Source organism: Vibrio olivae (assembly GCF_042428525.1).
Classification (GTDB): domain Bacteria; phylum Pseudomonadota; class Gammaproteobacteria; order Enterobacterales; family Vibrionaceae; genus Vibrio; species Vibrio olivae.
In genome coordinates this window covers 170,747-275,537 of sequence record NZ_JBHMEP010000004.1, presented here as the reverse complement: position 1 = coordinate 275,537, position 104,791 = coordinate 170,747, and the positions used below count along the sequence as shown (strand labels likewise).

Annotated in this window: 86 protein-coding genes and 1 pseudogene (1 of these 87 only partly in view); 29 read left to right on the top strand and 58 right to left on the bottom strand. The window is 44.7% G+C overall.

Translation table 11 applies throughout. The features are described 5' to 3' along the window. Nucleotides 1–92: 92 nt before the first annotated feature. Nucleotides 93–1,004, bottom strand: coding sequence for a recombinase family protein (locus ACFFUV_RS15165; RefSeq protein ID WP_390194416.1), 912 nt, complete (start codon nt 1,002–1,004; stop codon nt 93–95). 48 nt (nt 1,005–1,052) lie between these two features. On the opposite strand from ACFFUV_RS15165, the pseudogene ACFFUV_RS15160 reads away from it, so the two are divergent. After that, a pseudogene (locus ACFFUV_RS15160) lies at nt 1,053–2,639 on the top strand (FAD-dependent oxidoreductase); the annotation flags it as partial. Nucleotides 2,640–2,708: 69 nt separating this feature from the next. On the opposite strand, the gene ACFFUV_RS15155 reads toward ACFFUV_RS15160, so the two are convergent. Next, nucleotides 2,709–3,167, bottom strand: coding sequence for a nuclear transport factor 2 family protein (locus ACFFUV_RS15155; RefSeq protein ID WP_390194415.1), 459 nt, complete (start codon nt 3,165–3,167; stop codon nt 2,709–2,711). A 445-nt stretch (nt 3,168–3,612) separates the two neighbouring features. Here ACFFUV_RS15155 and ACFFUV_RS15150 point away from each other — a divergent pair, with 445 nt between their 5' ends. Next, nucleotides 3,613–4,743: a 5-methyltetrahydropteroyltriglutamate--homocysteine S-methyltransferase gene (locus tag ACFFUV_RS15150; protein WP_390194413.1), complete on the top strand. Its 1,131-nt coding sequence runs from the start codon at nt 3,613–3,615 to the stop codon at nt 4,741–4,743. A gap of 137 nt (nt 4,744–4,880) precedes the next feature. Here the strand turns inward: ACFFUV_RS15150 and ACFFUV_RS15145 are convergent, their stop codons facing one another. From ACFFUV_RS15145 to ACFFUV_RS15135, 3 genes are read right to left on the bottom strand one after another with little or no spacing between them, the layout of a single operon-like run. Further along, entirely contained in the window at nt 4,881–6,356 is a 1,476-nt protein-coding gene (locus ACFFUV_RS15145; protein WP_390194411.1) for an efflux transporter outer membrane subunit, read from the bottom strand. Continuing rightward, nucleotides 6,346–9,492, bottom strand: a complete 3,147-nt coding sequence (locus tag ACFFUV_RS15140; RefSeq protein ID WP_390194409.1) for an efflux RND transporter permease subunit — start codon at nt 9,490–9,492, stop codon at nt 6,346–6,348. The genes ACFFUV_RS15145 and ACFFUV_RS15140 overlap by 11 nt, the downstream gene beginning before the upstream one ends. A gap of 11 nt (nt 9,493–9,503) precedes the next feature. After that, complete coding sequence (locus ACFFUV_RS15135; protein ID WP_390194406.1) at nt 9,504–10,649, bottom strand: efflux RND transporter periplasmic adaptor subunit; 1,146 nt, start codon at nt 10,647–10,649, stop codon at nt 9,504–9,506. Nucleotides 10,650–11,142: 493 nt separating this feature from the next. Between ACFFUV_RS15135 and ACFFUV_RS15130 the strand changes: the two genes are divergently transcribed. Further along, nucleotides 11,143–11,331 carry a hypothetical protein gene (locus tag ACFFUV_RS15130; protein WP_390194404.1) on the top strand — a complete coding sequence of 63 codons (189 nt, stop codon included), beginning with the start codon at nt 11,143–11,145 and terminating at the stop codon, nt 11,329–11,331. Nucleotides 11,332–11,435: 104 nt separating this feature from the next. On the opposite strand, the gene ACFFUV_RS15125 is transcribed toward ACFFUV_RS15130, so the two are convergent. The 11 genes from ACFFUV_RS15125 to ACFFUV_RS15075 all read right to left on the bottom strand — a co-directional run bounded on the left by ACFFUV_RS15125 (nt 11,436) and on the right by ACFFUV_RS15075 (nt 28,036). Next, nucleotides 11,436–12,401 carry a glycosyl transferase family protein gene (locus ACFFUV_RS15125; protein ID WP_390194402.1) on the bottom strand — a complete coding sequence of 322 codons (966 nt, stop codon included), beginning with the start codon at nt 12,399–12,401 and terminating at the stop codon, nt 11,436–11,438. Between the two features lie 326 nt (nt 12,402–12,727). Further along, nucleotides 12,728–13,765: a LacI family DNA-binding transcriptional regulator gene (locus tag ACFFUV_RS15120; protein ID WP_390194400.1), complete on the bottom strand. Its 1,038-nt coding sequence runs from the start codon at nt 13,763–13,765 to the stop codon at nt 12,728–12,730. Between the two features lie 142 nt (nt 13,766–13,907). Beyond that, nucleotides 13,908–17,015 carry a GH116 family glycosyl hydrolase gene (locus ACFFUV_RS15115; RefSeq protein ID WP_390194398.1) on the bottom strand — a complete coding sequence of 1,036 codons (3,108 nt, stop codon included), beginning with the start codon at nt 17,013–17,015 and terminating at the stop codon, nt 13,908–13,910. Between the two features lie 115 nt (nt 17,016–17,130). Next, entirely contained in the window at nt 17,131–19,545 is a 2,415-nt protein-coding gene (locus ACFFUV_RS15110; RefSeq protein ID WP_390194396.1) for a glycoside hydrolase family 94 protein, read from the bottom strand. A 61-nt stretch (nt 19,546–19,606) separates the two neighbouring features. Continuing rightward, nucleotides 19,607–20,698: an ABC transporter ATP-binding protein gene (locus ACFFUV_RS15105; RefSeq protein ID WP_390194394.1), complete on the bottom strand. Its 1,092-nt coding sequence runs from the start codon at nt 20,696–20,698 to the stop codon at nt 19,607–19,609. Then, complete coding sequence (locus ACFFUV_RS15100; RefSeq protein ID WP_390194393.1) at nt 20,698–22,047, bottom strand: GH1 family beta-glucosidase; 1,350 nt, start codon at nt 22,045–22,047, stop codon at nt 20,698–20,700. Before ACFFUV_RS15100 ends, ACFFUV_RS15105 begins: the two co-directional genes overlap by 1 nt. A gap of 16 nt (nt 22,048–22,063) precedes the next feature. Then, nucleotides 22,064–22,936, bottom strand: coding sequence for a carbohydrate ABC transporter permease (locus ACFFUV_RS15095; RefSeq protein WP_390194424.1), 873 nt, complete (start codon nt 22,934–22,936; stop codon nt 22,064–22,066). Between the two features lie 35 nt (nt 22,937–22,971). Then, nucleotides 22,972–23,958, bottom strand: a complete 987-nt coding sequence (locus ACFFUV_RS15090; protein ID WP_390194392.1) for a carbohydrate ABC transporter permease — start codon at nt 23,956–23,958, stop codon at nt 22,972–22,974. Nucleotides 23,959–24,013: 55 nt separating this feature from the next. Further along, entirely contained in the window at nt 24,014–25,258 is a 1,245-nt protein-coding gene (locus ACFFUV_RS15085) for an ABC transporter substrate-binding protein (RefSeq protein ID WP_390194390.1), read from the bottom strand. After that, on the bottom strand, nt 25,255–26,283 hold the full coding sequence (locus ACFFUV_RS15080; protein WP_390194389.1) for a LacI family DNA-binding transcriptional regulator: 1,029 nt from the start codon (nt 26,281–26,283) through the stop codon (nt 25,255–25,257). Before ACFFUV_RS15080 ends, ACFFUV_RS15085 begins: the two co-directional genes overlap by 4 nt. Before the next feature lie 436 nt (nt 26,284–26,719). After that, nucleotides 26,720–28,036 carry a carbohydrate porin gene (locus tag ACFFUV_RS15075; RefSeq protein ID WP_390194388.1) on the bottom strand — a complete coding sequence of 439 codons (1,317 nt, stop codon included), beginning with the start codon at nt 28,034–28,036 and terminating at the stop codon, nt 26,720–26,722. Between the two features lie 504 nt (nt 28,037–28,540). Here ACFFUV_RS15075 and ACFFUV_RS15070 point away from each other — a divergent pair. Next, complete coding sequence (locus ACFFUV_RS15070; RefSeq protein ID WP_390194386.1) at nt 28,541–30,082, top strand: GNAT family N-acetyltransferase; 1,542 nt, start codon at nt 28,541–28,543, stop codon at nt 30,080–30,082. A gap of 75 nt (nt 30,083–30,157) precedes the next feature. Here the strand turns inward: ACFFUV_RS15070 and ACFFUV_RS15065 are convergent, their stop codons facing one another. Together ACFFUV_RS15065 and ACFFUV_RS15060 are read right to left on the bottom strand one after the other, a co-directional pair. Then, nucleotides 30,158–30,853: an aspartate/glutamate racemase family protein gene (locus ACFFUV_RS15065; RefSeq protein ID WP_390194385.1), complete on the bottom strand. Its 696-nt coding sequence runs from the start codon at nt 30,851–30,853 to the stop codon at nt 30,158–30,160. 162 nt (nt 30,854–31,015) lie between these two features. Then, nucleotides 31,016–31,351, bottom strand: coding sequence for a phasin family protein (locus ACFFUV_RS15060; RefSeq protein WP_390194383.1), 336 nt, complete (start codon nt 31,349–31,351; stop codon nt 31,016–31,018). A 658-nt stretch (nt 31,352–32,009) separates the two neighbouring features. Here ACFFUV_RS15060 and ACFFUV_RS15055 point away from each other — a divergent pair. Beyond that, nucleotides 32,010–32,720: a TetR/AcrR family transcriptional regulator gene (locus tag ACFFUV_RS15055; protein WP_390194382.1), complete on the top strand. Its 711-nt coding sequence runs from the start codon at nt 32,010–32,012 to the stop codon at nt 32,718–32,720. A 44-nt stretch (nt 32,721–32,764) separates the two neighbouring features. Here the strand turns inward: ACFFUV_RS15055 and ACFFUV_RS15050 are convergent, their stop codons facing one another. After that, nucleotides 32,765–34,006 (bottom strand): DEAD/DEAH box helicase, encoded by a 1,242-nt coding sequence (locus ACFFUV_RS15050; protein WP_390194381.1) that lies wholly within the window; start codon nt 34,004–34,006, stop codon nt 32,765–32,767. Between the two features lie 43 nt (nt 34,007–34,049). After that, a complete protein-coding gene (locus ACFFUV_RS15045) occupies nt 34,050–34,634 on the bottom strand; it encodes an acyl carrier protein phosphodiesterase (RefSeq protein ID WP_390194380.1) in 585 nt (194 codons plus the stop codon). A 545-nt stretch (nt 34,635–35,179) separates the two neighbouring features. Here ACFFUV_RS15045 and ACFFUV_RS15040 point away from each other — a divergent pair. Both ACFFUV_RS15040 and ACFFUV_RS15035 read left to right on the top strand, forming a co-directional pair. Further along, on the top strand, nt 35,180–36,385 hold the full coding sequence (locus tag ACFFUV_RS15040; RefSeq protein WP_390194378.1) for an aromatic amino acid transport family protein: 1,206 nt from the start codon (nt 35,180–35,182) through the stop codon (nt 36,383–36,385). A gap of 158 nt (nt 36,386–36,543) precedes the next feature. Next, complete coding sequence (locus tag ACFFUV_RS15035; protein ID WP_390194375.1) at nt 36,544–37,971, top strand: methyl-accepting chemotaxis protein; 1,428 nt, start codon at nt 36,544–36,546, stop codon at nt 37,969–37,971. A gap of 49 nt (nt 37,972–38,020) precedes the next feature. On the opposite strand, the gene ACFFUV_RS15030 is transcribed toward ACFFUV_RS15035, so the two are convergent. After that, nucleotides 38,021–39,019, bottom strand: coding sequence for a phospholipase A (locus tag ACFFUV_RS15030; RefSeq protein ID WP_390194374.1), 999 nt, complete (start codon nt 39,017–39,019; stop codon nt 38,021–38,023). A gap of 199 nt (nt 39,020–39,218) precedes the next feature. Between ACFFUV_RS15030 and ACFFUV_RS15025 the strand changes: the two genes are divergently transcribed. Both ACFFUV_RS15025 and ACFFUV_RS15020 read left to right on the top strand, forming a co-directional pair. Continuing rightward, nucleotides 39,219–41,576 carry a fatty acid cis/trans isomerase gene (locus ACFFUV_RS15025; RefSeq protein ID WP_390194372.1) on the top strand — a complete coding sequence of 786 codons (2,358 nt, stop codon included), beginning with the start codon at nt 39,219–39,221 and terminating at the stop codon, nt 41,574–41,576. A 138-nt stretch (nt 41,577–41,714) separates the two neighbouring features. Beyond that, entirely contained in the window at nt 41,715–41,966 is a 252-nt protein-coding gene (locus ACFFUV_RS15020; protein ID WP_390194370.1) for a DUF2999 family protein, read from the top strand. A gap of 77 nt (nt 41,967–42,043) precedes the next feature. Here ACFFUV_RS15020 and mtgA read toward each other — a convergent pair whose 3' ends face one another. From mtgA to ACFFUV_RS14980, 8 genes are all read right to left on the bottom strand, one after another. Continuing rightward, nucleotides 42,044–42,808, bottom strand: coding sequence for a monofunctional biosynthetic peptidoglycan transglycosylase (gene mtgA / locus ACFFUV_RS15015; protein WP_390194368.1), 765 nt, complete (start codon nt 42,806–42,808; stop codon nt 42,044–42,046). A gap of 124 nt (nt 42,809–42,932) precedes the next feature. Further along, the gene (locus ACFFUV_RS15010; RefSeq protein ID WP_390194366.1) at nt 42,933–44,249 is read right to left on the bottom strand and encodes an MFS transporter; all 1,317 of its coding nucleotides are present in this window, start codon (nt 44,247–44,249) and stop codon (nt 42,933–42,935) included. A gap of 200 nt (nt 44,250–44,449) precedes the next feature. Next, on the bottom strand, nt 44,450–46,330 hold the full coding sequence (locus ACFFUV_RS15005) for a methyl-accepting chemotaxis protein (protein WP_390194364.1): 1,881 nt from the start codon (nt 46,328–46,330) through the stop codon (nt 44,450–44,452). Nucleotides 46,331–46,982: 652 nt separating this feature from the next. Next, nucleotides 46,983–47,771: a glucosamine-6-phosphate deaminase gene (gene nagB, locus ACFFUV_RS15000; RefSeq protein ID WP_390194362.1), complete on the bottom strand. Its 789-nt coding sequence runs from the start codon at nt 47,769–47,771 to the stop codon at nt 46,983–46,985. A gap of 80 nt (nt 47,772–47,851) precedes the next feature. Beyond that, complete coding sequence (locus tag ACFFUV_RS14995; protein WP_390194360.1) at nt 47,852–49,378, bottom strand: PTS transporter subunit EIIC; 1,527 nt, start codon at nt 49,376–49,378, stop codon at nt 47,852–47,854. Between the two features lie 119 nt (nt 49,379–49,497). Continuing rightward, the gene (locus tag ACFFUV_RS14990) at nt 49,498–50,733 is read right to left on the bottom strand and encodes an ABC transporter substrate-binding protein (protein ID WP_390194358.1); all 1,236 of its coding nucleotides are present in this window, start codon (nt 50,731–50,733) and stop codon (nt 49,498–49,500) included. A 2-nt stretch (nt 50,734–50,735) separates the two neighbouring features. Then, the gene (locus ACFFUV_RS14985) at nt 50,736–52,166 is read right to left on the bottom strand and encodes an ATP-binding protein (RefSeq protein WP_390194356.1); all 1,431 of its coding nucleotides are present in this window, start codon (nt 52,164–52,166) and stop codon (nt 50,736–50,738) included. Continuing rightward, on the bottom strand, nt 52,156–52,869 hold the full coding sequence (locus ACFFUV_RS14980) for a response regulator transcription factor (protein WP_390194354.1): 714 nt from the start codon (nt 52,867–52,869) through the stop codon (nt 52,156–52,158). The genes ACFFUV_RS14985 and ACFFUV_RS14980 overlap by 11 nt, the downstream gene beginning before the upstream one ends. A gap of 324 nt (nt 52,870–53,193) precedes the next feature. On the opposite strand from ACFFUV_RS14980, the gene ACFFUV_RS14975 reads away from it, so the two are divergent. Then, nucleotides 53,194–54,735, top strand: coding sequence for a ParB-like protein (locus ACFFUV_RS14975; RefSeq protein ID WP_390194352.1), 1,542 nt, complete (start codon nt 53,194–53,196; stop codon nt 54,733–54,735). Between the two features lie 67 nt (nt 54,736–54,802). Here ACFFUV_RS14975 and ACFFUV_RS14970 read toward each other — a convergent pair whose 3' ends face one another. Both ACFFUV_RS14970 and ACFFUV_RS14965 read right to left on the bottom strand, forming a co-directional pair. After that, nucleotides 54,803–55,180 (bottom strand): YeeE/YedE thiosulfate transporter family protein, encoded by a 378-nt coding sequence (locus ACFFUV_RS14970; protein WP_390194350.1) that lies wholly within the window; start codon nt 55,178–55,180, stop codon nt 54,803–54,805. A 7-nt stretch (nt 55,181–55,187) separates the two neighbouring features. Next, complete coding sequence (locus ACFFUV_RS14965) at nt 55,188–56,063, bottom strand: YeeE/YedE thiosulfate transporter family protein (RefSeq protein WP_390194348.1); 876 nt, start codon at nt 56,061–56,063, stop codon at nt 55,188–55,190. A 186-nt stretch (nt 56,064–56,249) separates the two neighbouring features. Between ACFFUV_RS14965 and ACFFUV_RS14960 the strand changes: the two genes are divergently transcribed. Next, nucleotides 56,250–56,864, top strand: a complete 615-nt coding sequence (locus tag ACFFUV_RS14960) for a 3'-5' exonuclease (RefSeq protein WP_390194346.1) — start codon at nt 56,250–56,252, stop codon at nt 56,862–56,864. A gap of 145 nt (nt 56,865–57,009) precedes the next feature. Beyond that, complete coding sequence (locus ACFFUV_RS14955; protein ID WP_390194345.1) at nt 57,010–57,609, top strand: NAD(P)H-dependent oxidoreductase; 600 nt, start codon at nt 57,010–57,012, stop codon at nt 57,607–57,609. Nucleotides 57,610–57,685: 76 nt separating this feature from the next. On the opposite strand, the gene ACFFUV_RS14950 is transcribed toward ACFFUV_RS14955, so the two are convergent. Continuing rightward, complete coding sequence (locus tag ACFFUV_RS14950; RefSeq protein WP_390194344.1) at nt 57,686–59,137, bottom strand: RimK family ATP-grasp domain-containing protein; 1,452 nt, start codon at nt 59,135–59,137, stop codon at nt 57,686–57,688. A gap of 81 nt (nt 59,138–59,218) precedes the next feature. Between ACFFUV_RS14950 and ACFFUV_RS14945 the strand changes: the two genes are divergently transcribed. Further along, complete coding sequence (locus ACFFUV_RS14945) at nt 59,219–60,316, top strand: peptidase C39 family protein (protein WP_390194341.1); 1,098 nt, start codon at nt 59,219–59,221, stop codon at nt 60,314–60,316. A 48-nt stretch (nt 60,317–60,364) separates the two neighbouring features. Here the strand turns inward: ACFFUV_RS14945 and ACFFUV_RS14940 are convergent, their stop codons facing one another. Further along, on the bottom strand, nt 60,365–60,934 hold the full coding sequence (locus ACFFUV_RS14940; RefSeq protein WP_390194337.1) for a DapH/DapD/GlmU-related protein: 570 nt from the start codon (nt 60,932–60,934) through the stop codon (nt 60,365–60,367). Nucleotides 60,935–61,307: 373 nt separating this feature from the next. On the opposite strand from ACFFUV_RS14940, the gene ACFFUV_RS14935 reads away from it, so the two are divergent. Continuing rightward, entirely contained in the window at nt 61,308–61,496 is a 189-nt protein-coding gene (locus ACFFUV_RS14935) for a hypothetical protein (protein ID WP_390194335.1), read from the top strand. 173 nt (nt 61,497–61,669) lie between these two features. Beyond that, nucleotides 61,670–62,773, top strand: coding sequence for a peptide-methionine (R)-S-oxide reductase MsrB (gene msrB, locus ACFFUV_RS14930; protein ID WP_390194333.1), 1,104 nt, complete (start codon nt 61,670–61,672; stop codon nt 62,771–62,773). A 32-nt stretch (nt 62,774–62,805) separates the two neighbouring features. Here the strand turns inward: msrB and ACFFUV_RS14925 are convergent, their stop codons facing one another. Then, entirely contained in the window at nt 62,806–63,804 is a 999-nt protein-coding gene (locus ACFFUV_RS14925; RefSeq protein ID WP_390194330.1) for a helix-turn-helix domain-containing protein, read from the bottom strand. 172 nt (nt 63,805–63,976) lie between these two features. Between ACFFUV_RS14925 and ACFFUV_RS14920 the strand changes: the two genes are divergently transcribed. The 3 genes from ACFFUV_RS14920 to eat are packed head-to-tail and all read left to right on the top strand — an operon-like array spanning nt 63,977 to nt 67,627. Further along, nucleotides 63,977–65,380 carry an ethanolamine ammonia-lyase subunit EutB gene (locus ACFFUV_RS14920; protein ID WP_390194328.1) on the top strand — a complete coding sequence of 468 codons (1,404 nt, stop codon included), beginning with the start codon at nt 63,977–63,979 and terminating at the stop codon, nt 65,378–65,380. Continuing rightward, nucleotides 65,377–66,222: an ethanolamine ammonia-lyase subunit EutC gene (gene eutC, locus ACFFUV_RS14915; RefSeq protein WP_390194326.1), complete on the top strand. Its 846-nt coding sequence runs from the start codon at nt 65,377–65,379 to the stop codon at nt 66,220–66,222. The genes ACFFUV_RS14920 and eutC overlap by 4 nt, the downstream gene beginning before the upstream one ends. 13 nt (nt 66,223–66,235) lie before the next feature. Beyond that, the gene (gene eat, locus ACFFUV_RS14910) at nt 66,236–67,627 is read left to right on the top strand and encodes an ethanolamine permease (protein WP_390194324.1); all 1,392 of its coding nucleotides are present in this window, start codon (nt 66,236–66,238) and stop codon (nt 67,625–67,627) included. Nucleotides 67,628–67,674: 47 nt separating this feature from the next. Here the strand turns inward: eat and ACFFUV_RS14905 are convergent, their stop codons facing one another. After that, nucleotides 67,675–67,938: a hypothetical protein gene (locus ACFFUV_RS14905; RefSeq protein WP_390194322.1), complete on the bottom strand. Its 264-nt coding sequence runs from the start codon at nt 67,936–67,938 to the stop codon at nt 67,675–67,677. A 139-nt stretch (nt 67,939–68,077) separates the two neighbouring features. On the opposite strand from ACFFUV_RS14905, the gene ACFFUV_RS14900 reads away from it, so the two are divergent. After that, a complete protein-coding gene (locus ACFFUV_RS14900; protein ID WP_390194320.1) occupies nt 68,078–68,386 on the top strand; it encodes a cysteine-rich CWC family protein in 309 nt (102 codons plus the stop codon). Nucleotides 68,387–68,432: 46 nt separating this feature from the next. Here ACFFUV_RS14900 and ACFFUV_RS14895 read toward each other — a convergent pair whose 3' ends face one another. Then, a complete protein-coding gene (locus tag ACFFUV_RS14895) occupies nt 68,433–68,780 on the bottom strand; it encodes a HopJ type III effector protein (protein ID WP_390194318.1) in 348 nt (115 codons plus the stop codon). Nucleotides 68,781–68,905: 125 nt separating this feature from the next. Between ACFFUV_RS14895 and ACFFUV_RS14890 the strand changes: the two genes are divergently transcribed. Next, nucleotides 68,906–69,820, top strand: coding sequence for a diguanylate cyclase domain-containing protein (locus tag ACFFUV_RS14890; RefSeq protein WP_390194316.1), 915 nt, complete (start codon nt 68,906–68,908; stop codon nt 69,818–69,820). 95 nt (nt 69,821–69,915) lie between these two features. Here ACFFUV_RS14890 and ACFFUV_RS14885 read toward each other — a convergent pair whose 3' ends face one another. Continuing rightward, complete coding sequence (locus tag ACFFUV_RS14885; protein WP_390194313.1) at nt 69,916–71,448, bottom strand: methyl-accepting chemotaxis protein; 1,533 nt, start codon at nt 71,446–71,448, stop codon at nt 69,916–69,918. Between the two features lie 375 nt (nt 71,449–71,823). Then, nucleotides 71,824–73,017 (bottom strand): acetate/propionate family kinase, encoded by a 1,194-nt coding sequence (locus ACFFUV_RS14880; protein ID WP_390194311.1) that lies wholly within the window; start codon nt 73,015–73,017, stop codon nt 71,824–71,826. A 288-nt stretch (nt 73,018–73,305) separates the two neighbouring features. Here ACFFUV_RS14880 and ACFFUV_RS14875 point away from each other — a divergent pair, with 288 nt between their 5' ends. Together ACFFUV_RS14875 and cueR are read left to right on the top strand one after the other, a co-directional pair. Next, nucleotides 73,306–74,922 carry a putative bifunctional diguanylate cyclase/phosphodiesterase gene (locus ACFFUV_RS14875; RefSeq protein ID WP_390194307.1) on the top strand — a complete coding sequence of 539 codons (1,617 nt, stop codon included), beginning with the start codon at nt 73,306–73,308 and terminating at the stop codon, nt 74,920–74,922. A gap of 79 nt (nt 74,923–75,001) precedes the next feature. Continuing rightward, a complete protein-coding gene (gene cueR / locus ACFFUV_RS14870) occupies nt 75,002–75,394 on the top strand; it encodes a Cu(I)-responsive transcriptional regulator (protein ID WP_390194304.1) in 393 nt (130 codons plus the stop codon). A gap of 81 nt (nt 75,395–75,475) precedes the next feature. Here the strand turns inward: cueR and vctC are convergent, their stop codons facing one another. The 5 genes from vctC to ACFFUV_RS14845 form a co-directional block, all read right to left on the bottom strand. Beyond that, the gene (vctC, locus tag ACFFUV_RS14865; protein WP_390194303.1) at nt 75,476–76,231 is read right to left on the bottom strand and encodes an iron chelate ABC transporter ATP-binding protein VctC; all 756 of its coding nucleotides are present in this window, start codon (nt 76,229–76,231) and stop codon (nt 75,476–75,478) included. Nucleotide 76,232: 1 nt separating this feature from the next. Further along, nucleotides 76,233–77,183: an iron chelate uptake ABC transporter permease subunit VctG gene (gene vctG / locus ACFFUV_RS14860; RefSeq protein ID WP_390194302.1), complete on the bottom strand. Its 951-nt coding sequence runs from the start codon at nt 77,181–77,183 to the stop codon at nt 76,233–76,235. Further along, nucleotides 77,176–78,111: an iron chelate uptake ABC transporter permease subunit VctD gene (gene vctD, locus ACFFUV_RS14855; protein WP_390194300.1), complete on the bottom strand. Its 936-nt coding sequence runs from the start codon at nt 78,109–78,111 to the stop codon at nt 77,176–77,178. The genes vctG and vctD overlap by 8 nt, the downstream gene beginning before the upstream one ends. A 22-nt stretch (nt 78,112–78,133) precedes the next feature. Further along, nucleotides 78,134–79,033 carry a siderophore ABC transporter substrate-binding protein gene (locus tag ACFFUV_RS14850; RefSeq protein ID WP_390194299.1) on the bottom strand — a complete coding sequence of 300 codons (900 nt, stop codon included), beginning with the start codon at nt 79,031–79,033 and terminating at the stop codon, nt 78,134–78,136. A gap of 292 nt (nt 79,034–79,325) precedes the next feature. Continuing rightward, the gene (locus ACFFUV_RS14845; protein ID WP_390194298.1) at nt 79,326–79,760 is read right to left on the bottom strand and encodes an RNA-binding S4 domain-containing protein; all 435 of its coding nucleotides are present in this window, start codon (nt 79,758–79,760) and stop codon (nt 79,326–79,328) included. Nucleotides 79,761–79,992: 232 nt separating this feature from the next. On the opposite strand from ACFFUV_RS14845, the gene ACFFUV_RS14840 reads away from it, so the two are divergent. Further along, nucleotides 79,993–80,598 (top strand): response regulator, encoded by a 606-nt coding sequence (locus tag ACFFUV_RS14840; protein ID WP_390194296.1) that lies wholly within the window; start codon nt 79,993–79,995, stop codon nt 80,596–80,598. On the opposite strand, the gene ACFFUV_RS14835 is transcribed toward ACFFUV_RS14840, so the two are convergent. The 5 genes from ACFFUV_RS14835 to ACFFUV_RS14815 all read right to left on the bottom strand — a co-directional run bounded on the left by ACFFUV_RS14835 (nt 80,595) and on the right by ACFFUV_RS14815 (nt 88,156). Further along, the gene (locus tag ACFFUV_RS14835) at nt 80,595–81,491 is read right to left on the bottom strand and encodes a LysR family transcriptional regulator (RefSeq protein WP_390194294.1); all 897 of its coding nucleotides are present in this window, start codon (nt 81,489–81,491) and stop codon (nt 80,595–80,597) included. The two genes, ACFFUV_RS14840 and ACFFUV_RS14835, sit on opposite strands and share 4 nt — an antisense overlap. A gap of 198 nt (nt 81,492–81,689) precedes the next feature. Next, a complete protein-coding gene (locus ACFFUV_RS14830; RefSeq protein WP_390194292.1) occupies nt 81,690–82,307 on the bottom strand; it encodes a response regulator in 618 nt (205 codons plus the stop codon). Continuing rightward, on the bottom strand, nt 82,301–83,470 hold the full coding sequence (locus ACFFUV_RS14825; RefSeq protein ID WP_390194290.1) for an EAL domain-containing response regulator: 1,170 nt from the start codon (nt 83,468–83,470) through the stop codon (nt 82,301–82,303). Before ACFFUV_RS14825 ends, ACFFUV_RS14830 begins: the two co-directional genes overlap by 7 nt. Then, a complete protein-coding gene (locus ACFFUV_RS14820; RefSeq protein WP_390194289.1) occupies nt 83,439–87,215 on the bottom strand; it encodes an ATP-binding protein in 3,777 nt (1,258 codons plus the stop codon). Before ACFFUV_RS14820 ends, ACFFUV_RS14825 begins: the two co-directional genes overlap by 32 nt. A 326-nt stretch (nt 87,216–87,541) precedes the next feature. Beyond that, nucleotides 87,542–88,156 carry a glutathione S-transferase family protein gene (locus ACFFUV_RS14815; RefSeq protein ID WP_390194288.1) on the bottom strand — a complete coding sequence of 205 codons (615 nt, stop codon included), beginning with the start codon at nt 88,154–88,156 and terminating at the stop codon, nt 87,542–87,544. A gap of 107 nt (nt 88,157–88,263) precedes the next feature. Here ACFFUV_RS14815 and ACFFUV_RS14810 point away from each other — a divergent pair, with 107 nt between their 5' ends. The 3 genes from ACFFUV_RS14810 (at nt 88,264) to ACFFUV_RS14800 (ending at nt 91,219) form a co-directional block, all read left to right on the top strand. Beyond that, nucleotides 88,264–88,857 carry a TetR/AcrR family transcriptional regulator gene (locus tag ACFFUV_RS14810; protein WP_390194287.1) on the top strand — a complete coding sequence of 198 codons (594 nt, stop codon included), beginning with the start codon at nt 88,264–88,266 and terminating at the stop codon, nt 88,855–88,857. Next, complete coding sequence (locus ACFFUV_RS14805) at nt 88,844–89,269, top strand: PPC domain-containing DNA-binding protein (protein ID WP_390194285.1); 426 nt, start codon at nt 88,844–88,846, stop codon at nt 89,267–89,269. The genes ACFFUV_RS14810 and ACFFUV_RS14805 overlap by 14 nt, the downstream gene beginning before the upstream one ends. 174 nt (nt 89,270–89,443) lie before the next feature. After that, a complete protein-coding gene (locus ACFFUV_RS14800; protein ID WP_390194283.1) occupies nt 89,444–91,219 on the top strand; it encodes an EAL domain-containing protein in 1,776 nt (591 codons plus the stop codon). A gap of 23 nt (nt 91,220–91,242) precedes the next feature. On the opposite strand, the gene yejF is transcribed toward ACFFUV_RS14800, so the two are convergent. The 6 genes from yejF to ACFFUV_RS14770 form a co-directional block, all read right to left on the bottom strand. Then, the gene (gene yejF / locus ACFFUV_RS14795) at nt 91,243–92,838 is read right to left on the bottom strand and encodes a microcin C ABC transporter ATP-binding protein YejF (RefSeq protein WP_390194281.1); all 1,596 of its coding nucleotides are present in this window, start codon (nt 92,836–92,838) and stop codon (nt 91,243–91,245) included. Nucleotides 92,839–92,840: 2 nt separating this feature from the next. Next, nucleotides 92,841–93,884: an ABC transporter permease gene (locus tag ACFFUV_RS14790; RefSeq protein ID WP_390194279.1), complete on the bottom strand. Its 1,044-nt coding sequence runs from the start codon at nt 93,882–93,884 to the stop codon at nt 92,841–92,843. After that, entirely contained in the window at nt 93,884–94,972 is a 1,089-nt protein-coding gene (locus ACFFUV_RS14785) for a microcin C ABC transporter permease YejB (RefSeq protein WP_390194277.1), read from the bottom strand. Before ACFFUV_RS14785 ends, ACFFUV_RS14790 begins: the two co-directional genes overlap by 1 nt. A gap of 9 nt (nt 94,973–94,981) precedes the next feature. Further along, nucleotides 94,982–96,799, bottom strand: a complete 1,818-nt coding sequence (locus ACFFUV_RS14780) for an extracellular solute-binding protein (protein WP_390194275.1) — start codon at nt 96,797–96,799, stop codon at nt 94,982–94,984. Nucleotides 96,800–97,069: 270 nt separating this feature from the next. Further along, on the bottom strand, nt 97,070–97,594 hold the full coding sequence (locus tag ACFFUV_RS14775) for an NUDIX hydrolase (protein ID WP_390194273.1): 525 nt from the start codon (nt 97,592–97,594) through the stop codon (nt 97,070–97,072). Between the two features lie 69 nt (nt 97,595–97,663). Further along, nucleotides 97,664–98,188, bottom strand: a complete 525-nt coding sequence (locus ACFFUV_RS14770; protein ID WP_390194271.1) for a GNAT family N-acetyltransferase — start codon at nt 98,186–98,188, stop codon at nt 97,664–97,666. Between the two features lie 161 nt (nt 98,189–98,349). On the opposite strand from ACFFUV_RS14770, the gene ACFFUV_RS14765 reads away from it, so the two are divergent. Beyond that, on the top strand, nt 98,350–99,348 hold the full coding sequence (locus ACFFUV_RS14765) for a 2-hydroxyacid dehydrogenase (RefSeq protein ID WP_390194269.1): 999 nt from the start codon (nt 98,350–98,352) through the stop codon (nt 99,346–99,348). A gap of 159 nt (nt 99,349–99,507) precedes the next feature. Continuing rightward, the gene (locus ACFFUV_RS14760; RefSeq protein ID WP_390194267.1) at nt 99,508–101,121 is read left to right on the top strand and encodes a response regulator; all 1,614 of its coding nucleotides are present in this window, start codon (nt 99,508–99,510) and stop codon (nt 101,119–101,121) included. 22 nt (nt 101,122–101,143) lie between these two features. Here ACFFUV_RS14760 and ACFFUV_RS14755 read toward each other — a convergent pair whose 3' ends face one another. The 4 genes from ACFFUV_RS14755 to ACFFUV_RS14740 all read right to left on the bottom strand — a co-directional run bounded on the left by ACFFUV_RS14755 (nt 101,144) and on the right by ACFFUV_RS14740 (nt 103,421). Beyond that, on the bottom strand, nt 101,144–101,704 hold the full coding sequence (locus tag ACFFUV_RS14755; RefSeq protein WP_390194266.1) for a sugar O-acetyltransferase: 561 nt from the start codon (nt 101,702–101,704) through the stop codon (nt 101,144–101,146). A gap of 38 nt (nt 101,705–101,742) precedes the next feature. Further along, complete coding sequence (locus tag ACFFUV_RS14750; protein WP_390194265.1) at nt 101,743–102,114, bottom strand: hypothetical protein; 372 nt, start codon at nt 102,112–102,114, stop codon at nt 101,743–101,745. After that, on the bottom strand, nt 102,115–102,447 hold the full coding sequence (locus ACFFUV_RS14745) for a hypothetical protein (protein ID WP_390194263.1): 333 nt from the start codon (nt 102,445–102,447) through the stop codon (nt 102,115–102,117). A gap of 113 nt (nt 102,448–102,560) precedes the next feature. Then, nucleotides 102,561–103,421: a hypothetical protein gene (locus ACFFUV_RS14740; RefSeq protein ID WP_390194261.1), complete on the bottom strand. Its 861-nt coding sequence runs from the start codon at nt 103,419–103,421 to the stop codon at nt 102,561–102,563. Nucleotides 103,422–103,826: 405 nt separating this feature from the next. Between ACFFUV_RS14740 and ACFFUV_RS14735 the strand changes: the two genes are divergently transcribed. After that, a protein-coding gene (locus ACFFUV_RS14735; RefSeq protein ID WP_390194260.1) for an alpha/beta hydrolase-fold protein crosses the window boundary here: on the top strand, nt 103,827–104,791 show its 5' portion. 622 nt of this gene lie beyond the right edge of the window; 965 of the gene's 1,587 nt are visible here — the first part of the coding sequence; it begins with the start codon at nt 103,827–103,829; the stop codon falls past the right edge of the window.

Here is a 104,791-nt window from a genome sequence, read left to right as displayed (position 1 = left end):
AGTACGTCTGGTACGCTTAGTCATAGTTTCACCTGTCATGCTATGAGGTGTATCTTAACACCTCTAATCAGGTGGCCAAATTCACTATGCCACTACAAATATACAGCTTCGTCTACAATTGGCGGGTAGTAAATTGGTTGATCATTCAATGAGCCGATCACATTCTTATTTCGCAAAATTGCATTAACCGTGGATTCAGCAAGAGGAGAATTCAACGCCCCTTGAACTAACTCCCCCTCATCATTGTATGTATATCTGGCTAAAATTAAATTTGGTTTTTCATCCACTGAAACAAAACCTTTTAGGTTGCCTTTCGCCTCTAACTCTCTCAACTCATTCATAATTCGTAAAGCGCCCCATCCACGCTCCAATTTCAGCTCAAAGATCTTCTGAATAATCTCTGCATTTTGAGGAATAACTTCATGACCCTTTCGGTCAGGTGAACGAGCCAGCCAGATAGGAGTTTTAGCTATGTGCTTCATTCCCTTATCTTTCATGGTTTTATTGCTTGCTCGAATCCTTGCACTTTTCTGAGACGACTCTTGGTTTGCAAGGTAGATGCTTATCTCAAGCAAAACTCTTGCACTTACTCCTTCAATCCCTTGCATATCCTCTTCAAAAACAATATCCCATTTTGTAATTGCTATTTTCACACCTGCTGTAAGGATTTTTTCGAACTGTTTACGTACAAAATCAGGCTTCGCTCGGCTAAATCTATCTATTAGCTCAATAACAATAATGTCACCTTTTGCTATAAAGCCACGTTCAATGTCATTCATTAGCTGACCAAGCTCACCTTTTTTTAAGTTGGCTGATGTATACCCACTGCGCCCTCTATCTTCATAAATTTGTCCACGGCTGTAGCTTGGTAACCCCTCATCAACTCTTTTCTTATTGTGGTTTTCAATCCAGATTTCACTGCCTTGCTGCTGACGATCAATACCATGCCCTTGTTCACTTTGAACGGCTTTACTAACACGATGATAAAGGTGGTATTTGCTCATGTTTGATTCTCAATATGCTTTTTGATTATGCAGCTTATCATACAATTTACTTTCGCAAACTGTGGCCTGCCTTATCATGTGGGCGGTGACATCAAAGAGCGTGGAAATTTACTGCTTCAAACACCCGAGAGTTTTTTAGCGCGCTTTAATGTCGATGTGCGTGTGATGAACGAAGTCGTCAGCATTGATCGCCAGAAAAAAACCGTGACGGTAAGAAACTTAGTTGATCGTAGCGAATACCAAGAGAGCTATGATTTTCTGTTATTAAGCCCTGGTGCAGGCCCTGTCGTTCCACCAATCCCAGGCATTGATAATCCATTGACGCATTCTCTACGTAATATTCCCGACATGGACAATATCCTGCGCACACTTCACACCAATAAACCCACTCATGCCACCGTTGTTGGTGGGGGTTTTATTGGCCTAGAAATGATGGAGGCATTTCACCAACTGGGTATAAAAACCACGCTGCTAGAAATGGCCGATCAAGTGATGACCCCTGTTGACCGCGAGATGGCGGGTTTTGTACATGCTGAGATTCGAGATAAAGGCATTGATCTACGTCTTGCGACCGCATTAAACGCCATTGAATATAAACCCGCAACGACCATTGCGAGTGAAGACGCAGGCCAGCAAACGGACCAACAACATATCAGCGGAGAACTTGAACTGACATTAAGCAATGATGAACGAATCACCACCGATATTTTAATTATGGCTATCGGTGTTCGCCCGGAAATTCAACTCGCTCAGCAAGCTGGATTAGATATCGGTAAACTGGGTGGGATTGTTACAAATGCTTATATGCAAACCAACGATGAAGCGATTTATGCGGTTGGCGATGCAATCGAAGAGCAGGATTTCGTGACAGGCGAATCGACACTTGTGCCACTTGCAGGGCCTGCGAACCGCCAAGGACGAATCGCCGCAGACAACATGCTTGGCCGCAGTGAAGCCTATCAAGGCACTCAAGGAACCGCGATTTGCAAGGTTTTTGATTTAGCGGTTGCTTCGACGGGTAAAAATGAGAAACAACTTCGTCGGGATGGCATTGATTTTCAAAAAGCCTACGTTCATACCGCGAGCCACGCTAGCTACTACCCAGGAGCTCAAGTTGTGTCATTAAAGCTTCTTTTTACGCCGCAAACGGGCAAGATCCTTGGTGCTCAGGCTGTTGGTAAAGACGGCGTAGATAAACGCATCGACATTCTGGCTGTCGCACAACGCGCCGGAATGACCGTCGAACAATTGCAACACCTTGAGCTCACCTATGCGCCTCCATATGGCAGTGCGAAAGATGTCATCAACCAAGCCGCCTTTGTCGCAAATAATATTATTAAAGGCGATTCTACGCCTATCTATTTTGACCAAATCGATGATTTAAATGACAACCAATTATTACTCGATGTGCGTAACCCTGGCGAGCTAAAAAATGGTTACTTAGACGGTGCTGTGAATATTCCCGTTGACCAGCTGCGTCAGCGTATGCACGAACTGCCAAAAGACAAAGAGATCATCATTTACTGTCAGGTCGGCCTACGTGGTAATGTTGCTTATCGTCAGTTGGTGAATAACGGCTACAAAGCCCGTAATTTGATTGGAGGCTACCGCACTTATCTATTTGCCAACGCGTAATTGATACCAACAGCGAGTAACGACAATTAGCCAGACCTATGTGCTGGCTAATTTTATCGGTAACAAGTGTTAAAACATGGTGTTGTTGTTCGCGGATTTTTCTGGCACATCTTGACTTACATCCCAGTGTTCAACGATTTTTCCATTATCCAACCTAAAGATATCGACAATCGCGACACCTCTTGTTCCGGGGCTTCTCACCGCATGAACGTGAAGAATGACATAATCCCCATCAACAAAGCTGGCAGTAATTTCACTATGCGATTGCGGATACTTCTCGCGTAAAAAGGTGACAAAACCTCGAAATCCCTCTGGCCCATCCGCTGCATGAGGGTTGTGCTGAATATAAACGTCACCGACGTATTTTAGTGCCTCATCGGCGTCCTTCTTGTTGAGTCCGGCTTCATAAAAATTGAGTACTGTTTGACGATTTTGCTCTTTTTGAGACAGTGCTTCATCAGCATACGCCGCGGTAGAGAGTTGGAAAAGTGCAACACAGAGTAATAAGAGTTGGAACATTTTACGCATATAGGATTCCTCAGTTTAACCACCAATCATCGGCAAGAGTCACTGATGGTCTTCAAGTTCGATACTCATATCAGGATGAGTAGAAGCAGTCTGCCAGCAGCACTGAAAAAATATAAGTACGTACTTTTCTGTAAGTATGATTTTTTAAGACTCGTTCCTGTTGGTTTTTCTAATAATCTTTTAAATGAGAATCAACGAATTACTCAAAATACTAACGCGCAGTGGCGATGGTCGCCCCCCCTGAAACCTTATTACTTCGGTAAAACCATATTACTTTGGTAAATGGGATTAAACCCATCTTTGTTATCGTCTTGAGCACCGTTGGTGAATTATTATCCGAACTTGAATTATATTCATGATAATGATGAATATAATTCCATTAACAGACATCTAGCCATCTATTACTATGAACTCTCAATTTAGTCGTCATTAAAAGGGTTTTGTCATGGCCATTCGTCCTCCATTTCGTTCCGATGTTGTCGGAAGTTATCTTCGTCCTGATTATCTGCATCAAGCGCGCCGTGATTTTGCACAAGGGAATATCAATAAGCAGCAACTGACAGAAATTGAAAACAAAGCGGTTAACGAGCTTGTCGAACAACAAAAGAAAGCTGGGCTACAAGTGATTACTGACGGTGAGTTTCGCCGTGGTTTTTGGCACATCGATTTTCTTGAGAACCTAAATGGCATAGAAGGCTACGTTCCAAACACAGGCTACAACCAAAAATTCCAAGGCAAAGCAGCGCCGGCGTATAACATTCGATTGGTAGACAAAGTCTCCTTTGATTCTTCGCATCCATTTATCGAACATTTTGCCTACTTAAAGAAAGTCGCAGAGACAGGCGATGGCAGTGTAGCGAAAGCGACAATTCCTGCGCCAACCATGATTCTTCGCCAAGAAGTGTTGGCTAATGATGGCACATCCAAGATAGATGAAGTTTATCCTGATTTAACGCAATTTTACGCCGATCTTGCCACCACATACCAAGATGCGATCAAAGCATTTTACGATGCAGGTTGTCGCTACTTACAATTTGATGATACCAACTGGGCATTTCTCATTGATTCACAAAAGCGTGAACAATTGAAAGAGAAAGGCATCGACCCTGACAGTATTGCCCAAGTTTGTACCCAAATCATCAATCAAGCACTGGAAGTGAAGCCGAGTGACATGGTGATCACGACGCATATCTGTCGCGGTAACCATGCGTCTTCTTGGTTATTTTCAGGAGGTTACGAACCAGTGGCTGAGGCGCTGTTTGCCACCAACTACGATGGTTTCTTCTTGGAATATGATTCAGAGCGTTCGGGTGATTTTGCTCCACTACGTCACTGGAAAAACCGAGATAGCAAAATCGTACTAGGTTTAGTGACGTCAAAGTTTGGCGAGTTAGAAGACAAGCAAAACATTAAGGACCGAATTCAAGAAGCAACAGCCTTTGTACCACTCGATAATTTGTGCCTTAGCCCACAATGTGGATTTGCTTCGACTCAGGAAGGCAATAAAATCGAATTTGACGCCCAGTGGGATAAAATTCGTCTGATCAATGATATCGCCCAAGACGTCTGGGCTTAATAACTCGATTAGAACCGCCATTTCAAAAGCAGACTTAGGTCTGCTTTTTTGTTTACCCAACCCATAGTGACAACGTCACACGCGAAAGATAAAGAAAAGCCCCACCGAAGTGAGGCTTAAACGTTTATATAGCGTGATTACTCATCATCAGCATCTTGACGCGCTTCCATCGTCTCAAGCGCATGCTTCACAGACGTTGATTGCTCTTCATTTGCCGCTTGCCAGCCACCACCTAACGCTTTGTAGAGGTTCACGCGGCTAGTCAGCAAGTTAAGGTGAGAAGACAACTCACTTTCACGCGCCGCAAACAGCGAACGCTGTGCATCCAACAAATCAAAGTAGCTGTCACTGCCTTTTTCAAAGCGTAACTTTGCAAGCTGATAATAATCTTCGTTTGCATCTAAGTTCGCTTTTTGCGCGTTCCACTCTTCCATATAATACTGTTGGCCGAGCAACGCATCCGACACTTCTTTAAAGCCCGTTTCGATGGCTTGTTGGTACGCAATGATCGATGCTTCTTTACTGATTTCAGCAATATCTAGCTGAGCAGACGTTGCTCCCCAGTTGAAGATCGGCATTGTGATCGCAGGTGAGAAACTCCAGTAAGTCGCATCAGAACCAAATAAGCTATCCAAAGAACTTGAGCTGACTCCAGCTTGACCCGTTAAAGTAATTTGCGGGAAAAACGCGGCACGTGCAGCACCAATATTTGCATTGTCTGCTTTCAGTGTGTGCTCTGCCGCCATAATATCAGGACGAGACAGCAACAGCGCAGAAGTGCTTCCCACTTCAAGTTGCGACAAGATGCTGCCCTCTTCTGTCGGCAACTTACCTTCTAGACGAGCTTTAATCGGAGCACCAACAAGTTGGCGTAAGGTGTTGTAACCTTGTGCCACCGCCAGTTTGTATTGAGAGACGGTTGCTTGTGCACTATGTAACGCAGTTTTACTTTGCGCCAATGTCAGTGCATCACTAAAACCTGCATCATAACGAGTTTGGACAAGTTCCAATGTCTCTTCATAGGCTTTGACGGTATCTTCGCTTAATGCAAGAAGCTCCTGATTCGCCATTAAAGTCATGTAACTGGACGTCACTTCAGAGATCAATGCAATCACCGCACTGCGACGACCTTCTTCTGCCGCCATATACGTTTCAAGCGCTTGATCGCTTAAACTTTTTACTCGCCCGAAAAGGTCAAGTTCATAGCTGGTCACGCCGACTGTCGCGCTGTAAGTCGAACTGTATTGCTCACCGTTTCCGGTTAGAGCATCGGACGAGCGGGTACGGTTCCCCGAGGCATTTGCATCCAACCCAGGGTAACGATCAGCATCTTGAACGCGGTATTGCGCACGAAGCGCGGCTACATTCAAAATCGTTTGACGTAAGTCTTTATTGTTTTCAAGTGCAAGCTCAACAATCGATTGCAGCTTGAGATCCGCAAGGAACGTGCGCCACTCGGGCAGCACGGTCTCGTTGGTTACTTGCGTAGCAGTGGACTCTGACCAACCTTCACCTGATGTCGACACATCGGTTGATGAGCGTTGGTAGTCTGGCGCCATACTACAGCCGGCGAGCGCGCCGGCAATTAGAACAGAGAGTAACTTAGTTTGCATCCGTGTTCTCCTCTTGAGAAGACGGGTTCTGCGGTGGCGTACGGAACAATTTCATGACCATAACGAAAAACACCGGAACAAAGAAAATCGACAGCAAGGTCGCCGCTAACATACCGCCAACAACCCCCCAACCAATCGCATTTCGACTTGCAGCACCAGCACCAGAACTTAGAGCCAGCGGAAGTACACCAAGAATAAACGCAAACGATGTCATCATGATCGGGCGTAAACGCATACGACACGCTTCGATAGTCGCCTTAACCAGATCCATTCCTTCGTCATAAAGTGCTTTCGCAAACTCAACAATCAAGATGGCGTTTTTCGCTGACAAACCAATGGTGGTTAGTAGACCAACTTGGAAGTAGACATCATTTGATAGCCCTTTCAACGTCGCAGCAACAATCGCCCCTAGAATCCCCAGTGGCACAACCAGCATGACGGAGAATGGAACACTCCAACTTTCATAAAGCGCCGCCAAGGACAAGAATACAATCAGCAATGAAATGCCGTAGAGTAAACTGGCTTGCGAAGACGACTGTTTCTCTTGGAACGATGTTCCTCCCCATTCAACACCAAAACCAGGTGGCAACTGCTGAACGAGGCGTTCAATCGCTTCCATCGCCTGACCAGAACTCTTACCCGGAGCGGCAGAGCCTTGAATGTTCATTGATGGCGACCCGTTGAAACGCTCAAGACGTGGCGAGCCATAGGTCCAGTGATAAGACGCAAAAGCCTCAAAGGGAACCATTTCGCCGTCAGCATTTCGTACGTGCCACAGTTTCATGTCCTCTGGATCCATACGGTAAGGCGCATCAGACTGAACATACACTTTCTTGATACGACCATTATCGATAAAGTCATTCACATAACGTGAACCCCAAGCGGTTGAAAGCGTCGAGTTAATATCACTCACTGCCACGCCCATTGCCATCGCTTTTTCGTAATCGATATCAATTCTAAATTGTGGCGAGTCTTCCATACCATTTGGACGAACTGACGTTAAGTCACCATTTTGCGCCGCCATACCCAATAGTTGGTTACGAGCATTGAGCAGAGCTTCATGACCTTGGTTACCACGGTCAACCAGATAGGCATCAAAACCACTGGCGGTCCCCAAACTTGGTATAGCTGGGAGGTTAAAGGTATAAACCTGCGCATCTTTGATTTGAGATAACGCCCCCCAAGCTCGGCCGATAATCGCATCAACAGATTGATCAGGACGTGTACGTTCATCCCAGTCGGTCAACTTGACGAAAGCCAAACCCATGTTTTGTCCACGACCTGCAAAACTAAAGCCTGCGACCGAGAAAACAGAAACCACGTTGTCTTTTTCGTCTTCCAAGAAGTGTTTACGCACATCATCAATAACATCAAGTGTACGCTCTTGAGTCGCACCACTTGGTAACTGAATCATGGTCATAAAGACCCCTTGGTCTTCTTCAGGTAGGAAGGACGTCGGAATGCGGTTCCACATAAAGATCAAACCACCGACCAGTACCAAGTAAACCATAACGTAACGAAGCTTGGTCTTAACACTCTTCGAAACCATGCCTTGATAACGGTCAGTTCCTAAGTCGAAACCTTTGTTAAACCAAGCGAGTGGCCCACGTTTTACCCCGTGATGCTCACCTTTTTTGATCGGCTTAAGCATGGTCGCACAAAGTGCTGGCGTTAAGATCATGGCTACCAGAACAGAAAGCACCATCGCCGATACAATCGTGATCGAGAACTGACGATAGATAGAGCCTGCCGCCCCACCGAAGAACGCCATCGGAATGAATACCGCGCTCAATACCAGAGCAATACCCACCAATGCACCGGTGATTTGCCCCATCGACTTACGCGTTGCCTCACGAGGTGGAAGACCATCTTCCTCCATAACCCGTTCAACGTTTTCAACCACGACGATGGCGTCATCCACCAGCAAGCCGATGGCCAGCACCAAACCAAACATCGTCAAGGTGTTAATTGAATAGCCAAAGGCAGACATCACGCCGAAGGTACCGAGCAATACAACCGGTACGGCGATGGTTGGAATCAAGGTTGCACGGAACTTCTGCAGGAACACATACATCACCACGAACACCAAGATGATCGCTTCAACTAATGTATGTACCACTTCTTCAATCGAAATTTTAACGAATGGCGTTGTATCGTACGGGTAAACGATTTCGAGATTATCAGGAAAGAAATCTTGCAGTTCGGCCAACTTAGCACGCACGCCATCCGCTGTGTCTAGCGCGTTCGCACCCGAAGCCAAACGAATCGCAATACCAGTGGCGTAGTTACCGTTGTATTCTGCCACCGCAGCGTAGTTTTCGCCGCCCATTTCAACGCGAGCCACGTCTTTAACGCGAATTTGAGCACCATTGGTATCCACTTTCAGTAGGATATTTTCAAATTCATCAACCGTACTTAAACGGCCTTGCGCGGTGATCGTTGCACTTAATTGCTGGCCTTCAACTGCTGGGTTACCACCGAGCTCACCGACCGACACCTGCGTATTCTGATTGGTGATCGCCGTGCTCACATCGTTTGGCGTTAAGTTAAACTTGTTCAATTTGTGTGGATCAAGCCAGATACGCATAGCGTGCTGGGCACCAAACACTTGAATTTCACCCACACCCTGAACGCGGCTTAGCGGGTCACGGACGTTTGACACTACGTAGTCAGACAGCTGAGTGTTGTTCATCGAGCCATCTTTTGAGATAAAGCCGACCACCATTAAAAAGCTGTCTGCTGACTTAGCAACTGTTACCCCTTGGTTGACAACCGCATCAGGTAAGTTGGGTTCTACCGCACTCAACTTATTTTGTACCTGAACCTGAGCAATATCAGGATCAGTCCCTGTCGCAAACGTCAATGTAATTTGGAAGTTACCAGCTGAGTCACTGTTTGAAGACATGTAAAGCATGTTATCGATACCATTCATGTTCTGTTCGATAACCTGAGTCACACTGTCTTCTACTGTTTTCGCAGATGCACCAGTGTACGAACCAGAAATACTGACCGATGGTGGTGCTATTTGCGGATATTGCTCAACAGGTAATGTCGTAATCGACAATACGCCGCCAAGCATAATAAGGATCGCGATAACCCATGCAAATATGGGTCTATCAATGAAAAAACGAGCCATAAATTACATACCTATTGTTTGTCGATTTGTTGTGGGTCTACCAGACTGCCATCACCAATTTTTTGAAGGCCTGAAACAATCACTTGATCGCCTTCAGACAGACCATCAGTCACGAGCCAATTGGTACCAACAACACGGCTTGTTGTCACAACGCGATCTTCAACTTTATTTTCGCTATTGACGATTTTCACGTGCGCTCGCCCTGTCGTGTCACGGCTTACCGCTGCTTGAGGAACCAAGATAGCGCTGTCAACATTGTCGACGGGCACTTTGGCACGAACGTACAAACCAGGTAGTAAAGTGTTATCTTTGTTGGGCAGTAACGCACGCAGCGAGACTGTTCCCGTTGATTCATCGACTGAAACATCAGCAAATTGCAAAGAAGCGGGTTGATCAATCTCAGTACCGTCGTCTAAGGTCAGCTTGATGCCACTGACTTTCATTTCACCTTGGCTGGTTGCGCGCTGGCGCAATTTCAACACAGTGTTACTCGGCTGAGAAAGGTCCACATAAAGAGGGTCAATTTGCTGAATAGTCGCAAGGTAATCCGTTTGGCTTGCAGTGACCAATGCCCCTTCAGTCACAAACGATTTACCAATACGCCCAGAAATCGGCGCTTTAATCTCGGTATAATCTAAATTGATTTGAGCAGATTTCACCGCGGCTTTCGCTGCCATTGAGCTAGCAAGCGCAGCACGATAAGTGGCATCTGCGTCTTCATAATCTTGTTCACTGATCGCTCGGTTCTTCACCAACTCACGATAACGCTCCGCCTGAAGTTTGGCGCGTTGTAACGTCGCTTGAGCAGAAGCAAGTTCCGCTTTGGCACTGTCTAACGTCGCTTCGTAAGTGGCGGGATCGATTTGATACAGCACATCCCCTTTTTCGACTTTACTTCCCTCTGTAAAGAGTCGATCGATAATAATACCGTTAACCTGAGGACGAACTTCCGCGACACGATAAGCGCTGGTACGACCCGGCAAGGTATCCGTAATTTCTACGGGTTGGGTTTCAATGATGACGGACTCTACAGCAGTCGCTCTAGGCTCTTGACCTGGCGCACCTCCTGATTGGGCTTCCTGTTCACAAGCGGTCAATGCCATCGCAAGTCCTATGGCAATCATAGAATTACGATATTTAGGCAAGACTTTCGTCATAGTGTATCTCCTGATCATTATATTTTTAATGCTTTAGCCTGGTCATAAAGGTAATACTTTAGAGCTGACCTAAAAGCATGGCTGCTATGTTTAGACTACACCTTGCTTTCAGTCACAACATATCTTCTGTTAATTTTTATAGGCAGCGAGTCTCATAAAAAACGTTTATGCAAATTTGCAGTCAACGATTGGCCTATTTCTTTATTATCCAGACGGACAATAATAAGTCCAGTCTATCTTTTTAAGCAACGTTTTTACATACGTTTACAAACGCCGAACAGACCAAGTACAAATGAAACTTAAAACATACAGCACAAGGGTTTAGAAGCATTTAAACACATTTATTTAGATGAAAAAATTAATAAACTGGAGAAAAAAAATAAAAAGCGATTTCGATGGGTTTTGGTTGAAATACGCCAAATTTTGTGTGCAAGGTTTGTGTCAAATCAGGCGATTAATTAGCCACAAAGTAACACGGTAAAAATGTAACAAAGTGAAACTAAAATGCCGTGAAAAGAATAACTTGATGATGGATGCCTTGGCGAGAAACAACGCGGGCTATTTCGATGAATTTGCTTGTAGCCCAGTTGCCGATGAGCGCATCATACCATGCGCGAAGCCCCTCATCTTTTGCCGTTTTGGTCAGTTTTTGGCTTGGCATGTCGTTGAACGCGCAGCATGACATGACTAACGTTTGCTTAACATCTCTTTCATATCCGCTCTGTAGTAAAGCGGGTAAATAAAAAGGTTTAGATGCTGGATCTAAACCTCTCTGGGAGTCTCCTCTTAATACGCCTCGCTCGACGCATCACAATAACTCTGCCATAACTGATACGCGAGTTCGTACGCCTTATCACGATCGTGAAATTTAGCAAACAACACAGCAGCCATGGTGGCGATAACCGCGTTGGCCATCGTCAACCAATCGGACTCAGGCGTATCAAAAACGCAGCGTTTAGGCATCGGCGCTTCGGTTAATATCTGTTCTGGCCAGTAATAGGATTCAACTTCACCTTTATGGCTCATCCAAACCGTTTGACTCACTTTAGGATTATATTCTGACTCCCCAGAGACGCCTTTAAATGACACCACGGATTCACTATGTTGACCTATCATGGTTTCCACTTCTGCATGCAACTGCTGAAAGCCTGGGTGAAAACTGCCTCTTAAGCCAATTTTAGCCGCCCCTGGATTGAGGGCTCGCACCACGGTATTAATTGGCGTACGTAAACCATAACGATGTTTCCAAGCGATCATCGTCTCAGCCTCAGGAGCGAAAACATTCAGAGGTAAATAAACGATGCTATCGGCCTCTAGCATGTCACGCGCTAGCTCAGGCGATGGCGCTTGCTGGATCCCGAGTTTATCGAGATAGTGGCTGGCATGCTCTCGGTTTGAACCGACTTCATGATAGCCATGCACCAACACCTTATACCCACTCGACGCGAGTAGCTTGGCTGCCAACAAATGCCAAGGTTTTCCGGTTGCCGCTCGTTTACCTGCGTAGCAAGGCCAATCAATATCCGCCCCCAACTCCGGGACGCGCTTTTGAAACGCTTTTACAAACCCAGCTATCTCGTCGTATGTTTCATTTTGAACCCGAATCAGCATCATTAGCATAGCCATTTGATCATCACCAACTTGACCATCTAAATACTCATCCATAATTTTATAGGCTTGATCGAAACTCAGTGGTTTACGGCCTCGCTCACCGCGCCCAACGGTACGAATACACTCTAAGATACTGCTCATACTCGATTTCCAATGTTATTTAATGAAGCATGCTAAAGCTGGCAATGTCGTGCATAGCATGCTGATGAATCGCAGTATTACCCTGTCATCATCAATATTCAAGTTGAGTAGACGTTGTTGATGTTGAGCGTCTTACCGATAACGCTTGAAAGAAGAAAAAAAGCCTCTCCGGTTAGGGAGAGGCCTCTTTACCTGTGACTATTTTTTATTATTAACGAATTCAAGTTCGCTATGGCGGTTACTAAAGCAATTAGCATACCAAATTACAAAGCTCCGAATTGCCAGCATAAGTTGCTGGATTAAATGCCTTTTTGCACCATAATAGTTCAGTGCTCGAACGCTAGTTGTGCACGAACTGCAAATAACGATTTGGTTGATTGACGCACGACCAAATCAATCGGAGGTAATCGCACCTCATACTCCTGACCGCTGAGTAAGTTAAGCAAAGAATGAGCACATATCGCGCCAATTTCTTCAATAGGCTGACGTAATGTGGTTAATGATGGCGTAAAGTATTGCGAGGTGGGTAGATCATCAAACCCCACCACCGACACATCCTCCGGCACACGGTAACCCTTGTCTTTTAAGGCTTTAATGGCGCCATAAGCCGTTTGGTCGTTCGCTGCAAATAAGGCAGAAAAATGGACGTTTGATTCAATCAACTCGAGGGTGCGTTGATAGCCAGTTTCTGAGCTAAAATCACCTTGTTTGACGAGTTTCGGCATCACTTTTATTCCTGCCTCATTCAGCGCTCGCTTGTACCCTTCAAATCGCGCGTGCGCATCGGGCTGAGTGGATAATCCCTTGATATGAGCAATATTCGCATGCCCTTGTTGCAGTAGGTGTAACGTCGCGATATAGCCACCCAATACATTATCGACACTAATCGAGCGCACATTTTTCGCTTCAATCTGATAACCAACCGCGATAACAGGAACCTGTTCGGCGTAACGGAGAATCTGCTCTTGTGACAAGTTTCCCGTGACAATAATCATCCCATCAACCTTGCTGTTGGATAGATATTCAAGTGCATGGGTTTCCAAACTGCGTTGCCAGTGCCCAGTCGCTATCGTTAACGAATAACCATGGCTGATGAATACCTTCTCCATGTCATTTAAAATACGACTGGTATAGGGGCTATCAGGATGCTGAATCAGCACGCCTATTCGCATCGAACGCCGCTTTTGCTGCTCAGGAATGTTGATATTGGGTTTATAACCGAGCTGCTTAATCGCTTGTTCAATATTGCTGCTTTTCTCTGTTGATACATACGTCGTTCGATTCAAAAATCGAGATACCGTGCTTGGTGAAACACCAGCTAGCGCGGCAACATCATACACTGTAGGGGTCGTTTTCTTTTTCATTATATTCACGCTATTGATGGTATACCTCAATATAAGTGACTCTGTTGAGAGGGCTCAATAGTCCTTTTGTCAATAGAGCCTAAGCGTCACATTTCACCTATCCTCTCATCCTCAAGGATGAGAAAATTTGGTTTTAAACCACTTAATCGACAAGAGAAAAAATCATCCCCGGCCGAAAATACCGACCTGCCGTATACTTAAGCCCGGTATTAATCAAAAACCGATGCAAACCTTCGTATGACGTCAACTCAATGTCACGGCCAATAGAGGCAATAAATTGAGTCAGATCCTTAGGTAAATTCGGGTTTACTCGGCCGTCATCAAATAACCAATTTGCGCGTTTTAAACACTTGAGCCATTGTTGCGCTTGTTGCGGGCCAATATTGAATGTATCGCACAATGCGGGCCCAGACACAGCAACAGAGCAGTTGAAACCTTCCGGTGCAGCAAACGGTATTTTTGCCTTAGCGTATAATGCTTCATAAACTGTATTCACCAATGTCTCCGCTTGTTGCTGCTTGCCAGCCAATTTAAGTGCCGCCGCGGTACTAAATTGCACACCAATCCATACGTCTTGTGCTTGGAAAGCCTCATGGGGCGCGCCATCCGCTAATGTCATGTTCGCCACCCCAAGCATCGGGCTATTTATTTCAAAGTTATGCTGATAAAGGTAATCAAGCGCACGACTCACTCGTTCAGTAGCAAACAGACCTTGAGGTTCATCAACGAGCTTAAGATACGTATCAGCAAGCAGCGCATCACCAAAACTGTTGTCAGAATCCAACTCTAAAATCGACGCGTAACTTGGCGTAAATGCATGGGGGGCATGCTGTAAAAGCTGAGCTTTACGCTGACGACGCTGCTGATATTTTGATGTGTCTGGCTGTGGAGAATGATTTAGCCAGCGATTTAACACATTTGCATCATGTACTCGATCACCAGTGACATTCAAACCCAATTGAGCCAGAGCGTCAGTTCCCTCTCCAGTGAGGTGTTTAGCTTGAATAGGGGTAACGAAAAAGTGGAAATAACCACGCGCTTCATCCCATAAACTCTCTTCAAGCTCATTGTGCGCGCTCACCGATTGTTTTGAATACTCAATGCTTAACGCCTCTTCGTCCATCAACTGCGCCAACCGACTCGCGGCGGTAAGGCCTGCGACCCATAAGCTCCCGCAGTAAATCGAGATGCCGTGAGAAGACAAATTATCAAACGTATCATCCGTCCCCCGCGTTAATGGAAAGTGCTCGCCTGGCTCTATTAACTGCTGTAAAAAGGCAATGCTCTCTTTCACAGCCGGCCAGCAAGCGTCCACCACGGTTTTATCACCCGTACGCTGGTAATGGCGATACACCATGAGCACAAACTTCGGCGCCAAATCTTTCCACTCTTTGACGTTATGCCAACTGTAGGCATCAGGTTGAATGTCATAAGGACTACCGAGGTCATGAATAACGGCGCCACGAATCGCGCGAACGCCTTGGTATTTCTCATCCACCAGCTCGGCAAACGGCTTGTCTTCATACTCCCAATAACGTCGAAGCGTATTGTCTGAGTCCAAAATGGCACAAGCAAAAGCCTTCATCACGTGCCCATCGAGCTCTGGCAATAGGTAAAGAATTGAGAAAGAGCCATAGAAATAGACATCCAAGGAATTAAAAAACGGATAATCAACACACTCTTTGACTAAAAATTTATGCTGTTCATCCCACACCGTTGATTCACTGATGAATGACAATGTATTCATGGCCATCGTGGCATATTTGAGCGCGGTATCCTCACCGTCAAATTGGCTGCGGGCTTTGGCATAAAACGCCTGTTGCTGATCAATGATTCGCTGCTCAATGGAAGAATATTGATTGAGCAGCGTCTGCATGATAGCCAGACAACGATTTGGCGTCTCCTCAGTTACATCCGGTTGCTGAGGTGTTTTGAAATAACGCGCATACGCTTTGCGTGACTGCCACCCATCAAGTGCAATTTTGGCGTGATCCATCACTTGGAAAAACCGAACGGCTTGGCATTCATTAGGCTCCAATTCGATACGCACGCATACGATGGCGCTGAGCGCCTCGCGTCCACTGTAGATACCGCGTTCAAAGTGATGCTGTGTTCTTGCCGTCAGCAAGCTCGATTTCACCTCGGTTTCAACATTTGAAGTATAAATGCTTGGCTTGGTGGAAACGCTGATGTTCCCTTGATGGTGCGCATTGGTGTCCATATGCACACCGAATACAACGTCCCCCTCAACGTCCGACCCATATGGTGAATCGCTGCTCAGACGCACACCAGTAAACACCCCGTCCTCGGTATCAATATTGACCTGAACATGGGTGTGCTTATTCGGGTTTTGAACCAAGCGACACGCGGAATCCTGTATACCGTCTCGTCCTTTCCGATAGGTTGACCCCATTAAATTAGCAAGTGGTTGGACTAACGTAATAACTTGGGTTTCCACGCTGTGGTTGGTGAATTCAAATTCATTCCAATGCCCGGGCAAAGCGCATAACTTAGCGTCATGACGGACAATCGGCGAGATGACTTTGCGTTTCACATCAAGCTGTTCAAAATGATGGTAACGGTACTCGGCAATGGGATATAACGCCCGGTATTCAATACGTTCACCATCAACAGCGTCAATCAAGTTAGGCTGACTGGCGGTTAATCGTCTGGCATAAACGCGTTCATCAAACACGATGCCATTAAAAAAGTCGAGCGCGACAAAAATCTGAGTGTCAACGGCATTGGGGACCGCATCCAATGCTTGGCGCGTGTGTGCCGATAGCACCACTTGCCAACGTTCAAAATTAGCCCTGTTCTGTTGATAGAAATCCCCTTGTTCAAGGGCCTGACAAATCGCCGTTAGGGCATCCGTCTCGGATTCCGCAGTCAAAACTTGGCCACAAAACTGCGCAGGGTAGTATTTGAGGTGATTAACTAAGTCATTTAGATTGGTGATGCGTAAATGCTCTAAACACGGAGGCGGCGCGGCAGAGAGATAAAAGTCGTTAAAATGAATATTATCCTCTTGCGCTTCGATAAATATACCGGGAATAAAACTGAAGTTTGGCGTATCACCATTGGGCGTCAGCGTAAATGTGCTTCCGATACCACCAATAGCCATACCGGTATTACTAGGTGTCGTAGAGATGGGAGTATACCAAGGCTGAATGAATTCTACCGCTTCACCTTGAGACGTCAGTTCACTGGCTAAGCCGCAATAACTGGTGTAAGGAATTGTCGAGTTCATAGTCACATTCCATTTTTCCGCCCTCGCCTCACTCGATGCCAAGTGAGGCGGCGCGCCGGGATGAATTATCTACACAGTCAGGTAAGCCCTAAACTGCCCTTTATGTACGTTGGGATCACTCCCCTAACACCACTTCTACTTGGTGCTCACCTGCTTCGAGCACGGGTATCTTATTTCCTGCTATCCATTCGCCGTTTACTTTAATTCTGGAAACCCCACTCGATACCTGATTGGGATTTGATACCGCAATGTGATAAGTCGCACCGCGGAAACGGCGCCGAACCGAAAACTCCGGCCACGATTTGGGAATACATGGGTCGATAATCAAACCATCAATGTCTGGGCGAACCCCTAAAATCCACTGGGTTCCAGCCACGTATGTCCATGAAGAAGTCCCGGATAACCAAGCATTACGACCAAGCCCAAATTGTCGATGTTCATCTCCGAGAATATTTTGCGGATAGCAGTATGGTTCAGACTCAAACACATCCAACGTATCGTTTTTCGAGGCAGGATTAATTTGACGGTAATATTGATAAGCGCGGTCGCCATTGCCACTTTTGGCTTCAGCGATCATTACCCAAGGGTTGGCATGCAAAAAAATCCCCCCATTCTCTTTGGCGCCTGGCGGATAGGTAGATACGCCGCCAAGTTGCGGGTCAAAGCCGTTATAACCTGGGGTCGATAATTTAATCCCGTTGGCTGTATTGAGTTTTTGGTACACTGCGTCGAGCGCTTGTTTAGCCCGCTCTTTACTCGCAAAACCAGAAATGACCGGCCAGCTCTGACCATTGGTATAAATTCGACCATATTGATTGTGTTTAGAACCAATGGGCTGACCTTGCTCATCAAAATAACGGATGTACCATGCGCCATCCCAACCACATTCATTGACGGTTGCTTTCATCGCTTGATAATCGTTCTGATACTGTAGAGTGAGCGCACCATCGCCCCGAAGTTGACACAGGTCTAGCATGTCCTGAAGCGCTTTACCGTACATGTTTGCAACCATCATGGATTCGGCTCCGGTCGGCAAATTCACGGTATCGTTCCAATCAGCAAATCCCAGTAGCGGAAGTCCGTGTGCGCCGGTGTTGTTTCGAGTGAAGTCAATCGCACGCTGTAAATGCTGCCATACAGTGGCGACTTCCAGTGGTTCACCACGCTTATCTTTTTGATAGAACGCAATTGGCTTATCTAAAAATGAGTCATCTCCGGTCTCTTTGACATATTGCGTGACGGCAAAAATGATCCACAAATGATCATCGCCATAGTAATTAGGGCGGTCTTCTTCTTCTCTGGAGTCGCCGGCGTTGGCTTCCATGGTAGACGGGAAAAACTGGTGCATGGCTGAGCCATCTTGGTTTTGTACCGACAACAATCGTTCTATCAGTTCACGCGCTTCATCTGGCATATGGGCAATGACACCAAGGGTGTCTTGCGATGAGTCACGAAACCCGATCCCTCGCGCGCCGTAACCGAGCTGGTATAACGACAAATAACGAGACCAATTTTTTGTGGTATGACATTGGCGCGGATTATGGACATTGAGCATGGAATTCATCGATGGATCTGGCGTGTTGACTTCTAAGGTTGATAAATAGTCGTGCCAAAACTCGCTCAGCTGAGCAAACGCGCGATCCACATTGTTGTGGTCACGATACTTAGCCAAAAGAGGTTGTGCCAATTCAAGGCTGGGCATTTGCGTCAATTGAACCACGGTTCGCTCGCTCTGCCCGGGAGCTAACTCTCCCAAACGTAAATTTAACGCGCCAATGTTATCACCACGCAGTGCTTGGCTGTTGGTCAGTTCCTCATCGTCTAGCGCTTTGGGCGATGCCCAGCTTCCGTAGCCAAAATCACCAAGAAACGCGGCGCGATCGCCATCAAATGAGGTCGCCTTGCGGTCAGCACTTAAAAGATTAACGGCCATATCCCGCTTCATAAATGCGTATTGCTCAAGCACAGTAAAACCATCGAGCTCATGCGCTTTGAGGGTCATAGTTTGAGGTACCCAATCCGCGTTCACCAACTGCTTCAATGCGTCGAAATGCGAAAATTCAAACACTGGCACCACATCAACACTAAGCGGGCGATTCGAGATATTGGTGACCTTGATGTCTTTCAGTAATACCGGATCGTCTTTGGGCACAAAGAACGTGACTTCACAGCGCACGCCAAATGCTTCAGAAATAATCTTGGTATAGGATAGCCCCGTATGATTTTCAAAGCGCTCTAATGGTTTTAAGGTTGGCGTATAAAACGGCGAAAAAACCTCAGTTCGCCCCTTTGCATCACGCACTTTTAAATACAAGGTCGACCCTTTAAATTCTGAATTCGGCAACTGAGTAATGTATTTCGTAATACGATTAAGCGCAGGGTCACCTTTACACAGCAAAACCCCGCCATTGCTGTCTACCAGTCCACCAAAATTTAGGGTACCCACATAATTACACCATTTAATGGGTGTACAGGGTGTCGTCGCGACATATTCACGATGCTCGTCGTCAAAATATCCAAATTTCATCATTAGTATCCTCGGCCCCTCCCCATGGAGGAGCCTATATCAACAGTTGTGGCGTTGGTCTTTCTTAGCTAGCGAGAGATTTTTCACTCAACGCGTCAAACAGGTGAATCGCATCCATATCGAGATACAAGGTTAACGCGTCTACATCAACTTCGGCGGCTTGGGTTTCCACCGTCAATTCCTGCCCCTCAATTTGCGTTTTGAGTAAGATGCTCGCACCAAGCAACTCTTTATCCAAAATATTGACCGGAACAGGCAGCACACGTTGATGATCAATATGCTCAGCGCGCAGATGAATATCCGTTGGACGAATACCAAAGTGGATCGCTAGGTTCCTAGAGGCAAGCGTTTTAAAGCGTTCAGGCAGTGGCATGGTGATATTACCAAGTTCAATCATCCACTCGTCGTTACGATTAACCAATTTTGCATCAAGCATGTTCATTGAAGGGTTGCCGATAAACTGCGCCACAAACTTGTTCGCCGGACGTTTAAACACTTCGGTTGGCGTGCCCACTTGCGCGACATAACCGTCTTTTAAGATCACAATGCGATCGGCTAATGTCATCGCCTCAATTTGATCATGGGTGACATAAATAGTGGTGGTTGAGAGCTCGCGATGCAGCTGCTTAATTTCTTCACGCATAGAGCCACGTAATTTGGCATCTAGGTTAGATAATGGCTCGTCAAACAAAAAGACTTTAGGCGTACGCACCATCGCACGCCCCATTGCAACCCGCTGACGCTGACCACCTGAGAGTTCTTTTGGTTTACGATTAAGGAGGCTTTCAAGCTCAAGCATTTTTGCCGCTTTACGCACTTCGGTATCAATATCCGGCTTTGACATTCCCTTCATTTTCAGTGCGAAGGCAATGTTTTCATACACCGTCATATGCGGGTAAAGTGCATAACTTTGGAACACCATGGCTAAGTCACGGTCTTTGGCATCGATTTTATTCATCAAACGCTCACCAACGTAAATCTCGCCATCGGTGATGGTTTCCAACCCGGCTAACATACGTAATGTGGTCGACTTTCCACAACCTGAAGGGCCTAAAAACACCACAAACTCACCATCTTGAACAGTAAAATCAAACTGTTTGACGACGTCGACTTTACCAAACGACTTTTTAACATTACGGAATTCAACTTTCGCCATTACTTGTTCTCCTCTGCGCGTTCAAGCAACATATTTCGATACGCGATCGCGCTTTGTTTGAGCGTGCGTTTCTGGGTTTGATAATCGACATGGACAATGCCAAAGCGCTGCTCGTAGCCATACGCCCACTCAAAGTTATCCATTAAGCTCCAAGCAAAGTAGCCCGTCACGTTGACACCTTGGCGAATTGCCTCGTCTACCGCTAACAGGTGACTTTGAAAGTACCGGGTACGCTGTTCATCGTTGACTTCACCATCGATGACGCAGTCATCCCCTGCTGACCCGTTTTCAGTAATCAGCATCGGCGGCATATTGGTATAACGCTGGTGGATGCGAACCAGTAAGTCTGTCAAGCCTTGTGGGTAGACCTCCCAGCCAATAAAGGTATGTTCGGCTTGCGACTGTTCCACGTTTTTGATGTCACCGTTTTCGTCAAAACAACATACATGGCGGGTGTAATAATTGATGCCAACATAGTCCACTGGCGCATGAATGATCGCTAGGTCGCCATCAAGAATCATCGGTAAATTGCTGGCTTGACGCTCGAGAACCAAGGCCGGGTATTCGCCTTTCAGCACCGGGTCCATAAACCAGTGATAACCTTCTGCCTCGCTGTAATCCGCCGCCGCTTGATCTTTTTCGCTTAGCGGATAAGAAGGCGAGGCATTAAAAACGATGCCATGTTGTGATTTGGGCGCATTGCGCCGTAACAATGGCATCGCTAAACCGTGCCCAAGTAACATATGGTGCGCGGCCAGTAACCCTTCACGTTCGCCTTTAATACCTGGCGCGTGAATACCCCAGCGATAACCCAAAAATGAGGCAACAAACGGCTCGTTGAGCGTCGTGTAAACATCGATTTGATCACCAAAATGGGCACTAACCACCTCCGCATATTCAGCAAATTTGTACGCCGTTTCGCGGTTAAGCCAGCCACCTCGGTCCTGTAGGTATTGTGGTAAGTCCCAATGGTAAAGCGTCACATACACTTTCATGCCTTTGGCGTGGCACTCATCAATAATATTTTGGTAGAAATTAAGGCCTTGCGGATTTAACTCACCTTCATGAGGAAAAATGCGCGGCCAGGCAATCGACAGTCGATACGCATCGACTCCGAGGCCATGAATCATTTCAATGTCTTGTTTCCACAAATGATAGTGATCGCAGGCAATATCGCCGTTTTCACCGTTATGAACCGCACCGGGTAAAGCACAGAAGGTGTCCCAGATAGATGGGGTTCTTCCGCCCTCTTTGGCAGCCCCTTCAATTTGGTAGGAAGAGGTCGCCACCCCAAACACAAAGTCGGGTTGGCTCAATCTTGAATCTTGAGGAAGTTGATATGTTTTCATGCGAATTCCTTAAACGTTATCCTTTCACGGCACCGGAAGTGAGGCCACTGATCATCTGTCTTGATGAGAATAAATAAGCGGTTACCAGTGGAAGAATCGAAATCGTTGTTCCGAGCATGACCGCGCCCCAAGGCGTATTAGGAATGCCTTGAACACTGCGCAGAGCTTGGGTAATGACGTAATTTTCTGGCGTAGTGAGTACAACCAGTGGTTGCATGAACATATTCCAGAAGAACACAAATTGAACAATGGCTAGCGTGGCTAAAGCCGGTTTCATTAACGGCAGAACCACACTCCAATAGGTGCGAAATTCGCCAGCGCCATCCATTTTTGAGGCTTCAAGTAACTCTTTAGGGATCGATGCGACGACATGTTGACGCATTAAAAAGATACCAAATGGCGTAGTGGTAAAGGGCAACCACACAGCGAGATGGTTGTCGAGTAACCCAAGGAATTTAACGATCATGAAATAGGGAATCAAACTCAATACAGGCGGAATCATCATCGAACCTACCAGCATACCAAACAACCATTTTTTGCCTTTAAATTGGTAAACGGCAAACGCATAGCCGCCCATACTACAAAAGAGTAATGAGATGGTTGTACCGAGAAATGCGACGTAAATTGAGTTAAACATTGCCTGCCAAAACGGCATGATTTGCAATAGTTTTTCGTAGTTAATAGCTAAGCTATCACCAATCGCAAAGCTTATCCCACTCCCAAAAATCTCGGTACGATCCCGCGTGGAAAGCAGCGCAGACCAAAGGAAAGGAAACACCGTCATCAATGCGGAGATAATCAAAACAATCCCCAGAATGACCATCAATACTTTTACCGCTAGATCGATGGTGGTGTCTTTGGGTTTTAACGACGTCCGTTTTGTCGTCATGGTGTCATTGGACACGTTATTTTGTGCAGACATAATTAATCCCCTAACCCTTTCTTACCAAAGAAGAAAAATTGAATCGATGTACAAGCGGCAATCAAGATAAATAGCAACCAAGAAATCGCTGATGCAGTACCCATTTCAAGCCATTCCCAACCCACTTTGTAGAGATACATCGAAATAGTTAAGCCTGATTGCCCGGTACCACCAGTACCACGAGTCAGAACGAAAGGTTCTTCAAACAGTTGCAAGTTACCAATGATGGTCATGGTCACCGCGAAGAAAATAAACGGACGAATCATTGGCAATGACACATACCAAAAACGGCGCAGTGCGTTAGCACCATCCATTCTCGCCGCTTCCAAAATATCTTTGGGAATCGTCATCAAACCAGTGGTATAGAGCACAATGTTGAAACCGGTGTATTTCCAAAACACCATGATTGCGATTGAGGGTTTAACAAAGGTTGCATCGTCCAACCAACGAATCGGTTGAAAGTCATTGATCCAGCCAAACGCCCAACCAAATAAACTGCTATCCGCCAGAGCCATCAAAGACTGATTAATGATCCCGGAATTGGGCGAATACATATTAAAGAAGATCAGCGACGCCGCGACCGTTGACGTAATATAGGGCAAGAAATAAGCGGATGTGAGCCAATGCCGAAGCTTATCGCCCATCGACACGAGAATGTACGCCACAGGAATCGCAATTAAATGCTGTGCAACCCCGGATGTAATCGCCAGCCAGAACGTATTACCCAACGCTCGCCAAAGCCAAGGGTCGGTTAATGCAATTTGATAGTTATCGATGCCGACATAATTCATCGCTGCCAACCCTTCTACTGGGTTCCATTGCTGGAACGACAAATAGATGGAAAACAGCAGCGGAAACACGCCAAAAACTGAAAAAATAATCAGGAACGGCAATAAAAAACCATACGGTGTAAGCGCTTTCACGTTCAGCCAATATAAAAAGCCTTTACGCTCGTCGCTATCGACCTCTTTGCTCGTTACATGATTCATAGTTAAGACCTCATTGCTGATGTAAGGCGCGGTGCATCACCGCGCCTCATTTCTCTTACAAGTTACGGGTACGGCGTTTGATCATGCGTTCCGCATCTTGAAGGGCGGCTTTAATGTCTTTACCCTCATCAAGGACTTCCATTAAGGCATTTTCTAGGATGATGGCACGTGCTACGTGGTCCCCTTTTGCTGGCTGTACTGGCTTGATGTTTTTCGCCACATCAGCAAACAGTAATCGCGCTTTTTGACCGCCAAGAAACTCAATGGGCTCTTGGAACATCGGGTCATCGTACGTCGTCACATTGGCGGGGAAAGCGGCGATAGTTGCAAAGCTTTTCAGTTGAATATCACGACGCATTGTCATGTATTCAATCAGCTTCCACGCTTCATCTTGCTTTTTAGATTGAGTCGGAATTGATAAGAACGAGCCGCCCCAACTGCCGTAAATGCCATCAGGTAAATGAGAGACGCCCCATTTGCCTGAGGTATCAGGCGCAATCCAATTTTTTAAGTGGCCAAGTAGCCAAGCACCTGAGAGTTGTGTCGCAAACGTGCCATTCTTGAAGCCTTCATACCATTCATTCGACCAAGCAAGAATTCGACTGTCTAAGCCTTTATCACGGATCTCTTTTGCCACTTCAAACGCATGGACAAAGCGTTCAGAGGTAACCACCGAGTTACCATCCTTATCGAAATATAATCCTTCGCCTTCAGGTACGGTGGTAAAAATAATCGCTTGTGCCACGTCAGCAGCGGACGCAATCAATTGAATGTTTTGCTGTTTGAGTTTTTCACCTGCGGCAATGTAAGAGTCCCAATCTTTGATCGCTTGTTGAACATCAATACCAGCTTTTTCAAAAATATCTCGGCGGTAATACATCACGCCAGGGCCTAAATCGACAGGAATACCATATACGGAGCCATCAGCGCCTTTACCTTGAGCCCAGGCGTAAGGAGCGAAGCGTTCAGCGTATTTATCAGCGCCATATTGCTCGGAAAGATTGACTAAACCGCCTGAGGCGACAAATGGACCGATTTTTTCCACATCGACCACAATCACGTCGCCGGCACCAGAGCCTGTCGCCAAGTTGGTTGTAAGTTTGGTATGGTGGTCACCATGGTTATTCATCAAGTAATCCACGTGAATCCCGGTCTCTTTTTCAAAATCAGGCAGAATCACTTTGAGACTACTGTCGAAATCGGGAAACCCATCAAAACGGATGTCATTATCGGCAGCGACTGCACTGGTTGCGAGTCCTAATGCAACTGCTCCAGACAGGGTAATAGTCTTGAAGTTCATGTTAGTTCCTTCGTAGTTATTGGCGTAGGGGTAAACGATTTAACAGACTCACGCACAACCAAACTTGGTGATAACTTAAAGTCCACATCATGTTTACTCTTATGTAGTTTTTGTATTGCAAGCTGTACCGCTTCACAGCTCATGGTTTCAATCGGGAAATTAACCGTTGTCAGCGCCGGAGTGAGATAGCGCGCAAACAAGATATCGTCAAAACCCACTAATGAAATTTGCTCAGGAATACGGAGCCCACATTCCTGTAATACTTCAAAGGCGCCAAACGCCATGTGATCGTTGCAAGCGAAGATCGCGGTAAATTCATGCTCTCGCTTAAGTAATTTTCGCATTGCCATGGCCCCTGTTTCCTCAGTAAACCCGGACTCAATCACCAGGTTTTCATCAAACGCAATCCCTGCTTCCTCAAGCGCTTTGCGATAACCTTGTAAACGTCCGCGCGCATCGGATTTATGAAGCGGCCCAGTAATACAGGCGATTTTGTGATGGCCCATTTCAATAAGATGCTGAGTCGCCAATTTGCCGCCAAGCTCGTTATCAATATCAATGCAGCTGTGCGCGAGTTCCGGAATAAAGCGATTCACCAACACCAGCACAATGCCTTGTTCTTCAAGTGCAATCAGATAATCATCTGCAAGCTGCTGGGTATGGAGAATCAGCGCATCCACGCGGCGGCTCAATAAAAACTCCACAGAATCCAGTTGCCCTTGTTCAGTATTCGACCCTGCTGTCACTACCAGATGATATCCAAGCTGCCTTAAGCGCTCTTCAATGGTCTGAAGCACCTGTGAGTAAAATGCGCCGCCAAGCTCTGGCACAATGACACCAATACTGCCCGTGCGGCTTGAGGCGAGCGCTTTTGCGATAGAATTTGGCTTATAGCCGAGCTCTCGTATCGCTTTTTCTACTTTCAGCTTCTTTTCATGGCTGACTTTTGACGTGCCATTAATGACTCGGGACACTGTCGCCTGAGACACTCCTGCAGCATCAGATACATCTTTGATGGTGGTCACAAGCCCCTCTCACCTGTTGATTTCTCATTAGGCGCATTTCGATTGTCTTGAGCATCTGGCAAAAGAAAGCGCTTTCATATGGTGAGTATCCAGCAATGTCTGATTACGTAGAGTGATAGGCATCACACTCGATCAGCGATCAACTTGGTGAATTATCGAAAAAGCGTACTGATAGAGAGTTTCATTTCATGTCATGAAACAGTTTCATGGATTCGCGGTTTAGTTTCATGAAGCTCGCTGATTTCACGCAACAAGCGCTTAACCTCCAACGCGCTTAAGCGCTGCATTGATGACAAATTAAACAACAATCACAACCGGTAAAAAAAAAGGCCAAACAATGGCCTCAAAGAGAATGAATATGGATAAAAAATGGCCCCGATTATCAAACGGTGTTTTCAATGGGGGCCAATGGACAGTGGCAGTTATCCCCCGTTGATTACCACCATGCTTCAAACATTGCGCCGACGGTGACAGTATCGTTATCAGATGTTGTGATAGTCACTTCATCATCTGCATAGCCCGCAAACTCGTTATCCGAGTTACCAAACGTCGCGTAAAAACGCAGCATTGGGCGTGAAGACATAAATGGACCAAAGGTAATATTTTGTGACACGGTCACTTTCCATGCTTTATTGGTCGCATCAATCTTGTCGTAATCAACAAGGCTGTAACCTAATTCGACCCATGTAGAGTTCACATCATCCCACGCATAACCGGGGCGTAAGTTAATGTTGTAGTTTGAACGGTCTTGATCGTCAGCCACATCCAATGACTGATACGCAGCAACATAGGCAAATGATGCTTTTGGTGTAACTTGATAGAAGCCATCCACACTGACCAAAAACGCTTGCTCATCATCAACTAAGTCAAACGCACTGTCTTTGGCGTTGTCACCATAACGCACCACCAAACGCTGACCGTTCATCATCAACTCACCAGCTAATTGATAGGATTTCACGTCACGAGAATCACGTTCTTCGATGGTATCAGAGGCAAAACCATAGTTAGCGTATATATTCAAAGAGGCGCCACCAAGGTCGATGTCATGCAGTTTACTGGTGATGGCATAGCGTCCGTTGTCACCCACCATATCGTCATCCACTTGGCCGACAAAGCTCAAGTTAAACTCACCAAAGCCAAGATCCAGGTTTTTGAAACCACCACCTTGACCATCATGGGTGACCCAAAAGTAGTCGTTAAGGTCGGTTGCTGTACGTTGGTGGAAATCACGCCCACCCCAGAAGTAAAGAGAAGGTTGGGATTCAAATAGGTTCGTCACCCCTGCGTACATTTTTTTGACGTTAAGCCCGCCATCCGCCTCTGTACTGCCCGCTTCCCACCAAGTTCGATCTTGGTAATGGTCAACCATTAATACCAAATCCCAAACCGCGCCTTTATCGGATTTCAGTACTTTTCCGAGCTGGAATTCACCGCCGTAGTTTTCATTACCAAGACGACCCGTGGCGTTACCATTCAATGCACCATACGCATTGACCATTCTTTCATCGCTACTTGCATAAGCATTACCGTAACGAGCATAACCGGAAAAAATAATGCCTTTGGGAACTTCTACGTCTGGTGGGAGGTCTATAGACTGTTGCTGATAGACATAATCGGTTTCTACTTTCTTCTCCAACTCTTGAATTCGTTGAGTTAAAGCATCAATTTCAGCGTCAGTGGCGGCAAGGAGGGGAGCTGAACCAAGCACGGAACCCACTGCGAGTGTTATTGGCAAAAGCTTAAGATGTTTCATGAGGTATCCCTATCTTATTTAGGTTTATTGTCTTTCTGTTTTCGGTGTTCTGGGCACATAGTAAGGGATGAAAACGCTGAAAAGTCGGTTTTCCCTCACAGGTTGTTGGTGCATAAAACCCCATGAAACATGAATTTTCCTACAAAATACCTAAAACTCCTTAAGTTTCATTAATTTAAATAGGAAAATTAATAACACCACATACGTGTAAACGGTTTCATTTCATCCAATTAGGACGATTCCATCACTAAAATCAACCAATTACAGGTTTTCCATTGAGCGAAATTGTGAAAAGTTTTCATAAATATGAAATTTTTCATAAATATGTATAAAAATGATCAAAAGAATATGCTTAGGAACTGAGCTTTAAGTGAATAAGTCGACGGTTAAAATGATGCAGTTTCACACTTCAATCCGCGCGGTGAGGATAACCCACCATTGACATTCAGCAGCGCTGCCATGCTATGGTTAAGAAGTTGAATATCATTAGGATAATAAATAGATATGGAAAACAACCGTTCCCACCTGTTAACTCTTCGAACAATAGAACCTAGCGATTACCCAGAATTAGCCGAACTTATGGATCTCGTGTTTCATGACGTCGGCGGCGCTTGGCCAAGAATCACGATCATGGATCTGATTCATCAATTTCCTGATGGCCAGATTTGTATTGTTGATAACGGTAAAATTGTCGGTGCGGCACTGACGATAAAAGTAAACTATAACCGCTTCTCACTTCCTCATCTTTATACTGACATCATCACCGAACAAAATGTCATTCAAAACGAAACCACGGGTGATGCCATGTATGGGTTAGATGTCTTTGTGCACCCAGATTATCGCGGTTTGCGACTCGGGCGCCGTTTGTACGATGCCCGCAAAGAACTTTGCCGCAGTGGCAACTTTAAAGCCATACTAGCTGGCGGACGCATTCCTAAATATCACCATCACGCAAAGGAAATGAGCGTCACTGAGTACATTGAGAAAGTCAAACGTAAAGAGCTTCATGACCCGATTCTATCCTTTCAGCTCTCAAACGATTTCGATGTAAAACGTATTATGCGTGGTTATTTACCAGAGGATGAATCATCACGCGGATACGCCACCTTACTTGAGTGGGATAATATCTTCTATGAGGACGACATTGCCTCCATTCATGATGTGGAAAAATCGTTAGTGCGTATCGGTGTGGTTCAATGGCAAATGCGTGCCATGAATGACCTGGAAGACTTTTTAGAGCAAGCCGAATTCTTTGTTTCATCGATAGCCAATTACAAATCTGACTTCGCGCTGTTCCCCGAGTTTTTCAACGCGCCGCTCATGGGGCTAAACACCGACCAGACGCCAGTAGAAGCCATTCGTTTTCTCGCCAGCTTTAGTGAAGAAATTAAAAATCGCTTCGCGCAGATGGCGGTCACCTACAACATCAATATTATCGCGGGCAGCATGCCTGTGATTGAAAACGATACCTTATATAATGTGGCGTATCTGCTTCATCGTGACGGTCAAGTCGACGCTCAATACAAAGTCCATATCACACCTCATGAGGAGCGAGATTGGGTTATTGATGGCGGTGATGGCGTTCAAGTATTCGAAACCGATGCTGGTCGTGTGGGTATTTTAATCTGTTACGACAGCGAGTTCCCTGAACTTGGACGCATGATGGCTGAGCAGGACGTACAAATTATTTTCGTTCCATTCTGGACCGATACGAAAAACGGCTATCAGCGTGTTCGTCTCTGCTCACAGGCGCGTGCGATAGAAAACGAATGTTACGTTGCCATTGGCGGCAGTGTCGGCAACCTTCCACGGGTCAATAATGTCGACATTCAGTACGCTCAATCAGCGGTCTTCTCGCCGTCAGACATCTATTTCCCCCACGATTCTACCCTTGCCGAAGCAAGTGCCAACACTGAAATGCTGATCTTTGCAGATGTTGACCTTTCGAAGCTAAAGCATCTTAACACTGAAGGTTCGGTAACCAACTTACGCCATCGTCGCCTCGACTTATATGGCGGCTTCACTCAGCCCAAGAACGAAAAGTAATGTAATTTTTGGGTACAAAAAAGAGGAGCCAATGCTCCTCTTTTCTTTATCGTCAACGGTGACTCAATGCCAGAACTAGGCCTCTAATGCAGCTTTTACCAACGCTTTAGCATGAATTTTCGTTGTATCAAAAATGGGCAGTGAGCTTGATGACTCATCAACCAACATGCCGATCTCCGTGCATCCGAGAATAACCCCTTCAGCGCCAACTTCATGCATGTCGTCAATAATGGTTTCATAATCCGCCTTGGATCGCTTGGTCATAACACCTTGGCACAACTCCTGATATATCACCTCGTGAACCAATTTTCGCTGCACGCCATTTGGTACCACAACCTCAACATCAAACTTATCGGTAATTCGCTGCTTATAGAACGCTTGTTCCATTGTGAACGCGGTTCCAAGCAACCCGACTTTTGTAATACCAGCAGCTTGCAACGCCTCTCCGGTTGCATCAGCGATATGTAACAGTGGAATTGATACGGATTCTGCCACCTGATCGGCGACTTTATGCATGGTATTGGTTGCAATCGCTATAAAATCGGCGCCCGCGCTTTCCAATGATTGTGCGGCATCAATTAACACTTGTGCGGCTTTATCCCACTCATCGTTATGTTGGTAAACTTCAATTTCAGCGAAATCAACGCTTACCAAGACAATCTTTGCTGAATGCAAACCACCAAGCTGTGATTTCACTTCTTGGTTAATGAGTTGGTAATAAGTTGTGGTCGACTCCCAGCTCATACCACCAATTAAACCGATTGTTTTCATAGTTCACCTTAAGTCAAAGATTTACCATTACTAAAACAAATTTCTTTGGTGCTGTCATCGCCGATTTTAAGATTCTCTAGAAATACCCAAGTTTGTAGCATAAAAAACGGAGCCAATCGGCTCCGTTATAACAAAAACAAACCTCATAACGATGGAATGAACTTAGGCAGACGCCACTTTTTTACGCTGTGTCTGAGTCATGTGTTGGATGTCAGAACGAAATTGATTCGCGATTCTCTGTAAACGCTGACCATCACTCAGCATGTTATCCGCGGGTTTGGCAAGCAAATCAATTTGCGACGCATTAAGTACTTCGCTTGTCCCTTCCCTTGCGGCTTTTATCGTATTGAAATCAAGCTCGCTAAAGGTACGAATCGCGTTTGCTTGCAATTCAGTTAATACCTCAACATTTTGTTTTACCAACTGATTGTATGCCTGAACGGACGCTTTTTTTTCAGCGCTTGGCTCGGGCAGGACTTGAACGACGTTGTTTTTCATCGGGGGACTCTCCTTAGAAAGTGTGAGTTTTGAATAATCCGTCTCTATGTCTTAAAGCTAACTGCCCAAGATGACATTTCAACCATTCCAATCAGAGAAATACCCTTATATGACACACATCACATAACGTATGAAATACGGCGTAATCGATGCCGGATAAAATTAATCGTTAAATGGGGTCAATATAAAAGATAAAGGGACTACTAGGCTAACGGTGTCATGCAAATAAACCGACAGCGAATCACACCAAGAAGGAAACAAGAAGAGAAAGCCCTGAGCTTACATAAGCTCAGGGAGGTTCTAAAAGAATCAAGCAATCATCCTTGACCGATCCGGCAGTGGATGGATTGATTCATATTGATGGCGGTATATATCAGCGTTGGAGGCTGACACTTTCCTTAACATACAGTCAAAATAGAGAACCAAAAAACAAATGGTTGTGTATTTCAAGCTTAAGCCAATAAAAATTGGTATGAGTCGAGCATTTTTAAATCAGCAAAATGCAATCATCACCGACTTGCTATACAATTGGAAAGTATAAGTTTTCATGCGATAAAATCAAGCTTTATATTGTCCAATTGGATAATATTTGATTAACAGATGAAATAAATCCTCAAATCTGGTAAAAATGTCGCGCTTAATTAGAAGATTTGGAAACATGACAGAAAGAAAAGCCGGGCGTCGTAGTGCTGAGGACGCAGAAAAAACCAAATGTGAGATCTTAACGATTGCGGCACAACTGTTTTGTGAGCGTGGTTACGAGCGAGTGTCGTTACGCAACATCAGTGAAAAAGCTGGCGTTTCTCATAGCTTGATTCGTCATCATTTTGGCAGTAAAGAGAAGATTTGGCTAAGCATCAGCGATGGCCTCCACGACTATTTTGAAAAGTACTTGCAAGTGATCATGGAGCACTTTCCAAAACAGAGTACCCCGAGCGAAAAACTCTATTTTTTTACCGTACGCGTCTTAGCACATATGCTGGTGAAAAAGCAGCCGATTCAACTCTTGGCCGATGGCGTGCGCCAAGATGAGTTGACCGACTATTTTATGGATAGAAACTACCAAGTACAAGATACGATCGCGACATTGGCCAATGAATACAACCAACAGCATCCAGAATGCCAAATTAATATTTGGGAAGTAAAATGGCTCATGATCATGTTTGCTCATGGAGCCAGTAGTTTGGAGCCATTTATGCATCAAACTTGGGAAGACATCAAAGGTGACCATGAGCAGTGCCTTTTAAGACAGTGGAATATGTTTAACCAAATGATGGCGGCTCGTTTGCTGATTCCCCAATCAAAAATTTTAGCGCCACAAAACGTTTCAGACTTAGTGTATGAGATCCCCTGTAATCTCGTGTCATGATGACGGTGTATAAAAATAAAGCCCGCTCGAATGCGGGCTTTATTTTAACGTTTTTTCTTACCTCGACCTTTATGAACGCCTAAACGGGCTTTAAGCTTACGTTTTTCGGAGGAACGACTCTGACGACGGTGATTTTCCAACTCCACATTCACCTGACCAGGTTCAAAACCTGCCAGCCATTCTTGTGGTAATCGAGTATCAAGTAATACTTCAATCGCTTCTAACAACCCTTGCTCTTCACGGCTCATAAATGAAATAGCATGACCCGCTTGCCCCGCTCGCCCTGTACGCCCAATCCGATGAATATAATCTTCTGCTTTATAGGGCATATCGTAGTTAACGACCTGCTCTAGTTGCTGGATATCAAGGCCTCGCGCAGCAACATCGGTTGCAATTAACGCTCGAACTTTACCTGATTTAAAATCATCAAGAGCTTTTTGTCTCGCGCCTTGGCTTTTATCACCATTGATCGATGCGGCTTTGATGCCATCCAACTTGAGTTCTTTGGCAAGCGCATCACTCCCCTGCTTGGTTTTGGTGAACACCAACACTTGCTGCCAATTGTTCGCCCCAATCAAATACGCAAGCAGCTCACTTTTTCGATGCTTACCGACGGGATACACCATTTGAATCACGGTTTCAGCCGTGCTGTTTTGCGGCGTCACTTGCACTTCAACAGGATCATTTAAAAGCCGGTACGCCATCGTCTTGACACGAGTTTCAAACGTAGCCGAGAAAAATAGCGTTTGTCGAGTTTGCGGCAAACGCTTGGTAATCCTTTGAATATCGGGCATAAACCCCATATCCAACATGCGATCGGCTTCATCAAAAACAACACAACCTACCGCATTTAATGACACGTGTTTATTAAACAAGTGATCAAGTAAACGGCCAGGCGTTGCAATCACAATATCGGCGCCCGCTTTCAATTGCTCAGTCTGCTTCTTTATACTGACGCCGCCATAGACAACAACAATATTCAATTGAGTGTGTTGCGCATAAGATGTGAGATTATCAAATACTTGCTGCGCCAATTCACGCGTCGGTACCAAAATCAGTGCGCGTGTTTCCCCTGTTTGAGGTGACGTGCTCAATTGGTCAATGATCGGTAAACCATAAGCTGCGGTTTTTCCGGTGCCTGTTTGAGCACCAGCCAAAACATCGCTGTGGCGTAGGACATGAGGAATCGCGTGCTGCTGCACCTCGGTGGGCGTTTCCAACCCAAGCCCGGAAAGTGTATGGATAAGCTCTGATGAGAGCCCTAAATCAGAGAAAGTATGTGACATCGAAGCAACACTGGTTAACTATTCAAATAATCGCGCGATTCTATCAGATTGCCTGCTGCTTGGCTGCAGATAAAACATCAGGGTACAAGCTCAAAAATGTCTTATTGAGCGTGTGATAATGTTGGCGAAGGATCGGTGTACATGCGCTTAATTTGCCCATTCGCGGTGAGCGTGTTGACATACGCTGCAGCGCAAATTCAATATTATCAAGCTCTTGATATGACTGCAGCCAACGACCCCGCCACATATGCTGAGTGACATCAATAAATCGCTCTGGCAGCGTTAAAGCGTCTTGCTCTTCAAGCACCTTACTCTGCGCGCGAAGACAAAACGCTTCTAATGGTTGTGATGAGAACTGATGCCAATGCGTTGCCAAACAGTGATCCCAAAACATATCTAACGCGATACCAGCAAACCGCCGACTTTCACCGGTAAATAAAGGCTTAATCTCTTTGATAAGCGGATGATGGTCAGTGTAAGAATCCACAAACCGATGAAGTTGAATGCCTCGCACGATGCGTTCGGGGAACTGCCCTTGCGGACGACCCTTAACAAAATCACCCAGTAAATTACCCAATGAGCTTGAATCAGAGTGTTCAGCAATATGTAAATGCGCTAGAAAATTCATTGAAACCTATATATCGAACATCATGAGTTTATAAAAACACAAAGCCAGCGCAAATGCACTGGCTCGTTACAATTCGATATCGAAGAACGTTTGGAACTAGCGTGGGTCTTCGTCGTGACGCTGCTCAGGCGAGGACTGATAATCAGATAAATCGATACCGATTTCCAACGCATCAAGCAATTCCAAGTTTTCTTCATTTTGGTATTGGTCGCTCATGTGACCTCCATTTATTAATCCTGTCCTGTGTATAGGATGTGGTGTTACTGAATCCCTTTTTAAAGCCTTTATATGACAGATTTATGGCGACGAAAAGCAAAATATCAATACCAATTGACATTGCTCTCAAATACAACACATGAATGACATTCACCGCACTTATAACAAACGTACACAATAATGTACACCTGTGGATTTAAATCCTTACAGTCACCTTGCATTCCTATCATTATTACTACAGAATCACCCAAAATAAGTGCTTAAGGCTAAAATGCTTCGCCCTTACAACAGATACCTCTAACTTAAATACGTAAACAAATAAATACAACATGATGAATTCAAAGATTTTTGGTAGTACTTTGATTATTGCAGGAACCACGATTGGTGCGGGGATGCTTGCTTTGCCACTGGCGTCAGCGGGGATTGGATTTGCCACGTCGATGCTTTTGATGGTCACTCTCTGGGCGGTAATGGCCTTTACCGCATTGCTTATGGTGGAACTGCATCAATACGCGCCAGCCGATGCGACGCTGCATAGCCTTGCCAAACAATTTCTGGGCCAGCGAGGTAAATGGTTTGCAAGTTTTGCAATGCTATTTTTATTCTACGCACTATGCGCCGCCTATATTGCTGGTGGTGGCGCGCAATTTGGCGATCGTCTAAATCAAATGGCAGGGCTTGCACTATCACCGCAAACCGCAACCGTACTGTTCACTGTTATTGTCGCCTTGCTGGTCACCATCGGTACTGGCACAGTAGACCGAATTAACCGTGTACTGTTTAGTGCCAAACTCATCGCGATGGTGGCGGTTCTGTTTTTCCTAGCACCGAACGTGACACAATCTTATCTGTTGGATATGCCGCTTGAACAAGGGCTTATCGTGGCGGCCCTACCCGTAATTTTCACCTCATTTGGTTTTCACGGCAGCATCCCTGTCATTGTAAATTATCTCGATGGAAATACTCCTGCACTGAAGAAAGCCATTGTCATTGGTTCAAGTATTCCTTTAGTCATTTATGTATTTTGGCAAGTCGTCACTTTAGGCGTGGTCAGCCAACAAGAGCTAACCCAGAGCCAAGGGTTAACAGCGTTGATTTCTCAGTTAAGTCATAAAGTACACGTCAGCCAATTGGGGCAAATTATTGGCGTCTTTGCCGACTTAGCCCTACTGACATCATTTTTAGGTGTTAGCCTTGGATTGTTTGAGTTTATCGCAGACGGAGTCAAAAGCAGGAATCAGCATTCTCAACGCTGGCTGGCCTCATTGGTGACGTTTATTCCCCCTATGGGTTTTGCGCTGTTTTATCCACAAGGCTTTATTACTGCCCTAGGATATGCCGCCATCGCGCTTGTCGTGTTGGCGATATTCTTACCTGTGCTGATGGTGCGTAAAGCGCGCGCTACTCACTCCACCCCCGAAGCATACCGTGTTAAAGGGGGTCAACTTTCTCTCATTTTGGCAGGGTCAATTGGCATCATCATCGTTGTCGTTCAACTGTTGATCGCCACCGGTTTTCTCCCTTCTTTAGGCTAAATTGCAAGCCACTTTAGTATCAATAGCGAGAATAAACGATCCAGATCTCGTTATTGATACTAAAACCAACAAACTTTTCATTAAATTTCGAGAAATGGCGCATAGTAGAAAGTCACTAACTCTCACTTGTCACCTTATTTTTGTTATTGGAGTACCCAATGAAAGAAGTCGAGTTTAGGACGATAGATAGACTGTTTATCAAGATGTCCATTAACGACAAAATGTGGATTATTTTTCTACTCTTCTTTATCTCTTTGAGTTTTATTTCTGGTTCCCGCTATTTTGATGCTATCGAGCGTATCGAAAGCCAAGCGCTCACCAATGTCGAAGCGAAGCTTTCAGGTATTTTAGCGACGCCAAACTACCAAAGTACCACTCTTTCGGGTTTTCAAAAAACCAGCGCGACACAATCAAACATAAGTGGCGACGGTGTCGTGACTGCGGTAATTCGTGCCCAAAATGGCACCCATTATAGTTTGACTGAAGACCAAAGCACGCGCATTGAACAAGCATCGACGTCTGCGCTGTATACTTGGCTCCTCTCTTATTTATGGCTGGTACCGTTTGCGGTATTTAGTTACTGGGTGGCGACATTTATTGGCGGCGCTTTATGGGTGCTCTACACCACAACTCAAAAAATCGCACAAGGCGATTTAACATCACGACTTGGATTCCATGCTGGGCGAGATGAGTTTGGCACTATCGGTGTGGAAATGGATAAAGCGATGGACACGCTAAGTGATTTAGTCATCGCAGTAAAAGACAACACCAATACACTGACCGAAACCAGTGCTTCGTTCGCTGAAGAGACACAGCGCAGTGAAGCACAGATCTCTAACCAGTATGCCTCTCTTGATTCAGTCGCTACCGCGATGGAACAAATGACGGCAGCAGCACAAGAGGTTGCGAATGTGGCCAGCCAAGCCACTTCTCAGACAGAAAATGACAGCCAGCAAGTAAAAGCCAGTGCCGAGCGAGTTCGCCGTGCGATTGCTGAAATTGAAACACTTTCAAACTTTATTTCTCAAGCTGCCAACTCTGCATCCACGTTAAACACAAATACCTCACAAATTAGTGAAGTGATCACCACGATTAACGGTATTTCCGAACAAACCAACTTACTCGCGCTTAATGCGGCGATTGAAGCGGCACGTGCGGGCGAACAAGGTCGCGGGTTTGCGGTTGTCGCCGATGAAGTGCGCACTCTGGCAGGACGAACTCAAAACGCAACGGTTGAAATTCAAGAGATGATTGATCAGTTGCAAGCAGAAAGTAATAAGATCACATCCATCACTGAACAGACGGTAAAACAAGCGCATACCAGCAGTGAACTGATAGCAGATATTGGTGAGGATATTCATCATATCACCGAGTCAGCAAATGCAATCAATGATATGAGCTTACAGATCGCAACCTCAGCGGAAGAACAAAGCACCGTCGCGAATGATATCGCCTCTGAACTGGCCGATATTCGTAGCCAATCCAATACCATTCGTGAAGTTGCTCAGCACTCTTCACATGGTGTATCGAATCTCTCTAGTGCCACCGTCAATCTAGGCAACATTTTGTCACGCTATCGCACTTAATGATCCGGACTCGATAAAGACAAAGCGGAGCTCATGGGCTCCGCTTTTTTTAAAGGATATCAGTAATCGCGATGCCGATACCAAAACGCTGTTGCTTGTGATTGTAATCAATCAAGTTTTCGCCATAACCGGTTGAGTATTTCGCGTAGCCACGCACTTTACCCCAAATCGGAAATGTCATCCCCATTTCAGCGTAGCCTTTGTGGGTTTTAAAGTTTTCACGCCCGGTAAAATTGACCGAAAACTCTTCCCACTTATAGGCGGCGCCTACTTCAAAATGACCCATGTAATCACCGATGTCTGGATTATCATCACCATTCGGATCATTTTCATCGGTTTTATCGCTTTCAGGAATGCGCCACCAGGGCCTGAAAGAAAGTGCTAGACGATTCTTCTCAAACGTGACTGAGCCGTAGATGCGGTTCCAACTGCGCGAAAGTATTTGCCTCTGACCATTTGATTGATGTTCTATACCAAAACCGAGCCAAGTGTTACCGTCAAAAGGTTTCCAATCCGTCGGCGTAAAATAAAAAAACTCGGGCTGATAGTTGGTTTCACGAAAAGGTCTTGAAATGGAGTTTGCATAGACTTGCCAATAAGATCTCAATGTAAAGCCGAAAAATAACGCGTCATTCTCAAAAAACAGGTCACTGTAGTTTAATGGAACTTTGAAGCTGATTTGAAACTCAGCTTCCGCTTTACGCAAATCCTCTGCCCATCCGGTATCTTCATACGCCTTACGATTCACACTATCGGTATAGGTGAATGGCAAAATGTAATTCATGCGATGCGCAGTCATGACAAACGGTTGGAATTCCGTACTTCTTTCGGCCTCTCTGCGCTCACTCAACACATCTGTTTGTTTGAGTTCAGATTCTTGATCTGTCGCCGTTAAGCAGCGTTCGTGCAGTTCATCAATAGTTAGGTCACCCGTCTGTACCTTCATTGCTCGTAATACACATTGATCGTATTCAGACAGCTCTTCTGCTTCTAGCAAAGGCGACATCAGCAAAGTGGCTAACAAAGTCGTCTTTATCGTCGCATCCATGTCACTTCCTTCGGATATTAGGGGATAAGCATGTGTATTATAACGACTATTAATAATAAAAATGTAAAAACTTTGCCAATACATTTGTTAAGACTCATAATGTTGGCACTATATAACAATATTTCTATTTCTCTTTGCTTCTTAGAATTAAACAAGATATCTCTTATACTAAAAACTCCACTCAACTTTTGGTAATCCAATGAAATTACGCCGGATCGTACCTCTTTTATTGATTCTCTTCTTCGCCGGCTGCGCGGGTTTTGCAGCCATTAATTACGATCAACTTTTCGGCGAGCAAGTCGTTCGTGATCGTCAAATGCCTTTTGAGTCTCCTCAAGCGAGTCATTTTCTTGATGAAGTTAAACCGATTATCGATAATCGATGTGTCGTGTGTCATGCCTGCTACGATGCGCCGTGTCAGCTAAAAATGTCCTCCGTTGAGGGGATTGATCGCGGTGCCACAAAAGAAAAGGTCTATCACGGTACACGGCTTACCGCGTCAAAACCCACTCGCCTATTTGAAGATGCTCAAACAACTGAAGAGTGGCGCGCGCTCGGGTTTCACCCTGTATTGAACGAGCGCGACCAAACCGCGCCCGTCAATATGCAAGCTGGGCTGATCGCACGGCTATTAATGCAAAAGGAGCAGCATCCGCTTCCTCAGCAAGATCAACTTGAAGGGTTTGATTTCTCGATTGATCGTGACCAAATCTGCCCAACAATTGACGAATATGAACAATACCAAAGTGATAACCCAACTTGGGGTATGCCTTACGGAATGCCGAATCTGGCTAAAAGTGAGTACAATACGCTACTTCGCTGGGTGGAAAGTGGCGCCCAAATGAATAACCATATTCCGCTTAGTGTCATGGAGCAATCTCTGGTCAATGAATACGAGAAGTTCTTAAATGATGATTCACTGAAAGCCCAGCTTTCAGCGCGTTATATCTATGAACACCTGTTTTTGTCCCATCTCTATTTCTCCGAGATAAAACAACAACGACCGCGCTTTTTCACCTTAGTACGTTCAACCACACCGCCGGGTCAACCGGTTGACCGAATTGCAACTCGCCGTCCATACGGAGATCCTAAGGTCGAACGGGTTTACTATCGCATCATTCCAGAACAAGCTTCAATTGTTGATAAAACGCATATGCCATACGCGCTCAATGCCGCGCGAATGAAGAAATGGCAAACCTTGTTTATTGATAGCGACTATCGCGTTGAAAAGCTGCCAAGTTACAAGCTTGAAGTTGCAGCGAACCCAATGACGTCATTTATCGACCTTCCAGTCAAATCGCGCTTTAAATTTATGCTCGATAACGCGCAAAATACCATTATGTCTTTCATCAAAGGGCCAGTGTGTCGCGGGCAATTAGCATTGAACGTCATCAATGACCGTTTCTGGGTGTTCTTCTTAGATCCCGACAAATCAGATATTCCGGAAGTTAATGAGTTCTATCGTTCTCAAGCAGATAACCTACAGATGCCAGGCGAGTTAGACAGCAACGCTCTACCCATTCATAACTGGGTGACGTTCTCAAGTCAGCAGGCGCGTTATCTCGAAGCCAAATCCGAATTCACCAACAATTGGTTCAAAGATGGAAAAAATCTAACCACTGATATTATTTGGACTGGAAACGGTAAAAACCCAAATGCAGCGCTTACCGTCATTCGTCACTTCGATAGTGCTTCAGTGGCTCAAGGCTTAGTGGGTAAACCACCCAAAACAGCCTGGGTTCTCGATTATGCACTTCTCGAGCGTATCCATTACCTGTTGGTGGCCGGTTTTGATGTTTACGGCAACTTTGGTCATCAGCTGATCACGCGTATGTTTATGGACTTTTTACGTATGGAAGGTGAAAGTAATTTCTTGACGCTATTACCACGCGCGGTACGTCATGACGAACATGCAAGTTGGTATCAAGATCAGTCACCACAATTTAGTCAGTTCTTGCAACGTAACGTGAAGCCATTTGATCAACCAACACAAGTCAAATACACCACGACCAATTACAAAGCCGAGCTTTATCAGATGCTACAAGATAAGCTCTCTCCTGTTTTAAAAGATCGTTACAATGTGGTCGATACAGGCCTCAAGCCTGAAAACCAAGCGCTACTTCAGCAAATAGACAATATTCAGGGTAAAGGGCTGGTTCACCTGCCGCAAATCATGATGATGATGGTCAAATCTCAATCAGGTGACGATCAGCTCTTCACATTGCTGCACAATAATGCACATACCAATATCTCAAGCTTGTTCGATGAAGAGAGTAATCGTGATCCAGCAAATGATGATTTAACGTTAGTGCGAGGCGTTCTTGGCAGTTATCCTGCGGCATTTCTAAATATCGAAGAGTCACAGGTTCCAGCGTTAGTCCACGCCCTTCAAACACTGAAAACGGAAAGCGATTACGTTAAACTGCTTGATCAGTTTGCCGTTCGCCGCAGTTCACCAAACTTTTGGTCATTCAGTGATCGTGTCCATCAATGGTATCGCCACGATCAACCTGTTGAGTTTGGATTGCTTGACTACAATCGGTTTGAGAATCGTTAAACCAATAACAAGGTGTGGAAACGGCTTCGCACCTTTTTACTCATTTATTGAAATCGAGGGGCCTAGATTCCCCCTTCATGGCTTGGGTGCTAAACTGCTTGGCAACCGACATCACACTGTAGATTAAAAGGGAACACCATGAATCCAATTATCGCGATGCTAAAAGAAAACAACATTAGCGATCAGCAAATCCATGACATTTTTCAAGCATTAACCCAAAACCCACTTGCCGCAATGGCGACCATCAGCCAACTTGGTCTGCCACAAGAAGATCTGCAAAAACTCATGGGTCAAGTGATGCAAAATCCAGCATTAATTAAAGAAGCCGTAGACGAACTTGGCTTGGATTTTTCAAAAGTTGAAGAAGCGAAGCAAAAACTTCAGCAATAAATCAAGCTCTGCACCAAAAGGCCATGACGATAAATCATCATGGCCTTTTTTCTACCACTTAAAACAAACGGCTACCATCACCAAGCAATACTTCCAAGATTTTGCATCTGCCGGCGAACCCATTTCACACGCTGATACACATAGTTTGTCATGGGAACAGGATGAATTTTATAAGGGTTAGGTAGCACCACCGCTAATTGCGCGGCTTGATACGACGAGACCTGCGCTGCGGAAATACCAAAGTAATGCTGACTGGCCGCTTCAACACCATAAATACCCGGCCCAAATTCCACGACATTCAAGTACATTTCCATAATCCGCTCTTTGCCCCATATAAGCTCAATCAGCAGCGCTAAGTACAACTCGTACGCTTTACGCAGATAGCTATGGCTTGGAAATAAAAAGACATTCTTGGCCGTCTGCTGAGTGATGGTACTCGCCCCACGAGAAGGCCCTCCATCGCCACTGGCTTTAAGCACTTTCCATAATGCATGTACGTCAAGCCCCCAATGCTCAGTAAACCGCTGATCTTCTGAGGCAATGACCGCTAAAGGTAGTGAGGGAGAGATAGATTCGATGGGTACCCATTGATGCTTACTGTGCTCGGGATATCCTTGCGGCGGAAAAAACGTACGCGCTATCTCCCATCCCCAAATGGGCGGGTTGACCAACTTAAGCAGTAACACCAGCACGATGGGTAAACCCAACACTACGGCTAATGTCGTTAATAACCAACGCTTGACTCGCCGTTTTAGCTTATTAACAGCGCCGATGTTGGTGCGTTTCTTTTTTTTATGCTTTTTCGCCACGAGTTTACTGTTCGCCCTTTTCACCGTGTTCATATTTCGAACACCCAGTAGACTACAAATCTGTGTTTCCGTTGTCTAATTTTTGTCAAAAGTGCCTAAGGTTATCGTTCGACAATAGCTTGTTTAAACGTTGATTTGCTGCGAGTCGTCCATAAGCTTATGCATTCACATTAGGAAGTTGCCTTGCCATCCAAACCCCACCAAGGACGATGACAGACAGCAGTAACACTAGGCTTGAAATGCTCATCCATTGAGTTAAAAGCCCTAAAAGGCTCATGATGAGTAGCATGACGCCGATGACCGTGTTACTCACAGCGACATAACGAGTACGCTTGTCCCCTTCTGCAATATCGACAAGATAAGTTTTACGACCAACTCGAACACCATCGTGGGCAATACATACAAAAAAGTATAAAACCGCGACCAACGATGAATAGTAATCCCAAGTTGATAGCCACTGATCGCAAACAAACAGCGCGATTCCAAACACGGCGCACATGCTGGCACCAAGCATCATGACACTGCGACTTGAACGGTCTGCCATTGCGCCCCAAAACGGCCCGGCGACGAAGGAAGCTAAACCACTAGCGAACATAAACAGTGCCAGCACCCATAATGCACTCCCTTCATTTTTTTGCGCGAGTAAAAGATAGTAAGGAGCACTTAATGCAGTTGAGAGAAAGAGAGTTCGAGTGATCAAAAAACGGCGAAACACAGTATCAGTTTTAATCAGAGCAAGCTGTTTGAAGGCTTCAGATAAGCCATTGCGTGCACCGTCCACTTCCCCTCGAGATTCATTAATCTGAGCATAGATCAACGCGGCAACCAGCCACACTAAGCCAGCCAACATCAAACTGATAGCATAAAACCCTTCACTTTGTTGCCAATGCCAAAGGTCAGAAGTCGCGAGCAATACCGCTAACCCGATCGTCACCAGACCCGCGGCGCTTGAAGACCAACCATTGGCTCTTCCCCGCTGATTTTTGGGTACCGTTTTGCCAAGCACATCTTTCGCCGCAACCGAATTTAAACCACGCGACAAGCTAAACACCGTCAGTACAGCGATCACAAGCCAGCCCGCGATAACTCCATGCAAATTAAGGGCAATCACTCCAATGGCCACCACACACAATGCTTGAAGAAGACTTCCAATAACCCACACCCACTTACGAACCGGTAAATGGCGAATATAGTGCGCAATGGCCAACTGTGGTACTAGAGACCCTGCTTCTCGAATCGGAACCAGCCAACCAATAAGGAATAACGGTGCACCGATACTTTGCATGATCCAAGGCAAGGTGACCTTGGGGTTAATCAATGCATCCCCCAATTTGGTGAAGAACTGAGAGTAAACGATTTTCACGAAGTTACCTGGTACCACTTTGCACGCGGATTCAGGGATGGCTTTACAAGCTCTAGCATCTTCATCGTTCACGAGCTTTTCGTAGATGGCGTAATTAAAATCTGGCTTCATGTACTAAATTGCGTCCAATCGATTAATACCGCCCATGATAAAACCTCAAAACCGCCGCGATATCAATAAACAATCGAAGATTCATCACCCAAATGAGTGATGAACGTCCTCATTCTGCAGTCAACTCCGTTCGCACAGAACTCAGTAAGAAAATTAAGCTCAATGATAGGGCCAGTGGAATGCCGGCCCTTTTCATGCGATCAAATTTTAAAAAACTTGAGCTCATGGCGCTGAGACTCAGCCTGCTGCGCAAGCTCAGATGAGGCTTGCAGAGTTTGGTGGATCGCAGCCACATTTCTATTTACTAAATCAAAGGTGTGAGTGATCGATTGCGAGATCTCCTCTGTCACTGCAAACTGCTGTTGAGAGGCGGTGGCCACAAGCGCATTAATATCAGAAATGGATTGTGAAGCGGTTGATATATCTTCAAACGCCGCTTTGATTTGATCGGCTAAGACCACAGAGTCTTCAATAAGCTCGACATTCTCCATCATGTTTTTGTTTGCAACCGCGGATTGTGCCTGCAACTTTTCAATAATTTTTTGGATATTCACGGTCGACTCCTGAGTTCGAGTGGCAAGAACGCGGACTTCGTCAGCAACAACTGAAAATCCTCGCCCTTGGTCACCCGCCCGAGCCGCTTCGATAGCAGCGTTGAGCGCCAATAGGTTCGTTTGTTCAGAAATATTATTGATAACCTCAGTCACGGTGCCAATTTCCTGTATAAACTGGCTGAGTTCATTAACGATTTCTGCTGTGTCAGACACGGAGATATTAATTCGACTGGTCAGGTCAATACTGCTCTCTAAGGTGTTTTTGCCCTTTTCGACGCTATTTTGGGTTTTTCTGGCTTCTTCCTCTGCTAGTACGGCTTTATTACTGACTTCTTCCGAAGTCGATGAAAGCTCATTGATCGCTGTCGCGACCTGTTCCATTTGTTGCAATTCATGTTGGGCGTTGTCTTGCGTTTGACTCATAACAACATTGAGCTCTTGAGCCGACGAAGACACATTTTCCGAAATACCATGAGAGTTTTTAATCAGCGCTGATAATTGACCTGATAAGTTTATCAGCGAAAGGTAAATACCCGTCTCCTTTCCGGTTTTATCTCGGTTTTGAGTTAAATCCCCCGATGCCATCACTTCCATCAAGCTCGCAATATCGTCAGGTGCGCCGCCAACTGGTGCCAATATCATCTTGTTCATAATCCAGACTAAAATAGCGGCGGCGATGATCAGACAGATAAAACCGGTCAACGCGGTATAACCAAGCTGCGCATTGGCTTGTGAGTGAATCACACTATCAGCAATAAAGGTGACAAAACTCCAACCATTGATATCAATTTTGGACCAAAAAACCGTAAAGTCTCGCTCTTCGCCATCAACCTCTACCGAATAACTTAACTCCGGACTGCTTGTACTGAACTGCTTGTATAATGGGCGTTTTTCAAACATGTTCGCGCCAATAAAATCGTCATATGGAGCAACCAAAATGGTGCCATCATCGGAATACAGAAAGAGATTTTTCTTTTGTTCTAGGTCGCCAACAACCGCATCAATCTGGACAATGGTGAACAGTGACACCGTGGTGTTGATTTTTTTGATGATGGCAATCACGGTGTTGCCGGTTGAGGAAGACACATAAGGCTTAGAAACGTAAAAATCGTCACCTTTGTTAAAGACGGCATCATAATACGACCGATTACTCTGTTTAGCGTTGGTTGGCATCATCTCGCCGTCACTGTTGTAGATAGTACCGTCTCTCGTCAGAATAAAGACCGCATCACTGAACGCTTTTTGTGCCCGCTGAATCGCGTTCATTTGATGAACGACATGAGAAGCTACCTGCCGATCTTGAATATCACTCTCTGATAGTGATAAAGCACCAAGCTCCCGTCGATAGCTTTCAAATTTTTCGACCAACCGAGCTTCGATGGTTTGGTTTTGCTCTCTGAGCAGCTCTTTATACTGATAAACACTCTCGCTGCGAAACGAACGATAATCTAATGTTGCCAATATGATAACAATGGCGGCAACGAGAAGGCTCAGAGCCCCGATAGTCTGAAGTTTGAATTTACTCATAACTGTCTCTACTGATAATTTTATGGTCTAAATAAAAGAGGAATAACCTATTTTTATCGATTTAAAGCAGATAACTTTCTTTATTAGAATGATTGGTGATGAATTATTTAGCGGATAAGAGCATCCTAATATGCAAGGACGTTGATACCGATTGGTCATCCTTGTTGATGAAGAAAAACTTTTTTATTTATAATCACCACTTTTAGTTTAATTATTTTTACCCTCGAATCTAATAATAAATGACGAATAAACGTTCAATTTTTCCAATAATTCAAAATAATGGATAAAAATCACTATACCCTGCAACAAAAAATAGAATAAACATTCAAATTTTTACGATATACGATAAAATCGATAGACTACACAGAAAATTTCAATATGCAATAATCAAATAAATAGCCCTTATTATTACCAATGCTTTTTCATCTGATTTTTGTAATGGACACTCATGAAAAGTCTGTGACTTTTAATATTGGCTATCGTGAGGAAAGAATTTCTAGAATGATATAAGGAGGGATAAGTTGAAAAAAATAATTAGCTTATTTATTACTGAGTAATTATTCTATTTCATGAAACACGAGATTTATATTTCTCGTGTTTTTTAGTCTCTTCACAACGTAATTAAGGTTATTTTCTAGAGAATGAACACGTTTTATTCTTCATTCGCTAACGACCTGAAGTATTTTAGTGTTTTTACTTTAAGTTCACTGGTTGCTTCTTCATCGCAAACAAACGTAGCACAAGGGTGCCATTGAAGAGCAGAGATGGTCCACAAGTGATTAATCGCCCCTTCAACAGCATGGTGTAAAGCCTTCGCTTTATTGATTCCTAACGCCAAAATTAGAACTTCTTCAGCGTCAAGCAATGTGCCAACTCCAATGGTCAGAGCTTGTTTAGGTACGCGAGTCATATCACCATCAAAGAAGCGTGCATTGGCTCGGCGGGTCTCTTCCGTCAAAGTAATCATGCGGGTTCTAGAAGAAAGTGAGGACGCAGGTTCATTAAAAGCGACATGACCATCATTTCCAACGCCACCCAGAAATAGGTGAATTTTTCCATAGCGGCGTATTTTTTCTTCATATTGCCCGCATTCTTTCACTGTATCGGCCGCGGTACCATCAAGAATATGCACATTTTCTTGAGGAATATCGATATAATTAAATAAGTTTTCAAACATGAACGTACGGTATGATTCTTTTGCATCACGAGGAATGCCTACGTACTCATCCATATTAAATGTCACAACATGCTTAAAGCTAACATCACCATTTTTATAGTATTTTATTAACGATTTATAGGTGGTAAGCGGTGTCCCTCCCGTCGGTAAACCAAGAACAAAAGGACGATCTTCTGAAGGTTGGAAGATATTTATTTTTTCAACAATATATTTTGCAGTCCATTGCCCTACATCTTCTGGTGTTTCTAAAGGGATTAATTTCATAATATTTTATCTTTGAGTTGAAATGGGAATATGTGAAATTAGCACCCCAAATTAATTAGGGCACTAATAATATGAATACGTTAATTTTGATTAATACGGTCAGCAAGGAATTGAGCTTTAGCGCCAAATACCACTTGAACACCATGGCTACCGACGTTGATGACTCCCATCGCCCCGACATCTTCCAATCCTTTCTTATTAATCAGATTGGTGTCTTTAACTTCAAGACGTAGACGAGTAATACACGCGGTCACTGAGGTTAAATTTTCGCGCCCTCCAAGAAAATCAATCACGAAGGTAGTCAGTTGCTCATCGCTGAGGTTGAGTTCTTCTTTGTCTTCGTCAGTACGTCCCGGCGTCTGAAGATTATGTTTACGGATAACGTATCTGAATGTGAAGTAGTAGACCACTGCCATAGGGATGCCAACAATGACGGCTGAAAGATAGTTGGTTTCAAAACCATTGAACGACGGCATGATGCCTAACGTGACATAATCAATAAAGCCCGCAGAAAATGATTTTGCTAAATGCGCATCAAGCAGATACATCAGCATATAATCTAAGCCTGCACATACTGCATTGAAGAGATACAGCAAAGGAGAGATAAAGATAAACGTAAATTCAACAGGCTCAGTAATCCCCGTCAGGAAACAAGTCAGCCCCGCAGAAAACAGTATACCGGCTGCATATTTACGGTTTTTGGTTTTGGCTTCATGGTACATAGCAAGACACGCCGCAGGCAAAGCAAATAGCATCAGAGGGAATTCACCCTGCATAAATTTACCCACACCGTGATAAGTGCTTGAATCAAAATCTTTGACGCCTTCAGCCAGCATTTTAAACCAAATAACCTGGTCACCGTTTATTGTGGAGCCAGCTTGTGTCGTGTATTCACCAAAGCTAAACCAGAAAGAGGGATACCAAATATGGTGCAGGCCAGTAGGAATCAGTGCTCGCTCGGTAAAACCAAAAATGAACGTCGAAAGGGCTTGGTTTTCGCCATTGACAATATTTGATAATCCATCAATCCCCAATTGGATATATGTCCAAATGTACGGAAGGAGGATACCGATGATAAAGGCAGAAAACGCCGTCACAATTGGGACAAATCGCTTTCCGGCAAAAAATCCTAAAAATGCCGGAAGCTGGATGGTATAAAAACGGTTGTACATACTGGCAGCCAGTATCCCGGCAATCAAACCTCCAAACACCCCAGTTTGTAACGTTGGGATTCCGAGAACTGAAGTATATGCCCCACCCGCTTGAGCCATTTCTGGTGTTACGCCCGATGACACGCCCATGGTCATATTCATGACAAGCACCGCAATAACAGCAGCAAGACCAGCCACTCCAGATTCTTTGGTCAAGCCAACGGCAGCGCCGACAGCAAATAACAGGGGAAGATTACCAAAAATAATTTCACCCGCTCCAACCATAAGCGGAATGCCAAGTTTATCGCCAAAGGCAAGCAGTAAACCAGCGGCAGGCAAGATGGAAATAGGCAGCATTAGAGCCCGACCGACGGTGGAAAGCTTACTGACTCCACGCTTAATATTCGCGAAAGAAGATAACCCCGAGGATGGGCTTACCGTAGATTGTGTACTCATATAAACTCCTTTTTATTGATTCCATTTCACTTTAAATCAATGGAAAAATAATGAAGTAGAGTTTTGTAATATGAATATAACCGGGCTGTTACATTGACAACGCTTGCCCAATACGGAACTTATTCATTACTTTCTGCAATTGAGATGATGCGCGTAATGACGTCATTATCCGACACGGCTGAGTTGCGAAAGAAACGGTAAATCTCCGAATTTATTGCTTGTTGGGCAACCGGATTGATCGCCATAGAATCTGTCATGCTCGGTATCGCTAAGCCATTGTTAATCGCGTAGTGAAAATCGTCATAGGATTTTTTTTGGCAGTCATTGAAATCATCGATAGCGATATCGCGCCGACTCGGAATTGAGCCTTTTGAGCGATTAAACTGCGTTTGAAACGCTTTATCAGCCAAAGCTTTGGCAATGTTGATGGCCGTTGAATGCTCGAAGTGCTTACTTTTTACAAAGATCAAACTATCCATGTTGTAAAGATAACTGTTGACAGCCGATGGCGCGGAATAGCATCCAATGTGGTTGGGGACCGCTATCTGCTGCGCCAGCAAATCGCCGAGTATCCAGTCTCCCCCAATTTGAAACAGCGCCTTGTCGTCTATGAGCTGTTTGGTTGCCGTATCCCAATCCATATTGGGTAACGTCTGCCCCGTGATTTTGCTGATCCGCCTAAATACGTTTAATGCATAGCGCATTTGTGCAGAGTTGATCTTTTTAACATCAAGATCAACCAATGTGGATAGATAAAAATCAACGCCCCCAGTGCCAATAACAATGCTTTCAAACAACTGGTTAACTTGCCATTGTCTTGCTCCTAACGCCAAGGGCTGCACCCCTGCGTTTTTCGCTTTTTCCATCACCTCAAGCATATCCGTCCAATTAGTCGGCACACTAAGCTGTAATCGCTTGAGCAAACGTTGGTTAACCCATAGCCAATTAAGTCGATGCAGCGATAACGGAAGCGCAACGTAACCGTGGCTGGTTTTGTTGATATTGACCGATAAAGGATAAAACTTTTCGTCCCAGTGCTCGTCTTTGGCGATTGAATTTAAGGAATATAACAGTCCAATATCATCCCATGCCTTAATATTTGGACCTTCTAGCTGAACAATGTCAGGTGCGTTACCAGCTAGGGCGCGAGCTTGTAACACCATCATCGCGGTATCCCCCCCACCGCCGATCACTGCCGAGGGAGTGTAGGAAATATTATGATCGTTTAACTGCTGTTCTAACACATGCAAAGCCGCTTGTTCTCCCGGTGAAGTCCACCAATGAAGAATTTCCGTGTTTGCCAGAGCAGAGTTTGAGATAAACGCAAGAAGGATGATAGGAAAGAGACGCTGCATAATTATACTCGTGGAAAAAACAAAGTGACGCGCAACCCACCGCGCTTCGTTGTCGACAATTGGATATCGCCAGCGTGGGATTTTACAATGCTTTGAGAGATGGTTAATCCTAGGCCGTTTCCCTCCGAACTTGTTGAAAGCCGATAGTAAGGCTCAAATAATTTGGGCAACTGCTCTGGCGCTAATTGTTGTCCTTCATCACTTATTTCAATGTTTATCCATTCGTCATTGTTACTCAAATCAACATACGCTTTTTCGCCGTATTTGATCGCATTATCAATAAGATTGACCAAGCAACGCTTTATCGCCAAAGGCTTGCCGACAAATTGGCAGTTTAGGCTACCGGAAAGTTGAATCGACTGTTCATTGCTAGGAAACGTATTTTTAATATGCTCAATCAATTGAATAATATCTATGGGTTCAATATCTTCATGAATATCGGTTTCCTTAATACACTGCAGTGCGCCTTTGACCATCAAATCCAGGTCGTTCGCAATCTTTGAAAATCGCTCCTGCTGCACATCATCATCCAGCATCTCTGCTCTTAGTTTTAAGCAAGCAATGGGCGTCTTAAGATCATGAGAAATCGAACTGAATAGCATTTCTCGGTCTTTGATATGGCTTTCAATTCGCTGGTTCATCTTGTTGAACGCTTTAACGGCAGCCTGTAGTTCGGTACTTCCTTCTTCCTTGACTTTGGGAATAATCAAGTGACTTGACATCTGTGTCGCCGCTTTGGCTAGGGCTCGAATCGGCCGAACTTCACGTCTTACGATCAACCAAGTAAAGCTGAGCAGCAAAAAAGCAGAGAGAACAAATGTTAGCCATTCACGAGGGGCGAAATAGTTGGTTTCGAGCTCGACATAGGGAGCCGGTAACACGGCGGCGAGATAAAACCATTCGTTTGGGGCAACTTCCACTTGAGTAACAAGTATTGGCGGATTTAAGTTTCCGTAGGATAACGAATAGTGCGCCCAAAGTTGCGGCAGTTCATCAATCGGTAATTCATTATTAAATACGCGTAAGTTTTTACGCAACGTGAAATCCACATTGAGTTTTGGGTTTCCAGCTAATTCTTGGTTTAAGACGTTTCTCACTTCATTGATAACCAATGATTTGCGCTGGCTTTCGGGTAACGTCTTTACTGAAATTTCATGGTCGTTGAGCGATACAAAAAACCGCGTGCCTCCCATACTGCGTAATTGATCGAGGGCTAAATGACGATATTCACTGGGTAATGACTGAAAATACGCAATGGTTGACGACGCACTTAATGCTAGGCTATTTACCGTGGTGAGTAAGCCCTTTTTGTCACGCTCGCTGGTTTGTTGAAACCAAATCAAACCCGCTAATAACTGAGCGATAACGATCACTATCAAAAGAAAGGAGCTTGTTCTGAATGCGAGGGACTGGGTCAGCGATTTAATGTTCATAGAACACTTCAGCGGACAACATGTAACCCTTATTACGAATCGTCATGATCAACGAGCGGTCTTTATCATCGAGTTGATGGCGCAAGCGGCTAATTTGCACATCGATTCCTCGTTCGAGGGGTTCAACATCCCTGCCCCAAATTTCTCGAGCTATATCGTCTCTGGTTAAAATAGTTTGGCTGTGAGAGATAAATAAACCGAGCAATGAAATATCCGCTCCGGTCAGTTGTTTTGTTTCCCCTCGAGGAATATGCACAAGCCGCCGAGTTACGGTGTCTAACTGCCAGTCTTGAAAGCGAACTTTACGTGCTAAGCCCGCATTGGTTTTGTTGGGAATTTGGCTACGGCGTAATATGGTTTTGATTCTGGCTAGAAGCTCTCTTGGGCTAAACGATTTAGTAATGTAGTCATCGGCGCCCATTTCTAAACCCGCGACCCGGTCGGCTTCGTCTGTGACTGCTGTCAGCATAATAATGGGTACATCAGACGTTCTTCGAAGTTGCTGGCATAAAGTTAAGCCGTCGTCACCCGGCATCATAATATCCAAAATGATTAGACAGACGTCCTGATGAGATAACACCGCCCACATGGCGTGACCATTCTCAGCGCCAATCACCGAAAAACCCGCTTTCCCTAAATAGTCCGTAAGCGCACTGCGCAAGTCCTCGTTGTCATCAACGACGAGGATAGGTTTATCTATCATCGTGTACTATTTCCAAATCGTCCCTGCTGATTATTATGCCGTTACATGAAAGATTAAAAAACACTATCTAGTCCTTAGAATGTAACCAGAATGATACATTTTAAGTCATAAGGGTTATGAACTAACCAAAATCTTTGGACATTCTACTTATATAGTCAGTACAACTAGATGAACCACCAACACAACGAGATTAGTACGGGGTTTCACCTGTGAATCTGCCTGGTTGGTTCTCAAATAAGATTATTGTGCCTACCTTCACCGACTTGCAATATTTTCTCTATATTCTCGACTATCGAATTTATTCCACATATTCATAGAGGACTTATGTCTAGGAAAACAATGTTCGTCATCGGTGCGCTGACGATTTTGGCGCTGCCCGCTCAGGCTAACAGTGTCTCTCAGGGTGATGTTATAGCTGTGAGTTTGAACGAGTTGAAACCGACCCAACCCTCCGTTGGGTACGATCAAATCATGTATAAGCTAGGACGCTACCAATTTGATCAAAAGAAGATGTACGATGAAATTTGTGAAGCTAACGGTCAAAAAGGGGTGGAAAGTGTCAATGAAGATGCCGACCCAAATCTGCCCTCCACGTTTGCCTGTGAACTCAAAGTTGGTGAACGTAAGCAAGACATGAAAACCGTCGTGATTGCACCCAATGGCCAATACTACCTGACCGATGGTCATCACACCTTTAATGCATTTTATACCATGCCAAAGGGCGGTCCGTCTTTTCATGTCCATGTCGTTGTCGATAAAGACTATCGAAACTTGAACAATATGGATGCATTTTGGTCACAGATGCAAAAAGATGGCAATACATGGCTATTTGATAAAGACAATCACGCCATAAAACATAACGAGCTACCAACCTCGTTAGGACTGACTCACTTTGCCAATGACAAGTACCGCTCCCTGATGTACTTTTCACGTGATGTGGGTTGGAACAAGCCAACGCAGCCAGTTCCTTTCCTTGAGTTCTATTGGTCGAAAGAACTGCGTAAGCAGATCGATATCGACTCTTTTGATTTAAACTCGCAACAAGGTTACGCCGAGGCGGTTAACACGGTCAGCAACTACATTCTTTCTCTAAATACAGACAATGTCGGCGGCTCCAAACTTTCGGTCAAAGCGATGGGTCAGTTTGACTCATACCATCAAAAAGGCTTTGATAAACTCTTCAAGAAACGCGGAAAGATCGACTATATGCTGCGTTATAAAACCACATCAACTGGGAACGGCTTAAACTACGATTTAACTTCAGCGCCCGCCCCAACCTTGAAAAGAGTTGATCCGTTTACGCTAGAAGCCAACGCCAGTTATAACGACTATCCACCGATTTCTGCTGATGGTACCGTCAACGCAATTATCGAGATTCCAACAGGAAGTTCTGCGAAATGGGAACTAAATAAAAGCAGTGATAAACAAATCATTTGGGAGCAGAAGAACGGCGCGCCTAGGATTGTCAACTACTTGGGTTATCCCGGAAATTACGGTTCAATCCCTCGCACTGCACTACCGAAAGAATTAGGAGGCGATGGTGATCCGCTCGATGTATTGGTGCTAGGCCAGTCAATTCCGCGCGGGGAAGTGGTACCAATACGTCTTATCGGTGTGATGAAAATGCTCGATGACGGCGAGCAGGACGATAAGCTCATTGGCGTGCTAACCAATGATTCTCCATTTAAACACGTGACGTCGCTTGCCAACCTTCAAGCAACCTTCCCCGGTGTTGAAAGCATCATCGGGACATGGTTTCAAAACTATAAGGGCGCCAACGGTGGCATGGAGCTTAAAGGCTGGGGCGACGAAACAGAAGCCAACGCCATTTTATCCTCAGCAAGAGAGCACTACGCGGCACGCTGATGAGTCATCACAAAAAGGCCAGCCTCTTAGGCTGGCCTTTTGGATTAGCTCTTACCTTCACATCCAATTAGCACTGCTTCAGCACAGCCGCTTGCAGGCGATTGCCAAGCACACCACCAATCAATAGGAAGACAAGGAATATCCAGCCAGATAACGAAAAGTTCGCTATCGGTGTGAACAATGCGCCCACATTACAACCATTGGCAAAACGAGTACCGAACCCCATCAGTAAACCGCCAAGTGCAAATAAACCGTAATGCCGCGCGCTATGGTGAATACGCCATGAGAAATTAAATTTGCCCAAAAACAGAACGGCAATCAGTGTACCGATCATAATCGCTAAGTTTTGAACACTGATACTATGGCTGAAAAATGGCAGATTAAACAGCGCATCAGGGCGATGAGTAAATGCTGAAATATCCGCAGAACTGACACCGAAAACCATCAGGATCTTACCAAACCATACACCAAATGGCGTTGATGCCCCCCCAGCCCGATCCGGTTGATGCCATCATCACACCGAAAATAAGCGCGATCACTAAAGCGGAGGTACTCATTTGCCAAACATTACCAAACCAACGTTGATAATTGGCCACACTAAACAAAGCGTGGCTGCGAGGTTTCACGGTCAGTGCCTCTTTATCGCGAAGTATCTCACCTTCTACACCCAAATACGTACCACTCTTTTCACGGTAAGCCTGATATTTGCGTGCAGCCAATACAACAATACTGGCAAACACGATAGTCACTAACACTGAGATAAAGTAACCGTTGAGAGGCCCCCAAGTGAACAAGTCTGGCAGAAATACACCTTTACCTGCATAACTCGGCGTTGACATAGCCGTTTCACGAATCCAGCCTTGAGTGGCTTGTAAAGGAAAACCAAAAAAGACACCAGCACCAAAAAAGATCAACGTGACCAGTGCTCTTGGAATATCGCTGACCATCTCAACCATCACGCCCGTCGCACAGCAACTCGATAAGCTCATACCCGCACCGAACATCACGCCGCCCACGAGTAATCCAAGGTTAATCGGGTTTACCCAAAGGCGATATTCATCTGGCTGGGCATTGAACAGCATGCCAGCATTGATAATAGCGGTGACCACAAACATGAACATAAGTGTCTGTAAAAGCTGGGTCGAACCACGGCGATAGGCACGATTAACACTTCCAGCAAAGCCCAAAGAGCCTTTTGCAAGTGCAAAACCAAGGCCTAATCCCATCAGCAACCGAAGGAACAGCGGCGCACCATCTAGAAATACCCCACCGAGAACAATTGTTGCGAGCGTAATTAACGCTGCCCACCACGCTTGTGTCTTATTCATTTCTATGACTCTCAAGTTAACTTACCAAAAAATCGTGCTACATCACGAAAAGTTTGCAAGACTAACATGGGACTGCCTCATAACTGATACTTTTGTTTAGAACAATTTGTACTAGCTTAAAAGCGAGAAATGCGGATAACACAAAAACTCGTTATAATCGGGTTTTCAACCTGTTAGGTACCCATCATGCAAGCCGCCCACTCCGTTATCGTTCTCGACTTTGAAACCACCGGGCTCTCACCCGCTATGGGCGATCGTGCGATTGAAATTGGCGCGGTTAAACTCTGTCATGGTGAAGTAGTCGATTCGTTTCAACAGTTGATGAATCCGGGATTTCGAGTCAGTGGATTTATTGAAGGCTACACTGGCATCACCAATCGCATGTTGGCGAATGCACCAAGCTGTGAGCATGTCATGGCCGAGTTTGCCCAATTTATTCAAGGCGCTCCGTTAGTCGCACACAACGCATCATTTGATAAGCGCTTTCTTGACGCTGAACTAGAACGTATTGGCCACCACAGCAATCAACCTTTTGCTTGCTCGATGCTTATCGCTAGGCGTCTCATCCAAGACTCGCCAACCCATAAATTGGGAGATTTAGTTCGCTTTAAGCAGATTGAAAACGATGGAACCTTCCACCGTGCGCTGGCTGATTCGCAAATGACCGCCAAGTTATGGTTGCTGATGCTCAATGAGTTAAATCAACGGGGAGTCACAAACCCAAGCTTTACATTTATGCAGAAACTCGCCAAAACCAGTAAGCATGCTGTTGCCTCGCTGCTTGCAGCTCATCACTCATAAACAGAATCACACCAAGTCGCCAACCCACCTCGACACATTAAGTAGCAATTTTCTGCTCCTTACTATCACAAAACGCTTTATCCACATCCACAAAATATGAGATTTTATAATTTCCACTTCCCATTGATTTTGAAAGGATTCCACGATGCAGCGCTTTAATATGCTTAAAGGTATGTTGGTCTTAATGTTCGGACTATTCGCAAGTACATGGGGTGTCGCCGCAGACAAACCCTACAAAACGGACATTAAAACGTTGGTGATTGTTTCTCACCCCTACCCTGAACGATCGGTGATGACCAAAGGAATGCAGCAAGCGGCAGAGAGCGTTGAAGGGGTTACCGTCAGAAACCTTGAAACCATTTATGGATTTGACACTCGTGCTATCGATGGTGATAAAGAGCGAGAAATTACTCGCCAGCATGACCGTATCGTGTTTATGTTCCCGACGCATTGGTTCAATATTACGCCGATGATGAAAGCCTACTTAAATGACACCTGGGGCAGCGTGGGCCCCGGTTTATGGCGTGGTAAAGAAATGCTCCTCGTCACAACCGCCGCTGGTGGTAGCACCACATATGGCGAAAATGGCCGGATAGGCGTCAAGCTCGAAGATGTCTTTTTGCCGATGAAAGCCAGCGCGCTTCACGCAGGAATGACCTACCTCACTCCGTTGGCTTTTCAATCCATTTCATCATCGAAGCTTCCTGAATACCAGCAGCAACTAATTGAACGCCTACAACGTTGATCGTTCATCGGCATTTTATTGTTGCCTAAACAAAAGCCCACGATAACGTGGGCTTTACACAAAGTGACATCGGTATTTAAAAGCCGCGCATTTGGATGCGACGCAGAAACTCAGTCATGATTCGATCGTAAAGGACATCACCTAAAAACGCATCTTCAACGTGATGGTCAATGCTCGGGTTATCATTCACTTCAATCACATAGACCTGCCCGTCAATCTCTTTTAAGTCAACGCCATACAAACCACCACCAATTAAATTGGCCGCTTTCACAGCTGTGTCGACGACATTTTTCGGTACTTGTTTTAAGTCCAGTGTCTCAAAGCCACCCGAAGAGACTCGACCACTATTGTGGTGCTGATAAATTTGCCAGTGTCCGCGACTCATCATGTATTTACAGGCATAAATCGGTTGATGATTCATTACCCCAATTCGCCAATCAAAATCCGTCGGCATAAACGCTTGTGCCAAGATAAGCGCACTCTTTTCAAACAGTTTCGAGGCTTCTTTTTCCAGTTCTTGCTGGTTCTTTACCTTAACCACGCCACGTGAAAATGCCCCATCAGGAATTTTTAATACCATCGGAAAATCAAGCTGTTCTAAAAGCTTGGCTTGCCACTCACTGTCAAAGCTTTTCAAAATGACACTCTTTGGCGCTGCCACATGATTGCGTTCTAGCAATTCAGTGAGAAACACTTTATTGGTGCATTTCATGATGGACTCTGAATCGTCCATGACAATCAAACCCAACTTTTCGGCGGTTTTGGCAAACTGGTAGGTGTAATTACTGATATTGGTGGTCGCGCGAATAAATAAGCCATCAAATTCCCCCAGACGAGAAAGATCGTCGGGTGAAAGGGTTTCCAAATTGACCCCCAAGCGATTTGCAGCGCGACGAAATCGCTTAAGCGCAGCCGAATCTGATGGCGGCATTTTTTCTTCTGGATCCACCAGCATAGCTATATCGTAGCGATACTTTTTCTCTTGTTTTGGCCTGCGCCATACCTTACTAGAAAACAGTTCGAGTGATTCGACAAAGAAGTCTTGTTCTGGGTCGCTGAGTTGTTGAAAAGGAAACGGCGCAATCTGAGTGATTTGCCATTGACCTTGTATTTTATCCAGCCCCAGCTCAATCACCGGCACCATGAACTGTTCAAACAGTCGACGAGCTAGTTTTTCTAAGCCTTGTTCAGCCGTTCGTCCAAAGTAAATTTTACAGTGAATCGACTCTGTTTCTTTACTTAACTTATTGAGTTTAAAAAAACTTGAGGACAGCAAAAAAGGTTGAGTAATGTCGTTAATCGCCATGACTCTTGGAATAACGCGATGCCCGCGCGCCTCCGCCATCAAGGAACAATAATAACCGTTACTCATGTAAGTATAATCTCGACACAAGTTGACGACTTGCAGGTTTTTGGTTGCATTATCCCAATTAGAATCTAAATAGTGATCCACTGTAATCACTTGTTCTGAAGGGAAATATTGACTCCAATCATTCGTTTGATCGGTCACAATAAGCAGGTTAGCCATTTATTTTTATCCAGCTCTAGCAAAAAAAGATTTTCTATTATTAAATCTAGTCGGCAATCGCCCATATTCTAAGGAATCGCAATGAAATTTCGCTTAGCGGAGTTAGCTGATCTCAATGATCTCAATGCACTAGAACAACAACTATTTGAAGGGGATAAGATTTCGCCTCGTCAAATGAAGCGTTTTCTTCTCTCACCTCATAGTCTGATTTTTGTCGCCGTTCATCAAACTGAATTGGTGGGCTATGCATTATTGCTATTTCATCAAGGTACACAGCTTTCTCGATTGTATTCGATTGCTGTTAAACCCGACTTTAGAGGGCAAAAAATCGCACAGAGTTTGATTGAACTTTGTGAGCAAGCGGCTCTTGGTCAAGGCTCGACTACATTACGACTAGAAGTGCGAGAAGACAATATCTCAGCGCGAAAATTATATGAAAAATTGGACTATAAGCCACTGAAAGTTCTCGTCCATTACTACGACGATCTCGCCAACGGTTTGCGTATGCAGAAAAGGCTCACGCTAAGCCAAAATAAGTTCTTGTTGCCGATTCCGCTCTATATTCAAACCACGCCCTTTACCTGTGGCGCAGCTTGCCTATTAATGAGTTTTTCAGCGCTAAATGCTGAGCAAGAAGTATCACGTACCTTGGAACTTCAACTTTGGCGAGAAGCGACAACCATCTTTATGGCGGCAGGCCATGGCGGATGTAGTGGTCACGGTTTAGCCCTTGCCGCAAAACGTCGAGGATATGACGTTGAATTGTGGACGCAATCTAAATCAACGCCTTTTATCGATAGTGTGCGAGACGAAAAAAAGAAAGACGTTATTCAGTTAGTTCATGAAGACTTTTGCCAGCAGATCGAGCAGCAGAACATCAAGGTTATTGAGACGCCACCTTCTATCCGCCAACTGGAAGATTGGGTCAATTCAGGGGATTGCGTGCTGTTACTCATCAGTACCTATCGCTTTAATGGCAGCAAAGAGCCGCACTGGATCGTCCTTAGCGGCGTCAGCGAAAAGTTTTTCTTTATCCATGACCCTTACTCAAAGACCAAATCCGATCTCGCGGGCCTAGCCTATGTCCCTGTAAGTAAAGAGAGCTTGTCGCAAATTATTGGCTTTGGAAAGCAAAAGCACACGGCCTGCGTCACCATACGCAAGCCGCGAGCTCATTGAGTCAATATAGAAAAACACAAAACGCCATACTTGCGATGGCGTTTTCGTTTACTCTTCAATATGTTTAATGAATTTTGCCGGAACACCGCCAACAATCGTCTTCGCCGCTACATCTTTGGTGACCGTGGCACCAGCTGCGATGACAGCACCATCTCCAATCGTTACACCTTGCAAAATGGTTGAATTCGAGCCAATCCATACATCGTTACCAATCACGATCGGCTTGGGATGGGTCGTTCCGCGTCGACGTGGATCTAATTCGTGATTGAGCGTCGCCATCACCACGTTGTGTCCCACTAAAACACCATCTCCGAGCGTGATGCCACCATGATCTTGAAAACAGCAACCTGAATTAATGAATACATTCTTACCGATATCAATATTCAGACCACAATCAGCGTTAACCGGCGGAAACATCGCAAACGAATCATCAATCGGTTTGCCAATAAGATCCGACATCAAAATGCGAATTTCTTCTGGCGTCTTGTAGCTCCCGTTAATCTCGGAAGTGATCTTCAGCGCACGTTGTGCCAATTCATAACAAACCTGATGTAGCTCAGAACCGCCTTCAATCACGCAGCCGTTACGCATCATTTCTAAGCTTTGCTCGTGTACCATTACTTTTCCTTTGGTTGACTGACGATGTTAATAACCTCGCATAATGCCATGAATGGACGGCGAAATTCACCCTTCTTGTCTTCAGGGGTTTGTTTAACAGTGATCCTAAACGAAATTTTCTGCGTCTAAAGATGAAACTTTCAAGTTTGGTCTCAGTCATAAAAATGCAGCTGTTTAAAATTTGCTCAACTGGTCAAACTTGATTAATAGGAACGTCAAGTGCACTACACTTGCAAAGGATATGGTTGGATAGCGCAACCATTAAATATGAAACACTGTTGAAGCTTCCTATCTATCAATGTGTTAGAACTCACATTTAAGTAGGAATTGGTTAATCCGTTAAACCAAGTGTGCAAACATGAGGAGGTGGGTTATGAATATCCGAGAAAGTATTGAGGCTCTCGAACAAGAGATTTACGTGGCTTGCTCTGAAGGCGATTACGACAAAATGAATATTCTTGAAAATCAATTGGAAATGCTGAGAGGAAAAGCTGAGCATCCATTCGATGACGACCCATATGCCCCCGAGGGCAAACTCTTTCCAGACGACGATTGGCATTAGTCGAAAGCCCCGCGGTGCGGGGCTTTTTGTTGCCCTCTTGTGTAGAAAATAACGCGGCAATACCTCTACTCGCAAATAAATTTCCCTCTCAGACGCAATTTTTTTTCAAGTTTCTCGTTCTATCTGTTTACTGCTACGTACAAGTGATGAGTCAATCATCAAAGAGGATGAGTATGAGATTATCGACATTTCTATTGTCAACGGTGATAGGCCTTGCCCTATTTCCCGGATTAACGCTGGCGAAAACACAAAGCGTCGAGACTGCCACACTTGCTGGAGGATGCTTTTGGTGTACCGAATCCGATATGGAAAAGCTTGATGGCGTGCTTGACGTAGTATCAGGCTATGCTGGAGGAGAGCTAAAAAACCCCACTTACAAGCAAGTCTCTTCAGGAAAAACCGGCCATATTGAAGTGGTCAACGTCCGTTTTGATACAAGCCAAGTCAGTTATGAACAGGTATTGGATCAGTTCTTTCGCCATATTGATCCCACTGATAATCAAGGCTCATTTGTCGACCGAGGCCCTCAATATCGTCCTGCGATTTTTTACCATAATGAGCAGCAAAAACAGATTGCAGAGCGCTTCATAAAAGAAATTGATGCTCTGGGCGTCTTTAAAAAACCACTAAAAACAGAGCTAATAAAGTTTGATGAATTTTGGGTCGCCGAGGACTATCATCAAGATTATTACAAACGTAACCCACTGAGGTATAAGTACTATCGCTACGCTTCTGGGCGTGACCAATATCTTGATGATATTTTTGGAGAACAACGCGAAGAACAACCGAAAACGTTGCGTGAATGGATTGACGAGAAAAACAAACTGGCTGATATCAAACCGTATATCCGCCCCAGTGATGAACAAATTCGCGCCATGCTCACTGAGACACAATACGACGTAACCCAAAACGATGGAACAGAGCGCCCATTCAATAATGCTTACTGGGATAATAAACAATTAGGTATTTATGTCGATATTGTCTCCGGAGAGCCGCTATTCTCGTCTCTCGATAAATACAAATCGGGGACTGGCTGGCCAAGCTTTACCAAGCCACTCGATGGAAGTTACATTGTCACCAAACCCGATAATAGCTTGTTTTATACTCGTACAGAGGTGAGAAGCCGATTCGCGGATTCCCACCTTGGCCACGTTTTCGAGGATGGCCCTGCACCAACGGGGCTGCGCTATTGCATGAACTCTGCAGCGATGCGTTTTGTCCCATTAGAAGACATGAAACAACAAGGCTACGAAACTTATCTTTCTCTGTTTGAGTGACCAAAAGCAAAGTGCGCTGCTTAGCGCACTTTTTACAAATTATTGGCAACAAACACTCGCCGATAGCCCTGAGCCCGATGTTTAGTTTGGTTCGGTGTCTCTCCAAACAACTGTTTGTAATAGTGATGAAAACTGCCTAGGTGATAAAAGCCATGAGCCAACGCCACATCGCAAATTGCTAACTCTTGATGCGCTGTTTCAATTAAGCTTCTTCGTACCTCATTAAGCCGGCAATCTCGCAAGTAGCTCAGCGGAGTCATACCCAATTGCTGTTCAAAAACATACTGTAAGGTTCGCCGGCTGACACATCCGATTTGACACAGTTCAGTAATGCTTTGCGGATAACTCCCCGTTTGTTCAATATGATGATAAATACGCTGCAGTGCAGAGCGACGACTGGCGGCGCTTTCGATCGGAGTATTTTGCTGCAAATAAAAACCGCTCAGCTTATCAACCACACTGCGCTCAATCAGAGAGCTTAAACAGCCGTGAGGCTCATTGACTATTCGAGCACCGATCACGCTTTTTGCATCAAGTGACATCGCGATTAGCTTCGCGATTTGCCAGCACAGATCGGCGTTTTGCTCGCTGTCCATAATGCGCGCTGACATCCACTGTTGATAATCCTGTTCAACGAGTTCTTTTTGTAACAAGGAAAGGTCCACGACGAGACCGAAGATTTGAAATTCCTCCGGCGTTAGCAATTCAAAGGCTTGATGAGCAGGCCTCACCATCACTTGATGCCGCTGCGCTTCTTGCCCATCAACTTTCGGTCTTTGCGCCTGAAGAGAAAAACCAATCCATATTGCATTAGGGTTAACATAGCACTGCTGAAGCAAGGTACGGTTGGTAAACTCTTCAAATAAATGAACGCGTGGCAATTTTAGTTCATCGAGGTAACCAAAGAAGGTGCCTTGACTGTGTTGGTTATAATGTTGATCCCACGCGGTTAAGCTCTGCGCCTGCTGATTCACATCATAACTGTAACTTTTGCACCTTTCTGGGGCGCATGAAGATCCTTCATGTGGCATGTGCAAAAACCTCATCATCCAACTCTGTGCAATTATGGTTCATATAAAATATAACCAATTGTTATTTATATAAAAAATAACATTGCGCGTTTTTGTCATCGAGTAGGAATAAAACTCGCTGCTCTTCTCTTTGTCAGGTAGCAAGGATCAGACCGGATTAATGAGAGGGAACATGACTGCGCAGTATCGCTATCAACTTGGAACCAAAACTTATCAATTCTATTCACTTAAAGAAGTGATGGCCAAAGCCTCTCCTCTACGCTCAGGCGATCAACTCGCTGGTGTGTGCGCACAATCCGCGGAAGAACGCGTTGTGGCGCAGATGGTATTGGCTAACCTCCCTTTGAAAGTGTTTCTCAATGAAGCCTTAGTACCCTATGAGCACGATGAGATCACACGGCTTATTATCGACAGTCATGATGCCAACGCATTTAGTGATATTGCGCATCTCACCGTTGGTGATTTTCGTAATTGGTTACTCCAAGAGTCAACAACCTATGTTGAGCTGACTCGAGTTAGCCGGGGAATTACGCCTGAGATGGCCGCGGCGGTCAGCAAAATTATGCGCAACCAAGATCTTATTCTCGTGGCCAAAAAGTGTCAGGTCATCAGCGCCTTTCGGAATACTATCGGTCTTGCAGGACGTCTATCGACCCGATTGCAGCCAAACCACCCAACGGATGACATGAACGGTATCGCCGCTTCGATTTTTGATGGCCTCATGTACGGAAATGGTGATGCCGTTATCGGTATTAACCCAGCGACCGACAACGTCACTCAAGCCATCAAACTCATGAAACTGATGGACGATGTGATACAGCATTATGAGATACCGACGCAGTCCTGTGTATTGACCCACGTCACCAACACGATCGAATGCATTGAAAAAGGCGCGCCCGTCGACTTGGTGTTTCAGTCCATCGGCGGTACTGAAGCGACGAATCAAGGCTTTGGCGTTAACATCAATGTATTAAGCGAAGCTTACGAGGCCGCATTAAGCCTGAAACGCGGCACGGTGGGCGATAACGTCATGTATTTTGAAACCGGTCAAGGCAGCGCACTTTCTGCTAACGGCCACCATGATATGGACCAGCAAACCTGTGAAGTCCGTACCTATGCCCTCGCTCGTCATTTTAAACCTCTTCTGGTGAATACGGTTGTGGGCTTTATTGGGCCTGAATATCTTTTTAACGGCAAACAAATCATTCGAGCCGGCTTAGAAGATCACTTTTGTGGCAAATTACTTGGCTTGCCGATGGGCTGCGATATTTGTTACACCAATCATGCGTATGCTGACCAAAACGATATGGATAACCTGCTTACGCTACTCGGCGTCGCTGAGTGCTCATTTATTATGGGGATTCCTGGTTCCGATGACATTATGCTCAACTACCAGACGACCTCTTTTCATGATGCCCTGTATGCACGGCAAGTCCTTGGCTTAAAACCCGCCCCTGAGTTCGAAACTTGGCTGAAAGAGATGCAGATCGCCAGCAACAGTGGGAATGAACTACTGAGCGATACCTTATCACCCCATTTTCAAACACCACTTGGTTTAATTCAGGAGGCAAAATGAGCAACGTCGTTGATATTAAAAAGCCCCTTATTCATGAAGATCCATGGAAAAAGCTACGTCAATTTACCGATGCCCGAATCGGACTTGGCCGTGTGGGAACCAGTATTCCTACCGATGAACTGCTCGCTTTTCAGCTTTCTCACGCCCAAGCGATTGATGCGGTTCATGTTCCGTTAGATATCAACGCGCTAGAAAAACAATTCGCGCAGCAATCGAGCATTGCTCAGTACCTCCCCGCCTTTCACTTACATAGCCAAGCAGACGATCGCATTACCTACTTACAACGGCCCGATTTGGGTCGGCGTTTAAATGAGGCCTCAATGCAAACCTTGAAACACCACAGTGATCAGAGTGTTAACGCTTATGACTTGGCGATTGTGGTGGTTGATGGGCTGTCTTCTCATGCCATTGCTCATCACGCAATGCCATTTATCGAGCAGCTATTAACGTTGTTTGAGCGAGATCAGCATGCGTGGCGACTCGCGCCCATCGCGATTGTTGAACAAGGCCGAGTGGCTGTAGGCGATGATGTTGGCGAGGCGTTAAATGCGAATGAAGTCTTGGTGTTAGTCGGGGAGCGTCCCGGGTTAAGTTCACCTGATAGCCTAGGGTTATATCTCACGTGGAATCCGACCCGAGGGAAAGAAGACTCACTTCGCAATTGCATTTCAAATGTTCGCCCTCAAGGGCTTAAGTATGAGGCCGCAGCGCACAAATGCTTTTACCTACTGAAAGAATCACGGCGCATCAAATTAACAGGGGTTGGGCTTAAAGATCGCTCAGAAGAGAGCGAGCTCCCCCATCCAACGTCACAACATTTCTCACTGACACAATCGTCATAATAAAGGACACACTATGACAATCGAAAATGAATATTTGGCACAACGCCAATTGAAACGGGGCGCCGCAGGATGGATTTTGCTGGCGGGTTTAGGGATCTCTTACGTGATATCGGGCGACTTTGCGGGTTGGAACTTTGGTATCGGTCAAGCTGGCTGGGGCGGATTCGTTATCGCAGCGGTCTTAATGGGGATCATGTATTTAGCCCTTGTGCTCTCTTTGGCTGAGATGTCAGCCGCGATCCCAGCGGCAGGTGGTGGGTACAGTTTTGCTCGCCAAGCAATGGGACCATTTGGAGGCTTTTTAACCGGACTTGCCGTACTGATTGAATACTCGTTGGCTCCAGCCGCGATCGTCATTTTCATCGGTTCTGCGGTCAACGAATTAATTGGTATTGATGGGCCTATTGTCTACGCACTCTTTTATCTCGCCTTTGTCGGCATCCACATTCTTGGCGTAGGTGAAGCACTGAAAGTAATGATGGTGATTAGTGGTCTTGCCGTTCTCGCTATCCTTGCCACAGGCATCGCCCTCGTACCAGAATTCAATTCAGCGAATTTATTTGATATTGAACCGACATTAGGCAACAGCGTCGCCATGCCATTTGGACTCTACGGTGTCTGGGCAGCGCTGCCTTTTGCGATGTGGCTTTTCCTCGCTGTCGAAGGTGTGCCACTTGCCGCTGAAGAAGCCAAGGACCCTGCGAAAGATGTACCGAAAGGCATTATCGCTGCAATGATATTTTTATTGTTTACTGCGGTATTAGTCGTTGTTTTACTGACAGGAGCGGCGGGTGCGCAAGTCATGGGGGAAAGTGCCGTTCCTTTGGTCGATGCCCTCAATATGAACGAATATGGTAAATTAGCGACCTTTGTTAACGTCCTTGGCCTTGCCGGCTTAATCGCCTCGTTCTTCTCAATCATCTATGGATACAGCCGATTGGTATTCGCTTTATCGCGTGCTGGCTACCTACCGAAAAATCTGTCTTTGACCAGCAAGCGTAAGTCGCCGGTAAGAGCTTTGGTTTACCCTGCGGTACTTGGATTTATCATTTCCCTGTCGGGTGAAGGTGATTTAATTCTTTCAATGGCGGTGGTCGGTGCGACCATTTCTTACGCGATGATGTCTTGGAGCCACATTATGCTGCGTGTTAAACAGCCTGACATGCCTCGTCCATACAAAACACCTGGTGGGATGATAACCTCAAGTATTTCTCTCGTTCTGTCACTCATTGCTCTAACGGGTGTTTATGCTTATGACGTCAGGGCATTCTTCTTCACGCTGATTTTGTTCGCCATTGGTATTGCTTATTATCTGGTTGTAAGCCGTCACCATTTAGTGGCCAAATCCGCAGAAGAGGAATTTGCATTACTGAGTCAGGCACAAGGTGAACTTGACGCTGCTTGATCCCTTGCAATAAAAATCCGAGCTCATGCTCGGATTTTTATCACCGTTTATAGGCTCTGAATCGTCACCGCCAGCAAGCATGAGCAAACAACACATGTTGAAAACAGCACATGTTTGGCACGTAATGATCGAAAGTGAATAATAAACGGGGAACAAACAAACAGTGACAGCAGCACAGCGATCGCTGAGTTGGGAGTGAACAAAAATGACACAACGGTCAATAACGGCCAAAAAAGTAGTAGCGATTTAGGCAATTCGACTTTTTTACCTAACGCGATGATGAACACCACAGCAGCGAGTAAAGGTATCATGACAAGCTCTATTTGATATTGATATTAATTCTCATTTTCATCAAATAGTAATCACTAACTCCGCGCTTTTCAAGACGTATTTGAATAACAACCGCGTAAACCGTATAGTGGCGGCGCGAAGCTAGATAAGGATCTGATTTTGAAATCCCCATGTATTGCGGCATGCAAAAATAACGCTGGTATCTGTAGTGGATGTCATCGAATCATTAAAGAGATCATCGAATGGCGTAAAATGGAAGAATCCAAGCATTCTAATATTATGCGAGCACTGAGCGGCGAGCGTTATACTCATGAATGCCCATCTTGCAATCAACCCGCGCACTGTGACTTGGCTGCCGGGAAAACCCAATGTTGGTGCTTTGATCTTGAAACGCGCGACCTCTCTTCACAAAGCAGTGACCACAGCTGTCTTTGTCGGCACTGCCTCGCGGCGCAGCCTGTCGCGTAAGCTTCGGTAGCCATAAAAAAAGCCAGAGCTCACGCCCTGGCTTTTTTTACACCTTGTTGCTCAGCGGCTGAGATTGAAATTCAACCCCTTCCCAACCAGTACGCATAAAGTTACGTATATTTTGGTGATCGCTGTTTTCTGGATGCTGTAGTACATCTTCACGATAAAAACGCCCAAAACACGCTAACGTTTGTTCTACATCTAATTGATGTAGCTGTGCAAAAGCAAAGATTTTGCATGAGCCATTGTTCTGATTTTCTTGATTAATAGTCTCACCATTGCGAAATTCGCTTGGCTTAAAATTGTAACTACCATCAATAACACTCATCGTTTCATCAAATTCAATACTTTGAGGTGATGTTTTTAGCTTAGTTAGATAAGTTTGCAAGTCCATGTGTCACTCAATAGATAACTCAAAAGCAGTCAGTCTAAGACAATGGCAAATAAATAGAAAGCGTCGGTTCATGCGATTTAATCAGCCTGCAACCGGACGATAAAAATAAAACAAAAGGTGACGAAATGTTGAATACAACGCAATGGCTTAAGCAGTTGGAATATAACGATGAACCGCGCACTCAATGGCAGGATATACTCAATATACTCGCCAGTGAGAGTGGTACCTCACAGTGCGCCATTATGCTGGCCCAAGATGAGCACTTTCAGCGATTGATAACCAACGAGAACCATCCGCCGATTTGCGATTGGGAATCCATCGATCAGCAATTAACCTCACTTGTAGAAAGTCAAGCGTGGACAAATGAAACCTCCCGCCATTTCACAACGGATGACGCTGAATTCCAAATCGCTTTCGCACATACACCGTTAGAATCAGTTGATGTCGCCCCTATCTACTTGCCAAACGGCCAACTCGGTGCCCTATTGTGTGCTTTCAATCTGCTCTCTCCAGCCCTACAGCACGCTGTACCGCAACTGGCCCGTTTAATCAGTTATGATGTAAAACACCTTATCGAACAGCAAGGTTCATCACTGAAAGATGAGTTGACGCAACTACTTAACCCTCAAGGCTTTGAAACACTTGGCTCACAAAAAGTCAAAGATGCTCCTCGCTATCAATTAGCCATCGGCGTCATCCATTTACAGATTGACCGAGTCGACGAAATTCGAGCGGCCTATGGCAGTGCCGCAGCTGACGAGTGCTATGTGACTTTAAGTGAAGTGATGAAAAGTGCATGTCGAGATGCCGACATTGTTGCGCGGATTTCTTGCAATGAGTTTGTCGTCCTCTCTTTGTTGAACAACCGTCGACAACTTAATCAACTGGCTCAACGCATCGATAGTGACTATCGAATTCGTGTTAAAAACAGTGAAACACTCAACCTGAGTGCTTTACTCGCCCACACGTTCATTACCGACGGCTTTAGTGCTTTGAGCTTGTCTCAGCTGGTCGAAAAAGCCAAATTTGGTAACCAGTAGTTACGTATCAAAGAAATAAAAAGCCGACTACAGAAAGAAATCGGCTTTTAAATTTTAACCTATCCTATTGAAAATACTTATTTTTACATTGTAAATTAACGCATACCGAACGTTGCACTCAAGCCAACTAAGCTGTCCACGCGCTGCGTAATGCTTTCACTTTGCTCGCTAACTACGTCTGCTTGTTTGGCATTTTGTAGTGATGAATCATTCACATTCACGATGTTACGACTGATCTCATGAGAGACGAGACTTTGCTGCTCAGCGGCACTGGAAATTTGAGTCGATAAATCAGATATATCCGTAATAAGTTGACGCACTGAGCCAACCGTCGACTGAGAGGCTTTAGCTTGTTCAACACAGCCATCCGCCGTCTGTTTCTCTTTCGCCATAACCTCAGACCACTGGCGTAACGTGTGCTGAATGCCTGAGATAGACGACTGAATTTGCTCCGTGGCACTGTTGGTTCGACTCGACAAATTGCGCACTTCATCTGCAACAACCGCAAATCCACGCCCATGTTCCCCTGCCCTCGCGGCTTCAATGGCCGCATTTAACGCCAATAAGTTGGTTTGCTCGGCAATTCCACGGATCTCTTCCATAATGTGACCAATTTTCTCGGCCTCAACGTTAAGTTCACCGGCAGATTCAGAAGATCGCGCAATTTCAGCTGACAAACAATCAATCGCATCACGCGTTTGGTTCATCAAATCACTGGCGTGTTGACACTCTTTATTCGCTTCCATCACTTTTTGCGCAGTCGTACCTGTGTTGTTCGCGACATCATCAATGGTCGTGACCATCTGCTCAACGGCGGTTGAGACTTGCTGCAATTCATCCGTTTGCTGGTCAGCACTGGTTTTGGTCACCTCCGCTGCATGATGCAGGCTCAAAACACTGCTCTGCAATTTATTGCAACTATCTGTGACACGTCCGAGTATAGTTTTAATTTTGCCAAAGCTCATTTTCAGATGGTAATCCGCAATGCTATGTGGCTGATTACCGCAATATACGAGACGCGAGACACTGTCATACTCTTTTTGCAGTTGGCCATAAAACCTTGGAGCAACAAACAGTTCACTATAAAAGCAAACAAACGGTAAGAAGAGAAGAACAATGGCACTCCATGGTGTGAGAAATGCACCGGCAATAGCAACGGCGGCGAGCAGCGTAAATAAAATGGCGCGAGCGGAGAAGCTATCCAATATCCCGGTCACACGTTTGCCTTTATTAACCGTCTGATAGAGTTTAATCGCGGTTTGTTTGGTTTTTTCCTCAATGGGTGCGCGCACCGATTGATAACCAATGGCCTTACCGTTGCTGAATATCGGAGTGACAAACGCATCAACCCAATAATATTTACCATCTTTACAACGGTTTTTTACTGCTCCACGCCAAGAATGGCCTTGCTCCAAGTGCTGCCACAAATCCTTAAAAGCGGCTTTTGGCATGTCCGGGTGACGAATCATATTGTGATTCTTCCCCATTAACTCTTCATAGCTGTATCCGGAGACTTTACAAAAAGCATCATTGGCGTAGGTAATCACACCGCGCAGATCCGTGGTTGATACGAGCTCTTCAGAAAACGTCACTTCTTCATCGATGACTTCCTGATTACGCTTTCCCATGCTGGTTTCCTCTAGACAATCGCTGACGCGTTATACATTGATTTTATGTTTAAACTTTAGCAGAGACTTAATTGACCGATAGGTTAATAGCCAACTTTTGTTACATTCCCCACTTATTACAAACAAATTAGTTAACTTATTCACACACAGTTATTACGTGTTAATAACCGAGGGTTATACTTATAACTTTCTTAGTTGCATATGGTGGCGAATAGTTTATGTGAACGTATCGTCAAAAAAGCGCTTTCTAGGCTCAGAAAATAGCCAGTGGTGAAGAAAGAGAAGGGAATACATCCCTGAATTTGGAAGAGATAACAACTCGTAGACATAAAAAAGCCCAAACGCATGTTTGGGCTTTTTCTGCAATCAACGAGCTTATAGCAGGTTAACGCAATCTTGTGCAATCACCAGTTCTTCATTGGTTGGAATGACCAGCGCTTGAGCACCAAGAAGCTCAGAGTGACCAATCACACCTGATTTCCCAAAGCGCGCCGCTTCATTGCCTTGTGCATCTTCAACAAAACCTAGGATTTTCAGGTTTTTCAAAATTTCAGCGCGGATTGGCAGAGAGTTTTCGCCGATCCCGCCAGTAAAGACAATGGCGTCTAAGCTATCTAATGCCACTAAGTAAGAACCAATGTATTTCGCAACACGGTATGTAAAGACATCAAATGCCAATTTCGCGCGTTGGTTACCTTCGTCAACCGCGTCCATAATACCACGCGCGTCAGAGGTCAGGCCGGAAACACCGAGGAAACCCGATTTTTTATTCAGAGTGCTGAAGATTTTCTCTGAATCCCAACCTTTGCGGATTAGAAATTCAATCACACTAGGGTCAAGGTCACCACAGCGAGTTCCCATCATCAAACCCGCAAGAGGTGTTAGCCCCATACTGGTATCGACACTTTGACCATTTTTCACTGCCGTAATTGACGCACCGTTGCCTAGGTGCACAGTAATAACATTGGTTTGATCGGCAGGCTTATCAAGCATTTTAGCCGCTTCACGACTGACAAAGTAGTGACTGGTTCCATGAGCGCCGTAACGACGGATTTTATAGTCATCATACAGTTCATGTGGAAGTGCATACATGAACGCTTTCGCTGGCATGGTTTGGTGGAATGCAGTATCAAAAATAGCAAACTGTGGAAGTTGGGGGAAAACTTCCATCGCAGCACGCATTCCATCCGCGTTCGCTTTGTTGTGCAGAGGAGCAAGTTCTGCAAGGCGATCAATCTCTTCAACGACCGCTTGATCAACACGAACGGTACCTTTAAACGACTCACCACCTGCAACCACTCGGTGACCAATCGCAACGAATTTCTCGGTAAGGGCTAAATCATCCAACAACTTCACAATACGTTCGAATGCGTACTGATGGTGATTACCTCCTTGAGGAATCGACTCTTCGGTTTTCTCACCGTTGTACTTCCAGCTGATAGCTGCTTCTGGCAAACCAAAGCACTCACCGATTCCGCTAACAAGTGCGTCTCCAGAATTCGAGTCAATAACCGCGAATTTTAGAGACGAACTTCCTGAGTTAATCACCAATACATATGAATTAGACATGAAATGTGCATCCTGTTTTCGATTGTGTTGCGAAAGCGTTTCACTTCCTTGGGGAGACTCCCATTATTCAATATTTTTTGAACAATTCAATTTTCTTTTAATTTTTTAACTTAAATGTAAGTTTTTTTCTTGATCTAACTCAAATTTCAATTTTTTTTTAGTCAAGAATTAAATAACTTGTCTACTTTTCAACCATTCGAGACAGCACCAATGCAAATACTGCGCGATACTCACTTACTCTGCTAAGATTTAGTGTCTCATTTCGTGCTGGTTTGTAGGAGCGTATTCTTGTCAATCATCAGTCAGTTGCTTGTACTCGTTGGTCTATTTTGGCTTCTAGCGGCGGTTGTTCCGGCGAGAAAAATTTATCAACTGACTCGTTCCAGCAGTTGGAAAATATTGAGCCTGCTCATTTTCGGTTTCGTTATAGGGTATATTTGCGTCTTAATTGCCCTATTCATAAACCAGCCTAATGATTTATTGATTGTGGTACTGGCCGTCATCTTGCTTTGCGGGGGCGTATTTGTAAGCTTGGTCGTCTCCAACAGTTTTGATTCTTTACTCAAACTTCAGAAACTCGCTGATGCGGAACGCACCCATTCTGTTCAAGATACGCTCACTGGTATTCCAAATCGAAAGTATTTTGTTGAAACCATCAATACTCTTATTTCTAAGAATGAACCCTTTGATGTCATGCTATTTGACGTGGTTAATTTTAAGCAGATTAACGACGGCATGGGACACTACTACGGTGATCAGTGCCTAATTCAACTGGGGCGTAGAATCTCAATGATTCTCTCTCCACACGACTTCTTAGCGCGTGTTGGTGGCGATGAATTCGTCCTATTAATTCCAAACAGTAACGACTTAAAATCCGCGGCTTTAGCAACGCAAATCCACCAGCAACTTCGCGAGGCATTTAATATTGACGGTTTTCAATTAACGATCAGTGTAACCATCGGCGTGAGCCGTTTCCCGCACAATGGCCAAACCACCGATCAGCTGCTCAATGCGGCTGACCTTGCAATGTATCACTCCAAACATACAGGCCAGCTGTTAACGGTGTATGAACCTTCAATGGAACAAGGCCCAACTCGTCAATTGGAAATCTCACAGAAACTTGATTACGCGCTTAAAAACCACGAACTTCGGGTATTTTACCAACCCATTATCAATGGACGAACCCTCGAAGTAGATGGCTATGAGGCTTTAATTCGCTGGCATTCAAGTGATGGAGAGCAATTTTCACCGAATGATTTCATTGGGGTGGCCGAAAAAAGTCACCAAATTACGCGCATTACCCACTGGCTACTCAATAAAGTCGCCAGCGATCTCAGCCAATTTTCAGAGCACGGTGTGCACTTGCCTGTGCATGTGAATTTATCCGCCAAGGACTTAATTGGCACCAAGTTAGTTGATCAGCTCAGCCAATTGATCCAATCCCACCCAATCTTAAATCAGCGATTGATACTCGAAATTACCGAGAGCGTCGCCATTAACCGGCTCCATCACCCTAAGCAGCTATTTAGTAAACTTCAACAACTTGGCTTTCGCATTAGCCTTGATGATTTTGGTACCGGATTCTCTTCGTTATCTCTACTTCGCGACTTACCCGTCAACCAATTGAAAATCGACCGTTCCTTTATCACCCATGTTTGTGACAGCAAAAAAGATCTCGCGATTGTGCAAAATATCATTTCACTCGCTCATGGATTAGGCCATAACGTGGTTGCGGAGGGTATCGATAGCCTTGATACCGTAAAATTACTGCGCTCACTCGAATGCGATTTACTTCAGGGATTCTACTTCTCAAAAGCGCGTCCATTGGAAGAAGTCATCGTGTGGACGCTGCATTACAAACCTCAGCAGTTAGCTGTCCCAACGGCATTCGCAGGCCAACAATGATTGATCCTCCAGCCCTCACCGTGTAGAGAAAGACAACAAAAACGAGTAGACTGGAGAAATCCAACGTACGGAGGTAGGTATGAATATCGGTGCAATATCTGAAATGACAGGGCTGTCTAGCAAATCCATTCGCATGTACGAAGAAAAAGGCATTATTACCCCACCTCCGCGCAGTGAATCCGGCTATCGAGAATACACACCGCAGCACGTTCAGGAATTAAACTTAGTCTCTCGAGCGAAAAGTGCTGGATTTTCATTAGCGGAGTGCCGTGAGCTTGTGGATCTTGCGCATAATCCACAGCGCCAAAGCCGTGATGTTAAGCTGAGGGCCGAAGTAAAATTGCATGAAATCGAAGAAAAAATTCATCATCTTCAAGAAATAGAAAAACAACTAAAACTGTGGGTTTCTGCGTGTCCAGGAGACACCAACAGCCACTGCCCAATTATTGAAGAGCTGACAAAAACGTCTTAGCCCTCTCTTCGACTCCCAAGCTCTAAATACAACAAAGCCCTCACAAAGAGGGCTTTGTTTTTCTCTGATGACCATACTTTATCAATAGTAGGTGCACATTCGCTTACCATCTTGCTCAATGATATTAAATGGAGTCTCGTAGATGCGTTCCAACGTGTCGGCTTGAATCACGTCTTCCACCGAACCTTGCGCCACCACTTTACCTTGCTTGAGTGCGATGATTTTGTCGGAGTAACATGATGCAAAGTTAATATCATGAATCACCACGACCACCGCTTTGTTAGTCTCATGCGCCAAACGGCGGACATTTTTCATGATCTGCAGTGAATGTTTAATATCGAGATTGTTCAATGGTTCATCTAAAAAAACGTAATCAGTATCTTGAGCAATGACCATTGCGATAAACGCAAGTTGACGCTGACCACCACTGAGTTCATCCAGATAACTGTGCTGAATACGAGTCAAATCAAGGTACTCAATCGCTTGGTCTATCACCTCTTGATCTTGTGCAGTAAGGTTACCTTTGCTGTAAGGAAAACGTCCAAAAGAGACCATTTCTCGCACCGTAAAGCGCATAGTGATCGAGTTCGCTTGCCTGAGCACGGCAAGTCGCTTCGCCAACTCTTTGGTATCCCACTCTTCAAGCGAAACGCTATCAATAAACACCTTGCCTTGGTCTTTATTAATTAACCGGCTAGCCATCGACAAAAGTGTACTTTTGCCCGCACCATTTGGGCCGATAATTGACGTCACTTTCCCTTTTTCAAACTCAGCGCTGGCACTATCAACAACGGGTTTATGACCAAAGACCTTGGTCAAACTCTCAAGTTTGATCATGTTATACAACCTTGTTTCTAAGCAACATGGATAAAAAGTAAATACCACCGATAAAGTTAATGACCACACTGAGTGTGGTTGAAAACTCAAAGATGTTTTCGATAACCCATTGCCCCGTGAGTAAAGAAGCAATGGATAATAAACTTACCGCAGTCAGTAATACCTTGTGGCGATAATTGGCGATAAATTCTCGAGTTAGGTTAGTGACCAGTAAACCAAAGAACATAATCGGCCCAATGAGCGCGGTTGAAATCGCAATTAACCCCGCAGACAGCAGCAACGTTTTTAACGTCATCGAACGCACATCAACACCCAAACTGATCGCATTATCTTGATCAAGCCAAAACACATCTAACGTGCGGTGCATACGATAAAGCAACACACTTAACACCAGTAAAACCGGTGTACAAAAGTAGACTAATCCCACTTTAATATTGTTAAAGCTGGCAAACATCTTCGACTGAATCGCGGTAAAGTCATTGGGATCAAGCAACATCGTAAAAAACGAACCAATGTTACTAAACAACTGCCCGAGAATGACGCCAAGCAGTAGTAAACTCATCAAATTCCGTTTTTGACTGCGAAAATAGAACGCAAACAACGCGGTCGAAAACAGCATCATCACGACCACAGAGACACTAAAATTCAGATACGCATTTAAGGTGAAGCTACTCAGCCCACCAAACAGTACCACCACAATCACTTGCGTGAGCATATACAGGCTATCAAAGCCCATAACACTCGGGGTTAAAATCCGATTCCCTGTGATGGTTTGAAACACCAGAGATGATTGACCGATTGCCACGCCGGCGAGAACAATCGCCAACACTTTCGGTACACGTCGCGATAGAAAATACTGGTAATTATCTGCCGTGAGGCCAACGCCAATAAACAGCGCCGCAACAACGATGCTGACCACTGCCAAAATCAAAAGCTTATTTCTGTCAGCCATGCTTTTGCCCCCGCAAAATCAAGCCGATAAAGACCACACCGCCGACAGTCGAAATAATCATAGAGATAGGCACTTCATACGGATAAATAATCCAGCGCCCGAGTAAATCGCACACTAATACCGTTAGTGCGCCAGCGATGGCGGTCAGAGGAATATTTTTACGCAAATTATCGCCAAAGAAATGGGTCACTAAGTTGGGGACAATCAAGCCAAGAAAAGGTAAACGTCCGACGATCATCACCACACTCGCCGCCATGACCGACACCAAAATCACGCCCAGCATCACCACCTGCTTGTAATTAAGCCCTAGGTTAGTGGCAAAGTCTTTGCCAAGGCCGACCGCCGAAATACGCGCCGCATATAAGTAACCTAAGATCGCAACCGGAATAGCCACATAGAGCAGTTCAAAATCTCCCTGTAGCAAATTGGCAAAGTTGGCAACCGCCCACCCTTGCAGGTTTTGAATTGCGTCGAATTTATAGGCAAGAAACGTGGCCGCGGATTCGACAACATTCCCAAAAATAATGCCGACCAGAGGCACGAAAATGGCATTTTTGAATTGGATACGGTGAATAAACTGTACAAAGATCAGGGTGCCGGCCATAGCACAGGCAAAAATGAGCCATAAATTGTCACCGTCACCGAAAATGACCAGGCTCAAAACGTAACCAAACATCGCACACTCTATCGTGCCCGATGTCGAAGGCGCTGCAAATCGATTCTGGCTAATTTGCTGCATAATTAAGCCCGCGATACTCAGCCCGGCACCGGCTAACAAAATGGCTAACAGACGGGGCAATCGGCTTGTGAACAATAAGTTCCAAGCATTTGCATCGCCACTAAGCAGTTCGCCAGCGGTAAGGTTACCCACTCCCACGAACAGTGAGAGCAGGCTAAGAGCAACGAGAGCAAGCAATAACTTTTTCAAAGTTAACCTCTGCTTGCGAAAACTAATTCAAACCAATCGTTGATTTCACATCTGCGATCATTTGCTGAGTCGCTTTGATTCCAGAAATCGCCAAGTACCAAGCGTTAAGATCAAGGTAAGTCATTCGCCCTTCTTGATACGCTTTAGTTGACTGGATCAATTCATTGTCAAACTGTTCACGAGTATGACTGGTGCCTTTATTCACCAGCTTGTCACGATCAATAATCAATAGGGTACTTGGGTTGGCTTTCTGAATATACTCGTATGAAACTAAATCGCCGTGCTGGCTTGGTTTAATATTGTGCACCGTTTCTTTAAAGCCAAATTCTTTGTATAGAATACCAAAGCGAGACTCAGTACCGAAGGTGGTAATGTTGCCTCCAGAACTCATCACGGTCAACGCATCCACTTGGTGTGACTGGTTGTAGTCACGAATTGCTTTGAATTCATTATCAAGCTCAGCGATTTTCTTCTCGACCATCTCTTGCTTCTCAAAAACGGTGGCCAACTTACGCCATTGCTCTTGTGTCGCTTGCCAATAGTCAGAACTGCGAGTACCAAAAATAATCGTAGGCGCTATTTTTGACAGCTCGTCATAATGCGTCGCACTGCGAGGCCCCGCAATAATAACGTCTGGCTTGTCGCTGTAAATGGCCTCAAAATCGGGTTCAAATAAACTGCCTGAAGAAGGAACGTCTTTATATTTCGCGAGATAATCAGGCATCATAGTGGCTGTAGATACCGCAACGGGTGTTACGCCCATGCTATCAACGGCATCTAATGCGCCAATCCCCAAAACAACGACACGTTTAGGATTACTTTCCAGTGTTGTCGTTCCCATTTCATGCTTGATGCTGACGGTTTCCGCCTGAACGTTGAAAACGGCCAAACCAGCTAATAGCGCGACTGCGAGAGCTTTCATTGTTATCCCTAATTCTCATATAATACAAATGCAATGTATTATCATTTAGATTGAGGTAAATGTCATCCTCAAAATGGCAACCAGAACGTTCCAAATACGGAACAAGTAACGGATCGTAATGTTTTCACCTTTTTACTCCATCCCTCAGGAAAAATTGTTCTTAGCCAGATCGCATCAAGCGTTTCCCGTGTGCTGCGACGATACCCAATGATCCTCAATACACAGTTTTTCATTCAGCCAAAAAAAATGCGCAATGAACATTGCGCACCTATTCGTCTTAGCGGTTATGGCGTTATAAGAAATCGAGTGACTTACGCCCTGCCCCCGGCTTTTTCTTGGTATTGTCGCTAGGCGCTGGCTTTGGTTCGTCTGTCACAGCCGGTGGCTCAATAACATCCTCGACCACAACATCATCGTCCTCTTGGACAATCATTTCCTCGTTGGGCTCACTGATTTGCTGCTCATTATAAACGACAACATAATATTCTTGGTTGAATTCAAAAAAGTCACCGTCATACAGTTTACGTCTTTTGCGCGTTTCAAGCTCACCATTTACCGCGACGTAGCCTTCACTGATCGCATACTTGGCTTCGCCGCCTCCAGACACCAAATTGGCCAGTTTCATGACTTTATACAATTCAATAGGTTGCGTGTTTACTTCTATACCTAACGCTTCAATTTCGATTTCTTCGCCTTCATCGGCGTCGTAGTCATACTCGTTATTCATGATCATCTCTAAATGTGCTGACACCCATAGTGTAAAGGCTTTTTGATGATGGGAAAACCATTAAGCCTGTCATCTGAATCTGACGTCGATTGACGTTTGTCTGACAGAACCCTGACAGCGTTTCCTATTCGGAAAATACGCTATTCCGCCATTTCCGTCAGTTATCACTTACATTAAGCGCATTCGGAGTTAACAGACATTGATGTCGCTCATTCAACTAGAGGCCCCATACATGTCAGCAATGAATATTTTGATCATTGATACTCAACCCCTAATGCGCACAGCAATTGAAAGCTTGGTCTACGAATGCATGCCAAACTCGCAAGCTTATCAAGCTAACAATGCAACGTTCGGTATTCAATTGCTAAGAAACCACGACATTGATTACGTCATCTTAGACGTCGATTTGGAAAATTCAGACGGTTTCGAATTTATTCGCCGTGCTCGTGCTCACGGTTACACAGGCAAAGTATTGTTTATTTCCAGCAGTAAGCACCCAATGTATTCAATGACTGCGTACAAACTCGGGGCAAATGGCTATATTTCCAAAGTGGAATCTTCGGTGGTGATCAAAGAGGCGATCTTAAGTGTAGCGCGTGGTTATTCGGTGTTTAAGCACAAAGCCAACAGCTTTCGTAAAACGGTTGCCTTGTCAAACCGTGAAACCGTGGTGTTTAATTACTTGGTCAAAGGCTACACCAACAAACGAATTTCTGAACTCTTGTCGTTGAGTTCAAAAACCATCAGTACCTACAAATCTCGTATTCTCGACAAGTATAATGTGGGTTCGATTGTGGAATTGATGCAAATGCGCGAGCACCTAGGTGAAGAAAACTAATTCGCTTTAGGGAACATAACGTCTTTTAGGGTTTTGTAGAGTAATACATGAAGTGGGCTGCCCATGTTTAACGCCTTATAGTTGGCGACGACATTCGGCAAGTCCACCGCAATCCCAGATTCAGAAAACGAGTGGTAGACAATGTCTTCACTCGCTTTTCCTATATTAGGGAGCAGCGAAACAATATGCCGTTTTCGCACTAAATCAAGCAGCGCGTGCATATTATCAATGGTGCCAACACTGTTTATCTCAATGCCAACTTCTTCTAGGCTGGTTTTGATGATGGCTTGATTTTGATGCCACCCTTTCATTTCAAGTACCACAAATCGCCGTTTCAATAATTCCTTGGCTGTTTTCAGCTTATCGTCTTCACAACTGACAATGGAACCCACGACACGGCCCAATTTCTGTTGATAGATCGACTTGGTTTGCATTGGATTAAAATACTGAACGCCGATATCGACTTTGTTATCCAAAATATGCTCTGGGGTAAGATCATGCCAGTTGGTGATTTGAACTTGAGCTTTGGGTAACACTTCCCATAACGCCACCATCAAATCCGCCCCAATAAGATGCTGAACAATTTCTGGTAGCGCGATACGCACCACTTTGTCGTAAGCTTGCGGAATAAACTCTTGGCGAGCTATGGCGCCATCGAGTAAGTCCAATCCAGCACTGATCTGCGGCAGGAGTTTCAGCGTAAACTCTGTGGGTTCCAGTCGGTGTGCTCCGCGCACAAACAGCGTGTCGTCAAGCTGAATACGCAATTTCGCGAGGTATTTGCTCACCGCGCTTTCTGTTTTGCCGAGTTCTTTGGCAACCGGCCGTAACTGGCGATGCTTGTTTATTAAGATAAGGACTTTGAGCAAGTTGAGATCTAACGGCTCAGTCATACATTCCCTCAGACTTAACTGGTTTCCCTTCATTGTAAAAGCAGCGATATTGAGCGTATAGCCATCAATGCTAAACCTCGGGATGATTTTTCGCTGTTTCTCATTGTCTCATCTGAGATGATCGCTTTTATCTAGTGATCAAAAAGAAGCACCGAAGTGCTTCTTCTTCCATACTCTGCGCGACTCACCCACTTTTGATTAATGATCGTGGTTAATTTTTTCTCCGACTTTCATTAATTCAAGCACCGACTTCACTTGGTATTTTTCCAGAATTCTGGTTTTGTAAGTACTGATGGTTTTAGCGCTTAAAGACAAGATTTCAGCAATATCTTTATTGGCTTTCCCTTCCATTAAATAGGTTAGAACTACCGCTTCACGCTGCGACAGTTTCACTTCTGAGCTGCGGTCAGGTGTTTCTCCGGTAAATTTAAAGAAGGTGTAACCGTTTAAAATGCTGTCGATGGCTTGCACAATCAGGCTCATGTTTTCTGATTTAGTGATGTAACCATCCGCTCCCAAGCGAAAAGCCGTTTCCGAATAGATTTGTGAATCATTGGCCGAGATAAACAGCATTTTTCCCTGATAACCATGGGCGGTAATACGACGAGCAAATTCAAAGCCATCGGCTTTCGCTAAATTGACGTCGAGCACCAAAAGTTCGATGTTGTTCTCTTTTATAAAGCTTTGCGCTTTATGCGAATCGGTTAATGAATAGACATTCTCGATACGGTGATGATCACGCAGCAAATTTTCTATTGCGGCGCAAACCAGTGGATGATCATCCAAAATCAAACAATTCACTTTATGAGTTAGCATAAGTTGTTCTCTAAACGTTGAATTTGAGCGAACGGCATAGGTCTTCCGGTCAAGAAGCCTTGACACACATCGACACCTAATTTCTCCAAATACGCCCAGGTTTCTTGATTTTCGACTCCTTCTGCCACCACTTTAAGCCCAAGATTGCGTGCCAGTTGATGAGTCAAACGAACAATCGATTGCGTGCGAATGTCATAGGTACAGGAGGCAACAAACTCACGGTCGATCTTCAATTCAGTTACAGGGAGTTGAGCCAGTTTTAGTAAGGTTGAATACCCCGTACCAAAATCATCAATTGAAAGCCCAACACGATGAATGCGTAAACGCGCAATGTTTTCTAGCATCACTGGCGAAAGCAGTGACACTTCATTTTCAGTAAGCTCAACAATAATTCGGTTGTGCTCTATCTGATACTGATGCGCCAAATCCAACAATCGTTCAACGAATTTGGAGGTTTCTAGATTGGTTTGGGTGGCATTCAGCGCGATGGTACTTTTCGATTCACTGGCTGAGAAATGTTTAAACGCTTGCTCGGCGGATAGGAAGAACAACTCATTTTGCATTTTACTTTGGTCAATCAACGGCAAAAAGACATCGGGACCAATAATGCCAAGTGTAGGATGAATCCAACGCATTAACACTTCGACGCCAACCACTTTCTCGGTTTTAAAGTCGTATTTTGGCTGATAGTAATTTTGGAACTCACCATTATTAAACGCGGTTTGAATCGCTGAAATATCAAAATCAAGCGTTGGTTTTACTTCCAGTTCAAGCTCACGAGTTTCAATATGCTCTTTAATCACCCCAGATAGCGTATCTTGCGCAACCGGCTTTGGTAAGGCGACCACCTTTTTGAAGCCAAGCTGTGTACACATGATGCAAGCGATTTTCAGTACGGTCACATCAATGCCACTTTGGATACCAATGGTGCCATCAAAGCCCGAGCGGCTTAATCGTTTTAAGAAATGGATGCCATCCATTTCTGGCATGTCTAAATCACAGATAAGCATGTCATAACGCTTATTTTCGCATAGCGCTAACGCTTCGTGACCGTCAGAGGACTCTTCGATGTCTTGTACACCAATTCGCTCCAACTGCATGCGCGTTGTACACCGCTGCAAAGCGCTATCATCAAGAATCAGTACATGTAACTGTGTGTTCATGAGCATTTAACCAATCTCTCGTATGTTCTATCGTTTCAGTTATTTGCGTTATCAAGCTATTGATACTTCCATGAATATCTTGATGGCCTTCTGCGGCGGCGTCCTCTACGGTTTGCGCCAATTCCATAAGCTCTTTTAACCCAACGGTTCCAGCACCACCTTTAATTCGGTGCGCGACCTGTCGAACTTGGGCCAAATCATTTTTTACTTCGATGAGTTTTTCGCAGTCCTCTTGCATGGTCGTGATATACACATCACCGAGCATTCGAGCTTCCTGCTCTTGAAAGTTGTCGAGCCAACACAGCTTTGTCACGATCGCTTGTGGTCGAACCTGCGCCGTCACATTTGCTTGTGCCGGTAGGAATTTTTTCAATAATTGATTGAGTGGATAAATGCCATAAGGCTTATAAAGAATATGATCAAACCCACTCGTTTCTGCGCGTTGCAGTGCGACTCGGCTATCTTCTGCCGTGCAGCCAATAATCGGCTTATCAGCAAATTCTGGCAGCGTATCGCGCACGCGCCTTGCCAGTTGGTATCCATCCATATTGGGCATATGACCATCGGTGATCAAGAGATCATATGACGTAATATTGCGACGTAGACGATTCAGCGCCTGCAAGCCATCAGAAACCAAATCCACCGTCACACCCATTTCTTCAAGTTGCTTAGCAATAAGCATCTGGTTGATGGGATTATCTTCTGCCACTAACACATGCCCACTCAGCATGACAATATCGTCAGACTCTGGCTCAGTATCGCCATCGTTGATTCGGCGCATCACTTCAAACAGAACGTCAGGGAAGAGTGGCGTTGTGGATAGACGAATAATATTATCATCCACCTCAGCCATCTGTGTGACGGCTGGGTCAAGAACGACGGTATAATCTTCATTATGACGCGACTGGTCCATCGCCGTGGTCAAAAACAAGCTGTGTCTTTGCTCAGCAAATTCGACATGTTCAAACCAAGGCTCCATCCACTCCATAACGTGCTTCGGCACAGGGCCATGGTGCAACTCAAGGTTCGGGAACAGGTTATTGTAACATTCCACAACTTCAAGCGGCAGTGTAAATGTGATCTTAGTTCCGAGACCAGTAACACTTTCTAGCTCAAATTCACCGCCCATTAATTCAATTAAATCGCGAACAATCGTTAAACCGAGCCCGGTGCCGCCATAGCGACGAGCAATGGTGTTGTCTGCCTGCACAAAAGGCTGAAACACAATTTTCTGCTGCTGCTCTGTCATACCTACACCAGAATCCATGACGGAGAAATGAATATTTTGCTCAGTGACACGTGTATCAACACGAATCTTGCCACTGTCGGTAAACTTAATCGCATTTGACAGCAAGTTGTTGACGATTTGGCTGTAACGCAGCGCGTCAATTTTAATAATTCGAATCGCAGACGGCGTCCAATTAAATTCAAACTCCAGCTCTTTATCTTTCGCCGCTGCACTGTGGATACGTAACAGCTCACAAGTGCCTTTCATCACGTTGAAGTCCATCGCTTCAATGTTGAGTTGATTGGCCTCCAACTTCGAAAAATCTAAGATATCATTGACCAACATCTTCAAGTTTTGTGTCGAAGTAATGACATTTTTCAACAACATACGATCTTCAGCATGAGTCAGACGCATATTCAGCATTTCGAGCAAACCACTCATACCTGCAATCGGCGTTCTCAGTTCATGACTCATACTGGCAAGAAAACGTTCACGAGCGACCACGGCTTGCTCTGCCAATTTGTTGGCTTCGATCAATTCCCGTTGTTGCTGATTACGACGACTAACATCATGTATCGCTGTTAATGCAAATGCTTTTTGTGTCGCTGAGTGAATGACACGCTTGCGGAAAAAATCGACCGTTTGGATATTCAGGCTGCAATCGGTAATATCAACCGTGCGTGCCATTGAATAATCGTCGTTAAGCACTTTCTCAAGCACTTCGTGGTTTTCAACAATCGCCGCTTTTGACGAGTTATTTTCCGCCATCGAACAGCCTTTACATGCTCCAGATATGTAGTTCTCGCAATTGCTTAGCACCAAATTATGGTTAGAATCGTGGATAAAGATTTGGAGCGGAAGTGCATTGATAATTCGCTGCATAAACTCAAATTCATTTTGTGAGTTCTTAGCCTCGTTTTCTCGCATGACGACCTGAAGTTTCAGGTTTTTAGAAAATAGATAGCTGATCAAGATAATGATCAACGCAACTAAAATTAACGACCCCGTTAGCAGTGCGACTTTGAACTTATCGTAACCGTAAACCACTTTTATATGAGAGTAGCCATCTCGAATTTTTTTCAGTTCATTATCATCAACCGTCGCTAGAACGCTATTAAGCGCATTGAGCAGCAAAGGCTCTTGTTTCGACACTCCAATTGACGCATGAACCATTTTGAAATCTTTGCGGTTGATTTTAAATTGATCATCATGCCCACTTCCTAACATCATATCGACCAAGTCATCACGAATATAAGCACGGCTTATCTCACCGTTACGCAACGCGTTAAGCATCTTCGTTAAGTCGGTATAGGGCCGAGTCTGCGGGCTAAAGGTGCTGTGAGTCACCCCTAACTCTGATGGGTGCCGTGTCGTCATCAGCACACCGTCAGGCTGATCTTTTGAAAGGCGCGGTGAACTGAGCTCAACCCCGACATACTTCATGTTCATGTAAGCGTCGGTCAGTTTGATCTCTGTCGAATTTAACCCGTCCTTAAACACCATCGGCAAAATATCGATTTCGCCATCTTCAATCATTTGGTCCGGTGTTTTGCCTTCTGGCGTAGGAACATAGTGAAACTTGATCCCCGAACGAGACTGTATCAGTCTCAACATCTCATTGAGCGCCCCCGTCAGCTTACCGTCACTATCACGATAAAACAGCGGATAGCTGTCTTCATTAAACGTAAAACGTACGGATCGGTCTTTGAGGTGGCTATTGCGATACGCGATATTGGCCTGATCAATTTTGTGATAGGCGTTAAAAGACTGTGAGGAGTAAGCTCTTAATGATTCGCCGCGCGATGCTAAAACATCATTAATACGTGTGATTAAAGCCTGCTTACTCGGCGCAGCCATCACCGAAACCTGTTCAGGTTCCAGCCAATCAGGAACCCAAACTTGACCATCTACGATGTCATTTTCGTTAAGATACTGCAGCAAAGAAACATAGTTCGCGACAAACGCATCGGCTTCACCAGAGTTAACCATCTCAAACGATTGGTCAAAATCATCAACAACCGATGGGTTTACAACCCCTAGAGATTGCAGACGTGAACAGTAGCTCGATTCTCGTAAACATACCCACTTTAAACTTTGCGGCGCAAGATAGGCTGTACGATTATTGCGATACCAAACCGCTAGACTGGTTTTATAAAAAGTATCTGAGAACACAAAGCGCTGCTCTCGACTCGGTGTACGACTAAACCCGACGGCAACGTCAGCTTCGCCATTTTCAAGCGCTTTGTAGACATTCTCAATCTTCCCATAACCCTCAATATTCAGTGATGCATTGAGTTCTTGAGCGATAGATTGCAAATAATTAATATTGATCCCTTGGAACTGTTCACTGACCGTATGGTCCAGTTCTGGAGACAAAGAGGAATAGACAGCAACATTGATCACTTCGGAAAATGCGGAGTGTTCATTCGGTTTCTCAGCAAAGTCGATAGCAGACGCATTGGTGGTCCACAATGTAGTGATCGAAACCAATAAGGTTAGTAATGATGTCAAGCGCACTAAATACTCTTCTCTGCGTTGTGTCGGGGGACGGCAAAGCTTAGAGTAAGCGCTTAATAAGTCAATATTTGACCAGCGAATAAAAAATTATAACATGCTGATTTTAAAAGAAACTCATCAATTTTGTCAGTAATAACTGACAGTAAAATCGCTCCTTTCTTACGCCAGTCAAACGTCAATTCGCGATGTGCTTCTCGGATTGTGGCAAACAGATGTGAACAAAACTTCACAACACTGCTTATTGAGATGTAACCCCAGTTTTTAAAAACAAAAATGGCCGGTTGACCAGCCATTTCTCAGGTAAATGCAGCCGACCGACTCAATCGTTATGCTTGAAAAGCTTTACGTTCAGACACACGACTAAACCACTTAGCAATAGAGGGGTATTGTCCAGTCACGTCGATGTCTAACGCCTTAGTACAAAAGCCAATAAAAATATACGTGGTAATATCGACAACGGTAAAGCGGTCACTCGCGACATACGACGACTCAGCCAAACGTTTATCGAGCGTAGGTAAGAACTCTTCTACGCGCAATTTCGATTCCTTTCCCCATTCCGCGACGCAGCGTTCTCGGTCATTATAAATACCTGTCATATTGCGAAACGCTTGAAACCCGGCATATAGACCTTGAAACTCGACCACCCGATGCCACATTTCAACTTGTGCTTTTTCAAGTGCGGTACTTCCAAACAGGCCGAGTTCGTTGGGATACAACTCATCAAAATAACGGCAAATAGCGACACTTTCGCAAAGGGTTTCCCCATTGTCGAGCTCAAGCATCGGAACTTTACCATTGACTGCTTTCGCTAAAAACTCAGCAGAGAGATTATCACCATCACGAACATTCAGTGCCACACGTTCCACGTCAACACCTAACTCATTCAAAAATATACTGACACGCCGACAGCTTGGCGTCATCGCCGTTTCATAAAGTTTCATTATCTTTTTTCCTTTTCTCTTTTTCGGAACGATCGTTTAGTTTAAAATCTACTTAATTTCTAAACGTTCAGTCAAGAATTAATTACCCAAGTTGCAGCATTGATCTTATGGCAAGAAAATCGAATTTTGATAAGAACCAAAAACTCCTAGAAGCCATGGCGTTATTCTGGCGTAAAGGGTATGCCAATACCGCCATTTCAGACCTCGTGGATACTTTACAAATCAACCGCTTTAGCCTGTATAACAGCTTTGGAGATAAGCAAAATCTCTATTACATGGCGCTTGATGCGTATCTGGAGAAGGTTTCTCTCCCCCCTGTTACCTCACTGACAGGTCCCAGCGCAGGGTGGCCTGAGCTGAAAACATTTTTGATTCACTTCGCCAACAAACAAAAAGACTCCTCCAACGGTTGTTTTATGCAAAATGCCATTGTTGAGCATGGCGGTGAAGATGAGAAAGTCTTAATGCAAGGAAATCGCTTGTTTGACTTACTTTCGGAACACTTTTGCCAAGCACTCACCAATGCCCAACAACAAAAACAGCTCAGCTCCTCTCTCGTCCCCGCGCAGTTGGCCTCACTATTACTAAGCCAAATGCAGGGAATGCGAGTGTTGAGTAAGGCCAAGCGCCATCAGGATATCGACGCGGCATTAAACGCAATGATTAGCTTAATAGAAGGTGCCCCCCATGAACGTCATTGAACCACTCGCCTGGCGTTTGACTCGTGGCGACGACCTCAAAACGGCGATACAACACCTTGTGACTCAGAACCACATCCAAGCAGGGAGTATCGCGTCTTGCGTTGGCAGCCTGTCACAACTGCACATTCGTCTTGCTGGCGCTCAGCAAACACTTAAACTTTCTCAACCGTTTGAAATCGTATCGCTGATGGGCACTTTGACCGCAGACCATCAACACTTACATATCGCCGTTGCCGATAACCAAGGCAAAGTCTGGGGTGGGCATCTACTTGAAGAGTCTTATATCGACACCACCGCTGAACTCATCTTTCATCGTTATCCTAGCCTGCATTTTGCACGAGAACACGATCGACAAACAGGCTATTCAGAGCTAAAGATTGTTCGCGATTCGTCGATAAAGCTTGTAGAGTAATCATTCACTCAGCCCCATTTGTAGTTATTTCGTTCTACATAAACACAAAATTGACTGGTCGTTAGTCAATATTTAATGTAAAACACATGGATTAGCTGAATTATTTTTATAAAATAGAGCACACGAAGGTAAAAAGGATGGCTAACCAACGTTGGATAGGCAAGTCTGCATTGAATGAATAATAAAGCACATCAAAACTGGGCAAATTCTCAACTCCCTGCTCAGCCCAATAGCTCAACTGACACCAATGAGGTCTCCGATTTAAGCGGTTTCCCGCTGTCTGGTGCTGAGCTTGATCTGTTAATGGATAACCACTTTAAACATCTTGTTGATGTGTTTAATGATGGGATCTTCTACATGGCAGATTGCGAACAGATGTTTTATTACAACCCAACGTTCTATGCCCAGTTTGGTATTCAATCAGGGCATACTTCCTTTCAGAAATGGTTAGAACTGGTTCACCCCGAAGACCGCTTATTACTGCAACGTCGAGTTGCCTTGCATACCAGTACTGAAGGTAAGCGTCTCTCTACCGAATATCGCGTCAAACGTACCGATGGCCAATACATATGGGTTCAAGGCACTGCCGTTACCCGAATTAAAGATGATCAACGTTTTCTGATTGGCTGCCACCGCGACATCTCCGATAAAAAAACCATGGAGAGCTATATTCAAAAAGCCGCCTTTGTGGACACTGAATCCGGTCTATCTAATACCAACAAACTGCATATTGATATCGATGACATCAACTCAACGGATGAAGAACATTATTCGTTGTTGTATATCCAAATTGAGGACGTAAAAAATTACCTGAATATTTATGGTCAGCAAATTCTGCAAAATTTGCTCAACCACCTCATTGCGACACTAAATCGCTGCCCGGATACGTTTATTGATGTCTACCGAGTTCACTCTGATGATTTTGCGATTTTGGTCAAAGGCCTGTACGAAAATAAAGATATTCATCAGCTCGGCGAACGTATTCTGCACAGCTATCGCAAAGCCGTCGACCTCGAAGGACACCTTTACGGCAAAGATATGAATATTGGGATTTACCCAAATTTCGACAAATCGTTAAGTGCCACAGAACTGGTCAAGATAGCAGCAAGAACCTGTAAGTTTGCCGGAGAAAACAACTTTAGCAACATTGCGATTTACGTCGATTCCACCAAGAACAAAGTCGATCGCCATTTTTATATCGAACAACAGCTGAAAAAGGCAATTGACGACAAACAGCTGACGGTAAAATTCCAACCGATAGTCAATGCGCAAACCAATAAGATCGCGAGCTTTGAAGCGCTTGTTCGTTGGCGTAGCAAAGAATGGGGTGAAATTTACCCTGATGAGTTTATTGCAGTGGCGGAGAAGAAAGGGTTAATTGTTGAACTTGGCTATTTGGTGTTCGAGAAAGCCTGCCACTTTATTAAGGAATACCAAAAGCGTCATCAACGCCAAGTCACCGTGAATATTAATATTTCGGTGCTGCAAATCCTCAATAACCACTTTCCTCACGAAGTTCGACGTATGGCCGAGCTTGAAGGCGTTGCCGCGAGCAACATTATTCTCGAGCTGACTGAGACTATTATTTTGGATGGCAACCAGAAAGCAATTAGGCAACTGATTAAACTCAGTGATTATGGCTTCCGCCTGTCACTGGATGATTTTGGCTCAGGGTACAGTTCTCTGCACAGCTTTTTCGATTTGCCACTTAGCCAAATTAAGGTCGATAAAAACATGGCATGGAAAAGCCTGACCAATCCAGCCACCGCGGAATATTTGCGCTTTATTACCCAGTTGTGTCGAAGCTACAATGTCGACATCGTCATTGAAGGAGTCGAAAACGCGGAGATGCATCATAAATTTGCCAACATGGGTGTCGCTTACTTGCAAGGCTACTGGTATTCCAAACCTCTTTCCTTAGCAAGTGCAAGCCGTTACACCGAAGTATAACGGCCATATTTTCACTGAAGTGGTTAATTGAAACTTGATAGCGCGACTAACTGCTGGGTATAAGCTTGGGATGGCGCAGAAAAGAGTGCTTGAGTATCGCCCTGTTCAACAATCTCACCATCTTTCATTACAATCGTGTAATGGCACAATGACTTGACGACATTGAGGTCGTGGCTGATAAACAGATACGTCAGGTGATATTTCTCTTGCAATGACTTAAGCAGCTCTAAAACCTGAGCTTGAACGGTTCTATCCAGTGACGACGTAGGTTCATCTAGCAGGACAAATTCCGGCTTTAGAATCAGTGCTCGTGCAATTGCGATACGTTGACGCTGTCCCCCAGAAAATTCGTTCGGATAACGGTGGCGGGTTTCAGGGTCGAGTTCCACTTCTCGCATAACATCGCATATCATGTTGTCCAAGGTTTGCTCATCATAGTCGTGATGAACACGCAGCCCCTCACCAATGACTTGAGCGACCGACATTCGAGGGTTGAGTGCCGAAAATGGGTCTTGAAACACCACTTGCATTTTATTGCGATAAGGCAGCATCTGCTTGCGATCTAACCCTTGTAATTCACTCCCCTGGTAGGCAATCGAGCCTTGCGACTCAACCAATTTTAGGATGGCCATGCCCGTGGTTGATTTCCCCGACCCACTCTCACCGACTAACCCAATGGATTGCCCTTTGTGTAAGGTAAAGTGCATGTCGGTAACCGCTTTAACATGATCGATTACGCGCTTAAATACACCTCCTGTGACCGGAAACCACACTTTAAGTTTGTCAACACTCAGAAGCTCTTCGGCATCATCATCAACCGTCACGGGGAAACCTTTAGGATCCGAGTCGATCAATTTTTGCGTATAAGGATGCTCTGGGGCTGAAAAGAGTCGCTGGCAAGGGGCGGTTTCGACAATACGGCCACTTTGCATCACGCACACACGGTCAGCAATGCGGCGCACAATACTCAAATCATGGGTGATAAACAGCATTGCCATGCCAAGCTCTTGCTGCAGTTGTTTGAGTAGATCAAGAATTTGTGCTTGAACCGAGACGTCCAGCGCCGTAGTCGGTTCATCGGCTATCAACAGCTCTGGTTCATTCATCAGTGCCATCGCGATCATTACCCGCTGTCGCTCTCCACCCGATAGTTCATGGGGGTAAGCATTGAGCTTTTGCTCGGGATTACGAATCCCTACTTTTTGTAGCCATTGCAGAGCCAACTCTTGCGCCTTACGAGTGCGAACGCCTCGATGGATGCTGACCACTTCAACCAGCTGCTTACCGATTTTATGCAGCGGATTCAGCGATACCATGGGCTCTTGGAAAATCATGCCGATCCGCCCTCCACGAATGCCTCGCAGTTGGCGCTCAGAACACTTCAGCGTATCCGTCCCATCAAAGTCAATTGAACCAGTGAGATAATGCGCGGCCCCTTTGGGTAACAGCTTGAGAATCGCGTTTGCAGTCACCGATTTACCAGATCCGCTCTCTCCGACTAAGGCTAAGGTTTCTCCCTGATTGATCGTCAGCGAGACATCATGAGTCACCGTTTCAACGTCGCTGCCGCGCCCAAAACCCACCGATAAATGCTCAATTTTTAAAACTTGCTTTGACATAATTATCTTCCTTGGTGGTGAGGGTCAAAGGCATCGCGCACCGCTTCGCCAATAAAAACTAACAGCGTCAGCATCACAGACAGCACAACAAAAGCCGAAATCCCAAGCCATGGCGCTTGTAAGTTAGCTTTGCCTTGGGCGAGTAACTCACCTAAAGAAGGCGAGCCCACCGGAAGCCCGAAACCGAGGAAATCCAATGAGGTTAACGTCGTTACCGAGCCCGACAAAATAAACGGCATCATCGTGAGCGAAGCGACCATGGCATTTGGCAGCATATGACGAAGCATGATTCTCTTGTCATCTACGCCCATGGCTTGCGCAGCACGAACGTAATCAAAATTACGGCAACGTAAAAACTCGGCACGTACCACCCCCACTAAGCTCATCCAGCTAAACAGCACCATAATCCCGAGTAACCACCAAAAATTGGGCTCGACAAAACTCGATAAAATAATCAACAAAAATAAGGTTGGCATCCCTGACCAGACTTCAATAAATCGCTGACCAAGTAAGTCAATCCAACCACCGTAGTAGCCTTGTGTCGCGCCGACAAAGACTCCTATCACCGTTGATATCGCGGTTAATACAAAGCCAAACAGGACTGAAATTCGAAACCCGTAAATAATGCGCGCTAATACATCTCGCCCTTTATCATCCGTCCCTAGCCAGTTCACAGAATCAGGCGCAGAAGGCAGCACCCCAGAAATGTTGTAATTAATCGTATCGTAATGAAAGCGAATCAACGGCCAAAGGATATAGCCCTTATCTTCAATAAGTTCAATGATGTAAGGATCGGTGTAGTCAGCTTCAATTTCAAATTCACCACCAAACGTGGTTTCACTATAGGTTTCGACCACTGGGAAATACCACGCGTCATTATATTCAACTAATAGCGGCTTATCATTGGCAATCAGTTCAGCAAACAAGCTGAGTACAAACAAAATAGCAAAGATCCACAGCGACCAAAAACCACGGCGATTAGCTTTAAAACGGAGCCAACGAGCTTGGTTTAATGGATTCGATTTCTTATTGGATTTAAACAGCATTAACGCGCCTCAAAATCGATTCTAGGGTCTACCCATGTGTAGGTTAGATCGGAAATAATACTCAGGACTAAGCCAAGTAAGGTCATGATATATAAGGAGCTAAATACAACGGGATAATCGCGTTGAATGGTGGACTCAAAACCCAACAAGCCGATTCCCTCAAGCGAAAACATAACTTCAATCAACATGGAACCTGTGAAAAACATGGCAATAAACGCACTTGGAAACCCAGCAATAATGATCAGCATGGCATTACGAAACACGTGCTTATACAAAATGCTACGCTCATCAAGCCCTTTAGCGCGAGCGGTGACGACATACTGCTTGTTGATTTCATCCAAAAATGAGTTTTTGGTCAGCATGCTTAATGCGGCAAAACCGCCGATCACCATTGCCAAAATCGGCAAGGTTAAATGCCAGAAGTAATCCGCGATCTGTTGGTACCAAGTCAGTTGGTCGAAATTGCTTGAGACTAACCCACGCAGTGGGAACCAATTAAAATAGTTGCCACTGGCAAATAAAATAATCAGCAAAATGGCAAACAAAAACCCTGGAACCGCGTAGCCAATAATGACCAATGCACTGGACCAAACATCAAAGCGTGAACCGTGATGAATCGCTTTCATAATGCCAAGTGGAATCGATACTAAATAGATGATCAATGTGCTCCATAATCCCAGAGACACAGAAACAGGAAGCCGCTCTTTAATGAGGTCAATCACGTCGCCGCCACGAAACAGGCTCTCACCAAAGTGGAACGTGGCGTAGTCTTTGAGCATCTCGGTGTAGCGTTCCAAAATCGGCTTATCAAAACCAAATTGTTTTTTAATCGCTTCAACCACTTCTGGGTCTAAGCCACGTGAACCACGATATCCGCTATGGTTATCACTCCCCGCAGAACTTTGTTCCACTTCTGCGCCGCCGCCGGATAAACGTTCCATAATGCCGGAACCGATCCCCTGAGCTTGAGCGATCGCTTGCTCAACCGGCCCACCAGGTGCCACCTGAATGATAAAAAAGTTAATGGTAATGATCGCCCACAGTGTTGGTATCACCAATAATAAGCGACGGAAAATATATGCAGCCATGATGTCCTCTTAACGGCGCTTCTCTGGCAATTGGGCCGCTTTTTCGGCTGACACCCACCAAGTATCGATCCCAAGATCATATTTTGGCATCACGTCAGGACGCTCGAACTTGTCCCAGGTCGCAACGCGATATTGGCTTAGATACCATTGTGGAATAATGTAAAAATTCCACTGTAATACGCGATCTAAAGCGCGTCCTAGGGGAAGAAGTTTCTCAGGATGCTCTTGGTTTTTCGCTATCTCATCAGTTAAGGCATCGACCACAGTATCGGTCACACCAGCGGTATTGTAGGTCGAGTCGATGTAATGCGAATTCCACATGAACAGTAGATTAGAACTCGGGTACGCATTCGCAGAATAACCCGAAGACACCATGTCAAAATCGCGATCACGCAAGCGTTTCAAGTACTGGGTTGTATCAACGGTGCGGATGTTCATTTTGATCCCCATTCGCGATAGATTTTTCTGAAGAGGAATTGCGACGCGCTCCGTGGTCGGGCTGTAAATCAATAGTTCAAATTGAAACGGTTTACCGGTTTTTACATTGGTTAGTACGTTATTTTTGAGCTCCCAACCCGCTTGTTTAAACAGGCGAAACGCTTGGCGCATTTGGCGGCGAATGTGACCGCTGCCATCGGTCACCGGAGGTTGATATTCTTCAGTGAATACGCGACTCGGCAGTTGATCTTTAAATGGGTCTAAAACTGCCAACTCCTGCTCAGATGGCAAACCTGTCGCTTCATATTCCGTATTTTGGAAAAAACTTCTCACGCGCTGGTATTGGCCATAGAACATGTTTTTGTTCATCCACTCAAAGTCCAACGCATAATTGAGCGCTTCTCGCACCTTAGGATCTGAGAATACCGGGCGTTGAATATTAAACACGAACCCTTGAGCAGCAGCAGGCTTTTGATGTGCGATCTCTTCTTTTTTGATATAGCCTTTATCAAAGTTGACGCCAGTATAGGATGTGGCCCAGAATTTGGCAGAATTTTCCATATGCAGGTCAAACTCGCCCGCTTTAAAAGCTTCAAGCATCACCGTGCTATCACGATAGTAGTCATATTCAATCTGCTTGAAATTGTTACGTCCGATATTAACTGGAAGCGCTTTTGCCCAATAATTGTCGTCCAACTCATAGGTCACGCTTTGCCCCGGCTTATAATCGATCACTTTGTAAGGACCACTTCCTACTGGCGGTGTTGCTAACGGTTCAGAGAAATCTTTGTCTTTCCAAAAGTGTTTAGGCAACACACGTGTGCTTTGAGCAAAACTAAACAACTTTTCACGATTCGGCGTCGACATTTCAATACGTACTGTCAGCTCGTCAATGGCTTTGACAGACTTGATATCTTTGTAATAGACGCGATATTGAGGTACGCCCTCTTTCATAAATTTATCAAAGGTAAAGGCAACATCCTCAGCCGTGATAGCAACTCCATCTTGGAATTTCGCATGGGGATTAAGGCTGATCTCCATCCATGAGTAATCATCAGAATAGCGAACTTTTTGTGCGATCAATGGATAGTAGCTGTCGATTTCATCTTGAGGAGAGTACATCAGGGAGTCGTACATCTCCTCCGTTCCTTGCGCTGCTGCGCCGCGAGAAGCGTAACGGTTAAAGTTGTCATAGGTTCCCACCACACCGAAAGTCACTTTTCCGTACTTTGGCGCCTTGGGATTTACATAATCAAAATGGCTAAATTGTGCCGGATATTTCGCTTCGCCGAAGCCGACAAGGCGCGTAGTTTCAATCACTTTGGCATAACTGACTGAACAAAGTAGTGATAGTGATGCGCCGAGTATGAACCGGTTAAGTTTACCCATTGATGCCTCCTTGTCGCAGCAATAATTGCAAATCCCTGAATACGAATAAGAAAATTGATAAATCAATAACTTAAAATAGTATAGGAAAATCACCAGTCTATGCGCAACATTTCAATGACTGGTCAAAATTCATGCGGTTAAAAATCAAGTACTTGCCCTTTAGATAACACAGTGGGCAAGAGGTTCAAGAACATTTAAATCATCGACAAAAAAAATATGATGTGCAGCCACAATCCCAAAAAAAACGCCGCATCGCGGCGTTTTTCAAACTTAACGTTCAAGCAATTCTTTAGCCGCAAGTTTTAATAAATGGGTTTCCCTCTCAACACTAAAGCCTTTCTTAGGACTGTTTTGCATAATGTGTTCGTTATGCGCAATCGCTTGGTGAATGTTCATCCATACTGGTTTCATACCATTTTTCACCTCGTAATCTTCATAACGAGTCTCACCAAGCTGATTATCGATCTGGCAGGTATAGCAATAAGAAATAATGTGCTGAACATCCGCATCGTCTTTATACCAAGGACGATACTCTTCGTAGCGTCCAAAAGGTTGAATATTACGAATATTGGAAGCCCCTGTTTCTTCTTCTAACTCACGAATCAGCGCCGCCATCACATCCTCACCAATATCGATCCCCCCACCTGGAATCGTGTAATCATGGTATCGCTCAGTATACAGCAATAGAATATCGTCCCCATTTAGCACGATGGCTCTCGCCGCATGTCGCTGCGTAATACGCTGTGATTCTAATGAGGATATTTCGTGATGAATGGTGGTTTTTATATGGCGCATAGTTTTCATTAACAACAAATATGAACAACAAAATGGCCAGCGATGATAGCACAACAGCGAATCAAGGCATTACCACTTAAGCGATAAGATATGCTGCGGCCCAGCAGCACCGCCATAATACAGTTCGCCGCTATCGTTAAACCCGACCTTTCGATAAAGCTGATAAGCAGCCAAATTTTGGCAGTTTACCGTTAAATAAACCTGACTAAATTCAGTGTAATGGGATTGTAGGTAATCCTTCAACGCTTGCATGGCTTGCTTACCATACCCTCGACCTTGAAACTGCTGGTCAATAAAAAACGCGCGAAACCCCAATGCTTTTGCTTGGCAAAAGCGGTACTCCTCGCTATAACGCGTGTCGATTAAAAACAGACCAATCACTTGTTCATCGACAACAATAACATGCGGTTCAACACTTGGAGTAACACAACATAGGATCTCCTCCATTGTCCCTACAAATTTAAGCTGCTCTGGCGCAACACTAAGCTTAGATAACTGCTGCGAATAATCCGGGCTCAGGGGAACCAACGTTAACGATTGAGACAAAACACGCTCCTGTGACATATCAACAGCAGACAATGTACCACTATTCACAAGGGGTGCCTACTAGCCCAAATTAGCGGCTTAAACCAGCATTAAACCATTTTCAAGCAATTACCTCATAAAGTTTATGGTTTATTTTCTTAGCCATTCGGTATATCAATGGCATAGAGTTAATATATTGGCTATCTTCGTCTACGCGAAAGGAGTATCAGATGAGAAATGTTGCCATCTTCAGTTCAAAAACCTATGACGAGGCCTCGTTTAAGCAAGTTAACCAAAACTATGGGTTAACCCTGCATTTTCATGATTTTCAACTCAGTGAAAAAACCGCAAAAATAGCGCATGGCTGCGATGCTGTATGCGCGTTTGTTAACGACGATCTCTCTGCGCCAGTATTAAAAGCGTTAAAAGACGCTGGAGTTAAGTTAGTCGCGATGCGCTGCGCAGGTTTTGATCGTGTAGACCTAGATGCGGCGAAAGCCCTAGGGATTCAAGTTGTACGTGTTCCGGCTTATTCACCCGAAGCCGTGGCCGAGCATGCTGTTGGACTGATGATGTCTCTTAACCGCCGCTACCACAAAGCATATCAACGTACGCGTGACGCCAATTTCACCCTCGACGGTTTAGTTGGTTTTAACTTTTACGGTAAAACCGCGGGCGTCGTCGGTACCGGAAAAATTGGCATAGCAACCATGCGTATTCTTAAAGGGTTAGGGATGGATGTATTGTGTTTTGATCCCTACGAAAACCCGCAAGCACTGAAACTTGGCGCTCATTACTGTAGCAAAGAAGAATTGTTTGAAAAAAGTGACGTCATCACTTTGCACTGTCCTTTGACCAAAGATAATTATCACCTGTTGGATGAGAACGCGTTTGCCAAAATGAAAGATGGGGTGATGATCATCAATACCAGCCGTGGTGGGTTACTGGATTCAGTCGCAGCGATTGAAGCGCTCAAACAAGGTAAAATAGGCTCACTTGGCCTTGACGTTTACGACAATGAAAAAGAGTTGTTTTTCCAAGATAAATCGAACGATGTCATTGTCGATGATGTTTTCCGTCGGCTATCTGCATGTCATAACGTTCTGTTTACGGGGCATCAAGCTTTTCTCACGAAAGAAGCCCTACACAATATTGCCGATACAACACTGACCAATATCACCCAAGTTCTTGATGGTGAGTCGTGCAGTAATCAATTAATCGAGTTTTAAATCTCAATTTCAATCATCATAATCGCAAACCGCTGTCGGGATTTTCCGCAGCGGTTAATTTTACTATACGGCTCTTAGTTTAAGCACTTACCTTGCAGAGTCTCACGTTCGCTGTGCGAAAATAACGTTTTTCAACCCTCGACAACGAACTGAACCACCTTGAAAACTGCTACTGTTTTAGTCGCCGATGATTCACGTTTGATCTGCACCAGCCTTGCAAACCAACTGCGTGCAGCCGGCTTTCATAAAGACAATATTGCTTTGTCCTACAAGTCCACTGATGTACTCAATAAGTGTCGTCACACACACTATGACTTGATTATCTGCGACTACAACTTTAACGGTTATTTAAATGGCTATCAGCTACTCGAAGAGCTAAGACACCACCAATACCTGCAGCCAAAAACCTTGTTTGTTTTCTTAACCGGGGAAAACGATCAAAAAGTAGTACGAACCATCATCGACACTCAGCCAGATGACTATATTTTAAAACCGTTTAACAAACCCTTTCTGCTTAAGCGCATCAAGTCGGGCATCCAGCGCAAAAGGCAATTGCTGCCGCTGTATCAAGCACTCGAACGCCGTGACTATCAAACGGCAATTGATGAATGTGACCACTTGATTGAGTCATTCCCACAATACAAAGCAATCATATTGAAAATCAAAGCTGAGTCACTTAATCATAGCCAGCAGTATTCAGCCGCCAAACAGCTCTATCTGACGTTACTCAAAGAAGATAATCAAGATTGGGTTAAAGTCGCACTTGCCAACACCTTGGTAAAAAATAACGAAGTGGACCAAGCAAAAGGTCTGCTTAACACCCTAAAGAACAAAAAAAGCAACCCCTACTACTTTGACGAAATGTCCAATATTAGCTTGGTAGATGATGACGTACCGGCTGCCATCTCCCATCTAAAGCGCTCAACCATGCTATTAGAGGCAGGAGCCGACCGAGAACTGATTATTGCCAATTTATCGATGGCCGTCAGCGCATATAAAGACGCGTTTCTGTTTATGGGTCGTTACTACGATAACAATAAAAATACCTACCGAGGGAATATCGACACGCGCATTAATTATCTGCGCTATTTTCTCTTTCAGTTTTTCGATAAGCACAATCAAAGCACGTTTGAGCACCAACTGATCAGTATGATGCCGATATTAAAAGAGCTGAATCAGCGCAAAGACTTAAACCTTCAAAACGCGCTAGTCAGCGCGCATATTCATTTACTCAGAGGGGAAATTCATCAAGCGATTACCCGTTTAGCGAGCGTCTTTCCTAGGCTCGATACGCTTGGATTCTATGACCTATACCATCTTTTGGCTCTACTTGAACGGTGCTCGATGTTGAAAGAGATTAAGATTGTCAATCAGCGATGCCGTGACAAAATTAAGGCAGAGCGAAATTTAAGCTTATATCGCACTCAAGTGTATATGCTGAGTAACTTTGAGTCTGCCTTGGAGCAAAAGCAGCAAACGGTCACCAATATCAAATACCATATCGAGCAGTTGAAGCAGTTTGGTAGCGCCCGTCTCAATGACATTATTGATTTTTACATGCAGCTTCATGAGATCATGCCGTACTCGCGCAAGTTGTGTTTGGCGATCACTAAGCTTATGGCGTTTAACACCATTGCTTATCGCGGCAGACATGACTTGCAGCTCAAACTTAGCGAATGTCACCAAACGTTATCTCGTTTGCTCTCCGCTGACGAACAAACCACGCTCAACTATCAACAGATGTACCAGAAAGCGCAACGCAACCTTGGATAAACACCGAGCGATAGACTCGCAATCAATCGAAATTCTCCGTCAATGTACGAATGAATTTCGCGGGACAACCACCGTACAATGAGTCGGGTTTGACATCACGAGTAACCACCGAGTTTGCCGCAATCACTGACCGAGCGCCAATGGTAATCCCTTGTGTAATCGCGACGTTCCCGCCAATCCACACGTCATCTTCTATCACTATGGGTTGGCAACGCGTTGTCCAACCTCTACGCTGACGATAATCCATCGGATGTGACGCGGTGTAAAAATGCGTATTTGGCCCAATCATCACATTATTGCCAATGGAAATGGATGCGCCATCTAGCATCAGCACATTCATGTTCATAAAGGTGTTATCACCGATTTCTACCGTCTGCCCAAACTCACAGCTAAACGGTGGACGCACAATACTTCCCTCTCCAAAGCGTTTAAATAACTGTCTCAATAACGGCGTTCTGAGGTCATCAACAACGGTTTGATTCAAGATTGCTTGCAGAGCGGTTGCCTGGTCACGAACCGCGCTCACGCCTTTATCGGCGCCATCAAACGTTAATCCTGAAATCATCTTTTCAAACTCGTTCATATGTAGCTTCCCATGGATTACAGCTATATGTATAGAATCTAGTTTAATGAAAAATGATTTGCGTTTACTATCTGTGATTCGACATGAACGTGATTAGTATCGGTATCAAATTGAACACAAACATCTTTGACCAAAGCTTTTATAGTAGTTAAAGCAAACTCTTCATTATTCTTAGTTACTAACAGTGAAAACATCACAACAGGTTCCACTGCTACATCACCGATATACTTGGTTTTGTAATCATGTCCATCAGAACTCCAGTAACCCGTACATCCAACATTACTATCAAAAAATGTAACGCCACCAAAAAAACCACTCAGAGAATGCCCTAATTTATGAGTTACTAGTTCAACTTTGCAACGTTCGTCAACTGAAAAGATCACCACAAATCGAATTCTTTGTATATCCATCTATGTTCGAATCTTATGTAAGTATAAAAATAGAAAGGTAACTAACAGAATAGCCCCCCAACCAGCCCCATCTTGAGGTATGAACTTGAAAAAATCAAATATTCCCATAACTTCATCATCTTCAAGAGATTTAGCTGTTGATATAAAACTAATAGTCAAATCAACGACAGCAAGACAACCAAGCGCTGACAGTAAATATTCCACGCTCCGGCTCACAGCTGATTGCTGGTCTTGCAAAATAGAACCAATTCTAGTATTTATTAAACTTGCTCTCTCAATACTCAGAGACTGAAACTCTTTCAAGTTCCATGCATTGTAGATGCTATCTAACATTTCTTTCCTAACAGACTGAGTTCCTATCATAGTTTCATTGAACTCTAACTTACAAAACTCTATATGTTCCAAGGACCTAACAGCTAAGCTTAGAGAGCTATTCAGTCGATTTTTTAATAGTTTTCTTTTTGAATCATGTTGAGAAACCTCTGAATATTTTTTTTCAACTTTTTATTTAATATATATAAAATAGCATTGTATGCTTGACTAACCAACTGCACTCTTGTCCAATCATCAATTACTTCCATAGATTTAACTAGAGCGTTACCAGAACCAATGTAAAATAATTCATTTAATGCATTTTCATTGCCGACCCATCTATTTAAAGCCTTTTTTAACTCAACAGAAACCAAGCTTTCGCAAAATGCCATTCTTCCTGTCCATAATATATATTCTTTGTTTGAGTTTTCAGAAAAAACAACGTCATCAAACAATAAAAAATCATTAGGGTTAATAAGTAAAGAATGAATACTTGAATCAATAGAACTGGATATTTCAACAAATTTAGGACAAATTAATCTTTCATAAATTATTTTTACCAAAATATTTAGATCTTTATCCAAATCACTACAAATAATACTTTGCGGATGTTGTGTTACCAATAAATCAAATTCAATATTAAGAATGGCTATAGTGTCATCAAAAAAACTAATTTCACATTTATTTAACTTGGATTGGTCCCACCAAGAAAAAAACTCTGCCTTAGAAAATTCATAATCTAACTCTCCCAAATCAATGGAGCTAACACAAATCGGCTGAAAAAAATAAGGGTGATTATCATGATTTATATTTTCATAACCAACATTACACTTTTTATAACATAGTCCAAACCACTTTGAAATTTCATTAACTAACACATTCTTAAACTGTTCATGCTGGCCGTAATTCAAAGATGATCTATGTTCACTGATGGTATTTATCGGTGTTCTAATTGGAGAAAATGTACATATTTTTATATATTCTTCTTTAATCATACAGCTCATCAATATAGGATACACTTATATTTAAAATACTATATAGCCCATATTTTTCATATATAAAATTTTTAATAACAATAATTATTTAAACATTTATATGTTAGCCGTAGATCAGTCTATATATTACAAAATAGAACTTACGCTAGCTTTAACACTGCGTATGTACTGCAAGGCTCGATTGTGGTCGGTTTACTCGCAACCACCGTCGATCAAGCATTCGAGTTACTGCAAACACGAATCGAAGCATCTCAACCCCCACGTTTGTCCTAATCCATAAACTAAGCAACCTGCCCCGCTTTCTCCTATCACATGGAGAAAATTGACGCTTGGGTCAATAAATCCTTTACCTTATTAATTTTATAAATACAATTACAAACGATATTGATAAGGATTATCATTTGTATGAAATGGTTTTATGGAATCTTAGGGTCTATTTTGATCAGTTATTCACTCGCAGCGCAGGCAAAAACGTTACTTGATAAGCAGTATCGCGACGCTCTGCACCCGTCAGCCAGCTTTCAGGTTCAAAAAAATCACTACTATCAACTGAGCTTTAGCGCGGTTGAACCGCTCTCTTCTGCGACCTTAAGTCATGATTCGGTAACTTTAGCGTCTTCTCTGCTAACCACGGGTGGCCTGTTTGGCGAACGGTTCTGGACAGCCAATAACAACGACACACTCACGATTAAATTTAACTCGGACTCCGAGAATCACATCACACTGCAGGTGGATGAATTTGAACTTAAAGATGATCAACGCGTAAATCCGAAACAAGTCATACAGAGCCCACTGTTGAGACAGGTTCAAACTGATTCAAACGCCAGCACCTCATACGATGAATCTTGGTTTTGGCAGCAAGTCGGCGCTCAAGGAGGGACGCCACTGGTGGAGCCTATCGACAATGACCAAGTATTGATGACGTTTTTATGGCGCGGAGATGACAAGAATGTTCGCTTGCTTGGCGCGCCATATGAAGGGCACGCTTATTTGTCTAAGCTTGAGAACAGCACGATCTGGTATCAAAGCTATAAGGTCCCGAATGACACTCGTTTATCTTACTATCTGGCGCCAAACAGCCCACAACTGAAACCGGCCGCTGGCTCACGGCAAGCACAGCGCCGAGCGGTTCTGTCTCGCATACAAGCCGATCCCCTCAATCACGGCCCTTTGTTTGCGAGCCGAGGGCAATCGCAGCCCAAAGCATCAACGCTTGACCTCTCACATCAAGATGACACAACCGCGGATGTTCATCAGCAACCAAAAGGGCAGATTCAGAGGTTTGTATTTGACAGTGAGATACTCGGCAATCAACACGTCATTGATTTATATACCCCTAATCAGGCGTACCCTGTAAATCAATATGCCCC

Bases quoted from the DNA above. Each gene is read 5' to 3' on its own strand.
- ACFFUV_RS15165 (WP_390194416.1), bottom strand. From the start codon at position 1,004: ATGAGCAAATACCACCTTTATCATCGTGTTAGTAAAGCCGTTCAAAGT.
- ACFFUV_RS15155 (WP_390194415.1), bottom strand. From the start codon at position 3,167: ATGCGTAAAATGTTCCAACTCTTATTACTCTGTGTTGCACTTTTCCAA.
- ACFFUV_RS15150 (WP_390194413.1), top strand. From the start codon at position 3,613: ATGGCCATTCGTCCTCCATTTCGTTCCGATGTTGTCGGAAGTTATCTT.
- ACFFUV_RS15145 (WP_390194411.1), bottom strand. From the start codon at position 6,356: ATGCAAACTAAGTTACTCTCTGTTCTAATTGCCGGCGCGCTCGCCGGC.
- ACFFUV_RS15140 (WP_390194409.1), bottom strand. From the start codon at position 9,492: ATGGCTCGTTTTTTCATTGATAGACCCATATTTGCATGGGTTATCGCG.
- ACFFUV_RS15135 (WP_390194406.1), bottom strand. From the start codon at position 10,649: ATGACGAAAGTCTTGCCTAAATATCGTAATTCTATGATTGCCATAGGA.
- ACFFUV_RS15125 (WP_390194402.1), bottom strand. From the start codon at position 12,401: ATGAGCAGTATCTTAGAGTGTATTCGTACCGTTGGGCGCGGTGAGCGA.
- ACFFUV_RS15120 (WP_390194400.1), bottom strand. From the start codon at position 13,765: ATGAAAAAGAAAACGACCCCTACAGTGTATGATGTTGCCGCGCTAGCT.
- ACFFUV_RS15115 (WP_390194398.1), bottom strand. From the start codon at position 17,015: ATGAACTCGACAATTCCTTACACCAGTTATTGCGGCTTAGCCAGTGAA.
- ACFFUV_RS15110 (WP_390194396.1), bottom strand. From the start codon at position 19,545: ATGATGAAATTTGGATATTTTGACGACGAGCATCGTGAATATGTCGCG.
- ACFFUV_RS15105 (WP_390194394.1), bottom strand. From the start codon at position 20,698: ATGGCGAAAGTTGAATTCCGTAATGTTAAAAAGTCGTTTGGTAAAGTC.
- ACFFUV_RS15100 (WP_390194393.1), bottom strand. From the start codon at position 22,047: ATGAAAACATATCAACTTCCTCAAGATTCAAGATTGAGCCAACCCGAC.
- ACFFUV_RS15095 (WP_390194424.1), bottom strand. From the start codon at position 22,936: ATGACGACAAAACGGACGTCGTTAAAACCCAAAGACACCACCATCGAT.
- ACFFUV_RS15090 (WP_390194392.1), bottom strand. From the start codon at position 23,958: ATGAATCATGTAACGAGCAAAGAGGTCGATAGCGACGAGCGTAAAGGC.
- ACFFUV_RS15085 (WP_390194390.1), bottom strand. From the start codon at position 25,258: ATGAACTTCAAGACTATTACCCTGTCTGGAGCAGTTGCATTAGGACTC.
- ACFFUV_RS15075 (WP_390194388.1), bottom strand. From the start codon at position 28,036: ATGAAACATCTTAAGCTTTTGCCAATAACACTCGCAGTGGGTTCCGTG.
- ACFFUV_RS15070 (WP_390194386.1), top strand. From the start codon at position 28,541: ATGGAAAACAACCGTTCCCACCTGTTAACTCTTCGAACAATAGAACCT.
- ACFFUV_RS15065 (WP_390194385.1), bottom strand. From the start codon at position 30,853: ATGAAAACAATCGGTTTAATTGGTGGTATGAGCTGGGAGTCGACCACA.
- ACFFUV_RS15060 (WP_390194383.1), bottom strand. From the start codon at position 31,351: ATGAAAAACAACGTCGTTCAAGTCCTGCCCGAGCCAAGCGCTGAAAAA.
- ACFFUV_RS15055 (WP_390194382.1), top strand. From the start codon at position 32,010: ATGACAGAAAGAAAAGCCGGGCGTCGTAGTGCTGAGGACGCAGAAAAA.
- ACFFUV_RS15050 (WP_390194381.1), bottom strand. From the start codon at position 34,006: ATGTCACATACTTTCTCTGATTTAGGGCTCTCATCAGAGCTTATCCAT.
- ACFFUV_RS15045 (WP_390194380.1), bottom strand. From the start codon at position 34,634: ATGAATTTTCTAGCGCATTTACATATTGCTGAACACTCTGATTCAAGC.
- ACFFUV_RS15040 (WP_390194378.1), top strand. From the start codon at position 35,180: ATGATGAATTCAAAGATTTTTGGTAGTACTTTGATTATTGCAGGAACC.
- ACFFUV_RS15035 (WP_390194375.1), top strand. From the start codon at position 36,544: ATGAAAGAAGTCGAGTTTAGGACGATAGATAGACTGTTTATCAAGATG.
- ACFFUV_RS15030 (WP_390194374.1), bottom strand. From the start codon at position 39,019: ATGGATGCGACGATAAAGACGACTTTGTTAGCCACTTTGCTGATGTCG.
- ACFFUV_RS15025 (WP_390194372.1), top strand. From the start codon at position 39,219: ATGAAATTACGCCGGATCGTACCTCTTTTATTGATTCTCTTCTTCGCC.
- ACFFUV_RS15020 (WP_390194370.1), top strand. From the start codon at position 41,715: ATGAATCCAATTATCGCGATGCTAAAAGAAAACAACATTAGCGATCAG.
- mtgA (WP_390194368.1), bottom strand. From the start codon at position 42,808: ATGAACACGGTGAAAAGGGCGAACAGTAAACTCGTGGCGAAAAAGCAT.
- ACFFUV_RS15010 (WP_390194366.1), bottom strand. From the start codon at position 44,249: ATGAAGCCAGATTTTAATTACGCCATCTACGAAAAGCTCGTGAACGAT.
- ACFFUV_RS15005 (WP_390194364.1), bottom strand. From the start codon at position 46,330: ATGAGTAAATTCAAACTTCAGACTATCGGGGCTCTGAGCCTTCTCGTT.
- nagB (WP_390194362.1), bottom strand. From the start codon at position 47,771: ATGAAATTAATCCCTTTAGAAACACCAGAAGATGTAGGGCAATGGACT.
- ACFFUV_RS14995 (WP_390194360.1), bottom strand. From the start codon at position 49,378: ATGAGTACACAATCTACGGTAAGCCCATCCTCGGGGTTATCTTCTTTC.
- ACFFUV_RS14990 (WP_390194358.1), bottom strand. From the start codon at position 50,733: ATGCAGCGTCTCTTTCCTATCATCCTTCTTGCGTTTATCTCAAACTCT.
- ACFFUV_RS14985 (WP_390194356.1), bottom strand. From the start codon at position 52,166: ATGAACATTAAATCGCTGACCCAGTCCCTCGCATTCAGAACAAGCTCC.
- ACFFUV_RS14980 (WP_390194354.1), bottom strand. From the start codon at position 52,869: ATGATAGATAAACCTATCCTCGTCGTTGATGACAACGAGGACTTGCGC.
- ACFFUV_RS14975 (WP_390194352.1), top strand. From the start codon at position 53,194: ATGTCTAGGAAAACAATGTTCGTCATCGGTGCGCTGACGATTTTGGCG.
- ACFFUV_RS14970 (WP_390194350.1), bottom strand. From the start codon at position 55,180: ATGGTTTTCGGTGTCAGTTCTGCGGATATTTCAGCATTTACTCATCGC.
- ACFFUV_RS14965 (WP_390194348.1), bottom strand. From the start codon at position 56,063: ATGAATAAGACACAAGCGTGGTGGGCAGCGTTAATTACGCTCGCAACA.
- ACFFUV_RS14960 (WP_390194346.1), top strand. From the start codon at position 56,250: ATGCAAGCCGCCCACTCCGTTATCGTTCTCGACTTTGAAACCACCGGG.
- ACFFUV_RS14955 (WP_390194345.1), top strand. From the start codon at position 57,010: ATGCAGCGCTTTAATATGCTTAAAGGTATGTTGGTCTTAATGTTCGGA.
- ACFFUV_RS14950 (WP_390194344.1), bottom strand. From the start codon at position 59,137: ATGGCTAACCTGCTTATTGTGACCGATCAAACGAATGATTGGAGTCAA.
- ACFFUV_RS14945 (WP_390194341.1), top strand. From the start codon at position 59,219: ATGAAATTTCGCTTAGCGGAGTTAGCTGATCTCAATGATCTCAATGCA.
- ACFFUV_RS14940 (WP_390194337.1), bottom strand. From the start codon at position 60,934: ATGGTACACGAGCAAAGCTTAGAAATGATGCGTAACGGCTGCGTGATT.
- ACFFUV_RS14935 (WP_390194335.1), top strand. From the start codon at position 61,308: ATGAATATCCGAGAAAGTATTGAGGCTCTCGAACAAGAGATTTACGTG.
- msrB (WP_390194333.1), top strand. From the start codon at position 61,670: ATGAGATTATCGACATTTCTATTGTCAACGGTGATAGGCCTTGCCCTA.
- ACFFUV_RS14925 (WP_390194330.1), bottom strand. From the start codon at position 63,804: ATGCCACATGAAGGATCTTCATGCGCCCCAGAAAGGTGCAAAAGTTAC.
- ACFFUV_RS14920 (WP_390194328.1), top strand. From the start codon at position 63,977: ATGACTGCGCAGTATCGCTATCAACTTGGAACCAAAACTTATCAATTC.
- eutC (WP_390194326.1), top strand. From the start codon at position 65,377: ATGAGCAACGTCGTTGATATTAAAAAGCCCCTTATTCATGAAGATCCA.
- eat (WP_390194324.1), top strand. From the start codon at position 66,236: ATGACAATCGAAAATGAATATTTGGCACAACGCCAATTGAAACGGGGC.
- ACFFUV_RS14905 (WP_390194322.1), bottom strand. From the start codon at position 67,938: ATGATACCTTTACTCGCTGCTGTGGTGTTCATCATCGCGTTAGGTAAA.
- ACFFUV_RS14895 (WP_390194318.1), bottom strand. From the start codon at position 68,780: ATGGACTTGCAAACTTATCTAACTAAGCTAAAAACATCACCTCAAAGT.
- ACFFUV_RS14890 (WP_390194316.1), top strand. From the start codon at position 68,906: ATGTTGAATACAACGCAATGGCTTAAGCAGTTGGAATATAACGATGAA.
- ACFFUV_RS14885 (WP_390194313.1), bottom strand. From the start codon at position 71,448: ATGGGAAAGCGTAATCAGGAAGTCATCGATGAAGAAGTGACGTTTTCT.
- ACFFUV_RS14880 (WP_390194311.1), bottom strand. From the start codon at position 73,017: ATGTCTAATTCATATGTATTGGTGATTAACTCAGGAAGTTCGTCTCTA.
- cueR (WP_390194304.1), top strand. From the start codon at position 75,002: ATGAATATCGGTGCAATATCTGAAATGACAGGGCTGTCTAGCAAATCC.
- vctC (WP_390194303.1), bottom strand. From the start codon at position 76,231: ATGATCAAACTTGAGAGTTTGACCAAGGTCTTTGGTCATAAACCCGTT.
- vctG (WP_390194302.1), bottom strand. From the start codon at position 77,183: ATGGCTGACAGAAATAAGCTTTTGATTTTGGCAGTGGTCAGCATCGTT.
- ACFFUV_RS14850 (WP_390194299.1), bottom strand. From the start codon at position 79,033: ATGAAAGCTCTCGCAGTCGCGCTATTAGCTGGTTTGGCCGTTTTCAAC.
- ACFFUV_RS14845 (WP_390194298.1), bottom strand. From the start codon at position 79,760: ATGAATAACGAGTATGACTACGACGCCGATGAAGGCGAAGAAATCGAA.
- ACFFUV_RS14840 (WP_390194296.1), top strand. From the start codon at position 79,993: ATGTCAGCAATGAATATTTTGATCATTGATACTCAACCCCTAATGCGC.
- ACFFUV_RS14835 (WP_390194294.1), bottom strand. From the start codon at position 81,491: ATGACTGAGCCGTTAGATCTCAACTTGCTCAAAGTCCTTATCTTAATA.
- ACFFUV_RS14830 (WP_390194292.1), bottom strand. From the start codon at position 82,307: ATGCTAACTCATAAAGTGAATTGTTTGATTTTGGATGATCATCCACTG.
- ACFFUV_RS14825 (WP_390194290.1), bottom strand. From the start codon at position 83,470: ATGAACACACAGTTACATGTACTGATTCTTGATGATAGCGCTTTGCAG.
- ACFFUV_RS14815 (WP_390194288.1), bottom strand. From the start codon at position 88,156: ATGAAACTTTATGAAACGGCGATGACGCCAAGCTGTCGGCGTGTCAGT.
- ACFFUV_RS14810 (WP_390194287.1), top strand. From the start codon at position 88,264: ATGGCAAGAAAATCGAATTTTGATAAGAACCAAAAACTCCTAGAAGCC.
- ACFFUV_RS14805 (WP_390194285.1), top strand. From the start codon at position 88,844: ATGAACGTCATTGAACCACTCGCCTGGCGTTTGACTCGTGGCGACGAC.
- ACFFUV_RS14800 (WP_390194283.1), top strand. From the start codon at position 89,444: ATGAATAATAAAGCACATCAAAACTGGGCAAATTCTCAACTCCCTGCT.
- yejF (WP_390194281.1), bottom strand. From the start codon at position 92,838: ATGTCAAAGCAAGTTTTAAAAATTGAGCATTTATCGGTGGGTTTTGGG.
- ACFFUV_RS14790 (WP_390194279.1), bottom strand. From the start codon at position 93,884: ATGCTGTTTAAATCCAATAAGAAATCGAATCCATTAAACCAAGCTCGT.
- ACFFUV_RS14785 (WP_390194277.1), bottom strand. From the start codon at position 94,972: ATGGCTGCATATATTTTCCGTCGCTTATTATTGGTGATACCAACACTG.
- ACFFUV_RS14780 (WP_390194275.1), bottom strand. From the start codon at position 96,799: ATGGGTAAACTTAACCGGTTCATACTCGGCGCATCACTATCACTACTT.
- ACFFUV_RS14775 (WP_390194273.1), bottom strand. From the start codon at position 97,594: ATGCGCCATATAAAAACCACCATTCATCACGAAATATCCTCATTAGAA.
- ACFFUV_RS14765 (WP_390194269.1), top strand. From the start codon at position 98,350: ATGAGAAATGTTGCCATCTTCAGTTCAAAAACCTATGACGAGGCCTCG.
- ACFFUV_RS14755 (WP_390194266.1), bottom strand. From the start codon at position 101,704: ATGAACGAGTTTGAAAAGATGATTTCAGGATTAACGTTTGATGGCGCC.
- ACFFUV_RS14750 (WP_390194265.1), bottom strand. From the start codon at position 102,114: ATGGATATACAAAGAATTCGATTTGTGGTGATCTTTTCAGTTGACGAA.
- ACFFUV_RS14745 (WP_390194263.1), bottom strand. From the start codon at position 102,447: ATGTTAGATAGCATCTACAATGCATGGAACTTGAAAGAGTTTCAGTCT.
- ACFFUV_RS14740 (WP_390194261.1), bottom strand. From the start codon at position 103,421: ATGATTAAAGAAGAATATATAAAAATATGTACATTTTCTCCAATTAGA.